A 115,343-nucleotide genomic window follows, 5' to 3' on the forward strand; every position below is an offset into this window, starting at 1 on the left:
GGATATACACGATAGTGAGTTGTTTGATAATTTAAAAAGGGCAATAGAGTTATATGCGTCGTTGGGAATTAAGGTCCAGATAACAGAGCTAGATGTATCGATGTTCGCATTTAATGACGATAGACGCGATATAGTGGCGCCTACTAGAGAAATGCTTGACATCCAGGCTCGGGTCTATAAAAAGCTTTTTGAAATATTCAGATCTTATAAAGATGTAATTACCTCGGTTACTTTTTGGGGAATTAGCGATAAACACACATGGAAGGATAACTTCCCAGTTAAAAACAGGAAAGATTGGCCGTTGTTATTTGATGAAGAACAAAAGCCTAAACCCGCTTTTTTTAGTATGATAAACTTTTAATATTGGATGATATATACTTCCCGGGTGTCCCAAGGTCTAAAGCAAAGAACAGAGCTTGTCATAGAAAATCTCGAACTAAAACTAAATGGAAAACAAATTGGAGGTATTGTACATGTTTTATGATTTGCCTTTAGAAGAGCTTAAAAAGTATATGGGCAAAAATCCATGGTCCTCCGGATATAGATGAATACTGGGACAATGCCATAAAAGAAGCAAATGAAATTGACTTAAACGTTAGGCTGGAAGAAATAGATTACCCTGTTGACACAATAGAAGCTTGAAAAACGGAGATATCGCGAGAAGTGAAAGATAATGGAGGAGGAGTGTCAATGAAAAAGAGAAAAATGTTGTCATTGCTGGTTAGTTTCATGTTGCTTATCACAGCCTTTATGCCGGTTAATAAGGTGGTGGCTGCAAAATTGCCAGATGCATCTGGTAATTTAAGCGTTAATCTGGTAGTTAACGGTGATTTTGAAAGCGGTAATATAGACGGTTGGACAAAACATGGCAATCCTACGTTGGAAATAACCAGTGAGCAAGCGATAGGAAATTATAGTCTGAAGGTAACAGGAAGAACTCAAACGTATGAGGGGCCGGCGTATGATTTATTAGGCAAAATGGAAAACGGAAAGACTTATAATATTACGCTCAAAGTAAGAGCTGTATCAGGGCAGATAGCGATGGGGCATCCTAATCCTCCAAAAATTACTGTGACTATGCGAAGAAAATACATACCCAATACAGAGGGAGGGGAGAAGGAGAAATGGAAAGTTAAATATAGGTAACTCATTCAGTATTTTATTACTGAATTGTTACAACTATATCTTACAAGGGAGTGATAAGAGATACGTAAATCATAAAAACATGATAGCGTTGATATGGGAACAAAGGCATTTTAAACATATATAGGCAAAAAATAGAGAAAGAGTGAGAAAACGTGAGCAATATTCAGAAAAAAAAGAAAAACAGCAAATATTCGTTGAATTCGGTCAAATTTGGACTTTGAAAATGTTTTTATAAAGAGTTAGATTAATACTAGCAACTTATTAAAGTTTTTTTAAAAAGACATTTAAAACAAGAAGAAAGGAGGAAATTATTAATTAACAAAGCGTAACAAAGAATTAACTAATAAATGGTATTTAAGCAATAAGTCGTTAGGAGGTGATTATTGATATATAAAAATATTTTGTAAAGTAATTTTGCACCGCCATACGTGTAATAAAATTAGATAAACTAAAACCAATGATATTATACAAGCTAAGCAATACAATGTCAAACAATAATTTTATTCTAAGTTTTACTCTATTTCGATTGTAATATGAGTGTTTTACAGCCAATATTCATATTTTTCGTACGAAACTTCGCAAATGAACGCGCCTCAATTTTAGTTAATTTAAATTAAAATTATATCAATAAAGGGATCAATAAAGGTAGGTAAATGCAAAATGAAGCGAATATCAAAGTAAAAAAAACACCAATATTAGGAATTCAGTAACAAATAAAGCATTTACAAGAGACAAAATATGGAGGAAATCAGAGGTAAATTTAAAAAAGACAAAACTTAATAAACCTATCCAATTGCTAAAAAATGTTAGGCATGTTAAATCAATATATTAAGCTAAAAGTTGTTTTAAAGATAAAGGATGGTCCACAGCTCCGAGCTTAGCTGTAATAATTAACCCTATGTGTTGTGTTATACACGCGAGTAAAATGTCTGCTTTAATAGTTTCAGTGTTTCTAAGCTTAAAATTATTTACAGACATGGATTCTTTCAAGTTAGCGATAGTTTTTTCAATGACAGTCCGCTTTTTATAGAGCTTAAACCATTTTTTAGAATTGCGAGGAATAATGGTGTTGGTTCTATAATCGGTATCCAGGAAAGTATGAAAAATTCTACCGCATTTAGAAGATGTACAAGGATGATCACATTCCAGGATATAGACAGTTTTACCATTTACCTTAGTTTTTCTAGCCTTAGGGCACAACCATTTGATTCTAGGAGCTCTACCTTAAAAAGATATTTATAATTATCAAAAGCATCGAAAGCAGTATCACCTAAGAAGTATCTATAGGAAAAATGAGGGTGTAGATTGAAAAAACTATCAAGAACCGGTATTAAAGTTTTAGAATCATACAAATCTTTAGATTCAGCGACGGAAGGAGCATTGTGAGCGTCAAGAGAATCATCATCGTAAAAGCGGATATGTTGGACAATGCCTAAGCCATTAGTAACGACAGCAGCTTTAATAGAATAGCAATAATGGCCGTTGATATAAGAGAATTTAGCATCAGGGTTAGAGGAAGCGGACTTAGGCATTTTACTACAGGCGTAGGAATGAGGATTAAAATCGGGGATAGATTTAGAAAGCTTTTTAGCATTGCGATATAGAGAATCGAAGAATTTAGGATTATTTTCCTTGACATAAGGTTCGAAGCCGGTAGTATCAACGACTAAGACATTAGAGAGGGTAGGACTGATAGCACGAGAAATAAGTTCAGTAATATTAACGAGATTATAGAAGAAAGATTCAAGGTCATGAAAGAAGAGAGATTTAAATCTAGAGAATTGAGAAATGGAAGGGACTCTGGAAAAACCGCAAAGTTCTCTCAATTCCTTAGAGAGATTAAGGATATGAACAAGCAACTGAGTAGTAGGGATAGAAAGGATTTTTTGAATAACAAGGGCAGAAAGCATGGATTCGAGGCTAAAATCCCTATGGCGACCGAGAGAAGAGTAGTAATGGTCGTAGAAAGAAGAAGGGATAAGTTCAGAGAAATTGATGAAAGAATCAAAAAGTTTATGGTTGCAATAAATTTATTTAAACCAGGCAAATGAAGTATTTTTCATTTGCCTGGAGGAAAGTGCTGTTTATACGTGTTGTGTACTTTTCTTTTTTATGAATTTTAAAATATTTATAAATCAAATAATAAATACTTATTTTAGAGTAATTAATATAAGGGAAGGAAGGATTGATAATGTGGCAAATTTTAGCGATTTATCAGCATTATTAGAGGGTTTTGTAACAAAAGGATTACCTGGTTGTGGGTGTGCTATAGCCAAAAATGGTGAAATTTTGTATGAAGGATATTTTGGTTATGCAGATTTAGAAAAAAGGAAACCTATAAATGAGGAGAGCGTTTTTCGCATTTTTTCTATGACTAAAGTGATAATTTGTACCGCTGCCATGATACTTTACGAAAGAGGTAAATTTTTATTAAGTGATCCAATATATGAATATTTTCCAGAATATAAGGAAACGAAAGTTTTTGTTAAAGATTCAAAAGGGAATGTATATGTTGAAAAAGCAAAGAATACTATGTTAATTAAACATGCTTTTACTATGGCAGTAGGTTTGCCATACCATTTTGGAGATTCCCCTACGGCAAATGAAATAAGAAAGGTGAAAGCAGAATTAAAAGAAAAATATGGGAAATATGATATTGTAACAGAAGTGAGGGCAATGGGATCAGTACCAGTTGCATTTGAACCTGGAACTCGTTGGCTATATGGATATGGCCATGATATAATTGCTGCATTGATACAAGAAATATCTGGAAAACCGGTAGGGAAATTTTTATACGAAGAAATATTTGGACCTTTGGGAATGGATAGCACAGGATATCGTTTTTATGGAGATATTGAAGAAAGGATGGTTTGTTGTTATAGGAAAAATGAGAATGGAACATTAGAAAGAGTTCAAGGAATGTTAGACGAATTTCATCAACCAGATGCTATTTATGAAGCTGGAGGAGCAGGTCTTTATTCTACGGTGAGAGATTATTTAAAATTTTCCCAAATGCTTGCTAATGGAGGATGTTATAAAGGACAGAGAATAATTGGTAGAAAGACTATCGATTTGATGAGAACTAATCAATTAAATGAACAACAACTAAAGGACTTTAATCATAATAATGTTTATTTGGCTGGATATGGATACGGTTTGGGAGTGAGGACTCTAATGAATCCAGCTGAAGGAAACTCAAATAGTTCTGTTGGAGAGTTTGGTTGGACAGGTGCCTTGGGTACTTATGTTTCGATTGATCCAAGTGAAGGTTTTTCTCTAGTTTACATGCATCAGATGATTCCTAATATGGAAGAGTATCACCATTTGCGTGTGAGATCAGTTGCATATGGTTGTTTGTGATGAGGAAGGTAACAAGTAAAAGCCAGGAATAAAACAGTAATTTATCTATTGTTTAGAGGCACTGTTATGTGATCAATTGTCCATTCATTAAGGCATAGATCTTGTATAGGATGAAGATGCATCCTCTAGCATTTTCCCCAAGGCGATATGAAGGAGTTTAAGGGCAAGACCCCAGAGAGGTATGATAGAGAATGTTGAGGGGATATAAATGATACACTATTGTTATTTGCGGTGCTACATTTATGAGAAGGAGGAAATGTTGAATGGTAATAGAAGTAAAAGTACCTCAAAAGGGAAGTTTATTTAAAAATAATTCGAATGTTTGTGTAGGAAGTGGAAGAATGGGACTGGCTCTGCAAAAAGAGTATATGGATCATCTAAAAATTGTACAAGAAAAGATACATTTTCGTTATATCCGTTGTCATGGATTATTTTGTGACGATGTAGGTATATATAGGGAATATTCAAACGATAACCAAACTATTCCTTTTTATAATTTTACCTATTTAGATCGGATAATTGATGGATTTTTAGAAAGTGGTATTAGACCTTTTCTAGAATTAGGATTTATGCCTGAAAAATTAAAGTCAGGTGATAGAACGGTATTTTATTGGAAAGCAAACGTCACTCCACCTTCTTCTTACGAAAAATGGGCAAAATTAATAAGTGTAACTTTAAATCATTTAATTGAACGGTATGGTCGGGAAGAAGTTATTACCTGGCCTATTGAGGTATGGAATGAACCAAATATAGGATTTTGGGCTGGGACAATGGCGGAATATTTTAAATTATATGAATATTCTGCTAAAGCAGTTAAAGAAGTGGATCAAAGAATTCAAGTAGGAGGTCCCGCAATTTGTGGTGTAAACACTGAATATTGGCTGAGATCATTTTTTGAACATTGTATTAAAAATAAGTTACCATTGGATTTTGTTACTCGCCATTGTTACACTGCAAATCGGCCAATAATGCAGCCATGTTCTGAATTTATTTATCATACTCTAGAAGAACCAACAAATATGATTAGAGAGCTAAAAGAAACTCGAGAAATTATGTCTGATTATCCTGAGATTGCACATTTACCGCTACATATTACGGAATTTAATAGTTCATATGTTCCACGATGCCCAGTGCATGACACAACTTTTAATGCTGCATATATTGCGCGTATACTTAGCGAAGCGGGAGAGTATGCAGATTCCTATTCATATTGGACATTTAGTGATGTTTTTGAGGAAATGGATGTACCACCATCTGTTTTTCATGGAGGTTTTGGTCTAATAGCATTGAACTCTATTAAAAAACCTACTTTTTATACATTTGAGTTTTTTTCAAAAGCTGGCAAAGAATTATTGTATCGTGATGAAAATATCATAGTTACTAAAGATAGTGATAAGTATGTGATTATTGGCTGGCATTGGCATGATGTGCGTGAAAAATTACCTGCACAAGAAAAAAAATATCGCCTACTTTTGCCAAGTATTGCACCACAAGTCTTATTAATAAAACGAGAAGTTGGTGGTTCTCATGCCAATCCTTTGCAAACATGGAGTAATATGGGTAAACCACGTACTCTTAATAAAGGACAACGGGAAATTTTACGCGCTTCTGCTGAACCTTTACAAACTGACAAAAAATTGTATCAAAATAACGGAATATATGAAATAGAAGTATCTATTCCATGTAATCATCTATGTATGCTTGAAATTATTCCAGTCAATGATATGACAAAGAATTATTTGGGATTTGATTTAAGAGAATTTTATGGTTTAGATTCATAATATTTATTTGAGTCTGTAATTTGAAAGAAAGGATGATGAAATATGAAGGTAACTTTATTTGCTGATAAGAAACAGGGGAAGATAAATAAATACTGGACAAATTGTGTTGGAAGTTGTCATGCTGCTACGGCATTGAGAGAGGATTGGCGCAAGCAGTTAAAGAAATGCCGGGAAGAATTGGGTTTTGAGTATGTGCGTTTTCACGGTTTATTGAATGATGACATGAGTGTTTGTTTGAGAAAGAGTGATGGTTCTCTGGAGTATTCGTTCTTCAATATAGATTCCATATTTGATTTCTTATTGGATATTGGCATGAAACCTTTTATTGAATTGAGCTTTATGCCAAGTGCGTTGGCTTCTGGCACCAAAACGGTATTTCATTATAAGGGAAACATTACCCCGCCAAAATCCTATGACGAATGGGCAGATCTGATTGGTGCGCTGGCTGACCATCTGGTTAGGCGGTATGGTGTTGAGGAAGTAAGAGAATGGTTTTTTGAAGTGTGGAACGAGCCGAATCTAGATATGTTTTGGGCTGGAACGATGGAGGAATACTTCAGGCTTTATCAAAGCGCAGCTCGGGCAATAAAGAAAGTGGACAGTGAACTGAAAGTCGGGGGGCCGGCTACGGCAATTGATGCGTGGATACCGGAACTGAAGGAATTTTGCAGTAAGAACGGAGTCCCTCTTGATTTCATATCAACACACCATTATCCTACCGATTTAGCGTTTGGTTTGGGGTCTGACATGGAGGAACGGATGGCTCGTGCAGGGCGCGGGGAATTGACTGTCAGGGCCAAAAAAGCGATAGAGGAAGCTTATCCGCTGCCGGTGTATTATACAGAATGGAACAATTCTCCCAGTCCACGTGACCCTTATCATGATATTCCTTATAATGCAGCGTTTATTGTAAAAACAATTATTGACAATATGGATTTGCCGTTGGGGTGTTATTCCTTTTGGACTTTTTCTGATATTTTTGAAGAGTGTGGCTTAAGTTCGGTTCCATTCCATGGTGGTTTTGGTCTGCTGAATATTCATGGGATTCCCAAGCCTTCCTATCGAGCATTCCAGTTACTGTCGAAGCTAAAGGGCGATAGATTGGAAACAGTTATTGATGAAGGAAGTCCCACGGTAGATTGCATTGCCTCTCGTAGCCAGGAAGGTATAACAATCCTGATATCCAATCATCAAGTTCCGTTGTCTCCGATACAGGTAGAAACAATCAGTTTTACCATTAAAGGGATAAGGGGAGTACGGTTGGCCTTTGTTGAACGGATTGACGAAATGCACGCGAATCCGAGGAGAGTATGGATAGAGATGGGAAGTCCCACTTACCTTGACCAGGAACAGATTCAGAAACTAATGGAAGCGTCAGAGTTGATAAAGGAACCTGTTGGCTGGATTGCCGATAATAACGGTATAACAATTGGTGTGGTTATTCAACCTCATTCTGTAGTGGCAATTTCGCTCCTACTTGAGGATTGAGTTACTTGAGCTGCATGTGTTTACGTTTTATAATAGGGCTGGCTGAAAAAAAGGGGTTCAAGAGTGTTTAGACCGCAGCAAGTGAAAACCTGCAACCGTTGTGATTGGGAAGGAAGAAGGAAGGGAGATTAAGTATGAAAGAAGGTTTAATCGGCTTTTCATATTTTTTAGAATGGTTGTAGCATATACAAATCATTTTATTATAATCATATTGCTACTTATAAGGCCAGCACTAGCGGCAATAGCCATTTTTACTTATCTGTCAAAGACGATATGCCCTGTTAGCAGCGGATTTAAGTGTTTTAGCAATTTCTTCAGGATTGCTCAATCTATTGTTGCCATGACTCAAGACAAAATCAACAAGTTCCTCCATAGGCATAACAGCGATCTCATCAGGAGTAAAAGAATCAAAAACAGAAGTAGATGCTGAGCCAAAGACGTCGCTAAAAGGACAGTCTTCCTTGTATGAAGAGAACTTGAGATAAAGCAGGTTTAAAGCTCTGCTCTTTTCACTGGATATTCTGTACCAAGTGGTATCTAAAGCGAGTAAGGCGCTGTAGGGCTGCATATTTAAAGTCAGGCATGGGAGTAGGGTTTACCCTACCGAATCTGACACAATCAGCAATGACTCTGGCATCAAAATCGTCAGTTTTAGGCAAATGAGTGTAAGCCTTTTTAAAGCCACTGACGACAGATGAATTCATGACAAAGAATTTAGGGTTAAAAGGTGCCAGGTCAGAAGAAAAAGCCAGGTGAAGATGGAGGTGCCATGCATAATGAGAAGTAGCTTCCATGCCAATTTTGACACAGGAAGCATCAATAGCTTTAGCATGGGAGATCACCTCAGAGATGATAGAATCAGCACCTGGGGTATCATTAGAAACCGAAAAAGGCTTCTTAATGAGGTTATTGCCATCTTGATCAATAAAGAAAACAGAATTAGATTGACTGCTGATGTCGATACCGACGAATAAAGTACTGGGCACGTAAATTCCTCCTTTCACAAAAAATTTGAGACCAGTACCAGGTTGATCCCTGACAGATTACCGAGAAACAGCCTCGCGGTATCAGAACTATGTCAATACCCATAGGATACACCGTATGGATGCTGAGATATACGGAAGAGTAAGACATGGACAGCAAGCGAGTTAGAACTAAACGAGTAATCCCAGGGGTGCAGTCTTTTTCGAGAAGTACCCTAAAGAAGGGTCTTCAGGGGAGATCCAGAGCGACCCTGAACCAAATCCTAGAGATAGTTTAACAGAGACAACCTGAAGAAGAAAGAGGGAATACGTGTAGTACAATACAAAATGCAGCAATCGAGCATACATCGCAGTGAGGATTATATGTTTGGTCGATGTGTAGTCAAGCCTAAAATGAACTCACTGCGTTCGAGCTTGACAACCCATCTTCCCAAACATAGATAGTAGCTATGCGATGTATGCATAGGTATCAAGTGGCACTTGATAGATTTAATCATGGTGAAATTTAATGAAATAATATTTAAATATCAAGGTTCTTTATTAATCTTGTTAAAGGTCGACCTTTTTGGTTGATTACAAATCATATTATACGAGGGGAGGCAGAGAAAGTAAAAAACATTCTGCTTAGTCTTGGCAATATGATTGAGAAGAAAGCAGAACAGGTTTCAGTTCTTGTTGGCCTTGCATGGTTAGAGGGTTTGTATCATCTTTATTTACAGCACGGATTAAAAAGTGAAGCTGATAAACTATCAGTTAAAATTATAGGATTGGGGGAGAAGAGAACTTTTGAACTCAAGAAGATAGAAACGTCAATAGAGATTCCTAAAAAAGAGCTTGACGAGTTTCTTAATAAACTGACCGAAGGAGATATAGAAACGGTTTTAGGGAGAATTGCTCTATATTACATCTCCAGGAAAAATGATATTGTAAAACAATTAAAAGACCTTTCTCAAAGTACTCCACTTTCTTTTCTTTTTGCTCGTAAAATACAGGACCATAGAGGGCGTGTGATTGCTAGTGTTGGTCCTTTGGAAGAAGATCTGGATGGAAATATAATATATCAGATCTCCCAAAACATGAGTTTTTCTGCTTTTTTCTTAAGGGATACAATAAAAATTTTAATAAATAAATTTAGTTTGAATACAGAATCTATCGTTAGCTATTTACTTGCATCTCCTATTTTTGAGAAGATAAGAAAAGACTTTCTTGTTAAGGGAATAAAAGCTTATTTAGCTGATGATTTCCTTGTTGCTTTGCATATTTTGATACCGCAAATTGAAGCTTCAATTAGAAATTTAGCAGAGAAGATAGGGACACCTATATTAAAACCATCTCGTTCAGGAGGATTTCATTATAAGAATTTAGATGATTTGTTGACTGATAAAAATATAATCAGTGTCCTGGGAGAAGATATGTGTCTTTATCTGAGAGTCTTGCTCTCTGATCCTCGGGGATGGAACTTACGAAATAATGTATGTCATGGTATAAGTCCTATAGAAACTTTTAATCAAATGGCTGCTGACAGAGTTTTTCATGTTTTATTATGTTTGGCCTTAGTGAAAGAGGAGAAGGATAGGTGTTTAAATATACCATAGACAAGGAAATATTGCAGTACATATAAACATTTAATCATGGCCAAAAGGAAAAAGTAGGGGGGAAGAAAAATGTTAGCCCGTTTTGTAGAACAAGATAAGGAAATAAAAAGGCTTTTTTATCGGAAAATCAAAGAAAAAGAAGAAAGAGAAAAACAAAAACATTTAGACAAGATTAGTGAAGGTTTTCTGGGGTGGTTTTTGGAACCTATTGCAGATGTTGCATATACATGGAGACGCATTTCTGAAAAAGAACAGGGAAGTAGCGGAGAAAATTCGGTTGGTTGGGCATTACATTTATGGCTTCCAGGCGATGCAGTTATTGTAAATGACCTTGTTTTAGAGGTAGAACCTGATGAGTTTATACAAGTCGATCACCTTGTGTTAAATACAAATGGAATTTTTGTATTGGAGACAAAATCATGGGATGGGGTTTTTTTAGGTACAAAAGATAAATGGCGTATGAAACAGGGGAATAAGTGGATTGAAGTTCAAAGCCCTACTAAACAAAATGAAAGGCATGTTAAGTTATTTAAAAAATGGTTAGAAGAAAATTTATCTAATTTATATGAGAAGGTTAAAGAACATATATATCCCATTGTTGTATTTAAGCGTGCAAAATGGATAAAAGCTAAAGATTGTAGCATGCCTGTTGTTATTGGAGGAATGGAGGCTGTTAGAGAGATTAGAAAAGTAAAAGGAGAAAATATATCTGAGCAGGATATTAATTTAATTATTGAAGCTGTAAAAAATGCTAAACCACTAGATCATGAAGAGTGGAGGAAAAAATATAGCGAAGAAAAGGAAAAAAATGAAGGGAAATACCAAGTCACGACAGGAAAAACTTCGACTGGTAAAATGTATGTAAGAATTGTGGGAAAGAAAAAAGATGCAGAAAAAGTTGCAGAGGAGTATAGGAAGCAAAATTATACAATAAGTGAAATAAGGCAAGATAAGAAAGATAAAAGTGCATGGTTTTTTATTATTCTTGAGTAATAAACGTTGCGATAGTAAGAAGGACCAATTCGCCTCAAAATATAGCCCGTTTCTTCCTAAAGAATTACAGGTTAAAATGCATGAGGCACATTATGTTGATATTGAAGGTGTACTCGATTTTTTAAATCGCTATTGTATTCGAGAAATCAGGCTATAGAACAAAGTGAAAGTGGCCTTTATCAACAGCCTAGAATACATATCAAGCTGTAAAAGAGAGAAAATGAAAATAATAAAGGGAGTGGTAAATTTGGGGAAAAGCGATGGGAAATAAGGGATCCAATTTATGGCTTTATAGAAATAAATGAATGGGAGAGAGACATAATAAATCATCCTGTTTTTCAAAGATTGAGAAGGATACGTCAGTTAGCGTTAACTGATATGGTGTATCCGGGTGCTGTACATACAAGATTTGAACATTCTTTGGGTGTTATGCATGTAGCTACAAAGATTTTTGACAATATTGTTGATCAATGTAGGGAGATGCTGGATTCAGAATACGGATATAAAGAAGATGGTTTAAACAAAGTAAGGACAATCATAAGGTTGGCAGCTCTTTTACATGATGTAGGCCACCCGCCTTTTTCTCATGCTGGCGAGAGTATAATGCCATATAAAGATAATGGTAAGCTTTATAAACATGAGGATTATAGTAGTGAAATAGTTAAGACTGTGTTTAAAGAATTGATAGAAGACCACAAGTTTAATAACAATTACGGCCTAAAAGCAGAAGATGTTGCTGCTTTTATAGTTAAAGATTATAAGGTTTTAAAACGGTACTTATTTTGGACAGACATAATAAGTGGTCAGGTAGATGCTGACAGAATTGATTATCTTTTAAGAGACTCTTATCATATCGGTGTACGATATGGGGTATTTGATCTTGATAGATTGCTAAAAACGATTGTATTGATTAATACAGACGACATGCCAATTTTGAGTTTTAAAGAAGGTGGACTACACGTAGCGGAATCTCTGATACTAGCCAGATATTATATGTTTACACAGGTTTATTTTCATCATACTAGAAGGGCGTATGATTATCATATTAAAAATGCTGTTAAAGAAATATTGGTGAGATCAGGATATAAGGATGGAAGGATGAAACGACCTGATGGTAAAGAAAATATATATGATTATTTAATGTGGGACGATTGGAAAGTCGGTAACCTGATAAAAGAAAATGCTGATATATATGATTGTGGTGCCATATTAAACAGAGACCATTATAGGTGTGTGTATCATACCAACGAAGTACCTAATATAAGTGATTTAGAAAAGTTTCACGTTATTTGTGAAAAGATAAGGAATGAAATTGATAACGGCAGTGTAAAATTTAAGTAGGTAATTTAAAAAGGAAAAAGGCACTCAAATGTAGAAAAAGACCTCACCGCAAAAAAAATAAAAATACAAAGGAGTGTGAGGTCTTATGTTAAATATTCGACACATAGTAGGTGCAGTCCTTCTTTTTTGTAACGGATTAATAAAAATAATCAGTGAAAGCAAAGATTTTTATGAACTCGAAAAAGGAGTATATGAACTTTGCCAAAAAGTTTGTAACCAGATTTTCGTATGGGCATTGGAGCAAATGGATACACGTTTGATGAATGAACGCGACCGTGAAACCTGGGAAGTAGTGGGATTCAGAAAAAAAGATGCTATAAGCACTTTTGGCGAATTTACATATAGAAGACGCCTTTACAGAAACAAAAAGACAGGTGAGACCAGGTTTTTGCTGGATGATCTATTGGGCTGGCCAATACGGGCAAAAATAACTCCAAGGTTAAGAGAGATAGTCGTGAAACTGAGATGTCTTTCAGGCGCGTTGCCGAAACTTTAAGCCAACTATTCCCCAATATCAGTACAATGACGATCTGGAAGATCGTTAAGGATTTAGGAGAAACTTTAAAACAAGAAAGTGAAGAAAAGAGGACAGCAATATTTGAAAAAGGTAAATTGCCTGAAGGGCAAAAAATTACATCAACCCTTTGTATCGAAAGCGATGGTGTAGTGATTCGACTGCAAAGAGCGGACAATAAGAGAGGAGAAATAAAACACATTGTAGCTTATGAAGGTAAAGAAAAAATAGGTCACGAACGGAAAGTTTTAAAAAACAAAATTGTAGTGAGTGGGTTAGCGGATAGCCAGACCATGTGGGAAGAAACCTATGCAAAAGCCGGGAGCAAATGGGATTTAAATCGCGTAGAAAAAGTATACATAGGAGGAGATGGAGCCGATTGGCCAAAAGAGGGATTAGAATATTTTCCAAGAGCAGAGTATCGGCTGGACCCATATCACCTTAGCAAGCATCTAACAGAGGCCTTGTGGTATGACGAAGGAATTTTCAACAAAGTATGTGAAGCTCTTTACCAAAGCGACTTTGAGAAGACCCAAGAGACGCTAAAAGAAGAGATAAAGAAGACGAAAGGGAGTCGTAGAAAGAAGCTTGCTGCACTTTTAGATTATCTCACAGAGAATTGGGAAGGAATAGCTGCGTTAAGGGAGGAGGAACGGCTAGGAACCATCGAAGGGCAGATACAACACAACGTAGCGCGACGGATGAAACGGTTGGGAGCCAGGTGGAGCACATCTGGTGGAGACAGGATAGCTCGGATATTAGCCGAGAGAGCCAATGGAGAGTTAGAGAAATATATTTTACGTTGGCCAATGGAACAGAGAAAGCTCAAAGAGATGGCGCAAATAAGGTCGGATGAGAGAAAAGGAGTTGAAGACATAGAGGAATGGCTTAGCGTATCTCTGCCTGCATTAAAAGGACCCTGTGCCAGTCGACCATGGGTAAAGTATGTATTAAAAGAATTAAGCCATGTAAGTGTTGCGGCGATCATTTAAAGATAGTTTGTACTGAGATTTGAGGGGAAGAGAGGAATGTAATAGGTTGAGAGAGATACCGGTCCAAGGTATCAGAGTTTTTTGAAGAGGACGACCGGTATGAGGAGCTATTGTTGTTTGTGTGTAATCAACAAATTACCAAATATGGAATGATATTTATATTTTCAACAAAAAGGTTTATGAAAAGCGGTGAGGTAGAGTTATTAGAAAATTTACCTACAAACTCTTGACACAAACAATTGATAACAGTTTTATTGACGAACCAGAGAGATCATTCTATAATTTAGATAATGATGACATAAGAATATTAAAAGAATATGAAAGTGGTAAAAAAGAAATCATACCTTTGTCTGAATTATCTAATGTAGTAAAAAATATCAAAACGGTAAAACAAAAGCGCATATATGTTAGATCTAGTGATAGAGATAAAGCGATAGGTATTTTGCGGCGGGAGGGTTTTATTGATGGAAAATAATGAATTTGTAAGATACGCTTCTATTGTGCATATAATTAGAGAAATGAATAAATCGGGGTACATATTAGGTAAAACAGCATTAGTTAAGTTGGTGTATCTGTTACAGGAAAGATATAATGTACCTATGGGCTATGATTTCAGTTTATATACTTATGGCCCTTTTGCGAAAGAGATATTAGATGATCTAGATTATTTATCATTTTTGGATGCTGCAAAAGTTATGTGGAATAACGGTGGATATAATATATTACCAGGTAAAGAATTAGTGATGGAGGATATAAGTGAAAAAGCAAAATCGTTTATTGATAAGTATGGAGCTACTATAAGTAATATAGTAAAAGAGTTTGGAAAATTACATGCAAAATCCCTGGAGTTAATCACAACTATACATTACGTTGTAAATGATTATAAAGAAAATAATATTAAGTTCACAAAAGAGGATATATCAAAGTTAATACATGAAATCAAACCATATTTTAGTCAACAGGATATTTTAAATAAAATTAATGAGCTGGAAACAGAGAAGTTGATTACGCTAGATTAGAAAGCATTGTTTACCATTATATTTAGAAGGCTATTATGACTGTGCATCATCACTTAGTTATGAAGACATTGGCGTTTTTTTTTTAGGGAATAGTCTGAAAGAGAGAGTAAATGTAACATTACCTATAAGCCTTTATGTCAATAAACAGATATAATTAGCGAGAGTTGCTGAATTGGCAAATTAAATTATTAATTAAATAATACCATGGGGCAAAAAATTTGGATGATTTGGTATTACAAATGCTATTCCAATTATAGGTTTGTCTTTTTAAAAATCAACGGACGATTATTTTAAAGACAAATTCCGTAAAGATGACAGCGATATCATCAAGAATAGAAGAATATTGATTACAAAACCATATTAAACAAGAGGTGATATGGTGAAATTTTTTGATATAATAACTAATGAGGAATTACTTGGGTATATCACTTCCAGAATAAACAAGGATCACAAAGAGGAGATGGGATATATAGATATTAAAAATAAGTTAAGAAAAGAATATGAGAATATGGAAAAAGAAAAAATCGAAGAAGAATATGAAAAATATAATTTAAATAGAATTGCCTTAGAATCTATGAATGTAGAAAATATTGCAATTGCTTGTATTTCAGCACTTGCTGTATTAATTTCCTTGCTTTCGTTGGTATATTCTATAAAAATTAATACAACTATTTTTATAATCGTTATTTCATTAGGTGTATTCTTTTACGTTATTATGGTACAATACAGAATAAAGAAAAAAGCTAAAGTTATGGCTTATTATAGCATCGTAATAGAAGTATTGGAGGAAATAAGAGAGCAAAAGAAAATGAATGATAAAAAGTTTGAACAATTAAGTTAATAAAATTTGTTTTAAACTCCTGTTTTACCATGTCTATAATGATGCTCTCTGGGACCATACAGAATATCTATAAAGTCTGTGTTTAACCGTTACGTATTCCAAGTTATACTATATGGCCTCATCATAAAAACCAATACTTAACAGTTTAATAGAGGTAAGTGTGCATTATCATCAACACAGATTATGGTATAATAAGATCAAAGAGAATTGAAGGAGATTATTATGGATGAGATAACCAATGATTGGCATAGTGATTTTTATGCAGCTATCAGAGAGATTTTTAAAAATGAAAAAGATAAAATTGATATAATACAAGAACAGTACCTATCAAAAGAACCACTGCGGATAGATGTGATAATAGTCAAGAAGAATGACGACTATGGTATTGACAAACAAATAGCGAGGATCTTTAAAAAGTATAACATCATAGAATATAAATCACCAGAAGATTATGTATCAATAGACGATTATTTTAAAGGTTTGGGTTATGCATATATTTACAAGTCCACGATGAATGATTATGAGAAAGCCAATAAAAAAGTTAATGACATAAAAATAGAAGAAGTGACATTAAATTTTGTAAGTAATTCCTATCCACGAAAATTAACTAAATTTTTGAAAGAATACGGCAGAAATATAGAAAAAGCTGATGATGGTATATATTATGTAAAAGGCGAATGGATATCAATACAGTTAGTGGTATTAAAAGAGCTGAAGAATGTAAAAGAGAATTATCCTGTAATATTATTAAGCGAGAACATATATTTTGGAGAAGCATTCGAAGAATTGCTAAAAAGCATAAATGACGTAAAAGATAAGGATGAGAAGATAAGGTTATTGGAAGCGGCTTTTAGGGTAAATATGAAGAAAGCTGTGGAGGTGTATAAAATGTACAGCGATAGAGTTAATGAAGAGACCCAGGAGTATATAATAAAGACATTAAAAGAGGCCAATCTCAAAATATATACAGAAGAAGAATTAAAAGAAAGAGAAAAAAAAGGCATTGAAAAAGGTATTGAAAAAGGTATTGAAAAAGGTATTGAAAAAGGTATTGAGAAGGGCATAGGCAAAACCTTAATAAGGCTTTTAACAAGAAAGTTTGGTGACATTTCCTCGGATTACAAAAAGAAGATAGAGAATGCCAATGAATATACCTTAACGGAAATAGTTGATCACATATTTGAGATTAATAAGATAGAAGATTTGGATGAGTATTTGAAGTAATATGTATTCCACCTTAATTTTATGGTGGTTATTTTTTGTATGAAAAAAATATGCTAAAGCTGTAATAGGGAGGACTTTTATGTATTGCAAGAATTGTGGCTATAAATTAGAAGATAGTCTTCGCTTTTGTCCTCATTGTGGAACTGCATTGGACAAGATATCTTCAGAAAGCAAAACCGCTGGTAATAAATACTGGCTTATCCCTTTTAGTTTTGCCATAATGATTGCCGTATCATTAACCGTTTATCTTTTTTACGAAATAAGGATCAACAGAGAAGTGGAAGCAATGCGAACAAGAGCAGAAGACCTGGCTTTGCAAGGAAATTTCGATATTGCCTTAGATCTTGTCAACCAGGGGTTGGCCCTGCGCCCTAATCACAAGGTGCTACAGCAGGACCTGGCTTTGATAAACTTGGGTAAAAATATAAAGGCAAAATTAGAGGATGCGGGGAAGTACGCTGACGCAAAAAAATTTGATATGGCTTTAAACTCCATTTCCACAGTTGAGCAAGATCTTGCTAATGGGCGTGGAGCGTACTTTGACATGCTGCGCAACCTCAGCGAAAAGTACAAAACACAGGTTGAACTAAAGCAGATTTACGATATCGCTAAAAGCAAGAACACCATTGACGATCTGGCTACTCTGTTATCGAGATTATCTTCTTTAAACAGCCCTGAAGCGAAAAATATCGATAAATTGATACGCCAGAAAATCGCCGATATTGCCTATTCAAAAGCCAGTGAGATGTTAAAAAACAAGCAGTACAACGACGCGTTGAACGTAATAGAAAAAGCCATGCAATATGACAGCTCCAATGCCAAACTTGTTTCATTTAAAAAAACCATAATAGACCAGAAAACCGCTTTTGAAAATGCGGAAGCCAGGAGGATGGAACAGGCCATGATTGCAGCGGCAAAAGAAGAAGCTATGAACAGGACCAATGCAGTTAGCGTATTAAATATCCAAACTTACACCGACGATTACGGGGATTTTGTGATAGAAGGAGAAGTCAAAAACATAGCCACAAAACCTATATACGAAGTGGAGATTTTATATAACATATATGATGCTGACGGAAATGCCATCGAGGACGGAAGTACATATGTATACCCAATTTATTTGCTGCCTACGCAGAAGGGAAGTTTTTCTAATGTGCACTATGGGATTTCAAACGCTGATCATATAAAAATAACTCAGATAAACTGGTATCTTGATTAAAAAGGAGTCAGTGAGAATGGGACAGGCTGCAAGAGATTCTGAAAAATCTTTGTTTGTTTCCTTAGTTGTTACGATTTTGATAATAGCGGCTGGACTTATTGTTTTTTATTTTTTAAGCAAGGAAATGCATCAACAAGTAATCACAGGCACCTCTAAATTGGGCTCTTTGAATACCTTGAAAAATTCGCAAACGGAAAATGCAAATAAAACAGCTGATATCAAATCTATCATATCGGATAATCAAAAAAAGGTTATGTACATTGAAGTCAATCGTGGGAGTAATGTGGTTACAGGCTCTGGTTTTTTATATGACACCAGCGGCGATATCATAACCAACGCCCATGTGGTGGAAGGTGCTTCCACGGTAAAAGTAAAGACCTATGATGGCCAGGTATATAACGGCACGGTTATAGGCAGGAGCAAAGACGTAGATGTAGCGTTGATAAGGGTACCTGAGCTTGCCGGCAAAACTCCCGTGAAAATATCATCGAGAAAAGGTGAAATCGGCGATCCTGTCATCGCCATGGGAAGTCCTTTGGGGTTACAGAATACAGCTACTACGGGGATAATAAGTGGCGTCAACAGGGATTTTACTATACCACCCTACGAGTACAAAGGGGTATATCAGATATCAGCTCCCATATCGCCTGGCAGTAGCGGAGGCCCATTATTGGATCAGAATACAGGAGAGGTTTTAGGTGTAAATTCTGCCGGTACTGTTGAAGGGGTGATAGGCTTCTCCATACCTATAAATCAGGTGTTGCCTCTCGTGGAGAACTGGTCGAAAAACCCATCAAAGCCTCAAAATGACCAATATGCCGATTATACTGCAGATCAACAGGAGGATAATCAGGATAGTCAGCCTATTAGAGAAAAGGCTGAAGCTTTGGTTCAGTCTTTTTATCAGTTCATTGATGAGCAGGATTATGTTACTGCGTATTCCCTTTTGGGTAGCGATTGGCAAAATAGTACATCATATCAAGCTTTTAGGACTGGCTATCTTAGAACAGAATCCGTTAGAATTTTAAACATTGTATCCCATGACAAGGACAGTAATCACGCAGAAGTTACGGTAATAATAGAAGCCCTGGAACTTACAGACCAAAATACCGAGCGGATAAGTCAGTATATGTGTACTTATATTGTAGGTTATGAAAACGACAAATTAAAAATCTTAAGTGGTACAGCCCGTAAGATTTAAGAATCTCTTATATCACTGTAGAATTTAAGCAGGTAATTTAAAAAGGAAAAGACATTAGAATGTAGAAAAAAGACCTCACCGCATAAAAAAACCAATAACACATAAAGGAGTGTGAGGTCTTATGTTAAATATTCGACACGTAGTGGGTGCAGTCCTTCTTTTTTATAACGGATTAATAAAAATAATCAATGAAAGCAAGGATTTTTACGAACTCGAAAAAGGAGTATATGGACTCTGCCAAAAAGTTTGTAACCAGATTTTCGTATGGGTCCTGGAACAAATGGACGCACGCTTGATGAACCAACGCGATCTTGAAACCTGGGAAGTAATAGGGTTTAGAAAAAAAGATGCCATAAGCAGCTTTGGCGAATTTACATATAGAAGACGCCTTTACAGAAACAAAAAGACAGGTGAGACCAGGTTTTTGTTGGATGATCTATTGGGCTGGCCAATACGAGCAAAAATAACTCCAAGGTTAAGAGAGATAGCCGTGAAACTGAGTACCGAGATATCCTTCAGGCGTGTTGCCGAAACTTTAAGCCAACTATTCCCCAATATCAGTACAGTGACAATCTGGAAAGTCGTTAAGGATTTGGGAGAAACTTTAAAACAAGATAATGAAGAAAAGAGAGCAGCAATATTTGAAAAGGGTAAATTACCTGAAGGACAAGAAATTACATCAACCCTTTGCATCGAAAGCGACGGCGTAGTGATTCGTCTGCAAAGAGCGGACAATAAGAGAGGAGAAATCAAACATCTGGTAGCCTATGAAAGCAAAGAAAAAATCGGTCATGAACGGCATGCCTTGGTGTGGTGAGTGGGCTAGCTGATAGCCAGGTCATGTGGGAAGAAACATACGCAAAAGTCGGGAGCAAATGGGACCTAAACCGAGTAGAAAAAGTATACATAGGAGGAGATGGAGCCGATTGGCCAAAAGAGGGATTAGAATATTTCCCTGGAGCTGAGTACAAGCTGGACCCATATCACCTTAGCAAGCATCTAACAGAGGCGTTATGGTATGACGAAGAAACTTTCAACAAAGTATGTGAAGCTATTTGCCTAGGCGACCTTCAAAAGACCCAAGAGACGCTAAAAGAAGAGATAAGGAAAACTAAAGGGAATCGAAGGAAGAAAGTCACTACCCTTTTAGATTATCTTACAGAGAACTGGGAAGGAATAGCTGCGTTAAGGGAGGGGGAACGACTAGGAGCCATCGAAGGACAGATACAGCACAATGTAGCGCGGAGGATGAAACGACTGGGAGCCAGGTGGAGTATATCCAGTGGAGACAGGATAGCTCGAATACTGGCGGAGAAAGCCAATGGAGAGTTAGAGAAGTATATTTTGCGTTGGCCTATGGAACAGAGAAAGTTCAAAGAGATGGTGCAGACAAAGTCGGACGAGAGGGAAGAAGTTGAAGACATAGAGGAATGGCTTAGGGTATCACTACCAGCATTAAAAGGGCCCTTTGCCAGTCGACCATGGGTAAAATATGTATTAAAAGAATTAAGCCATGTTAAGCGTTGCAGCGATCATTTAAAGATAGTTTGTACAGAAATTTCAGGGTAAGAAAAGGAAGTAAGAGGTTGAGAGAGATACCGATCCAGGGTATCAGAGCTTTTTAAAAGAGGACGATCGGTATGAGGAGCTATTGTTTTTTGTGTGTAATCAACAAATTACCAAATATGGAATGATATTTATATTTTCAACAACAAGGCTTATGAAAAGCGGTGAGGTAAAGTTATTAGAAAATTTACCTACAAACTCTTGACACAAACTTTCCTTTTCTCCACCGTTGAGGACATGCCACCTCACAGGATCTCCGCGATACGCTCTTGGAATGGGAGTTGCAGGGTCTCCGAAAACCCAGGAATCGTGATGAATTTCTTCACCTATGCAGTCCGGGCATACTTCCCCGTCCATGATCAATTTCATCCTGTTTCGCATCGGTTCAGAGCGGTAGTTAATGGAATGAGTGGCGCTTGGAGCTCCGGTCTCCGGGTTAACTGGCGTTTCTCCAAAGCGGTTTTTGACCGGAGACTCGTCATGAAATATGGTTACAAATTCCCGGTAATCGGGCAAGTAAGGGTTATGGATATCAGCAAAAACCCCGCTTTTCAAAGGCTGACCCGTTTGAGGATCCGTCCAGGTGCTGCCGGGTGGTTCCACGACAATGGCTCCGAACAACCCGTGTACATTGCTGCCCCTTTCCGAACTCAAGGGGTTCCCAAGATCGTTGAAGAGAAATGCCCCCTGGATATTTGCCTCCCATCGGTAAACCTTGGTTTCACCCGGAGCGGCTACCGTATTCGGGTTATCCCCTACAAAAGCCCCGTCAGAATCTAGTACCGAATAGGATAAACCTTTTACATTAATCGATGCGGGGAAATCGAGTTTATTCGTGAAGTGAATTTCTACGGTATCACCCTGGTTGACCCTTATTACCAAAGGCTGAACCAAATCCACGGGTTTGCCGGGATTTTCTTCAACCAACCGGCGCACCAGTTGTTCATTTTCGGCCAGAACGTACATAAGGCCATTTTGATCAAAATCACCGAATTTATTAAATACAATTGGAATCTGAATGGCAGCCACATCAAACCGTCTCAGCATGAAATTCCCCCTCTATGAAAAGGTTTCTGGTATTTCTCCGGGTTGTTTTTCAGCATAGATTGCGGCAATATCCCAGTACTGTATGCAGAATACCTTACCTTTCAATTCTACCTCAGAGACATTAACCAATTTTTCCACCATAAAAAACGGGAATTGCTCCATCATAACAAGGGCTCTGTTTCCGACTCTGCCTTTAAGCTTTCTTTCAAGTGTCTTATTATATGTCATTTATCTCAGCCTCCTTTAGTAAAGCGGAAATCGCGTTTCTCTGTCAAAAGGCAAGAATGTCACTACCTGCACCAACGGTATTATCAATGGTGTCGGAAATATAAATTCCGGTGCATTGGACATTTTGATGTTAACATCTCGAACTTCCACATACTGATTTGACACTTCAGATACCGTTGCACATATAACCGGCCTGAATACCTGTCCCAGGATATTCAATTGCCGGGGCTTCAATATTAATAAAACCGTCTTATTTTTATATTTTTCGATTTCATTGGCGGTATAGGATCTGTCCAGAGAATCTGTTGTAAATATAGGGTAGGGTATCGATTTGTATATCTCCTTCGAAACTCCTTTAGGCACCTTCGCCACTCTCCTTTTAAATATCTTAGTTTTACGTTGGTATCTAATACAATTGTGTTAAAGCTACTCTAAAATTGTACCAAATAGTGGTGAAAAAATAGGCCACTTTAATCGAGAATTCCTGTATGATTACGTTGTCCAAGCATCATCGTACAGGAGGAAAGGAATTGATCAAGATGCACAGTTAGAATTATCAGAAAAATGAAAATGTATTTTATGGAAGCTAAGTAGATACTGACAAAGGGAGGCTCAGATTAAAGTTCCTTAATCTATATTTTTGATAATGGTTTTAATTTATTTTCTGTGTTCACATTTGAAGATTATTACAATTTTTTTGATGATTTTTGTTGCAGTATATACACTTTTAGTTAAGAATATTGGCAACAAAAATAAATTTGAAGGCTTAAACAAAAGTATATTGATGTCTATACCGTAAAACGAACTAGGAAGGAATTTCGCGGTTTGTGTAGAAATAATGTAAAAAGCGTTAGGTGTACTACTCGGCTTGCGAAGGTTCAGATTAATGCTGACAGTTACAATAGCAATTGCGTCGGTGTACTCGATAGTAATGGTATGCAGGAAAGTATTAGGTGCGATACAGGGACCTATTTTGGGAAAAAAGGTAAACCAAGAATTGCTTGATAAAATATATGGACCATTTTTTCAGATTTTTGTATTTGTTATGGCAATATCAATATAAATGCTAGAATAAAAATGAGCCAAACAAAATACCAGTGACGAATACAAATATGAAAGAGGAGCAACATTAAACATACATGTCCGAAGTGTCGAAATGCCGTATATGGAATTGGTGCCCACGCTGCAAAAGCGTAAAGAAGGAATTTTATAATCTGTATAGAAGTAATATAGATAGAGGGAAGGTGATAGTAAATGTATAAGAAGCTTTTCGAACCTATTAAAATAGGTAAAGTTGAGCTTAAAAACCGCATTGTTATGGCGCCAATGGGAAATCTCGGCTATTCAGACACTGATGGATGTTTTAACAAAAAAGCTTTTGATTACTTCATTGAAAGAGCAAAAGGCGGGGTAGGTTTAATAATCACAGGTGTTTCAAAAGTTGAAAACGAAATAGAAAAATTTATTCCAGGTACAGCACCAACCCCTGCAATAAACCCCGGCAGGTTTATTCAAATAGCAGGTGAGCTTACTGAAAGAGTTCATGCTTATAATACAAAAATCTTTTTACAACTAGGAGTGGGATTTGGAAGGGTTGCAGCACCGTCACTTTTGCTTACCCACCCTATTGCACCATCGCCAGTCCCGAACTATTGGAAACCAGATATAATATGTAGGGAGCTTACGGAAAAAGAAATAGAAACGATAATCCAAAAGACAGCGGAGGCGGCGTTTATTGCAAAAGAGGCGGGATTTGATGGCGTTGAAATTCACGCTGTTCACGAAGGGTATTTGCTTGATCAGTTTGCAATTGCACTTTTCAACAAGCGCAAAGACAGATTTGGCGGTGATTTACGAGGGCGGTTGACGTTTGCAACCGAAATAGTAAGAGCAATAAAAAAACTGGTTGGACAAGACTATCCAGTGTCCGTCAGATTTAGTGTAAAGAGCTTTATAAAAGGCCTCAACCAAGGCGGGCTTGCTGATGAGGTATTTGAGGAAAAAGGAAGAGATGTTGACGAGGGGCTTAAAGCGGCAAAGATATTAGAAGAAGCGGGGTATGATGCATTAGATGTGGACAATGGATCATATGATGCATGGTATTGGGCACATCCACCTATGTATCAAAGCAATGGTCTAAACATTCCATATGCCAAAAGGTTAAAGGAAGTTGTAAAAATTCCAATAATGCTAGCTGGAAAATTGGATGTTGTTGAATATGCCGCAAAGGTTGTAAACGATGATATAAGCGATATGGTAGCAATAGGAAGAGGTTTGCTTACCGACCCGTATTGGCCTAAAAAAGTATTGAAAGGCGACATTGAAGACATAAGGCCGTGCATTGGCTGTCAGGTTGGTTGCATCGGTAGGATCATTCAACCAAGACCGCTTTGTTGTGCGGTAAATCCCACTGTTGGCAGAGAAAAAGAATATGAGATAAAGCCTGCTGATATAAAAAAGCGTGTTATGGTTGTCGGCGGTGGAGTTGCGGGAATGGAAGCGGCAAGGGTGCTCGCACTACGTGGACATGATGTTGAGCTTTATGAGAAAAGCGAAAGACTTGGTGGGCATCTTATCGAAGGTTCGGTTCCGGACTTCAAAAAAGACGATGCAAGGCTTCTGAGTTGGTATAAGTATCAAATAAAAAAGCACAATATAAAGACTTATTTAAATACCGAAGTTACAAGAGAGCTCATAGATTGCAAAAAACCGGATGCAATAATTATCGCAACAGGATCTGAACCTATAGTTCCAAATGTTAAAGGAATTGATAGCAGTAATGTTGTGCTAGCGACAGAACTTTTAGGTGGGGTAAAAGAAGTAAAAGACAGGATATTGGTTGTTGGCGGCGGGCTTGTTGGTTGTGAGCTTGCGCTATGGCTTGCAAAACAGGGCAAGAAAGTTACGCTGATAGAGATGCAAAACGATTTAATGGTAAGCGGTGCACCTGTTGCGCACGCCAACAGAATTATGTTAATAGACCTTCTAAAGTTTTACAAGGTTGAAATCCTGGTGAATACAAAGCTTGTTGAAGTTAAGAACAATGAAGCCATAGTTGAAACAATGGGCGAGAGAAAAGGCATATCTGCTGATACGATAGCTCTAGCAGTTGGGTATAAGTCAGACAAAAGGTTGTATGAAGCGGTTTCCAAGGATTATCCAGATGTTTATCTCATCGGTGACTCCCGGGAACCTCAAAACATAATGTATGCTATTTGGGATGCCTATGAGGTTGCACATGAGATATAAGAGCTAATAAAATCGCCCTTTTGGGGATAGGTATTTATAAAGCCTATCCCTATTTGTGTATGTACGTCATGAGTGTGATCTAAGTGGAAAATGTTTACAGTGTTTTAAGGAGTTATTTTGTTACTTTTTTAAGTTATTATTTGAGAACTAAATTTCAGTTTAAAAAATATAAAAATTGTCCAAATACATCATAAATCTTTTGTCATATAATACTATTAGACATAGAAAAATAACAACGATTTACAAAAACATCCTCAAGATAAGGAGGATTTATAAATGATAGAACAGGTAGATGTGAATGTAAATGCAGACAAGGTAGTAAGAGAATTTAGACATTTTTACAGAGCATTTGGGTACGCTAATGTTGATTATACCTACACTCAGCCGTCGCGTAAAATGTACGAATATTTAACTTCTTATAACAATCACTGTTTATACATGCGAATGCACAATATTCTGACATCTCACGGTAGAGGGGATTATTATCTTGTAAACGAGGGATTAGATTACGGCGGTATTGATGGATCTATAGTACATATTGACCAGGATGGCAACATACAATTTGAATGGGATAAAGTTGACAGGGTTTATGATATATTAGTAAAATATGGAATAAAGCCAATAGTAGAAACAGTGTATATACCATTGCCTTTAAGAAAAAGCAAAGAATTACACTATTTGCCGAAGGATTTTAAAGTATGGCACAAATTGATAAGAGAATTTGTATTACACGTTCAGCAGCGTTATGGCAGAGAAGAAATAGAAACGTGGTATTTTGAAATATGGAACGAGCCTGATAATCATAAGATATGGCTTGAAAATTTAGAATCTTTCTTTGCCCTATATGATTATATGGAAGATGCTGTTCATTCGGTAAATGATAGAATAAAAGTTGGCGGACCTGCTACCAAACAATCTGAAGCAAGTTTTGTATTGTTTCAGAAATTTTTGGAACACTGTACTCACGGGGTGAATTACGCCACAGGGCGGTATGGGAGCCGTATAGATTTCGTCTCGGTGCATTGCAAAGGTGGACGGCCTGAACTATATAGCCCCTCGATAGAATATATGTTTGGCGCATTAAAACGCTATATAGAGATATTAAAGCAATATCCAGAACTAAAAGGAATCGAATTTTTAAATGATGAGTCAGACGAATCCTGGAAAGGCAATATGGGTATACAGGAGGAAAGTTGGTTTAACTTCCGCAACACCCATTATTTCCCGGGTTTTGTCTGCAAAATGGTTAATACTTATTGTGACGTTGTGGAGGATCAGTATGAGATAAACCTGACAGTGGCTGATAGCGATAATTGTCACTTGCAGTGGGAAAAGTTTTTATTCAGCGGTAACCGTTCACAGCTAACTCCATTAGTAAGGTATGGCTCAACTGATTTGTTAAAAAAACCTATTTTCAATGCTTATGTTTTGTTGAGCCATTTAGGAGATAAAAGATTAAATGTATCATCGGGCAATGATTGTTTTGGCAGAAAGTTTGGAGCGCTGCCAACGATGCGCAATGATATCTTATCTATTATGGTTTGGAATTTTGAAGATGGCATTACCGATGAGGTTAATGATAGATTAATTAAGCTGAAAATCACTGGAATACCTTTTAGAGGGAAATATAGACAAATCCACTATCGGATTGATAAAGATCATAGCAATTCATATAACACCTGGGTGGCTTTGGGTAAACCAGGACATCCAACTGTAGAACAGATTAAACAATTGCGCCGCAGGGAAGGCCTGGAACTTTATGAACCGATAAAAGAAATTGAGATGAAAAGCGAGATAGAATTTGAATTGGCTATGCCTATGCATTCGATTTCTCTTATAAAGCTTGTACCTTATAATCAGCATGCACCAGCTGTGCCGACGAACATAAAAGCTATTGTGGAAAGAGGATTTAATGGTAACAAACAAGTATTTCTCAAATGGAAGCCCAATGAAGAAACTGACTTTGTTTATTATAAGATATGGAGGAGAAAAGAGGGAGAACAAGAGTATAAATTATTAAACGATTATTTTTTAACGACATCAATTTATATTGATATGGATGTTGAGAATAGCACTTATTACTATAAGATTCAAAGCGTAAATGCATCGGGGCAAGAAAGCCTGTTATCTGATGATATTATTGTAACAACATGACGAAAAGGGGGGATGTTTAAAATGGTAGAGAGAATGGTACAGCCACCTCTGGAACTTATATCGGATTATGAAGATGGTCAAATGGTAGCGGTTTTGGAATCACCATATAAAATAAGGGTGCGTAAAGCTCGTATACCAGAACCAGGCGATGGCGAGGTGAGAGTCAAAATAAAATGGGTTGGGATATGTGGCAGCGATATAGAAGCTTATCGCGGAACTAGAGCACCAGAATTTTTATCTCTTCCAGCGCGATTGGGTCATGAAGTTGCTGGGATGATAGACAAAGTAGGCCAGAATGTTGTTGGCTTAAAAGAAGGAGATAAAGTAGTTTTAAGATATGTATGGGGAGCTTTTGCACAATACATAGTATGCAAGCCTTTTTCAGTGATGAAAATTCCCGATAACATACCTTTGAAAGAAACGTCTTTAATAGAGATATTACCTGGTGTTTTGCATGCCGCAGAGCTTGCTAACATTGATCCTAGTAAAAATGTCCTTATCATGGGACAGGGAGTAAGTGGTCTTATATTGACTCAAGTTATAAAGTTATTTTCTCCAAGGAATCTAGTAGTTACTGATCTTTTTGAAGAAAAACTTCGCTTATCACGAAAATATGGTGCTACCCATACATATATCATTCCAACACCTGATACCCCTACTGTGCCTGCCATTGGACAAGGACGAAAAAATATATGGGCTGGGGCTCCAGTTCATGAGGATAAATCACCGCGGGAAAACCAGGTATTTGCGTGTGAATAGTGATCCAAGGCAGGATACGGGCGAATCCCATGTTCCTGTACCTTTTTACGTCTCCAGCCGCGGTTACGGCGTGCTTGTCAATACTTCGAGGATTGTCACTATTTACTGCGGTTCTTGTGTTCGCAGGAATCATAAATCAGTTTCAGTGACTAGAGACCGCAATACAGATCCTATGTGGCAGGCGACACCGGAGTCAGATTCTGTAGAAATAGTGATTCCAACTACAGGGGTTGAATTATTTGTCTTTGCTGGGAAGAGTATGTTAGATGTCGTTAAACGATATAATTTGTTTTGCGGTGGCGGCGCCTTGCCGCCAAGGTGGGGATTGGGCTTCTGGCATCGAGTTCCCTCTTATTATGATGCTAAGCAGGTTATACAAGAGGCCATGGAATATAGGAAAAGAGAATTTCCGTGTGATGTAATAGGATTAGAACCAGGATGGCATAGCAGCAGTTACCCTGCTACATACGAGTGGTCAAAGGAGCGTTTCCCTAAACCTGAAAAGTTTGTCGAAACTATGGATAAAGAAGGTTTCAAGATCAACCTTTGGGAACGCCCTTATGTTTCTCCGCATTCCAAAATATATAGCGCGTTGGAGCGTTTGTCTGGATCTCATAGCGTATGGGGCGGTTTGGTTCCAGATTATTCGTTGCGGGAAGTTAGAGAAATTGTAAAAGAACAGCACAGAAAAGAGCATGTGGATATAGGTGTATCAGGTTATAAAATCGATGAATGCGATGGTAGTGAACTTACCAATCATTCGTGGATGTTTCCTGCTCATGCAATTTTTCCATCGGGGCATGATGGAGAACAGATGCGTCAGGTATATGGCTTAATGCTCCAGCAGACGATGCTGGAAATGTTTCGAGAGAGAGACCGCCGCACGTATGGCCTGGTAAGGGCATCGATGGCGGGAGCGTCTTCTATGCCATATGTTCTTTATTCTGATCTCTATGACCATAGGCAATTTGTGCGCGCACTGTGCAATGCTAGCTTTTGCGGGCTACTTTGGACGCCAGAGGTTCGCGGTGCTAAAAGCGCTGAAGAGTGGGTAAGGCGTATGCAGGTTGTCTGTTTCTCGCCTTTGGCTATGTTAAATGCATGGGCTGACGGAACTAAACCGTGGTCATATCCCGAAGTGGAGCACATTATACGAAAGTATATCAATTTGAGGATGAGACTTATGCCTTATTTTTATTCGGCTTTTGCGCGCTATTATTTTGATGGAACTCCGCCTTTTAGAGCGATGCAGTTAGAACTAAAATGTGATCTTAATAAATGGGATGTTGATGGTCTGGATGATCAGTATATGGCGGGAGATTCGCTGCTGGTAGCTCCTCTTTTTGCGGGAGAAACACACCGCGATGTTTTCCTGCCCCAAGGAGTTTGGTACGATTTTGAAACTGGTGAACGCTTTGAAGGAGGTAAGACCATTCGCGTGAGTGCCGGTCTGGATAAAATTCCTCTTTTTGTGAGGGATGGTGGCATAATACCGATGATGCCTGCTTTGCCTCATGCGCCCCGGAGGGGAGAAAAAGTTCCGCTGGAAATTCGCCACTACGGTACAGCACCAGGAAGTTTTAATTTGTTTGATGATGATGGAGAGACATTTGCTTACGAAAGAGGACGCTATCGGTTAATAACCCTCAAAGTTACAGTTGACAAGAATGGAAATCGCCATGGAGATGTTCAGGGCTTGGAAGGCACTTGGGAATCCTCTTATAGCGATTTTGTATAGATTTTTGTAAAATAATATAATATTCATTTTTGCAAGAAAGAAGGATTGTAGCTGTTATGTGTTGAATAATAATATAAGTCATTGCAGGCAGAGGGGGGATTAAATGAAAGAAAAGATTACATTTATCAAAGGTGATATAGTGGATCAAGAGGTCGACGCTATCGTCAACGCTGCTAATTCAGCATTGGCTGGAGGTGGTGGCGTTGACGGCGCGATTCACAGGGCAGGTGGCCCTAGTATTGACGAAGAATGCAGAATTATAAGGGAGCAACGAGGAGGGTGTCCCACAGGCCATGCAGTGATAACAGGTGGTGGAAATTTAAAAGCAAAGTACGTAATCCATGCTGTGGGTCCCATATGGAAAGGTGGCAATTTCAATGAAGATAATCTTTTGGCAAGTGCGTACTTAGAAAGCCTTAAATTAGCTGATGAATACAACATAAAGACAATAGTCTTTCCATCAATAAGCACGGGGGCTTATGGTTTCCCTATAGAAAGAGCTGCGCGAATTGCTCTCAGAACAGTATTAGATTACCTTGTAAGTAGTAATATACAAGAAGTCAGATTTGTGCTCTTCAGTGATAGAGATTATGATGTATATATAAAGACATATAATAAACAATATTGATTTTTTTTATTCCCAATGTCATAATTTTAGTTAAAGATGGATTAACTATAGAGTTAATTTACGGATGGAGGGGTTAAAATGAAAGGCAACTTTAATTATTATATGCCCACAGAAATCGTATTTGGTCCCGGCAGATTAAAAGAACTATCCAGGCTTCCTCTTCCTGGTAAAAAAGCGCTAATTGTCATAGGTAAAGGGAATTCTATGAAAAAATATGGGTATCTGGATAGGGTCATAAGTTACCTCAAAGAAAATGGAGTTGAATCAGTAGTATTTGACAAGATTTTGCCTAATCCCATTGCCGATCATGTAGGAGAGGGAGCAAAAGTAGCAAGAGAAAATGGATGCGATTTTGTAGTGGGATTAGGAGGCGGCAGTAGCATTGATTCGTCCAAAGCTATTGCTGTCATGGCAAAAAACCCCGGTGATTATTGGGATTATGTTTCCGGCGGTAGCGGTAAGGGAAAGAAGGTGGAAAATGGTGCGTTACCTATTGTGGCCATTCCTACTACGGCTGGTACTGGCACAGAAGCCGATCCCTGGGCTGTTATAACCAAAGTGGATACTAATGAAAAGATCGGTTTTGGCTGTAAGTACACATTTCCTACCCTTTCTATAGTGGATCCGGAATTAATGGTTACGAATTCTCCTGAATTTACGGCATATCAGGGAATGGATGCCTTTTTCCACGCTGTAGAAGGGTACCTTGCTGTGGTAAATCAGCCCGCCAGCGATGTTCACGCTTTGCAATCTGTCAAATTAATAACAGAATATCTGCCTAAAGCTGTAGCGCAGGGGAATGATATTGAGGCACGAACCGCTATGGCGTGGGCGAGCACTTCCGCCGGTATAGTTGAGTCTTTATCATCGTGTATGTCTCATCACTCAATGGAGCACGCGGTGAGCGCCTATCATCCTGAAGTGCCTCACGGCGCGGGGCTTATAATGCTTTCAGTGTCGTATTTCAGCTTCATGGCGTCTAAAGCTCCCGAGAGGTTTATAGACCTGGCAGAGGCAATGGGAGAAGAGATACACGGTAATACAAAAGAAGAGCAGGCTCAATGCTTTATAAAAGGCCTTAAAAAACTTATTAAGAATATAGGAATGCAGGATTTAAAACTTTCCAATTTTGGCGTAAAAAAAGAAGAGGCCGAAACATTGGCGAAAAACGCCATGGATACCATGGGAGGGTTGTTTGAAGTAGATCCTTATAGGTTGTCTTTAGAGGAAGTTGTTACAATTTATGAGGGGTGCTTTTAAACAGCGGTATATTTATGGTGGAGAATAGCTGTTGGCAGGATGTGTCAACAGCTATTCTTGAGGATATACGTCTTTTTACAGGGAATAATATTAATGAGGTGATTTTATGCGTTCCCTGTGGAAAGGCGCTATAAGCTTTGGCCTCGTAAGCATTCCGATTAAATTGTACGCTGCAACCGAAGACCATACCACCCATTTCAGGCAGCTGCACAAGGATTGTAATTCACCTATTAAGTACGAAAAAGTATGTCCGGTTTGCAATAGGCCTGTTAATGATGACGAGATTGTACGCGGCTATGAGTACGAACCAGGAAAATTTGTTATATTAAGTGACGAAGATCTGGAGCGGATTCCTTCAGAAACAGTTAAAACCATTGATATACTGGACTTTACCGATATAAAACAGATTGATCCTATTTATTTTGATAAGACGTATTATATCGCGCCGGAAGACATTGGTACAAAGCCTTATGTGCTGTTAAGAGATTCTATGAAGAAAACCAATACGGTAGCGATTGCTAAAGTTACTATAAGGTCCAGACAAAATTTAGCGTGTATAAGGGTATATGATGACAACTACATGGTAATGGAAACGATGTATTTCCCCGATGAAATACGCAAAACTGAGCAGCTTCCTCCACTACGGCAAGTGTCTCTCCATGAAAACGAAATAAAGATGTCAGAACAATTGGTAAATACACTGACAGCAAAATTCAATCCTGAAAAGTACGAAAATACCTACAGAAAGGCCCTATTTGACCTTATAGAATCAAAAATACAGGGGCATGAAGTAGAAGTACCTGAGAAAGCCCCTGCTCCAGATAACGTACTGGATTTAGTCACGGCTCTTAAAGCTAGCATTGAAGCAGCAAAAAAGGCGGACAATCCAGCGGAAAAAACAAGAGGGAGAAAGAAAAAAGGAGCATAGTTTCATGTCTATGATGGACCAAAAAATAGCGCCAATGCTGGCTTTCTCCGGTGAACCTTTTGATGATCCTGGTTGGATTTTTGAAATTAAATGGGATGGTTCCAGGACTATTGCTTTTATATCCGACAAAGTGAGGCTTCAGGATAGAAGGCTTGTAGATATAACATATCAATTTCCTGAAATGGATGACCTAAGGAAGTGCCTTAAAGCCAAAGAAGTTATATTGGATGGTGAACTGATTGTTTTAAAAAATAACAAACCTCACTACAGGAGTATCATGTCCAGAAAGCACACCCAAAGCGCTTTAAAAATCGATTTATTGAGCAAAACAATGCCGGCTGTTTTTGTTACGTGGGATATATTGTATTTGGATGGGAAATCCCTGGTTGATTTGTCTCTGTTAAATCGCAAAGAAATACTGTATTCTGCCGTAAAGCCAAATGATCATTTAATAATAGCAGATTTTATATTCGAACGTGGAAAAATGCTCTATGAAGAAACAGGTAAAAAAGGATTAGAAGGAGTCATGGCTAAAAAAGCCGATTCTAAATATTATATCGGCAAAAGAAGTAGATTATGGCTGAAATTAAAGCATTTTATCACCATAAATGCCGTAATCATGGGGTATAGAACTGACAAAATCGCACTGATACTAGGGCTGTATGATGAAAACGGCAATTTGATACCTATAGGCGATTGCGAGTCGGGGTTGTCCCAAAGGGAATTATCTGCTTTTATGCACGTAGCTGAAGATATAAAGACTTACAGCGAGAAGAACATACAATGGATAAAACCTCTTTTAGTCTGTCAAGTGAGGTTTATGGAGTGGTCGGAGAATATGAAGATGAGGGCGCCTGCGTTTGTAGGATTTCGATACGAAGTGAAGACTGACCAGTGCAGATTTACGTAAAAATCAACGAGTACAATTGCATATAGGGTGGCTTTACCAAGGTTATAAAGAGAGATTTGCGAATGATAAAGGAGTATCTTATATGGGTAAATTGGATATAGGGATTTTAAAACCTTTGGATGAGGCCCGATACCTTACTGCAGAAAACGCCTCAAGGTATCGGCTTATCATGAGGTATTTTTACGAACAGTATCAAAAGTTTAAATACTGGATGTACAAAGAGGATATTTATCAGTATGTCGTGCAATTTGAAATGTTTAAAGACTATACTATGGAGCGATGCGAACAGGATTTAAAAACCCTTACTGAGTGGAAAAACCTTATAGCAACTCAGGATACCAGCAAAGCTGCTACATTGGAGGAGTTTAAAAACAAGAAATTCAGGTATCAGTTGAGCCCATATTCCATTGAGATAGAGAGGATGACTATAAGGCTTGAAGATATTACGGGATATGGCGGGTCTCTGGAGCCTTCGCTTTTTGAGAGGATATATAAAAATCTCTTAAAAGTGGTGGACATGTCAAAGGAAGATGATTTGCAGGCTGTAAACAGATGGTGGGAGGATCTCAACGGGGACTTTGAAAATATATACCACAACGCTACCGATTACATCGCAAGCCTTCAAAGTTCTAGAGCCGATGAGCTCATGAGAACGGAGGCTTTTATTGTGTACAAGGATAAGCTCATTGAATACCTCAGGGATTTTATAAAGGACCTTCAGAGATTTTCCCTGGCCATTGAAAGTTTTTTAAGAAAGGTAGATATAAATGCTGTAAATGCGGCCTTGGATAAGGTGTGTAAATATCAGAAAAGCATACCCAGGCTGGAACAGGAGCTGAGCGAGAGCAGTATCATACAAAACGTAACAGATAGGTGGAATAATATCTCCCTCTGGTTTACAGGTCGAAATGGCGAGGATAGCGAGGCATACAGGCTTTTAAATATTTCCAGTGAAATTATACGAAGGATAACCATGTATGCCTCAAGAATAGCAGAAAATCGCATGCGCATGATAAGCCGTAAAAACGAATACTTGAAACTCTCCCGTATTTTCGCTAATATGGAGGATGTTAAAGAAGCCCATAAACTGTCGGCAGGTGTCTTTGGAGTCTTTAATACAAGGCATATTTGGGGCGACCTGGAGCGAAAAACGGATAGCGTAAATTCCAGTGTATGGCAGGAGCCACCTTTTACTGTAATCGTAAAACCTAAGACTAGAAATTATCATTATTTTTCTAAAACAAACGGTATTATTGACAGAAGCCAAAGCAAAGCTCAAGCCCAGCTGGAGTACCTTAAGAGCAAAAAATACGAAATGGAGATAATCTCTAATTACATATCGGGAAACAGGATATGCTTTAAAAAACTACCTGTAATACAGCCTTTTGTGCGGACCACTTTGCTCCAGTGGATAAGTAGGGCTATGGGCAGTACCCGACTTACGGGCAAGACTGAAGACGGCAGGATATACAAGGTGATTTTCCCTGAAAACGGCGAAAGAACTATTCTAAGGTGCACCGATGGAAATCTGGATATGCCTGCTATAGAAATAGAATTTGAAGATAAGGGTGATGACGTTGGAAGAACTGGAAATCCTGCTGGAAAACTTCTGGGTTACCAGAAGTGACAGAGAGACCTTTAACAGGATAAGAGATAAGGAACCTGTTTTAAGGCCGTTTGTAGAAGAAAAGCTAGGCTACAAGCTTATTATCAATCCTTATGTGATAAAACTGGAAAAAGTGCCTGGTGAGGCTGAAGAATGGATGGGTATACAAGATTTTCAATCTCTTATGGATTACAGTTTCTTTTGCCTTTTATTAGCATTTTTGGAAGATAAAGCGCCGGAAGATCAGTTCGTCCTGTCTAATATTACGGAATACATTGAGGTACAGTACAATGGGCCGGGAAAAGTAGATTGGACGCTATTTCAACACAGGAAATCACTGGTGAGGGTTCTTAACTTCGCCGTGAAAGTGAACTTGATACTGGTGAACGATGGTAATCAAGAGCGTTTTTCTGAAAATAGGGATATAGAGGTTTTATATGAAAACACCGGTTTATCCAGGTATTTCATGAGGGTACTGGATAAAGAAATTGATGAAAACGTGAATATTGAAGGGCTTTTAGAGGAGAAGAGGGAAAATGCCAGGAGGCACAGGGCATATCGCAAACTTCTTCTTTCACCAGCCGTATACAGCGGCGGCCCTGATGACGATACATTTAATTATATAAAAAATTATCGCAACACTATTGAAAAAGATTTTGAGGAGTTCTTGGATGCTCGCTTACATGTTTATAAAAGTTCGGCCTTTCTTATATACAAAGATAATAAATATACCAAGGCCTATTTCCCCGATAAAAACAGCAATATTTCTGACATTATATTACAAATATGTTTCATTATAAGGGAAAAAATCGAAAAAGAACAGCTTAAGCTGACCAATGACGATAAGATTGTTATCACAGAGGCTGAGTTTTATAATATTATTGAAAACTGCAAGAAGCGATTCAGCCACGGCTGGTACAAATCGTACAGGGAAAAAAGTATCCAGTTGCTTATAAATGAAATAATGGATGAGATGAGATGGTGGAAGATGATCGCATACGATGAGAAACTTCATTCCGTCACCATTTTACCCATGGCTGCAAGGTTTATAGGCAAATATCCAGCAGATTTTGATAAAGGAGAATATGCCGATGAGTGATAGGTGGATTGTAAATAGGATAGGCCTTATAAATTTCTGGTATTACGATGATGAAGTATTCGAGTTCGCGGGGGGTAGGTTGCTTTTAAGAGGTTCCAATGGTTCAGGTAAGTCTGTTACCATGCAGAGCTTTATACCCCTTATTCTGGATGCTAACAAAAGCCCTGAGAGACTGGATCCTTTTGGCTCTAGGGCAAGGAAACTGGAGGATTATCTTTTAGGCGAGGAAGATATAAACGGCATTGACGAAAGAACAGGTTATCTTTATATGGAGCTTAAAAGGGAGTACTCAGATAATTACATAACTTTTGGCATTGGACTTAAAGCTCACAGACATCAGAGCATGGATTTTTGGGGATTTATAGTATTGGATGGTAGAAGGATAGGTAAAGATCTTTTTCTGTACAAGTTGGAGGTCGGAGAAGAGGGAAATAGAGTAAAGGTGCCTTTGACTAAAAAAGAGTTAAAAAATGCCATAGGTGATGGGGGTAAGGTGCTTGAAAGCCAGAGGGAGTACATGGAGACAATAAATAAGTACGTCTTTGGCTTTGAAACCATCGATGATTATGATGAACTTATAAAGCTCTTGATACAGATAAGGAGTCCTAAACTCTCCAAAGATTTTAGGCCTACGGTGATATACGATATCTTGAAAGCATCTCTACCTTCTCTATCCGATGACGATTTGAGGCCGCTATCGGAGACCATAGAAAATATGGACCAGATAAAAATGCGCTTGGACGAGCTCCATAAGGATATGGCTGCGATGAAAAAACTAAAGGACGAATACGATAACTACAATAAATTCATCTTGTACGACAAAGCTAAAGAATTGTTAAAAGCCCATAATGAGCTTTTATTGGCTCAAAAGGATTATGATAAGCTGTCAAAAGATATCGACGAATATAAAGCTAGAATAGATGATATCGGTGAAAAAATATTGTCGATGGAAAGAGAGATGAGTGCCCTCAAGGAGAAGGAAAGGCAGCTTAGGAATAATGACGTTTTTAAAACCCAGCAAGAATTGATAGAAGAGCAAAATCGTTATGACCAGTATAATAGAGAAAAGTCATCAAAAGAAGAAAATCTCAAGCAAAAACAGTCAAAGTACATGGATGTAAAAAAGAAGATAGACAGAACCCGGGATGAAATGTATTGTGCCGATAAAGAAGTCCAGGATATTCTCGACCTTATGTCTTTTATGGCTGAAGAAATTGACTTTCTAGAACACCGGATCTCTCAGGATGAACTGAAAAAAAACTACGGAAGGGAATTTGATTTTAATTTCTGGAGGTCGCAGTTTAAAAAACATAAAGAAAAGATCAAAAAGGCCCTTGATGCATTAAAGGAAGAACAGGATGCCAGTAAAAAATACGACGAGAGTCTAAGGGAAGAGGAAAGACTTAGAAAGCAGAAAGATGAGAGAGAGCGGGAAGTAGAAAGGTGCGAGAGACTTTTTGATGAAGAAAAAAGTAAGTTTGTAGAAAAAGTGTACGGCTGGTCACAAGAAAATTCGGAGCTTAAACTTTCCCGTGATCAACTAGAAGACATAGGCCGACAGGTGTTGGCGTACGGCGAAAAGGCGGGATTTGATGGCGTTATGGTTTGTGTGCGCAGGGCATACGATGAATGCAGAAGCGCTTTGCATAGAGAAAAACTGGTTCTGGAAAATTTCCGCAATTTAAAGCAAGAAGAATTAAATACCCTGGAACAGGAGCTAAAAAGCTGGAAAGACAAACAGGATCCAGAGCCCGAAAGAGATCCTCAGGTTCAGAACAACCGAAAAAGGCTGACGGATGCCAAAATTCCTTTTGTGCCTTTATACAGATGTATTGAATTTAAAGAGGACGTAGACGAAGAAACCAGGGGGAATATTGAAGCGGCTATGGAAGACATGGGCCTGCTGGATGCGCTAATCATTCCATCTCGATATATGGCCGATGCTATGAAGATGGATAAAGAAATGGCTGACAGGTACATTGTCCCAGGAGCTTTTAGTATGCAGCTTAATGTATTTCAATACTTTGATGTAGTAGATCCTGGTGAAGGCGTTTCAACAGAGGACATATCTGATGCTTTGAGCAATATACTTGTATACCAGTCGGAAAATTCTACTTATATTAATCAGGACGGAAGTTACGGCATAGGGATTATAAGAGGCAAATCCAGAGGTAACGTCAGGTCAAAGTATATTGGATATGGGGCAAGAAAGCGCTTCAGGGAAGAGATGATAAATAGCCTCAAACAAAAGATTGAGATAGTAAACGCTGAGATTAAATCCTACAATGAGTCTATCAAATCTATAGATTACAGAATAGAGCGTTTAGACCAGGAGTATTCGCGTTTTCCAGCAAAAGATGATCTGGACGTAGCATATGACTACCTTAAAACTGCCCTGGCCGAATTAAAATTTATAGAACAGAAGCTAAACCAGCAATCGATAGAGGTGAAGAAACTATTTGAGGATTTACAGCAAAAAAGAACAGTGGTCAGGGAAACTACCAGTGGCATAGAAATACATCGCGATGTAGAAAGCTTTGAGCTTGCTTACAACAGGTCTGAAGAATATGATGCAGAGTTGGTAAAATTAGAAATAAATTACAATAGATATTTATCTTATGCCGCAAGCCTGGAAGTTCTGGAACAGCAAAAAGGCGAGCTAGAATACGATATTGACAACCTGAAATACGAGATCGATGTTCTGTCAACGCGGTCTCGAAGCTCCGAAAAGAAAATGCAAGCGTTAATGGAAGCTATTGACAAGCTAGGGTTAAAGGAAATTGAGCAGGAATTGAATTCGTGCCTCAGAAGATTAGAAGAGATACCTGAGGAGATAAAAAGTCTTTCGATAAATATAGCAAAACTGGAGGAGAGATCGGAATCCAATCGGAGAGAGCTCCAGCGGTTAAGCGAGGATATTACGGTAAAGCAAATGGTATACCAAATTGTAGAAAAGGGATTTAAAGATGAGTTAAACCTGGGATTTGTTTATCAGGAGGACAGTGATGATGTGTTAAAATTAGGTAAAAAGATTGTATTAGAGTATAAGGCTCTTTTTGATAAGCCGGGTATTGATAAGGAGAAGATGACGTCGAGGTTGCAAAACGCCTTTTACGAAAGCCTCAATGAGCTGGTGGATTACGGTTTGTCCATGGGTTATATCTTTGATGAAGAGAAACATGATGGCAGTGGATCAGAGATATATGATGTGATAAAGCAAAAGCTCAGGAGATATCAAATAACGGCCAGTTTAAGCGGTAAAACAGTATCTCTGTATGTATTGTATCAGAGCATACAGGACGATATAAATGTTAACGAAAACCTGTTAAAAGAAACCGACAGACACCTTTTTGAGGAGATTATCATGCATAATGTAGGAAGGAAAATCAGAGGTAAGATCTTTAAAGCAGAGGAATGGGTTAAAAAGATGAATAAGCTTATGTCAGAGCGGGATACCTCCAGTGGACTCAGGTTTTACCTTGAATGGAGACCGATAGCTGCTGATAACGAACAGGAAATGGACACAAGGGAATTGGTGGATGTTTTGAAGTCTGATGTGGACATGCTCAAACCTGATGTTTTTAATAAGGTAGTAAATCACTTCAGATCCAAGGTAGAGGCTGCCAGGCGAATACAGGAAGGAGGTAGTGCCGAAACCTTCCATAAAATAATAAAAGAGGTGCTGGATTATAGGGATTGGTTTGAATTTGTGTTGTATTACAGAAAAGAAGGAGAAAGCCGAAAAGTCTTGACAAACAACGCCTTTGATAGGCTGAGCGGTGGAGAGAAAGCTATGGCCATGTACATTCCACTATTTTCCGCTGTATATTCTCGGTATGAATCGGCGTCAAAAAATGCTCTTAAGATTATATCCCTTGATGAAGCTTTTGCTGGTGTCGACGATAACAATATAAGGGATATGTTTAAATTAATAGAGGATCTGGGATTTAACTTCATTATAAATTCTCAAGTACTATGGGGTGATTACGACACCGTTCCAGAGCTGTCTATATGCGAGCTGGTAAGACCGAAAAATGCGAATTATGTCACAGTCATAAGGTACAGGTGGGATGGCAATGTGAGACATCTTATCACTGACGCTGAAGGAGAAGCGGCGATAGGGTGGGTTGGTGCCTGAAATGACTGAAGAGGATCTGGCGTTTTTTAAGTCCCGCAGGGGTTACTATAGGATTTTTAAAGGTATAAGGGACAAATATAAAAGCCTTGGAAGAATTGGAGGAATTGTTAAGCTTGTAAACCTGACCGATGATGAAAGAGAGGTGCTGTCAAATCATTTTAAAAGAGATTACAGCAGGAGCAAATCGGCATCTATCGATGTAAGTGCTTTTGAACAATCATTAAAGCATACCCGTTTTGAGGGTTACTCATTGCTGGAAATTCTGGAAGCGTATTTTGGAGAGAAGATAACGAGTAAAAAGGAAGATTTAGATAACTACCAAACCGAAAAGGAAAAATTCTTCAAGGAACTCTACTTGACTTTTGAAGGCCGCGAAAGCGCAAAATGGATTCAATCTATATGCGAAGGTAAAGCCGTAGGCGTGCGAGCCATAAATAGGAGATACGATAGAGATAAAGATGCCCTTAAAAAGGATATAGCATTGGTGTGCAATGCCATTGATAGCCTGCCCGTATATAGTGGGGAGAAGATGAGGTTTTCTGTTTTTGCCTCCCGTATAACCAGGAATCCCCACGGCTTTGATATAGGCACTGAATGTGGCAATATGTTTAAATGGGCCTTGTGTACTGTTATGGGTACCGGTGAGGTAAAGGGGCCAGAGGAAATAGCGGAGCTGTATTACAGGGCAGGTATATTGATAGATGAAGTGTCTAATTACGTGACCCTTTCAGGCCTTATTGCCTACAAAAAAGGTGTACCTGATGCGGTTTTTGAAGCAGCCTATCATAGCAGCCAGGTACTTCAAGTACCTCTTTTGCAGCTCAGCAAGATCGACGATGTAAGAAGCCCTGTAAACAAGGTTTATGTAGTGGAAAATCCAGAAGTATTTGCTGAGCTTTTAGATACATGCCAGAAACGTGAAAATCGTATTCCACCTCTTGTATGTACTTTTGGCCAACCAAAACTTTCTTCGCTTGTATTGCTGGATATGCTGTACAAAAACAAGACGAAGATATACTACTCGGGCGATTTTGACCCTGAGGGATTGTCTATCGCCGATAGGCTTTATAAAAGGTATCAAGGATATCTTTACCTTTGGAGGTATAGCGTCGACGATTATGAAAAAGCTTTATCTGATGAGATGATAAACGCAAAGAGGTTAAGCCTTTTGAAGGGCATTAAAGCAGAAGAACTCAAAATTGTAGCAAAAAAAATGGCTATAATCAAAAAAGCCGGATATCAGGAATTGCTAATTCAAGAATTGATTTCCGATCTCCTTGAGTAAAAAGTATAACATTTTTTACCCCGCTTAAAATATAATTGTGATAGAAAGGCGGGATAATTTGAATAAAAAAGGTCTTTCTGTGTTTTCTATAGCGGCAACCTATATAGGGACGGTGGTGGGAGCAGGGTTTGCTTCAGGGCAGGAAGTTCTTCAGTTTTTTGGCTACCACGGGACAAAAGGTTTTATAGGTTTATCTGTTGCTACCTTTATGTTTATAGTTTATGGCTATATCGTTATGGCCTTGGGCCATAGTCTCAACGCCACCTCTCATCAAAAGGTGATAATGAAAGCAGGAGGGCCTGTACTTGGGAAAATCGTAGATTATATCGTAATATTCTTTTTATTTGGTGCCCTGACGGCTATGATCGCTGGTTCCGGAGCTATATTTAAAGAACAATTTGGACTTTCTGTTACCATAGGATCCACAACTATGACAATCTTGTCTGTTATCACTGTTCTGATGGGAATTGCGGGGGTTATTTCTGCTATATCCTTTGTGGTACCTCTCTTGTTAATAGGGGTGTTTGCGGTAAGCTCCCTGGCTATCTTTTGTGCACCCAGTATCTCTGTATTGTCCCGTGGATATATGCCTGTAAAAGCTGCAGTGTCTAACTTTTTTTTATCGGGAGTCATATACGCATCGTACAATTTGGTCATGTCGGTGCCCATACTGGCGCCGTTGGGGCAACAGGTGCGTATTAAAGAGAGATTAAAGTGGGGAGCATTATATGGGGGTATAGGTCTGGGCGCGGGTGCATCCCTTATACTCGTCGCCTTGCTTTTAAATATGCCTTATGCGTCCCGATTTCAAATACCGATGATATACATTGCCGGAAGGTTTTCTAATGTGTTAAAGTTGGCGTATAGCTTTATACTCATAGCCGAAATATACACCACTGCTGTAAGCAATCTTTATGGCTTTGCTGCTAGACTAAGTGCTGCACAAAGTCGCTGGTATAAAGCTGTCACTATTGTGACAGGTATTGCAGCTTTTATAGCCAGCAGATTTGGTTTCTCTAACTTGGTGCATTACTTGTATCCTCTTGCAGGATATGCGGGTATTGTAATGCTGGCGGGTCTTACATACGGGATTTTACGAGGTAGAAAAATACTATAATGGCCTCCAATATGCTGTCAAATATGCTATAATAATATGGAAGACGTTAAAAAAATAAACGGAGGCAGGAATAATGAGTGGATTAAAACTGGATTACAGTAAGGTCATGCCTTACGTAGAAGAACGAGAAATAAGTTACATGTCTGAAATGGTCAAGACCGCCCATAGGATGGTACATAACAGGTCGGGGGCGGGGTCGGATTTTCTCGGTTGGGTTGACCTACCTAAAAACTACGACAAAGCCGAATTTGAAAGAATCAAGAAAGCTGCAAGGAAGATCGCTTCTGATTCTGACGTTTTTATCGTCATAGGCATTGGAGGTTCATACTTAGGGGCAAGAGCTGCCATAGAGATGTTATCTCATTCTTTTTACAATCAGTTGCCTTCAGACAGGCGTAAAACACCTTTAATTTATTTTGCCGGAAACAGCATAAGTTCCACGTATATTTCTGATCTAATAGATGTAGTAAAGGACAGAGATATTTCTATAAACGTGATATCCAAATCGGGTACGACCACCGAACCAGCTATAGCGTTCAGGGTATTTCGAGATTTGTTAGAAAAAAAATACGGTAAGAAAGGCGCTAAGGAGCGCATATATGTTACAACGGACAGAGAAAAAGGCCTTTTGAAGAAATTAGCTGACGAAGAAGGCTATGAAACCTTTGTAATACCCGACGATGTGGGAGGAAGATACTCAGTATTGACGGCAGTAGGGCTTTTACCCATAGCTGTAGCTGGCATAGATGTGGATGAGATGATGAAAGGAGCTTATGATGCTCTGGTTAAATATTCCTGCGAGGATTTATCTTCCAATGATAGCTACGTGTACGCGGCTATAAGGAACATATTGTACCGCAAGGGAAAGACGATTGAAATAATGGTCAATTACGAGCCTAGATTACATTATTTTTCCGAATGGTGGAAACAGTTATTTGGCGAAAGCGAAGGGAAAGACCACAAGTCTATTTACCCTGCATCGGTGGACTTTACCACAGACCTTCATTCTATGGGCCAGTACATACAGGAAGGTATGAGGCAAATTTTTGAGACGGTCATAAACGTGGAAAAGCCTTTAAGAGACATAACTATCTTGGAAGATCCTGATAATATAGATGGCCTAAATTTCCTGGCGGGTAAAACGATAGACTATGTGAACAAGAGTGCTTTTATGGGAACCCTCATAGCCCATAATGATGGAGGAGTTCCTAATGTGGTCTTAAATGTCCCGGAAATCTCCCCTTACTACTTTGGACAGATGGTTTATTTCTTTGAAAAAGCCTGTTCCATAAGCGGATATTTAATGGGAGTAAATCCTTTTGATCAGCCAGGGGTAGAAGCGTATAAGAAAAATATGTTTGCCCTTCTGGGCAAGCCTGGTTATGAGAGCGAAAGAGAGAAACTGTTAAAGAAAATAGACCAATGAAAGGAGAATGCAATTGCTGTATCCACTCAGGTTTTTTCCCATATACGTGGAAAGGGTATGGGGAGGAGATAATTTAAAAAGGCTGTTTGGAAGGGAATTTCAAGGTAACAGAATAGGGGAAAGCTGGGAAGTAGCGTGCCACCCCCATGGTACCAGTGTAGTTTGCAATGGCCCTCTTAAAGGAAAGAGCCTTAAAGACATAATAGATACGTACGGCAGGAGGCTACTGGGCGATAAGCTAACGCAGCGTGATATAGACAGGTTCCCTCTGCTTGTAAAGCTCCTGGATGCTAACGATGTATTGTCGGTACAGGTTCATCCTGATGACAGTTACGCCATGAAAAACGAAAATGGCGAATTGGGCAAGTGTGAGATGTGGTACGTTATATCGGCAAAACCTGGCTCTAAGATAGTTTACGGCCTGAAAAAAGGTGTGACTAAAGATATATTTAAAGATGCTCTTGAAAAGGGTACGTTGGAAAATTGTCTTAATTTTGTAGAGGTCTCTCCTGGAGACGTCTTTGACGTACCGGCAGGAATGGTACATGCATTAGGTGCCGGAGTTGTAGTGGCAGAGATACAGCAGAATTCTGATACTGTGTATAGGGTTTACGATTGGAACAGGGTTGGCCTTGATGGTAAGCCAAGAGAACTGCACATTAATAAGGCATTAGACGTTATAGATTTTGACGGAAAGTATAAAGCGGAGAAAACCAAGGGGTTGGCAGTGGGGAATAAGGTGTATTTCGTAGCAAATAGGTATTTTGCCGTAGAACTCATAAAAATAAATGGGCGTTACGATGACAGGGCTGACGGCAGCAAGTTTGCTATTTACACAGTAGTATCAGGAAGTGGAAAAATAGTTTACGATGGCGGAGAGTTAGAACTTAAATCGGGAGATTCGGTGCTGATACCGGCTTGTTTAGGCAAATACAGTATCGCTGGTACCTCTGTAGATGTGTTAAAATCCTATGTACCTGACTTAAATGAGGAAATTGTGAACCCCCTTAAATTTGCAGGATACGATGACGATCAAATTCGCAGTGTCGTTAAAATTTTATCATAGCTTGATAAAAATCTATATTTTGTATAGAATGGTGGTGTATACAATATTTGATACACCGCCATTTTTATTTTTATAAAAAGGGGGAAATGAACGATGTCGTTCAGCAAGCCTAACCGTAGTTTAGCGACAAAGACGCGGTTGCGTACGCCGGATAGCTGCTCGCCTTTTAGCGGCATGTGTTCTGTATGTCTATTAGGATGCCCTGGCACGTGTGAAATAGGACAATCTGCTTTGAAGGGAAGAGAAGTCCTTTATCCTCAACCTTTTGGCAGTATAACGGCTGGCGCTGAGAAAGATTATCCTATAGATTATTCCCATTTCAACATCATGGGCACGACTACAGGTGCTTACGGCATAGATGCTGATTCTGATAAGGCTATATTTCCCGCGGTAAATGTAGAGACAGAAATAGGGGCTGGCAGCGATAAGATAAAGTTAAAAGTTCCTATTATTTTCCCAGGACAAGGTTCTACTTTTGTGGCTAAAGACAACTGGGAAGGCTTTGCAGGAGGAGCTGCCCTGGTAGGCACTGTGGTTACAGTGGGTGAAAACGTATGTGCGATGGATCCCAATAGTGTAATAGAAAATGGAAGGGTTGTGGAATCGCCTGACTTGAGAAAGCGGGTGGAGGATTTTAGGCGCTATTACAATGGTTACGGAACTATAGCGGTGCAAGCTAATGTAGAAGATACAAAACTGGGAGTCCAAGAATACGCTATAGAGAAATTGGGAGTAGAAGCTGTAGAGATAAAGTGGGGACAGGGTGCAAAAGATATAGGGGGAGAAGTAAAATTACCTACACTTGAAAGGGCATTGCAGCTTAAAAAGAGAGGCTACATAGTGTTGCCCGATCCGGAAGATCCGGAAGTACAGGATGCTTTTAACAAAGGGTTGTTTAAGGAATTTGAAAGGCACTCAAGGCTAGGGATGGTAGATGAGGAGAGTTTTCACAACAGGGTTGAACAGTTGAGAAAAGCAGGAGCTAAATATATTTTCCTAAAAACCGGTGCATATAGGCCCGCAGATCTCGCCAGAGCTGTCAAATACGCTTCTGACAACAAGATCGACCTTCTCACTGTAGATGGTGCCGGTGGCGGTACGGGAATGAGTCCATGGAGGATGATGAATGAATGGGGTATACCTACTGTATACATCGAATCGCTCCTTTACGATTACCTTTCAAGGCTTGCTGCGAAAGGCGCCTATATACCCACGGTAGCTATAGCCGGAGGCTTTACCCTTGAAGATCATGTATTTAAAGCTTTAGCACTGGGAGCACCTTATGTAAAACTAGTGGGGTTTGGGCGTTCTCCTATGACTGCTGCTATGGTCGGGAGGACCAATGCAGATCTGTATCGACAAGGGAAGTTGAACACGAAGGCCAACAGCGTAGAGGAGCTTTTTGCGGGTTCTATAAAACTGATAGAACAGTATGGAAAAGAAGAAGTTTCCAAAATGCCACCTGGTGCTATTGCAGTGTACACTTATATCGATAGGGTGGTAGCAGGTTTACAGCAGTTGATGGCAGGGGCTAGAAAGTTTTCATTAAAATATATTACCAGGGATGATATAGCTGCTCTTACACCAGAAGCTGCCCGCATTTCTGGTATAAAGTATATAATGGATGTAGATAAAGAAGTGGTAGATGATATTCTTAAATAAAAATAGAATAAAAGGGCAGTTTTTTGCCCTTTTATTCTATTTGGTTTTATATTATAATCATAAATGACACGTTTAATTGTAGAAGGGATAAGAAAATGGTCGAGAAAAAAAGCGATAGCAACCTGATGAAGGAAGTATTAAGCTGGGTATGGACTATACTGCTGGCTTTTTTGATTGCTTTGTTTATACGCACATATGTATTTGAATTGGTAGACGTTCCTACAGGATCCATGCTTAATACCATTCAGCTAGATGATAAGCTGGTGGTAATAAAATTCATATACAGGTTTGAGCCCATAAAAAGGGGGGATATTGTGGTATTTAAATACCCCGACAATCCCTCTGTAAACTACGTCAAAAGAGTGATAGGCGTGGGCGGAGATATTATAGATATCAAAGAGGGCAAATTGTATATAAACGGTGTGCTACAACATGAACCTTACATAAAGGAACCTATGGTAGGGAATTTTGGCCCGTATAAAGTGCCTAAAGATCATTTTTTCATGATGGGGGATAACAGAAACGATTCATCGGATAGCAGGTATTGGGCTCATAAGTATGTGAGTAAAGATGCGATTTTAGGGAAAGTAGTTTTCAGGATATTTCCCTTAAGCAGACTAGGATCTATTAAGTGAGAGGTAGCAAGAGAATGGCAGATATTTGGTTTATTTCGGATTTGCATTTCGGGCACGGCGATATTATAAAATATGAGGACAGACCTTTTAAGGACGTTTTAGAGATGGATGAGGCTTTAGTGGATAACTGGAATAGCGTTGTTAGTAAGGAAGACGAGGTATTTGTGTTAGGGGATTTTTCCTTTTACGATGAAGAAAAGACTGCCGAAATAGTCCACAAGTTAAACGGCTATAAGTTTTTAATAATGGGAAATCATGATTTATCAAGAGGTAGAGATTGGTTTTTGGAGGTGGGATTTAATGAAGTTAGCCGGTATCCCATAATCTATCATAATTTCTATATCTTATCCCATGAACCCCTTTACATAAACAGGAATATGCCTTATATTAATGTGCACGGACATATACACAGCCAAAAATACGAGAGCAATCAGTATTTTAATGTCTGTGTGGAGAGGACAAATTACAAGCCTGTAAATTTCATAAGTATTCTCAAAGCGTATAACTTAGTCAGTTAATAAAAGCTACAGCGTTGGTATTCTTTGTAAAGAAACCAAACACTGAAAGCTATAACATTTTTTAGATTCAATCAAAAAGACTTGTATCCGTAAAGGAACGAGATCGGAGGGATTAAAATGAAAAATACCAATATTAAGAGATTTTTTAACACGAAGCAGATAACTGTTACAGGGATGCTTTCTGCTATAACAATCGTGTTAGGTGTAACGGGTTTGGGTTTTATACCTATACCTCCATTTCTCCTGTCTCATTTATATTTATAAACCCGATAATTGCCGTTTTTCCTAGAATACTAATAGGCATTACCTCTTATTACGGCTACAAAATGTTGAAAGTTAAATCTGAGCCCCTTAGAATTTCCATAGCAACCGCAATAGGTTCTTTCACGAATTCCATAGGGGTTCTAGGATTGGTTGATATCGTATATTTAAAAGCTTATGCCAATGCCTTACATATAAGTTATAGAGCTGCTGAAATTAGCCTGTTGCTGATCTTAGCTAGAAGTTTTGTATCTGCATTTGTCGCCATATTAGTCTCTGTACCTGTGATATTAGCTGTAAGGCGCAGCCAGAAAAATTAAACCGTTATAAAACAGATTGACGACAACCCCCACTTTTTATGCACGTGAAAAGTGGGGGTTGCTATTCCTTTTTTAAACCGTATGTAATTCTGAGAGCTGCACGCCGCCTACGCCGATATTTTCTGCCTCATTTTCCTTTATGATGACAGTGAAAGCCTGCTTGGGAATGTTCAAGATCTCTGAGGCCGTACTTGTAAGATCTGAGATGAGTTTGGCTTTCTTTTCCTTTGATAAATTGCTTGGTCCTTCAATAGTAATGACGGGCATTTTTTTACCTCCTTTATTTTTTGTCTTCTGTAATTATAGGATATCTCAGCCTATAAGTCAATTTAGGTACAATGAGATATATTTATTATTAAGTTTTATTATCAATTGATAAAGATTAATGATTTGCTATGAATGTTGCACAACACGAATAAATAGCGTATAATATAGTGTAAATTTTATTTTTAATTGAAAAGAGGTAGAATTATGGAAAACTTTAATAAAATAAAAAAGGTGCTCCTTATAATCCTTTTTTTGAATATCGGGGTGGCGTTAGCCAAATTGTTGTATGGTTTTTACGTTAACAGTGCTAGCATAATGGCTGATGGGTACCATTCTCTGTCCGATAGCAGTGGAAATATCATTGGTTTGATTGGCATATATATTGCTTCAAAACCTGGCGATGCCGAACACCCATATGGCCACAAAAAGTTTGAGACTTATGCGTCTATATTTATATCCGTAATGTTGTTTCTAGTAAGCTATGATATATTGAAAAATGCTTTGTTCAGATTTTTTCACCCAACGACGCCTAGAATTGACTTGACTAGTTTTATCATAATGATGGTTACACTAGGCATAAACGTGTTTGTATTTAAATACGAATATAGCGCAGGAAAAAAACTGAACAGCGATATTTTAGTATCCGATTCCCTCCATACAAGCAGCGATATATACGTTTCGCTGTCAGTGCTTTTCACATTGCTGGGTTTAAAGGTGGGGCTCCCCGTTTATATAGATCCTGCAATATCCATTGTCATATCGGTATTTATAATAAAAGCAGGGGTTGAAGTGATAAAACACAGTTCCGCTGTTTTATGCGATAGAGTGGTGTTAAAGGAAGACGAGGTGAGAAATGCCATAAAAGATCTTTCTGAAATAAGGTCATGTCATAAGATAAGGAGCCACGGAAGAGAGGACGATATACACGTAGACCTTCACGTCATGATAAACCCTGATATGCATGTAGAAGAGGCTCACAAATTGGACCACATCATAAAGCAGCGCATAAAAGAAAGGATAAAAGGAGTAAGTGAAGTAATAGTCCACATGGAACCAGATACAAAAAAGTAAAATATTTTTGTCGCTATTGTTAAAAAACATTTCACAATATGATATAATTATTTTAGTATTTTAGGGAGAGGTTAAGGTATGAAGGGGAAAAGATACAGCATATGGAGGTTAATCGTCGTTGTTATCCTGGGAGCTATTGTAGGTAGTTACCTGGCGGAATACTTTAGTATATGGTACAAACCCCTGGCGTATTACAAAAGCATTGGGATGGCTTCCCCTACGGTTGTTGATCTTAATATTCTAAAGCTTTCATTTCAAATCGCCGTAAAAGCCAATATTGGCACGGTAGTGGGGGCGATTGTAGCTTTGTACGTAAACTACAGGATATAAGGTGATTGTATGGCGAAATTAGTTCTGGCATCTCAATCTCCCAGACGAAGGAATTTGCTGGCAGGGTTAGGAGTAGATTTTGAGGTTATAGCTAGCGATGTTGATGAAAGTTTAGACACTCAAGATCCCGTGGAACTTGTAATAGGGTTGAGCCAGCGAAAGGCTATGGATGTAGCTCGAAGGTTAAAGAGTGAGGCAGTAGTAATAGGTGCCGATACTGTCGTTTACTTAGATGGGATAATACTGGGGAAACCTGAGGACGAAAATGATGCTTTTTACAAGCTCAAATTGATCCAGGGCAAAAAGCATCAAGTTTATACGGGCATATGCGTAGTGCAGGTGCCTTCCTATAAAATTGTTTCCGACTACGCTGTTACAGATGTGTGGATAAGGCCTATGGACGATGAGAGAATAAAAAAGTATATAAAGACAGGGGAAGTTTTGGACAAGGCGGGTGCCTATGCTATACAGGGTAAAGGCAGCCTTATTGTAGAAAAGATTCGAGGCTGTTATTACAACGTGGTGGGACTTCCTTTAGGTAAGTTAAATGAAATGCTCAATGAGTTCGGAGTGGATTTGATGGCTATCTAAAAAATGTGCAAGGGGGATGCGAGTGGACACGTACAATATAGCTATAAAGGATCTGCCTTGCGACGAAAGGCCCAGGGAGAGGATGTTGAGATACGGTCCCGAAGTATTGTCAAATGCTGAATTACTGGCTATAATTATAAGGACGGGTACAAAAAATGAGTCAGCGATAAAGCTAGCAGAAAGGATTTTAAACCGCGCTGGGGAAGAGGGCTTGAAATTTCTTTTAGATTCTTCCTTAGAAGAGCTATCTAAAATAAGAGGAGTGGGATTGGCTAAAGCAGCTGAATTAAAAGCGGCTATTGAATTAGGAATTCGCGTACAGATGTCCGTTAGAAAAACCCAGAGCATAACAAAACCTCAGGATATCGCAGATTTGCTAATGGTAGAAATGAGATATCTTAAAAAAGAAGTATTTAAGATCGTCCTGCTAAACGTAAAGAATCAGGTATTGGGGATTGAAAATATATCAGTGGGAAACCTAAACTCGTCGATAGTACATCCAAGGGAGATTTTTAATGCAGCTATAAGGAAATACGCTGCTGCCATTATATTGGCGCATAATCATCCTAGCGGAGATCCTACACCAAGCGTTGAGGATGTAGGCGTCACCAGAAGATTAATAGAAGGTGGAAAAATTTTAGGCATTGATGTATTAGACCATATTATAATAGGCGATGGAGTTTATATCAGCATGAAACAAAAAAACTTTATTTGAGCTAAAAGGAAGGGGTTGTATTTATTTGGCAAACAGTTATTTTTCACGAGATATAGGGATTGATTTAGGTACAGCGAATACGCTGGCTTACGTAAGAGGCAAGGGAATTGTGGTAAGTGAGCCTTCTGTTGTCGCTATTAAAATAGATACTAAACAGGTACTGGCAGTAGGTGCTGAAGCAAAGAAGATGGTTGGCAGAACCCCTGGTAGTATCGTCGCTATAAGGCCTATGAAAGATGGTGTTATAGCTGATTTTGACGTAACCCAGAGTATGCTCAAATATTTTATAGGGAAGGCCATGCAAGGTAAAACATCTTTTAGAAAACCCAGGGTAGTGGTTGGTATACCTTCCGGGGTAACAGAAGTGGAAAAGCGAGCTGTGGAAGAGGCGACGATACAAGCTGGTGCTAAGGAAGTTCACTTGGTAGAGGAGCCTATGGCTGCGGCTATAGGAGCGGGTTTGCCTGTAGAAGAGCCTACTGGCAGCATGGTTGTGGACATCGGTGGTGGTACCACAGACGTGGCCGTTATATCGCTAGGAGGTATTGTCACCAGCAAGAACCTGAGGATAGGCGGCGATGAGTTAGATGAAGCCATCATCAATTACATTAAAAAAGAGTACAATCTAATGATAGGTGAACGGACAGCAGAAGATGTCAAAATTCAGATAGGATCTGCCTATCCTAAGGCAAAGGAAGAAACGATGGAGATAAGAGGAAGGGATCTGGTTACTGGGCTGCCTAAAACGCTCAAAATATCGTCTACAGAAATACTGGAAGCCTTAAAGGAACCTGTGACCAGCATAGTTGACGCTATAAAGATGACGCTGGAGAAGACGCCACCGGAGTTAGCCGCTGACATAATGGACAGAGGCATTATGCTCACAGGAGGCGGGGCTTTGCTGGACGGACTGGACAAGCTCGTAAGGCAAGAGACTGGCATGCCTGTACAGATTGCCGAGAGTCCTCTGGATTGTGTTGCTTTAGGAACAGGCAAGATACTGGAAGAGATAGAATTATACAGAAGAGTATTAGCTACGCCGAATAGAGCGTAAAGAGGGGTGTTAACGTGCCCCGTTTTTTAAAGTACAGAAAAGCAATTTTTTTGACAATAGTTATTTTAATGCTTGTGATACTGTCAGCAAAGACCTACAATGCTCCTTATGTAAATAAAGTGGGTAATTACATCTCTTTTATTGTTAGACCAACCCAAAGGGTTCTGTATGCGGTAAGCCAGTACGTAAATGACGTATTCGCATCTATAGCCGAGATAGGCTCTTTGAAGAAAGAAAATATTGCCTTGAAAAACGAGGTACTAAAGCTTCGCAAGGAAAATCTAAGGTTAGCTGAATTGACCATTGAAAACAAGCAACTTAAGGATATGCTTAATTTCAAAAAGCAAAACCCAGACATCAAGCTTGTTGGAGCCAATATCGTGGCGATAAACTCGCTGGACACCTTTGATTCATTAATCATCGATGTAGGCAAAAGCGATGGGGTAAAGCCGGGTATGGCGGTTATCACCAGTGAAGGACTGGTAGGTAAAGTAACGCAAGTTGCTGATAAATGGTGTAAGGTACTTACGATCCTAGATCAGACCAGCGCTGTGAGCGCCATTGACGTGCGAACGCGGGATAACGGCATAATTCACGGCAATGAAGAAAACAACGGTATGTTAACAATGGAATACATTCCTGTAGATTCACAAATGAAAGCTGGCGACGATATTGTTACTTCCGGGTTAGGTGGTGTCTTTCCTAAGGGTCTTTACGTAGGGAAGGTTCAAAACGTGACCAAAAGTACAGGAAGCCTCATGAAAATTGCCAAAGTAAAGCCAGCTGCGGATTTTAAAAGGTTGGAATATGTATACGTCGTTTTATCAAATTCCCTTAATATAAATTTCAAATAGAAAGGGAATTGACACGAAATGAGAAATGTATTAATTGCTCTGCTTTTTATTTTGGCATTTGTAATTCAAAGTACCCTTTTTAGATTTATAGGAATTTACGGCATAAAACCCGATTTAATGCTCATATTGGTGATATCTTTTGCTTTATTGGATGGCGGTATAGAAGGCGCCATCCTTGGATTGTTTGCGGGATTTTTGCAGGACGTTTTTTTTAGCCCTGGCATAGGGATGACGATGATACCTTATTTTATATCAGGATTGTTTGCGGGTTATTACAACAACCACGTATTTAGAGAAAAGACATTAACAGCTTTTGTTTTTACGCTTTTGTACTCGTTGTTATTTAACCTTACTATGACACTTGAGATCCTTATTGTAAAACACAGTATCTCTGTTATTGCCAGCATTCAAAATATCTTGATAAGCACTTTATTTAATTGCGCAATAACGCTGTTTTTGTACAGGTATATCGTCCGGCTAAGCCATGCGAGGTTGATGAAAAAAAATAGAATTTTAAGGTGATATCTGTGGAAGAGAAAAAAGTAAGAAACAGGTTTAACGTAATAATTACTATAATAGTTATTGTGTTCTTGGTGTTGTCTATACAGCTGGTAAACCTTCAGATTATCAACGGCAGCACCTATAAGCAATGGGCCGATCAAATGAAAATAAGGGATATACCTATTCCGGCACCTAGAGGGGATATTTTAGATAGAAATGGCACTGTTATAGCCAATAACAGGCCGGCGTATACCGTGGAGCTAGTTAGAACGAATATAAAAGATGAAGATTTAAATCGCGTTATTCTGAAGCTGATGAAGATCTTGATTGCCAACAACCAGGAGTACGTGGATAATTTCCCTATAAAAGTCAACCCGATAAGGTACGATTTTACCTATGGCGATGCCAATGTAAGCAAAAGCGTTCTCTTACAAAGGGAGAAAACGTGGAAAGCTGAACATAAATTACCTGTAAATATAAACGCAAAAGATGCCTTTGAAAAGTTAAGAAAGGACAATAAAATAGACAGAAATTTAAGTGATGAAGACGCCAGAAGTATTTTAGTGGTAAGAGAAGAAATGGCCAAACAGGGCTATATGTCCTATAACCCTGTGAAAATAGCCTCTGATATAGATACAAAGACACTGGCTCAGATATCTGAAAGATATGATCAACTGCCGGGAATTGTTATATCTATTGAGCCCATACGTCAATACCCCTATAAAAATACAGGTTCCAACTTTATAGGCTATATGTCTAGGTTGCAGCCCGAGGATATAAAGAACATAGACTCACGGTACTCATTGAACGACCTCATAGGCAGAGACGGAATTGAGAAACTTATGGAAAAGAGCTTAAAAGGCACCAATGGAGCACAACAGGTGGAAGTAGACGCTTTGGGTAGGATGATCAAAGTGCTGGGAGAAAAACCTCCGAAGCCGGGCAACAAAGTTTACTTGACCATAGACATGAAATTACAACAAGAAGCCGAGCAAGCCCTTAAAGATACTATGTACAAAATACAAAATGGAATAGGCTATCAGAAGTTTCCGGCTAACATCGGCGCGGCAGTCGCCGTGGACGTGAATACAGGTGATATCCTGGCTATGGCCTCCATTCCCAACTTTGATCCCAATATGTTTGCCAAAGGTACTCCTCTGACAAAACAAGAAAGCGAGTACATGTGGCCCAACGTGACCAGTACGATGACGCCTCAACCCAGTTACGATTATGCCCGCCTTGGAACGGCTCCTCCTGGCTCCACTTTTAAGATGATTGTGGCTACAGGGGCATTGATGGACAATGTCATAACCCGAACAAATCAGGTGTATTGTTCTGGCGTATACACGTATCCTGGCAGCGGAAACCCAAAATGCTGGGCTCCTCATGGGTGGACTGATGTAGTAGAGGCGCTGAAAGTATCCTGTGACGTCTTTTTCTACGACACTGGGAGAAGACTGGCCATAGATAACATTGATAAATGGGCAAAAGACTTTGGTCTGGGGCAGGCAACAGGTATAGAGCTGCCTGAAAGCAAAGGCCAGATAGCAGGCCCTTCTCAGTACAAGCGGGATGTTATCCTCTACAGGGTAAACTACTATCTTAACCGAAAGATTATAAATCAAAAGCAATACGATGTGATTTCGCAGATGATACTGAATGGAGAGAATAGGGATGACGTGATTTTTAAAAAGTTAAAGGACGCAGGCATTCCCGATAATTTGCAATACAAATTCTGGCAGGCTATAAAGGACTCTGAGTGGAGGTTGGGACAGACGTTAAGCGCCTCTATAGGTCAGGAGTCGACTACTGTGACACCATTACAGATGGCCAACTATATAGCTACCTTGGTAAACGGAGGAAACAGATATAGATTGCACCTCATAGATAAAGTAGAAACCTACGATGGAAAGCTCATTTCAAAGACAAAACCTGAAATAATAGAAAAATTAAACTTAAAATCCAATGTAGTGGATGTAATAAAACAGGGCATGTCAGGGGCAACAGAACAGGGCGGAACGGCTTCGGCTGCTTTTGTGGACGCGCCTTACAAAGTGGGAGGAAAGACAGGTACAGCAGAGACAGTGGGATACGCTAATTACGCATGGTTTGTAGGTTTTGCTCCTTTTGACAAACCACGCATTGCTGTTGCTGTGGTTATATATCAGGGAGGACATGGGAGTTATGCGGCAACGGTGGCTAGAGCGATAATGGACCAGTACCTGGGATACAGCAAATAGACATATTTTAATCGATGAAAGAAGGATTTAATCGAATTTTGAAGAATTATTTATATAAACTGTTCATCTGGAGGCTGTATATGAAAAATATTGTAGAAATAAAAGGGACAAAAGAGGGCCTTACAGTAATCCTGGATAAAAACGAGGATTTTGAAGTCATAAAAGCCAGTTTGGACAGCAGATTTTCATCCCACAGGTATTTTTTTAATACCCCAAATACCCACATCACTTTTAAAGGCCGCAAGCTCAATTGCGAACAATATAACCAGTTAAAAGAATTAGTAGAGAGTTATGGGTTTAAAACGAGCAATGAGAACCACGAAAAAAGGCAGCGTGATGAGCTGACAGAGGGTATGGTGAAAATCGTAAAAGGAACCGTGAGATCGGGTCAGAAGGTAGAATATGCCGGAAATGTAGTGATACTAGGCGATGTAAACCCGGGGGGAGAAGTTATCGCATCAGGAAATATAATCGTTATGGGAATAGTAAGGGGTCTCGTACACGCTGGCAGTGATGGAAACAGAGGTGCCATCGTAGTGGGATTCAGGTTGCAGCCTATTCAGATAAGGATAGCTGATGTGATGTCTAGGGCTCCTGACGATGCCGAAAGGCCATTGTACCCCGAGTACGCTTATGTAAAAGACGATCGTATATTTATTGAAAAATTGTAGGAGGTATAAGATGGGTGAGGTTATTGTCATAACATCAGGAAAAGGCGGTGTGGGCAAGACCACGGCGACGGCTAATATAGGCACTGGTCTGGCATTAAGTGGTAAAAGAGTTGCATTGGTGGATACTGATATCGGTTTAAGGAATCTGGACGTGGTTATGGGGCTTGAAAACAGGATAGTTTACGATATCGTGGACGTAGTGGAGGGTACATGCAAGCTCAAACAAGCACTCATAAAGGATAAGAGATTTGATGGTTTATATCTCTTGCCAGCGGCTCAGACCAAGGACAAAACCGCTGTAAACCCTGATCAAATGAGAAGGTTAACGGGAGAACTTAGATCCGAGTTCGACTACGTTTTGATAGATTGCCCCGCTGGTATAGAGCAGGGTTTTAAAAACGCTATAGCTGGTGCGGATAGGGCTATTGTGGTTACTACACCTGAGGTATCAGCTATAAGGGATGCTGACAGAATAATAGGGTTATTGTTAGCATCGGAGATAAATGACATTAAGCTCATAATAAACAGGATAAAAATGGATATGGTAAAACGGGGAGACATGATGTCCATTGACGATATGGTAGAGATACTGGCGGTAGACCTTATAGGTGTGGTACCCGACGATGAAAAAATCGTGGTGTCTACCAACAAAGGTGAGCCTATCATCACCGATGAAAGATCGCTGGCATCTCAGGCTTTCAAGAATATAACCAGAAGGATTATGGGAGAAAACGTGCCATTGTTAAATCTAGAAGGCGATAGCAATTTTATAGATAAATTAAAGCGGATATTTGGCATCGCTTCGAGGTAGGGGGGATATGAGTGTTTAATAGAAATCGCAGTAAGGATGTGGCAAAGGAGCGACTTAAAAACATATTGATAAACGATAGAGTGAATACGTCAATGGAAATCCTTGACGTGATTAAAGAGGGTATCATCGACGTTATATCCAATTATATGGAAGCCGATAACAATAGCGTGAACATAAAGGTCACCAACTTAAACAACGGAAGCTCAGTGACGCCTACTTTAGTCGCTAATATTCCCATAAAAAGTGTTAAGCACCTGACTTCAAGGTAAAATACCATCAGATACATGGTGGTATTTTCTTTTGTAATGTGCTATAATTTTTTACAAAGGTGGGAATAGTCTTGGATAAAAGGTTGGTAAAAAACATCGATTTCGTGTTAATTGCAGCAGTCATCATGATATCGGCGTTGGGAATTGTGGCAATAAGCAGTGCTACCCATGTTGCCAATGGAGGTAGCGCAAAAAGTGTGCTTTTACAATCTGTATGGCTTTTATTCTCCATAGCAGCAGCTTTTTTAATAATGAAAATCGACTACAACTTATTGGGAAACTACTATAAAGTGATTTACGCAGGAAGCATAGTACTTTTGCTGTTGACATTGCTGATAGGCTCATCAGCCAATGGCGCTAAAAGCTGGGTGAGGATTGGGGGCGTAAGTTTTCAATTTAGCGAGATAGCCAAGGTAGCTATTATTTTATCATTGGGAAAACTGCTGGACATTAAGAAGGATAAAATAAATAACATTTACGAGTTGCTTAAAATATTGGCATTTGTAGGCATTCCGGTTTTGTTGATTTTGAAACAAAACGATACAGGGACAGCTTTGGTTTTTATCGCAATACTGTTGGGCATGATATTCATAGCTGGTATTAACATATGGTATATAATAGCTTTTTTTGCTTTCGGAATAATAAGTGGACCTGTCATATTTAAATATTTCTTGCAGGATTACCAGAAAAAAAGGATACTTACATTTCTTAACCCCAATTTAGATAAAATGGGAGCAGGTTATCATGTATTTCAATCAAAAATAGCAATAGGTTCAGGCCAAATAACGGGTTTTGGGTTGTACAAAGGTTCACAAGTTCAATTTAACTTTCTTCCTGAAGCCAGTACAGATTTTATTTTTTCAGTAGTGGGTCAGGAATTGGGATTTGTGGGTTCCATAACGGTATTGCTGTTGTATTTTATAATGTTGTTTAGATTAGTGCAGATAGCTATGATATCAAAAGATAAATACGGTTCTTTAGTGGTGACGGGTATTATTTCTATGTTCTTGTTCCATATATTAGAAAATATAGGTATGACAATAGGGATTATGCCTGTGACAGGTATACCATTGCCTTTTATGAGTTATGGCGGCAGCTCTCTTTTTGCCAATTTTGTCGCTATAGGACTTGCATTAAATGTAGGCATGAGAAGACAAAAAATAAAATTCTAGGGGTGATATCGTGAATATAGCACTGATTGCCCATGACCAAAAAAAAGAACAGATGGTGGAATTTACTATCGCCTATAAGAAAATTTTAGAGAAACACACTCTTTTCGCTACTGGCACCACCGGCTCCCTGATACAGGAAGCTACAGGACTTAAAGTTCACAGGTTTAAGTCGGGTCCAATAGGAGGAGATCAACAGATCGGCGCCATGGTAGCTGATGAAAAAATGGACCTGGTCATATTCATAAGGGACCCGTTAACCGCTCAGCCTCACGAACCGGATATAACAGCTTTATTGAGGGTGTGCGATGTCCACAATGTTCCCCTTGCCACCAATATAGCTACCGCTGAAGTCCTGATAAAAGGCCTGGAACGAGGCGATTTTGACTGGAGATCCGTTGTGAACCCTGATTTGAGAGGTTAAAGGTTTGAGTAATAAAATGTGCCCTTAGAAAATATATCTATTTAGAGATATTAGATGTCTAACAAAAGGGGGCACATTTATGTATAAAAGGTGGGGTAAGAAAAACGATGGCAACCTAATCAACGTGTTGTTTTACCAGCTCACTGTTTGCATATTTATATTGAGCTTTGTTCTTGTAATGAATAGCATTAACACAGTTACCAGCAGAAAGGTTATAGATACAGTAAAATACTGGTTAACATCTAACTATGATTTTTTAAAAGCCTACGAGGACCTTAAACAAAACGCCCCTGTTTTAAGACAAAAATTCATGAGTACTTTTGAGCAAATAGAAAAAATGTCAGCACCGGTAAAAGGAACCATAACGTCCAGATATGGTATGAGGATAAACCCTATTACTAAAAAAAGTGAAAACCATACTGGAATTGACATATCTGCAACTCAGGGCAGCGATGTTTACGCCGCTTGGAGTGGCACCGTTAAATCTGTGAAAGAAGATGCTAATTACGGGACGTACGTGGTGATAGATCATGGCAATGGGTATAGTACACTTTACGCCCATTTAAAGGCCGTTTCTGTGAAAACCGGAGAAAACGTGAAAAGAGGCGATATTATAGGGAAAGTAGGCAACTCAGGAGAGAGCACAGCACCTCACTTGCACTTTGAAGTGCTAAAAGGTGGAAACCCAGTGGATCCATTGAATTTACTTAGTCCGGATATGATCAAGTAATTCTGAGGAGCATCTGGTTTTGTTACACAGACCAGTTATTTTTTTGCGATAATTAACCTTACATAGAGTAAATTGCCCGCTGAGAAACATAATAATAAACAAGAGGAGTGAAACCGATGAGAAATGACGTAGAAAAATACCTATTAAGCGTGGAAAAACCAGCGCGGTACATAGGAAATGAAATCAACAGCGTGCATAAAGATCCTTCCTCAGTAGAAGTGAGGTTTGCCTTTGCATTTCCAGATGTTTACGATATAGGCATGTCCCATCTTGGAATGAAAATACTGTACCACATGCTCAATGACATAGATGACGTGTATTGCGAAAGGGTATTCGCCCCGTGGGTGGACATGGAGGCGGTGATGAGAAGAGAAGGTATCCCGCTTTTTGCTCTGGAAAGCGGTGACGATATCTCAGCGTTTGACTTTGTGGGATTTACACTTCAATATGAACTGAGCTATACCAATGTAATCAATATGCTGGATCTGGCGGGTATACCTATTATCTCGTCTGAAAGACAGGAAAAAGACCCTTTCGTGATAGCAGGAGGCCCGTGTGTGTACAATCCTGAACCCATGGCTGACGTATTTGATTTTTTCGTAATCGGCGAAGCAGAACAATCGCTATTAGAAATTATTCAATGCTACAAAGAATGGAAAAAGGCAAAAAAAAGCCGAAAAGCCTTTTTAGAAAGCGTCAGCCGCATTAAAGGCGTTTACGTGCCTTCTTTGTACGATGTGATCTATAACGCTGATGGTACAGTGGACAAATTTGTGCCCAAAGGACCTTATCCTGTCCCTGTGGACAAGAGGATAATAAAAGATCTGGATCGTGTGTATTTCCCAAGTAAGATGATTGTTCCTTACACCGAAGTAGTGCATGACAGAATTATGCTGGAGATATTCAGAGGTTGTACCCACGGTTGTCGCTTTTGCCAGGCAGGTATGATATACAGGCCCATAAGGGAAAGGAGCGTAAATAAGCTTATAGAACTTGCCGATAAGCTGGTTGCCAGTACCGGCTATGATGATATATCCTTGGTGTCGCTGAGTTCTTGCGATTATACCGACATACAGCTTCTCATTTTAAAATTAATTGAAAGATATAAAGAAAAAGGCGTAGGAGTATCGCTCCCCTCAATAAGAATTGACGCGTTTTCCGTAGGTTTACTGGAGCAGATTGAAAAGGTGCGAAAAACAGGCCTCACCTTTGCGCCAGAGGCTGGCACTCAAAGATTGAGGGACGTAATAAATAAAGGAGTCACAGAGCAAAACCTTATGGATTCCGCTAGGGCAGCCTTTGAACACGGATGGTCTACTATAAAACTCTACTTCATGATTGGCCTGCCTACCGAAACCTACGAGGATATAAAGGGAATTGCCGATTTGGCATATAAACTGGTAGACCTGTACAAGGATATAAAAGGTTCCAAAAAAGGGCTTAAGATCACGGTGAGCACCTCATCTTTTGTGCCTAAGCCTTTTACGCCTTTTCAATGGGAACCCCAAGATACTATGGAACAGCTTAAAGACAAACAGGATTATTTAAAGAGCCTGCTTAAAGATAGAGCTATATCTTATAGCTGGCATGATAACAGAATGAGCTTTTTAGAGGCTGTTATATCCCGAGGAGATAGAAAGGTATGCAAAGCCATTATAAGGGCATGGAAAAACGGCTGTAAATTCGATGGCTGGAACGAGTTTTTAAACTTTGATGGTTGGCTTAAAGCCTTTGAAGCAGAAGGCGTAGATCCTGGATTTTATGCTTACAGAAGGCGCACGTACGAGGAGTTATTTCCATGGGATATCATTAACCCAGGAGTGAATAAGGACTATCTTATAAGAGAGCATAAGAAAGCCCAAAAAGGTATAACTACTGTGGACTGCAGGATGTACTGCTTAAATTGCGGTATAAAAAAACTAGAGGAGGGACTGTGCGTTGAAAATGCGCTTGAAATTTGAAAAAAAAGGCGATATGAGGTACATATCCCATCTGGACCTCATGAGAACCCTCTCCAGAGCTGTCAGAAGAGCTCAGCTGCCAATCGCTTACTCTCAAGGATACAACCCTCAGCCTAAGATAAGCATAGCCCTTCCTCTCTCACTGGGGTACACCAGTGATGGCGAATACATGGACATGGAGTTCTCGCATGATATATCGACACAGGACGTTATAAACAGATTGAACAACCAACTCCCTTGTGGCTTAAAGATCAAGCAGTGCATGGAGGTCGGCGAAAGTAAAACTTCCCTTATGGCTTTGATAAGATACGCTCTATACGGTGTCACATTTAAGGACGTAGATTTAGGGTTGTTGAACAACGCCGTGGAAGATATAGTAAGAAGCGACCACGTTATGGCGGAAAAAAAGACGAAATCAGGCATCAAACCAGTGGATATAAAAGGAGATATTATAAAGCTATATACAAAAGATTGTACTCTCTTTATGCTGGTATCAGCAGGCTCAAAGCGCAATTTAAAACCAGATCTGGTTTTAGATGCACTGGAAGACCGCTACAATGGCATAAAGTCAAAAGTCGTAAACGTGCACAGGTACGAGATGTATGGCGAAAATATGAAGACACCTATGGAGGCATAAGTTGGCTTAAAAGAAGGATTTCGTGTAAAAACATAGAATATGTAATTAGAGGTGGAAGGGATGAAACCCAGCAAGAAAAAGGTTCAGAAAAGGCTAAATAACGAAGTAAAAGGATTGTTATTTTTGTGCTTGTCGCTGCTGTCATTTATAAGCCTTTACACGCGCTCTGCAGGGGTTTTAGGCGTTTTTATAAAGACATTGCTTTCGGGCCTTTTAGGAAAAGGAGCTGTAATCGTACCTGCTTTTATATTGCTGTATTCCTTTAATACTTTTACATCATATAGGTTTATGCCTAAGATAAGATTTATAGCGCTTTTTCTGATAGCTTTCATAGTTGATATGCTGCTTCACATGTCTTCGTACAGTGACGTGCACCATGGTTATGGTTACTACATAAAGTACGCTTTTAGCTTAGGAAGCAAAAATATGGGCGGCGGTGCGTTAAGCGCCCTAATTGACTATTTTTTTATAAAATTAATAGGAATACCTGGGAGCTGGATTGTGCTGTTGACGCTTTTACTGGCAAATCTGGTTACGGTTTTTAATATATCGCTAAAAAAAACGACGATAGCGATTATTTCAAAGCTTAAAGAGTTAATGATTTATATAGCACAGGGCGTAACTCATTTTGTATACGTAGAGGATAAGAGAGATAAAGCGGATTTAAAACTCCCAGATAAAAACGCCGTTGAAGATAAAGTACAAAGTAACTTTAAAGATATAATAGAAAAATCAATAGAGCTTACCAACGTAAAGATCGTGAGCCATGAGGAAAATCGCGATAAGAGCGTAGGCCAGATTGATGGTTCTGATAACCTTAAAAATTACATGCGCCCTCCTTATGAGCTTTTGAGGTTAGGTGACGAGCGCAATTTTAAGGAAAACAAGGTGGAAATTAAAAATAACATAAAGGCCTTAGAAGATACGCTAAAGAGCTTCGGAATAGACGCCCACGTGGTGCAGGTCAGCTGTGGACCTGCTATAACCCGTTACGAACTTCAACTAAGTCCTGGAGTAAAGGTGAGCAGAATAGTAAGTCTAGTAGACGACATATCGCTGAGCTTGGCGACTTCAGGGGTGAGACTGGAAGTCCCGATTCCCGGCAAATCAGCTATAGGTATTGAGGTACCCAACAAAAAAATAAAACCGGTTTTTTTAAGGGATGTTTTGGAGAGCTCTGAATTTATAAACAGCAAATCTGATCTTACCGTAGCTCTAGGGAAGGATATTTCTGGTGCTAACATAATATCAGACCTTTCTAAAATGCCCCACTTGCTAATAGCAGGTGCTACAGGTTCAGGAAAGAGTGTGTGCATCAACACTATAATCGTCAGCCTTTTATATAAATCCAACCCAGAAAATGTAAGGCTTCTGCTAATTGATCCAAAGGTGGTGGAGCTAAACATGTACAACGGGATAAGTCACCTTATCGCGCCAGTGGTTACCGATCCTAAAAAAGCAGCAGGAGCCTTAAACTGGGCGGTACAGGAAATGATAAAGAGGTACAACCTGTTTGCTGAAAAGGGAGTAAGGGATATAGACAGGTACAACGAAATAGCCCAGAATAAATTGCCCAAGATAGTCATCATAATCGACGAATTGGCTGACCTTATGATGGCGTCACCAGCCGAGGTAGAAGATGCTATATGCCGGCTAGCTCAAATGGCGCGAGCGGCAGGTATGCATCTGGTGATAGCCACTCAACGGCCTTCTGTAGATGTGATCACAGGGGTTATTAAAGCCAATATACCGTCTAGAATCGCTTTTGCTGTCTCCTCCCAGGTGGATTCCAGGACTATATTGGACATGACGGGAGCGGAAAAGCTGTTAGGAAAAGGTGATATGCTTTTTTACCCGGTTGGAGAAATAAAACCAATACGGGTACAGGGGTGTTTTATAAGCGAAAAAGAAGTAGAGGGCATCGTGGATTGGCTTAAAGCTAGGAGCGCTCCCGACTACTGTGAGAATTTGATAGAAAAGATTCAAGAACAACCCGATAATGCCAAAGTCGATAACGCCGATGAACTATTACCTCAGGCCATAAATATAGTCCTTGAGGCAAACCAAGCTTCTACTTCCTTGTTGCAAAGAAAATTAAAAATAGGATATGCCCGTGCCGCTCGACTCATGGACCAAATGGAGGAGCGAGGTATTGTCAGCAAAAGCGAAGGCAACAAGCCCAGGCAGGTATTGCTGTCAAAAGATAAGCTAAATCTTTGACTTGCACCCTATAATATATTATACTTTAAGCTGAGAATAAAAGTGAGTGGAAGGAGGCAACTTATTGCCAAAAATTGGTTTAATTTCACTGGGGTGCGCGAAAAATCTAGTTGACTCAGAGACCATGATAGGGCTTTTAAATGAAGCTGACTTTTCCATAACAAATAGGGCAGAAGAGGCCGACGTACTCATTATAAACACGTGCGCCTTTATCGATAAAGCCAAAGAGGAATCTCTGGAATCCATATTGGAAATGGCAGAGTACAAAAAAACCGGCAAATGCAAAGCGTTAATCGTAACAGGATGTTTATCAGAAAGATACACAAGCCAGTTGATGGAGGAAATACCAGAAATCGATGCGTTAGTAGGTACCGGTGATTTTGAAGAGATAGTGGACGTGGTTAACCGCACGTTAAGAGGAGAAAAAACTGCTATTTACGGACATCAGGATAAATTGTTCCAAAAAAACCTGCCAAGAATTATAACCAGTAGCGGTAAGTACGCTTACGTGAAGATTGCTGATGGCTGCAATAATCGTTGCAGTTTCTGTATAATACCTACCTTGAGGGGTAGATATAGGAGCAGAAATATAGAGGATATATACAATGAAGTTAAAGACATTGTAGAAAATGGCATTAGGGAGGTTATTCTCATCGCCCAGGATACCACGCGATACGGTTCGGATAAAGGTCGCTTGATGTTAAGCGAGCTCATAAACAGGATATCAGAGTTAGATCGTTTAAAGTGGATTAGAATTCTCTACTGTTATCCAGAGGCCATCAGTGACGAATTGATTGACACTATAGCTGCTAACGACAAAGTTTGCAAATACCTGGACATACCTATACAGCATATAAACGACGACATACTGAGGCAGATGGGACGCCATACATCGAAAAAACAAATCTACACCCTCATCGATAAGCTTAAGGCTAGAATACCAGGTGTTGTATTGCGGACGTCATTGATCGTGGGCTTTCCTGGTGAAACAGATAAGCAATTTGGCGAATTGGCATCCTTTGTTCAGGAAGGTATGTTTGATCACTTGGGCGTATTTGAGTATTCGCGGGAAGAAGGTACACCTGCAGCTGTATTGCCCCATCAAATACCTCAAAGGGTTAAAAAGGAACGCAGAGAGCATATTATGAAAATACAAAACAGTATATCGCGGCAGATCAATCAACGTAAGGTAGGCAAAATTTTTGACGTCTTAATAGAAGGCCAAAAAGGTGGCTATTACGTAGGCCGTAGTTACCATTATGCACCTGAAATAGATGGTATTGTATATATAAAGTCTGAAAGACCTGTGACAGAAGATTTTGCCAGGATACTGATAAAAAAAGCCTACGACTATGACGTCTTGGGGGAAATTGTTGAATGAATATCGCAAATAAACTGACTTTATTTCGCATCATTATATTGCCTTTTTTTATGGTGTTTGCTCTTGCCAAATTTAAATACAGTGCTATTATAGCTGTTCTCATATTTTTAGTAGCGTCATTGACAGATCTATTTGATGGTTACATTGCTAGAAAGATAAACCAGACGACCAAATGGGGAAAACTTATGGATCCCCTGGCTGATAAATTGCTCATATCTACAGCGTTGATATCTTTAGTAGAAGCTGGCAGTGTACCTGCGTGGGCAGCGATAATTATAATAGGGAGGGAATTTGCAGTTACGGGCCTGAGATCTCTGGCCGCTGTAGAAAATATAGTCATCTCTGCAAATAATGCTGGAAAGATAAAAATGGTGGCACAGATCGTAGCCATAACAGCATTGCTATTAAAAATTCCTTTTGCATCTATCGCTCTGTACATTGCAGTGATAATAACAGTACTCTCAGGTTATAACTACTTTCGCCATTACTCTTTTGTCATAAATGAGATAGGGGGAAAGAAGGATGAAATGTGAAATTATCTCAGTGGGAACTGAATTGTTGTTAGGTCAAATCGCCAATACAGACGCTCAATATATTTCACAGCAGCTAGCACCCTTGGGTATTGACGTGTATTTTCATACGGCCGTGGGAGATAACAGCGATAGATTGAAAGAATGCCTTGAAATCGCCTGGCGTCGTTCCGATGCGATTATAACCACAGGAGGTTTAGGCCCCACGCTGGATGACCTTACAAAGGAGACTATAGCTGATTTTCTAGGATTAAAAATGGTGAAATACCAGCAGGCTTATGACCATTTAAAACAGTACTTTAAGGGGAGAGAGATAACCCAAAACAATTATAGACAGGTGTATTTCCCTGAGAACTCGATTTTATTACCCAACAATAACGGTACCGCATTGGGCTGCATTGTGGAAAAAGACAATAAAGTCATAATCATTTTGCCTGGTCCTCCCAACGAATTAATACCCATGTTCCAAGAGAGCGTTATACCTTACCTAAGGTCAAAAAGCGATTACGTGATTAAGTCCAAAGTGTTACGGTTATTTGGGATAGGCGAATCAAAAGTAGAGGAGATGCTGAAAGACATTATTGTCAATCAATCCAATCCTACAATAGCTCCTCTGGCCAAAGAAGGCGAAGTTACCTTGAGGATAACGGCTAAAGGCAAAGATCAAGTTATAATCGACAGAATGATAAAAGATATGGAAGACCGGGTGAGAAGTGTTGTGGGCGAATGGATTTATGGTGTGGATGACGATTCCTTGGAATCGGTGGTAGGAAGGCTGCTGATGGAAAAAGGTATCACCATATCCCTGGCAGAGTCATGCACAGGAGGTCTTATGTCCCATAAGCTCACAAACATACCGGGTATATCGTCGGTTTTTAAATTAGGAGCGGTGGTGTACAGCAATGAAGCAAAAGAAGATATTTTAGGAGTAAATCCAACCACGATAAAAGAAAAAGGCGCTGTAAGCCGCGAGACAGCTATACAGATGGCAGAAGGTGCAAGGCTTACAGGCAAAACCGACTTAGGCCTTGCGGTTACTGGTATAGCAGGTCCTGGAGGAGGAACTTCGTCAAAACCCGTAGGATTAGTATATATAGCATTATCTGACGGCAAGAACATTGTGTGCAACGAATATCATTTTAATAGCAACAGGCAGAAAAATAAAAACCTCACGTCAATGCATGCATTAGATATGATAAGGCGGTATTTGATTGATTAAGTAAACGAAAGAGGGTGTGTTTATGGTGGAGAACAAACAAAGGGCGTTGGAAATGGCTATCAGTTCTATTGAAAGGCAATTCGGTAAAGGTTCTATAATGCGATTGGGAGATGATCGTTCGCGGCTAAATGTTGAGGTGATACCAACCGGAAGTTTAGATCTGGATATAGCTTTAGGGGTTGGCGGTATACCTCGCGGTAGGATTGTGGAGATATTCGGCCCAGAGTCTTCAGGAAAGACTACAATCGCGTTGCACATTGTAGCGCAAGCTCAAAAACAAGGAGGTATAGCGGCATTTATCGATGCTGAGCACGCCCTGGATCCTTTTTACGCCCAGAAAATCGGGGTAAACATCGAAGACCTTTTGGTATCCCAGCCTGATACAGGAGAACAGGCCCTGCAAATAGCCGATGAGCTGGTAAGAAGCGGTGCAGTGGACGTGATCGTCATTGACTCTGTAGCTGCGCTAGTGCCAAAAGCGGAGATAGACGGGGACATGGGTGACTCTTATGTGGGATTACAGGCAAGGCTTATGTCTCAGGCATTGAGAAAATTGGCCGGTAACATAAGCAAGACAAAGAGCGTAGTTATATTCATCAATCAGTTAAGAGAAAAAGTTGGCGTCATGTTCGGTAATCCTGAGACAACTCCCGGCGGCAGAGCTCTTAAGTTTTACGCTTCTGTGAGGCTGGATGTGAGAAAGGTGGATTCGGTAAAACAAGGCACAGAGATAGTAGGAAATAGGACAAGAATTAAAGTAGTAAAAAACAAGGTTGCACCTCCTTTTAAAGTGGCTGAATTTGATATAATGTACGGGGAAGGTATATCCAGAGAAGGGGATCTTTTGGATATAGGCATAAACATCGATTTAATCACTAAAAGCGGCGCGTGGTTTTCTTATGGAGATATAAGATTGGGTCAGGGCAGAGAAAATGCAAAACAGTTTTTGAAAGAAAATCCTGAGGTAGCCGACGAAATCGAACAGAAGATTAGAGAAAATTTCAATCTGGCTTATGTAAAGAGCAAAAAGTCCTCTGAAGACGAAATCATAAATGTAGACCCTGAATAGGCAGTGGTCTTAAATGGACGAAGCTTTAAAAAAGGCCTACAGCTTATCGCTAAAATACCTAGGACACAGGATGAGGACTAAATGGGAGATGACAAATTACCTGAGGAGGCATATGTTCAGCGAGGATGTAATAGCACAGTGCATCGCATTATTGTGTCAACATCGTTATGTAGACGATCATGAGTACTGCAAGACTTACATCGAATACGGGAAAAACCGGCTGAAGAGCACAAGACAGGTGTACAACGAGCTGATGCAGAGGGGAATTGAAAGACACATCATAAACCAGTACCTCGTTGACTACCCTGAAGAGGAAATCGTACTTAAACTGCTCTCAAAACGATCTGTAAGCAAAGACAATGACAGGCGTCGTTTGACCGCTTATCTTTTGAACAGGGGATTTCAGTATGAAACCGTTAAAAGGGTCCTGGATGACGTTAACTTGACATGAATTTTCTAATAGGTTAAAATATAGTTATATGTCATTTATGCAAGGAGGTGTTACGACATAAACTACGTAATAACAATAGTATTAGCGGTCGTAGCTGGATTAATAGGTGTCATTTTAGGTTATTATATAAGAAAGAACATCGCCGAATCGAAAATAAAGTCTGCTGAAGAAGAGGCAAGGCGCATAATTGAGGAAACAGAAAAAAACGCTCAAGCCAGGCAAAGGGAAATGCTGCTGGAAGCAAAAGAGGAGATCCACAGACAGAGGAGCGAACTGGAAAGGGAGATCAGAGATCGCCGTGCAGAATTACAGCGCCTTGAGAAGAGGCTAATTCAAAGAGAAGAGGCTCTTGACAAAAAGAACTCTCAACTGGAATTAAAAGACGATGCGCTTAATAAAAAAGCCAAAGAAATACAGATGTTGCAACAAGAAATTGAGCAACTGTACAAAAAAGAGATACAGGAGTTGGAAAGAATTTCTCAATTGACAATAGATGAAGCTAAAAACCTGTTATTAAAAGAAATCGAAAACGATGTGAAGCATGACGCTGCGATTATGATTAAAGAAATAGAACAAAAGGCAAAAGAAGAAGCAGAAAAAAAGGCACGAGAGATTATAACATCTGCTATACAGAGGTGCGCTGCTGATCATGCAGCCGAGACCACCGTGTCTGTGGTCAATCTTCCCAATGACGAGATGAAAGGGAGAATCATCGGTCGCGAAGGTAGGAATATCAGGACGCTAGAGACCCTCACAGGGATAGATCTCATTATAGATGATACTCCTGAAGCGGTAATCCTCTCTGGATTTGATCCCATAAGAAGGGAGATAGCGAGGATAGCGTTGGAAAAGCTCATAGTAGACGGGAGGATACACCCTGCCAGGATAGAAGAGATGGTTGAAAAAGCTAAAAAAGAAATCGAAATCACCATAAGAGAAGAAGGCGAACAGGCGGTATTTGAAGTAGGCCTTCACGGCGTACACCCTGAATTAGTGAAATTGCTGGGAAAGCTAAAATACAGGACGAGTTATGGCCAAAACGTATTAAGGCATTCCATTGAAGTAGCTCAACTGGCAGGTTTGATGGCTGCGGAGTTAGGAGTTGACGTCAGTTTGGCAAAAAGAGCTGGTTTGCTTCACGATATAGGCAAAGCTGTAGACCACGAAATGGAAGGATCTCATGTGGCGTTGAGCACTGAACTGGCCAAGAGGTACCACGAATCTCCAGGTGTAATTCACGCCATAGAGGCCCATCACAATGACGTAGAACCCAAGACCATAGAGGCGGTCTTAGTACAGGCAGCTGATGCGATTTCAGCAGCAAGACCTGGTGCAAGGCGAGAGACTTTAGAAGCGTATATAAAGAGGCTTGAGAAATTAGAAGAAATTGCTAATTCTTTTCCTGGTGTAGATAAAGCCTACGCTATTCAAGCGGGTAGGGAAATAAGGATAATCGTAAAACCGGAAGAAGTGGACGACAATATGGTAGTGTTGATTGCCAGAGATGTAGTAAAAAAGATTGAAAGCGAGCTGGAATATCCGGGACAGATAAAAGTAAATGTGATAAGAGAGGTTAGGGCAATTGAGTATGCCAAGTAGGTTTTTCAAATAATAGGGTTGTGCGCATAGCGCGACTCTATTATTGTTTTACTCCGTGAAAACGATTAAAAATAATTTTAAACAAAGCAGGATTTATAAAAAATATATAGAATATATTATTATGAAAGAAATCAGGATTTTTATGAAAAGAACAAGGGGGGCAAATGATTAATGGAAGTATTAAAAGTATCAGCAAAATCCAGCCCAAATGCCGTAGCAGGAGCTTTAGCTGGCGTTTTAAGAGAAAAAGGTGGTGCAGAGCTCCAGGCTATAGGCGCTGGTGCGTTGAATCAGGCTGTAAAAGCGGTTGCAATAGCCCGCGGCTTTGTTGCACCAGGCGGTATCGATCTAGTGTGTATACCAGCCTTTACGGATATTGAAATAGAGGGAGAGGAAAGGACGGCTATTAAATTAATTGTGGAACCAAGGTAAAAACGTTAACCTGCTTGTTAAGCAGGTTAAATTTTTGCACTTTGAAGAAAGGAAGATGTGCTAATGGATAAAGCAGATTTACACGTGCATACCAGCGCTTCTGATGGCGCGTTAAGCCCTTCTGAAGTGGTTAAACTGGCTTTTAAAAATGGCATAAAAGCCATCGCGATAACAGATCACGACACAGTAGACGGAATAGAACCAGCTATGAGAGCGTCCGAGGCTTATGGAGTGGAAATTATTCCCGGTATAGAAATTAATTCAGAATCAGACCTTGAAGATATTCATATTTTAGGTTATTATATTAATTATAAAGATGCAAGATTAATTGATTTTCTTGCAGATTTACTGAAAAAAAGAGAAGAACGAGCTAAGAAAATCATAAGTATTTTATGGGATTTAGGCCTTAAAATAAGCCTAAAAGAAGTCAAAGAAGTAGGTGGAAAGTACATAGGCAGGCCTCATATAGCAAGGGTACTTTTGCAACATGGATATGTAAGTTCTGTCAAGGAAGCATTTGACAAGTACATCGGCAGGGGCTGTCCTGCTTACGTGCCCAGATCAAATCTCTCGCCTTATGACGCTATACAAATGATAAAATCCAACGGTGGTGTTGCTGTATTGGCGCATCCTGGATTGTTAAAATCTTATGATATAATAGGAAGGTTAAAAGAAGCAGGATTAGAAGGAGTGGAAGCCTATCACACTAAACATACAGCTCAACAAACAGAAGAAATTTTGGAGATTGCACAAGCTTATGACCTTATAGTGACAGGGGGGTCAGATTTTCATGAAATTGATATGGAATCAAATGTAACAATTGGTAGCACGTGTATTTCGTGTGACGTGATTAAAATATTGAAATTAAGGAGTGGTAATAATCTATGAATTTGTCCATAAAAGCCCAAAGCATATCTGAATCATCAACATTAGCTATAACAGCTTTAGCCAATCAGTTAAAATCAAAAGGCATTAACGTCATCGGCTTTGGAGCTGGTGAACCGGATTTTGATACACCCGAGTATATAAAAGAAGCTGCTGTGAAGGCAATTAAAGAGGGACGTACAAAGTACACCCCTGTTTCAGGTATTCCCGAACTCAAAGAAGCAATTGTGGATAAATTTGAAAAGGACAATAACCTTAAATATAAACCGTCTCAAATATTGGTCTCAAATGGCGCAAAACATTCACTGTACAATGTTATGCAAGCATTGTGCAATCCTGGAGATGAAGTTATAATACCTACACCCTATTGGGTTACTTATCCTGAACTCGTTAAAATGGCTGATGCCATACCGGTATATGTGAAATGTGATCCAGAAAAAGATTTCAGAATTGACATAGACGACTTGAAGGCAAAAATATCAGGTAAAACAAAGGCGATAATCATAAACAGCCCAAATAACCCCACAGGTGCGGTCTATCCCAAGGAGGACTTAAAGGAAATTGCTCAGCTAGCTCTTTCCCATGGTTTTTACATCATATCCGACGAAATTTACGAAGAGCTTATATACGATGGAAGGAGACATGTGAGCATAGCGTCTCTTAGCGACGAAGTCAAGGAGAAGACCATTGTGGTCAACGGGGTATCCAAGGCTTACGCTATGACGGGTTGGAGGATAGGTTATGCCGCAGGGCCTGAAGATGTTATAAAGATAATGACGAATATACAGAGCCATTCTACGTCTAATCCTAATTCCATTGCCCAATATGCCAGTTTGGCGGCGCTTCGCGGTAATAAAGACGATGTGTTCATGATGAGAGATGAGTTTGAGCTCAGGAGAAATTACATGGTACAAAGGATTAACGGCATAAAATATCTGTCGTGCAATACACCTCATGGGGCTTTTTACATCATGATGAACATTCAGGAATTAAAAGGCAGAAAAGTAAATGGCGCAACCATTAGTTCTTCCGAAGCAGTGGCGAAAATATTGCTGGAAAAGGCAAATGTGGCTGTAGTACCAGGAGATGGTTTTGGAACGGATGATTTCGTGCGCCTGTCTTACGCTACATCTATAAAGAATATAAAGAGCGGTCTTGACAGAATAGAGGCTTTTATCAATTCGGAGGTGTAAGCATTGCACGAACACTATCAAAATCCTTTGATAACGAGATACGCATCTGAAGAAATGAAACAAAATTTTTCTGAAAAAAAGAAATTTACTACATGGCGAAAGCTGTGGGTGGCTTTAGCAGAAGGGGAAAAAGAGCTTGGACTAAACATAACTCAGGAGCAAATCGACGAGCTAAAAGCTCACGTGTACGACATAAACTACGATGTGGCACAGAAAAGGGAAAGGGAAGTAAGACACGATGTGATGGCGCATGTTTACGCATACGGTCAACAGTGTCCTAAAGCCAAACCCATAATTCACCTGGGTGCGACAAGCGCATACGTAGGGGACAACGCTGATATCATAATATACAGGGATGCCTTAAAGATCATTAAGAAAAAATTGATTAATGCCATGGATATTTTGGCGCGTTTTGCCTTAAAATACAAAGATCTGCCTACGCTGGGCTTTACCCATTTTCAGCCGGCGCAATTGGTTACGGTAGGTAAGAGGGCATCATTATGGCTTCAGGATTTGCTTTTAGATTATCAAGATCTGGAATATAGGCTGTCAAATATGAAGCTTTTAGGGGTAAAAGGGACAACAGGAACTCAAGCCAGCTTTATGGAATTATTTAATAATGACCATGAAAAGGTAAAAAAGTTGGATTACATAGTAGCGAAAAAGATGGGCTTTGAAGAAGTATACCCTGTTTCGGGTCAAACCTATACCAGAAAGCTGGACAGCCAGATCATGGGGGTTTTAAACGGAATAGCTCAAAGCGCTCATAAATTTAGCAACGATATAAGGTTGTTGCAGCACCTTAAAGAAATAGAAGAGCCTTTTGAAGAAAAACAAATAGGTTCTTCAGCTATGGCCTACAAGAGAAATCCTATGAGAAGTGAGAGAATGGCTTCTCTGTCCAGACTTGTCATAACTCTTTCATTAAATCCCGATTTGACCGCAGCAGAGCAGTGGTTTGAAAGGACCCTTGACGATTCAGCCAACAGGCGAATCTCCATACCTGAGGCATTTTTGGCCGTGGATGCTATATTAACGCTGTATATAAATATTGCAGGTGGTCTGGTGGTCAACGAGAAAGTAATAGCTAAGCACATAGAAGAGGAGTTGCCTTTTATGGCCACAGAAGCTATATTGATGGAAGGGGTAAAAAATGGTGGAGACAGACAGGAGCTTCATGAGAGGATAAGGAGATATTCTATGGAAGCCGCTTCACGGGTAAAAAGTGGATTGAGCAATAACCTCCTTGAAAAAATAAAAAGCGACCCTTCGTTCCGCGTCGATGACATTGACAGCCTGATTTCGCCTGAGAAATTCATAGGGAGGGCTCCCGAGCAGGTTGAAGAATTTATTGAGAAAATGGTCAAACCGGTGCTGGAGAAAAACAGGGATTTGTTAGGTGTAAATGCTATTGTAGAAGTGTAGTGTAACACAAAAGTGCCTCTTTGCATATAACATTTTATAAAGGGGTTTTATGTGCAAAGAGGTGACAAAGTGATGAAATGTTTCAATAGGTTTGGCATATCAGCGTTTCAAGGCATTGACTTGGACGATAATATACAAAAAAGTGCACAGACTGATTTAACCCTGGAAGATTTGGTTGGCTTGGACGCTGTAAAGCAAACCATTAACGAGATAAAAGCTTTTTGCATCGTACAAAACCAGAGAAAGGCCATAGGTTTAAAACATCAGTCACTGGTTTTGCACATGATCTTTAAAGGAAATCCCGGAACAGGTAAGACCACTGTTGCCCGTATTCTCGGCAAAATTTTTAAAGATATAGGGGTGCTGGAAAAAGGCCACGTAGTCGAGGTGGACAGAGCTGATCTGGTAGGTGAGTACATAGGCCACACGGCTTTAAAGGTAAAGGAAAACATCAGAAAGGCCTTGGGTGGCATACTTTTTGTGGACGAGGCATATTCGCTGGCACGGGGTGGAGATAGAGATTTTGGAAAAGAGGCTATTGATACCCTCGTGAAAGCCATGGAAGACCACAAAAATGAGTTTATACTGATCTTAGCGGGTTACACCCACGAGATGAATTGGTTTATTGAAATGAATCCTGGCCTTAAATCCCGCTTCCCAATCCAGATAGAATTTCCCGATTATAACCTGGATGAGCTAATGCAAATAGCTTTGAAGATGTTCAGCGATAGGCAGTACGAGCTAGCTGAGTTGTCTAAAAAGAAACTGTTTCGCGTATTAAGCCATAAATATCCTCAAGACAATGGCAATGCTAGATTGGTAAGAAATGTTGTAGAATTAGCTATAAGAAAACACGCCATGAGAATTGTAAACAAGAGCCATTTTAAAAAGGAAGATTTAATCTTAATACAACCTGAAGATATAATAGGATAAGGAGTTAGGACAGTGGATATAAAGGATTTTTTTAACATATCGGAAAAGCTGATAAAAATTTCAGGGGATGTTGAAAGTTCCATAAAAAGTATTTTTAATAAGGTTGATTCTGTTAAAGAGCACAATACATATAAAGTACTACGCGCTTTTCACGTCAATAAAGTAAGTGAATCCCATTTTCATTCTTCTACTGGTTATGGATATGGTGATATAGGCCGTGATGTCATCGACAGGCTTTACGCTATGGTGTTTGATGCTCAAGATGCTATTGTAAGGCCGCATATCGTGTCAGGCACTCACGCTATTGCTTTGTGTTTATACGGCATATTGAGACCTGGGGATGAGTTAATATCTATAACTGGTAAACCTTATGACACCTTGGAGGATGTAATAGGGATAAGTAATAAAGGTAATATAGGTTCTCTTAGAGATTTTGGCGTTTCATATAAGCAGGTAGACTTAATCAATGGAAAAGTAGACTACGAAGGAATTAAAGACGCTATAACATCAAAGACCAAGATGGTGTTAATTCAACGTTCAAAAGGATATAACTGGAGGCCTTCTCTTGATATCCGTCAAATACAGCAGCTTATAGAATACGTTAAGGGAATAAAATCAGATGTCATATGCTTTGTGGACAACTGTTATGGTGAGTTTGTAGAAGATAAAGAACCTACTTCTGTAGGAGCCGATATAATGGCAGGCTCCCTTATAAAGAATCCAGGAGGTGGTTTAGTAAGATCTGGTGGTTATATTGCGGGGAAAAGGGAATACGTAGAGATGGCAGCGTATAGATTGACGACACCCGGCACTGGGAGAAAAGTTGGTTCGTCATTGGGCACAAACAGAGAGATCATACAAGGATTGTTCTTTGCTCCTCATGTGGTATCAGAGGCGTTAAAATCAGCGATCTTTGCTTCTAAGTTATTTGACACGCTGGGCTTTGCGGTCAATCCTGAGTGGGATGACCTAAGGACTGACATAATACAGATAATAAGGTTAGGAAGCAAAGAAAGGCTGGTATCGTTCTGCCAGGGTTTGCAAAAAGGCTCTCCTATCGATTCATTTGTGCTTCCAGAACCGTGGGATATGCCAGGTTACAATGAAGAAATCATAATGGCAGCAGGAACTTTTGTGCAAGGGTCTTCTATAGAGTTAAGCGCTGATGCGCCTTTAGTAGATCCATATTGCGTATATCTGCAAGGGGGGTTAATTTACGAACAGGCAAAAGTAGGAATACTGTATGGAGTGCAGGAGTTGCTGGACAAAAAACTACTTCATCTTCCTGAATAAGCCGACGACCTTACCTAGGATATTTACATGATTTGTTATAATAGGTTGCATGTAGGGATTTTCAGGTTGCAATTTTATGTATTTTTTCTCTTTATAAAATCTTTTAACCGTAGCTTCTTCGCCTATCATGGCGACTACGATATCGCCGTTTTCAGCAATAGATTGCTGCCTCACTATGATGTAATCGCCGTCCAGAATGCCTGCGTTTATCATGCTGTCTCCTCTTACCAACAACATATAAAATTTATCTTCAGAGGTATAGCCTTGTATAAGTTGTATGGGAATAGGAACATTCATTTCAATATTTTCTATGGCTAAAATAGGCATTCCGGCGGTTACTTTACCCACCAGAGGTATTGTTATAAAATCGTTTTTTTCTCTTAAATCTCCAATAACCTCTATTGCTCTTGTCTTTGAGTGATCTCTTTTTATGTAGCCTTTCTGCTCCAGTTTTTGCAAATAACCGTGAACCGTAGAAGTAGATCTAACCCCTACGGCTTTGCATATTTCTCTAACAGATGGAGGGTAGCCCTTTGCAGCAATGTGTTCTCTTATAGCATCTAGAATCTTGGCCTGTTTACTAGTCAGCTTTTCCAAGTCTATATCACCTCATAAGTTCATATCGTTGATAATTATAACACACTTTAGCTATTAGAAAGAGGGTTTTTATTTACAGCATCCCTTAATTTTTTATCGTCGATGTGAGTGTATATCTGGGTTGTAGACACGTTAGCATGACCCAAAAGGTGTTGCAGCGTTCTTATGTCGACGTTACCGTATTTGTACATAAGGGTAGCTGCTGTATGCCTCAATTTATGGGTAGAGTATTTTCGAGAGTCTAAACCAGCTGCTTTAATATACTTTTTTACTATGTACTGAACAGTCTTTTTGCTTATGCGCCTTTTATTTCTGCTCAGAAAAAGCGCATTTTTATCCTTTACTCCCTCAGTGGGCCTTACCCTCATGTACTCTTTTATAGCTTTTATGCACGCATTGTTTAAATATACCGTGCGCTGTTTATCGCCTTTTCCTATAACCGTCAGGGTATCGCCCTTTATATCATCGAGATTTATACCTACCAGTTCTGATAGGCGAAGGCCGCAGTTTAAAAATATAGTGAGTATCGCCTTATCTCTTTCTTTATAAGCACCATCCACGCAGTTTAAAAGATCTCTGCTCTCGTCAAGGGTTAGATAAATAGGCTGACGTTGGCTGATTTTTGGAGATTCCAGTTCCTGTGCTGGATTATTATCTAGCACATGAGCTTTACTGACAAGGTATTTAAAATAAGCCCTGAGGCTAGCGACTTTCCTCGCTCTGGCACGAGCGCTGTTATCTCGCTTATCTGTTACGTAAGATAAAAAGGAGTAAAGATCACTTAACGTTATATTTTTTATAAAGTCATAGTCCACGTCGCTTATATCGATGTCTTCTATATTAATGGTTTCTGACATATCGTATTTTTTGTACCATACCATATATCTTAAAAAAAGCTGGAGATCATAAAAGTACGCCTGAACAGTATTAGGTGATTTTGCCTTTATCGTCGCAAGGTAATTTAAAAAATCGCTGAGCACTTCTGGATATCGCATAAAATCAACCCCTCTAAATTATTCTATAACATCGAATTTTGTACTGCAAGGGGATTCACTCAATTAAAAAATTATTAAATTTAATGCTTTTATATTGAATTAATCGGATGTATCCTGTAAAATTACTCTGTATTACGTTATTTAACTACTAGAATAGAAAAGGTGATAACATGATTATTCTGTTGAAAGCATTTTTAATGGGTATAGTGGAAGGACTTACTGAATTCCTACCTATATCATCCACAGGCCATCTTATAATCGTAGGTGATCTTATAAATTTCAAGGGAAGCTTTGAAACGATGTTTGAAATCGTGATACAATTAGGTGCTATTTTAGCCGTAGTGTACTATTATAGAAGAAAGATATGGCAATCTCTTAAAAGCTTAAGGCCCGGCAAATGGGGATTTAACCTCTGGCGCAACATGGTCATCGCATTTATGCCATCGGCTATAATAGGAGTGCTTTTAAATAACTACATCGAAAAATACCTATTTTCATCATTTACAGTGGGAATTGCGATGGTAGTGGGTGCTATCATGTTGTTGATTGTGGAATGGGCTTTTGGCGGTTATAAAATAGATGATATAAATGATGTAGACACTAAAAGGTCTCTCTTAATAGGTATTGCTCAGTGCATGTCACTTTTCCCAGGAATGTCCAGATCAGCATCAACCATAATGGGCGGCATGATAGCCGGGTTATCAGTTAAGGCTGCTGCAGAGTTTTCATTTTTTCTAGCCATACCCACTATGTTCGCAGCCACAGGGTATTCTCTTTTAAAAAACATCACTGCTATGACGGCATCAGAATGGCAAGCACTGGCGGTTGGATTTATTATGTCCTATATCGTGGCGTTATTTGTAGTAGATAGGTTTCTATCGTATTTAGGGAAACATTCTTTAAAAGTTTTCGCTTATTATAGATTGGTTGTAGGTGCGCTGATGATATGGTTAGTTTTGTCGGGCATTGTTAAATAGGACAGGAGATAACATTAACTCCTGTCTTTTTTTGTATACAAAATGAAGCGCTTTAAAATATGTCGAATATTGAAAAATGAGGATATATAAAGTATAATAGGGTTTAGATGCAAATGAGGAGTGATGTAAAGTGGACGTATCAACTTTATTAGGAATGGCAATAGGATTTGGATCACTGATATTGGCATTTGTCCTGGAGGGAGGAAAAGTAGGGTCGCTGGTCGTAGGCAGCGCCGCGCTAATCGTGTTCGGTGGTACTATCGGTGCTGTCATGACATCGTATAAATTTAAGGACTTTATAAAAATCCCCGGTCTTTTGATAAAATCCTTTACTGATAGAAATGTAGATATCTCGTCTTTGATTGAAACAATTGTATCGCTGGCAAAAAAGGCAAGACAGGAAGGGCTTTTAAGCCTGGAAGAAGAATTAAATAGGGGAGATTTAAACGATTTCTTAAAAAGGGGTTTAACTTTTGTAATAGATGGCCTCGATGTAAATTTAATAAAAGATATGATGGAATTGGATATGTACATATTTGAGCAAAGGGCTAAAAAGGAAATAAATATATTCCAATCAGCAGGGGGATATGCGCCTACGATGGGTATAATCGGTACTGTGATGGGCCTTGTCAACGTGTTGAGTAATTTGTCAAACCCTCAAGAATTAGGTCCCTCTATCGCAGTCGCTTTTATAGCTACTCTTTATGGCGTATCCAGTGCTAATCTGTTCTGGTTGCCTATAGCAGAAAAGTTGAAACAAAGAGCGGAATCAGATAGAACCGTAAGAGAACTTATTATCGAAGGCATTTTATCAATACAACAGGGCGAAAATCCGAAGATAATAGAAGAGAAACTGATTTCTTTCTTAGAGAAAAAGGAAAAGAATGCGCATAATGTAGTTCCTGAGTTAAGTGAAAATATCTGATGGAGTGGTTTTAATATGCATAGGAAAAACGCGGAATCGTCAGATGAAAAAAATAATTTAGAGAGATGGCTTCTCACGTATTCAGATCTAATTACGCTTTTGATGATATTTTTTGTAGTCATGTATTCTTTAAGTAGTATTAATTTAAATAAATTTGCACAGCTAGCAAATTCACTGGGGTTGAGTTTGGGATCTAAGTACGTAATAGGGGAAAATTCCGGTAATTCTTTGATAGATAATAACCTAATAAACAATAACGGCGGCAAAGATTCCAACGCCAATTTAAAAGGTAACAATAGCGGCGGCGTAGAACAAAAATTACTTTCTTATATTGAGTCAAAACATTTAAGTTCGTATGTAACCTTGTACAGCGACGAGAGAGGAGTTGTAATAAGCCTTCAAGAACCTCTCTTATTTAAAATAGGATCAGCAGACGTTCTTCCACAAAACAGAAAGATCATCGACAATATATCTCAAATTCTAAAGACCATTCCTAACTACATAAGAGTAGAGGGATATACGGATGATATTCCTATAAACAACGAGAAGTACAAATCCAACTGGGAGTTATCAGTAGCAAGGGCTACGAATGTAATTGAGATTCTCGTAGAAAATGGTGTAAACCCCGAAAGGCTAATTGCAGTTGGATATGGACAGTTCAAGCCCGTCGTCCCTAACACCTCAGAGGAAAACAGAAAAAAAAATAGACGAGTTGACATAGTGATCATGAAGTCTGATTATAACAAGTGGGAGCCATACGGCAAGCCATAAAAATAAACTTTAAAACAAACTATCCCCAATTAGACGAAATAGTTATTTCGTCTAATTGGGGATTATATTAGGAAGGTCAATTACAAAGGTTGTGCCTTCTCCGACTTTGCTTTCAACGTTAATGCTGCCATCATGGGAGTCTATAATCCGCTTTGCAATAGAAAGGCCCAGGCCCCAGCCTTTATGCTCTTTAGAGCGGGATTTATCTACTCTGTAAAAGCGCTCAAATATAAAAGGAATATCTTTTTCAGGTATTCCTATGCCTGTATCTCTAATCTCTATCTTCACCTTATCATCCTTTGCAAGGGCTTGTAACGTTATTTTGCCTCCAGGTTGAGTGTATTTAATGCTATTATCGATAAACGCCCTTAACATCTCCTTAATGAGGTTTTTATCTGCCCAAATGTAAATATCGTCTCTACAATTAACTTCTATAATGTGCTCTTTTGATAGCATACGGTAATGTTGAGCTACTCCTTTAATGACGTCGTTTAGCAAAAACCTTTCTTTTTCTAAATTGATAATTCCATTGTCACTTTTGGCTAAAAACAACAGGCGCTCAGTTAACGCACTCATATCATCGACAAGACCCCTAATAGCGTCAATGCTCTCTTGCAACACTTCTTTATCTTCTTTACCCCACCTATCTAACATATCTACATAACCCTTTATCGCGGCTATAGGAGTTCTTAGCTCATGAGAAGCATCGGAAACAAATCTTTCCTGTTTTTTAAATGAATCTTGTATTCTATCCAGCATATTGTTAAACGTCCTGGCAAGACGTGTGAACTCATCTTCAGGGCCTTGTATTTCCAATCTTGTATTTAAACCTGTAACGCTTATTTCTTTTACCTTCTTTATTATATAATCAATGGGCCTTACAACTCTTTTTGTAGCCATAAAACCAATAAAAACCGATACAAGCACACCAGCTCCATTGGCCAATACCATCACGACGAAAAGCGCTTTTATAAAATCGTATTCATTATCCATGTTTCTAATAATTTGAATATAATAGGTACTTTTATTCACCTGAATTTTCTTATTTAAATAAACCAGATGTTTTTCATCTACTTCTGTTTTACTGATTAAATTTATGTTTTTGTTAAAAGGAATGAGATGAGCATCTTTACTTACATTGTCGGATGAATAAAAAACTTTTCCGCGGCTTGAGTAGACTATTATGCCGATATTATATAGACCTGTATCAAATAAATCACTATCGTTAAGAGCGACTTTATAATGCTCATATTTTACTCTCTTTATAACAGTATCAGCCTGACTCCTCACCTGAGATATAGCCTGTTGGATAAGGTAGTACCTTATGCCTAGTAACACAAAGGCACTCAATGTAATTAATACAGCACACAACAAAATAGCATATGTAAATGCTATTTTAAATGATATTTTCATTTAGCATTCTCCTTTAAAACATACCCTACTCCTCTTACAGTATGGATTAACTTATTTTCATATCCATCGTCGATCTTACTTCTTAGATATCTTATATAAACATCTACTATATTCGTATCCCCTAAAAAATCATATCCCCACACCTCACTTAATATTCTATTTCTTGACAACACCACATTCTTATTCTTTAACATGTATTGCAATAGGTCAAATTCAGTTTTGGTAAGGCTTATATTTATACCTCCCCTTTTTACTGTTCGTGTGGACATATTCAGCACTAAATCTGCTGCCTTAAGTTCTTCTCCACATCTGTATATTTTCTCCTTGCCTCTAAGCAAAACTCTCATCCTGGCCAACAACTCTTCGATGGCAAAAGGCTTGGTTATGTAATCATCAGCACCTATATCCAAACCTAAAACCTTATCATTTACATCACTTTTAGCGGTTAGTAAAATTACAGGAACATCAGAATTCAACCGTACTTTTTTGAGCAATTCAATGCCGTCCATGCCCGGCAGCATTATGTCCAAAATTATTATATCATATTCATTGTTCCTTATCTTTTCATAACCTGAAATACCATCATGAGCCACGTCTACGATATATCCTTCGTGTCTTAATTCCAGTTCCACAAACCTGGAAATAGGTCTATCATCTTCTACTAACAAGACGCTTTTAGGCAATTAAATCACCTCATAAGTGAAAAATAAGCTTTATAAGCTGATATACAACAGGCACAAATATAGCTGGTAATAAGTTCCCCACTTTTATGTTTTTTATATCAAGCATATTCAAAGAAATTCCGACGATCAATACCCCGCCAATTGCTGACATATCCGCAATAATTGGGTTAATAAGAAGGTCTTTTAAAAACGAGGCCATCAACGTTATAAACCCTTGATATATAAAAACCGTTACGGAAGAAAACAGTACGCCTATTCCAAAAGTAGAAGCAAAAACTATAGACGCAATACCATCCAGCATAGATTTCGCATATAGTATACTATGATCCCCCTCCAATCCATCCTTTAACGCTCCTACAATAGCCATGGCACCTACACAAAAAATAAGACTAGCTGTTACAAACCCCTTACTTACGCTAGAATTGCTTCCATTACTCATCTTGCTATGAACTATATCTCCTAGTTTGTTTAGCAGGTATTCAATGCCAATGGCTTCACCGATTATACCGCCGATCACAAGACTTACAATGACTAGCAATAAATTATTGTATTTTAAAGCATTGGATAAACCTATGATCATAACGCTTAAGGACAATCCCTGCATTATGGTAGATTTGTACCTTTCGGGTATTCCCATTTTAAGAAATGCTCCCACAGCACTCCCTACCACGATTGCAGCTACGTTTACTAATGTACCCAACATAACATCTATCTCCCCTATTGCCTACCTTACATTATATCACACTCATTTCAGCGAAAGTAGACATAATTTTAAAGAAGGACACCATCTTTAGATGTCCTTCTTTTTGAAACGCAATTAAAAGGTCAAACCTTAACAGCCATCCTTGCCGCTTCTTCTATAGCTACCAGTGCATCCCTGGCCCGTACTGCATCGCCTACAATATATACCTCTGGCACCTTATCCTTTATCCTCTGTTCAAGGGGATTGTACGCTACAGCTCCCATTGCAAGAACAATTGTATCAAATCCTGTTAGTTTTTCTATTTTTTCATCTTTTTCATATATCACGCCATCATCCAGGAATTCTTTGACAACAGCATTTGTAATGGTCTTTACACCGTACTTATTAAGTCTCTTCATCAAAAAATACTTTACTGCATCCTGTTCACCTCTTGCTATCTCTGGCAGCATTTCTATTATAGTTACATTATGATGGTGCTCGCCAAGGAAGTCAGCTGTCTCCGCGCCAACCATACCTCCGCCTACGATCAGGACGTTCATGCCTACTTCTTTTTTGCCTTCCAACACATCTACAGCTTTCACAAATCTTGGATTATCAATACCCTTGATATTGGGTACCAAAGGCACACCACCGGTAGCCAGCACAACTACGTCCGGCTTTTCTCTTTCAATAAGATCCTCAGTTACCTCCACACCTAGTCTGTAATTTACACCATACTTCTTGCCCATAGTTATATAATATCGGAGAGCTTTTAGTATGTCCTGTTTAGCAGGCGGTATAGCACCTATTCTGTACTGTCCACCTAAAACATTTTCTTTTTCATACAAGGTTACAATATGGCCTCTCTTTGCCAGAATCCACGCCGCTTCAAGGCCACCAGGCCCACCACCAACCACCATAATCTTTTTGGGTTTTTCGGCTTTCTCTATCTTGAGCTCTCCTTCTCTGCACGCAAAAGGATTGACAAGGCAGGAAATATGCGGTTGATCAGGATCAAATAGATATCCCGCGCAGGCCTGCATGCATCCAATACAAGGTGATATTTCATCGATCGCACCTGCAGCTACCTTATTAGGAAGCTCTGGATCAGCAAGGGATTCTCTTCCCATTGCAACCATATCGGCTTTTCCTGTCTCCAGGATATCCTCAGCCAGCACAGGATCGTTAATTCTTCCAACAGCGATTACCGGAATTTTTACTGCTTTTTTTATCTCCTCGGCAGCATAGACGTTAAAGCCTGGAGGCATTGCCGCTGGGGCAATTATATATTGCGTACTCGCATAAACTCCTGCTGATACGTGAATAGCGTCGACCCCTGCTTCCTCCATAACCCGTGCTACCGCTCTTGAATCATCAATATTTCTACCTCCCACGACTTTCTCATCGCCGCTGAGCCTGAATATAATCGGGTAACCGTTGCCGACCTTTTTTCTGATGTTTTTAACGATTTCTACAGGGAATTTCATCCTGCTCATAAAATCTCCACCAAACTCGTCGATACGCTTATTTGTGTAAGGAGACATAAATTGTGCGATAAGATAACCGTGAGCGCCATGCACTTCTACAGCGTCAAATCCAGCATCCCTTGCCCTTCTGGCTGCATCCCCAAATTTTTCTATTAATTCATATACCTCTTCTGTAGTAAGCTCGCGCGGTATTTCTCTTTCAATAGGACATGGTATGGGGGACGGTGCCACCGGCTGTCCGTTTATTTTATCATGGGTGGTCTGCCTCCCAGCATGGTGCAACTGTATTGCTATTTTGGCCCCGTATTTATGAACTTCGTCCACAATTTTTTTCCACGCAGGGATGAAACTGTCATCCCATATACCGGGTTCATCCCATGGAGAGCCTTTCCCCAGAGGATCTACGGCTGTAGCCTCTACAATCAAAAGCCCATATCCTCCTTTTGCTCTTGTTGCAAAATAAGTAACATGTGCGTCCGTAGGACTTCCGTCAGGCCTGGCCAGCCCAGTGGCCATTGGTGGCACAACAAACCGGTTCTTCACCTCCATTGTTCCTATCTTGATTGGCGAGAAAAGCATCGAAAACCGCATAAAAATTTACCCTCCCTTTCAACTTTTTCTAACAAAGGATATAGACAAAGTAATTATCTACATCTAGTCTAAATTATATACTGTCGACCTTACTATAATTATTTTACTACTTCATTCTCTTTTAGCCAATTATATTATTTGTTAATTTCTATTTTAATTCCTTTTTTTATCTTTTCTTCTGTAAGGTTATATACTTCATCGAAGAATGCCATCTTAAAACTGGCTGGCCCTTTAACTGCGCTACTGGATGCGGCTAGCTCGCCTGCCAGCCCAAAAGAAACAAATGCCGCTATCGTAGATTCAAAACTGTCTTTATTAGCACCACAAAAACTTCCCACCACCGACGTGAGCATGCAGCCTGTACCGGTGATGGTCCCCATCATAGGATGACCATTTCTAACATAGGCTACATTTTCTCCATCGGTAATCATATCGGTTGCTCCTGTAATTGCTACCACTGCTTTGTACTTGCTTGCCATCTCCTTAGCAGCACCAACAATATCTTCTGCACTGTACGCAGCTTCCACTCCTCTTATTTTTCCATCTCTACCAGCAAGAATGGCTATCTCTGAGCTATTTCCCTTTATTACAGACACCTTGATTTTCTCCAGTATCCTTTTAGCACTGTCCGTTCTCATTGCCGTAGCTCCGGCACCCACAGGGTCCAATACAACTGGTATTTTGAGGGAATTTGCAACTATTCCTGCTTTTATCATGGCATTCACTTGTTCCTTTGTAAGAGTGCCAATATTTAAAACCAGGGCTTGGGCAGCGCTTACCATTTCCTCTACCTCTTCTAAAGCATGGGCCATTACTGGCAGCGCCCCTATGGCAAGGGTTATATTGGCACAATCATTAATGGTAACCGTGTTAGTTATATGATGAACTAATGGTTTTTTATTCCTTAGATTTGTAAGCAAGCCTTCTAGCATCTTACATTCCTCCTAGTGACTTAAATGCTAAGTTAATTTTATGGATAATTAAATAAATAATGCCAGTAAGTATTACATCAGGCATTGTAACACCAATAACCGTGTCATACCTTAACAAAACATAGTAAAGCATCACACCTATAGCCCACGAAATCAAAGCCTCTACATTAAATCTCTGGCTATTCTTATTTTCTTTAAAAATAAAATAACCTATCACCAGCACTGCAAAAAGCGGTGCAAATGTTGAGCCTATAGCGTAGAGAAAATTTTCGTACTGGTCCATAGGAAATACGAGGGCGATTACCGTGCCTATAATACCCATAACCACAGATACCAGTCTTTCATTTCCGCTCTTAATATTCAGGAACGATATACCCGAAGAATATACATCTAAAAATGTTGTAGTAACAGTTGATATAATCACTATTATCAAAGCGTAAATCCCTAAACCTGCTTTTAACATTATATCTGTCGGATCACTACTGTTGAATACAAGGGCTGTGCTTAAGCCTATGATATACATCCATGAGCTCCCTATAAAGTAGCCAAGCCAAGTAGCGACAGCTGAGCCTTTTTCTGATTCAGCGGCTCTTGTATAATCAGATATCAGTGGAAGCCACGATAAAGGCATAACTACTGCCAGCTCAAAACCCTGTCCAAAGCTCATGCCACCTTTGATTCTATCTGGCATACCTCCTTTAAACACCGAAAAACTCATAACCATCGTTAGAATAAGCAATAATATGACGGCAATATTATTTATCACATTAAAACCCCGGTTTCCTGCATATATCCATAGTATTACCAGCAGACCTGTGATCAACGCCCAAACATAGAAGTTGTCAAATCCCCACAGCTTTATAGATATAGAATTCAATGAGCGGCCTGATATAATTATCATCACAGCAGTCCATCCCATAAGCTGGAGGATATTAAGAATGGAAAATAAATAAGAACCGTATATTCCGAAAGCATAGCGGGTAGATTCCATGGAACTGACTTTTTCTCTGAAACCTATTACACCTGTCAGCACAAGTAATGTATTACCAACGACATGCCCCAGCAGGATGGCCACTATTCCTTTTTTAAATCCCATGGGGGCGTATAAGGCCCCTGTCATTATCTCAGCCATAGATATGGCTGCCCCAAACCAGAGTAAAAACATGCTGCGATTGGAAAGCTTAATATTCACATTCATCTCCCCTTACGTGGCAGTTCCAGAAATGATTGGTGGGACCCACCCCATGTCCTATACCCAGTGAGTGCTTTATAGCCCCCGTGATGTAATTCTTTGCTCTCTTTATAGATTCCAATAAGTCATACCCTAAAGCCAAATTAGCAGCAATTGCTGAGGAAAAGGTACATCCTGTACCATGGGTGTTCTCAGTATTAATTCTTTCTGATGTAATCTCATAAAACACCTTGCCATCGTAGAATATATCTAAAGCATCACCAGTGAGATGCCCACCTTTTACAACTACTGTCTTGGCACCAAGATCCAATATCTTCTTAGCAGCCTCTTTCATATCCTCTTTGTCCTTAATCTCAAAGCCACTCAATGCCCCTGCTTCCATAAGGTTGGGCGTAACCACAAGGCTTAATGGGATAAGCTTTCTTTTTAAAGCCTCAATGGCCTCTGGTTTTAATAAATGGTTTCCACTCTTTGAAATCATCACGGGATCTAAGACTACCTTTTCAGGCTTATAATTTTTTAAACCTCCTGCAATAGATTCGATTATGCCTTCATTGGATACCATACCTATTTTCACAGCGTCAGGATATAGGTCTTCAAAGATCGCCTTTATTTGCAGGGCTACCATCTCCGGACTTATATCCTCTATTCCGAGAACGCCAGTGGTATTCTGCGCCGTAATCGATGTAATGACGCTCATACCATAAACTCCATGGGCCGAATAAGTTTTTAAATCCGCCTGTATACCTGCTCCACCACCGGAGTCAGAACCAGCGATAGTAAGTGCTAACTTCACAGTATCACCTCCAAAATAAATTAAGCCCACCTGTATAGGTGGGCATTTTTGTAAAGTCACAAAGCATTTAAAATACTTTGATGCTTCCCTACGCAGGCATTATCCTGACAGGTTCAAGGGTCGGGAACGAGTCCCCTCTCAGCCTCACACGAAGCTCCCCTAGCATCCTCTTATTTAGTTTCTAAATACATCATAATACCTCAATGCTTTACAGTCAAGTTTTAAGAAAAAAGTTATTGTATCATCATTACATTTTAGTCCTTTTTATAGTAATTATTATTAATAGCACAATCCGTATAGCCTAACAGGTACGCCGTAGTATATCCTAATTGTGCTACTTTCTTAGCAGCTTCAACGACATCTATTAGCAAGTTCATATCAATACCAACAGCTTTAAGTTGCTTTGCTAACGCATTATATTTATTGGCATAATCATTCCAAACAGCATCAAACATAGGATTATCAGTAATGGAAACATTACCATTAACAATATCGATAATATGATTCATAATCGTTTGATTCAACATTCGGTTTTCCCCCTTGCATTTTGTATACTTTTTTGCATAGTATATTTCGCGTTTTTATATCCCGTCATCAATCCTCTTTTCCGCAAATTTTACATATATCCTAACCACCTCCTTTCTTCTCTTTCATTTCCATCGTTTTTTTGTTTATCTCCTCTACCATACTTTCTAAAAATTTTTGGACACAAAAAAGCAGGGTTAAACCCTGCTTTATGGAATATCCCTGTTTACTTTTTTATTACCTGTGCTATAATATAATAATGAGGCAATCGACCGCAATAGGCGGTTGCCCCAAAGTACGGTTAAAATATCATAACCGCTCTGGTGCCAGCAGGGCGGTTATTTTTTTCTCTTAAAATCGAGGATTGCTACGATCAACATACCGAACATTATCATTAATGACAATGTCTGATACATACTCATAGCAACCACCTCCTTAAAAGGAGAGTGGCAACCGCACCTGCTTTTCCGACTGCCTCATGTATATTATACCATAATTGGTAAGTATCTTATAATAAGTACTGCTATGAGTATAAACGGCATAAATTTCAGCTGTGTCTTCAGTTGCACGTTATCTTGCAGTTTTATACATATCGTACACAAGTCCGATAAGGCACGAAATGTATATTATCAGAAAATTGTGTCCGTCTAACACCGCAATTTGAAAAGCAGGCTTTAAACCTGCTTTCAGGGCTTCTTTTCGCTTTTTAAGATTTCTGCTATAGCCGCTATGCTTCCAAGGCTATCCAGAGCTGAATTAGGCAGTATCAGCTTGTTGGCAGGATTTTTAGCCATCTCCTGCAGCGCTTCTATCTGCTTGAGTGCTATGACGGTTTCATTGGTCCCCGATTCTATGATAGCCTTATTGACCAGTGCAATAGCCTTGGCCTGCGCTTCAGCAATGGCCTTTATGGCAGTGGCTCTACCCTCGGCCTCCAAGATTTGAGACTGCTTCAGGCCTTCCGCTCGCCTTATATTGGCCTCCTTTTCCGCCTCCGCCGTCAGTATCTTCGCCTGCTTTTCGCCTTCGGCCCTTGCTATGGCACTTTGCTTTTCACCTTCCGCCTGAAGTATCATCGCCCTCTTATCCCTTTCGGCCTTCATCTGCTTTTCCATCGCCTGTCGTATCTCGTCAGGCGGTATGATGTTCTTTATTTCCACTGACAGGATTTTAATGCCGTATGCGTCCGTCAGCTGATCCACCACCTTGAGAAGCTCCGCATTAATTTTATCCCTGCCGGATAGAACTTCATCAAGGGTCATATTGCCAATTATGTTTCGCATATTGGTTATAGTGGAGTAAATGATACCAGATTTGTAGTCCTCGATATTGTATATGGCATCTCGTGCGTTCATGACCTTAAAAAATATTACGTTGTCTACAGAAATCTTGACGTTATCCTTTGTTATAACGCTTTGAGGCTCTATATCCAATATCTGCTGCTTTGTCGATACTTTTGCCCTTACGTAGTCCAGAAACGGTATTATGACATGCCAGCCCGGTTCCAGCACTTTGTAGAACTGCCCCAGACGCTCCACGATGAACACGTTGCCTGTTGTTACGATTTTAATTGAAGCAAAAAGCACGATCAAGATGAAAATCAAAACGATGATACCAAAAATCATTTTTTATCATCCTCCACTTTTTTAATCAAAAACTTACTATCCTCTATACCGATCACTTCAACCGTATTCCCTTTTTTTATAGGTTCTCCCGTATTCTTAACCCTCCAGTATATTCCTCCTATTTTCATCTCGCCCTCTTCTTCAATATCATCGGGTACTGTAAACCGTTGGCCGATGTACTTATTCTCAAACGGAGAAAAATGCGGCACGGTCCTCTTTAAGTTTTTTCGCACATAGGGGTAAATAAGCAGTATGAGCACGATACTCACGATGAGAAAACAAAGCAACTGCGTCAAAAAAGATAACCCGATCAAATACACAGCGATGGCTATTACTCCGCCGACCGAAAAGAACACGAAAAAAATATTGCTGGTCAACAAATCCAGGATCGCCGCGACAATCACTATTGCAAGCCACAGCTCTACAATAATAACACCTTCTTTCTTTTATACCTATTATATCATATTTCTAACTTTACTGTTACATTTTGTTTTTCTAATCTTTTAGAAAAACCCAGTATTTATATAATAGATAGTTTATAATCTGAGCGCACAACGTCGCTAAAATTTTAGCAATCAAAATCGAGCTTACCCAATAGGTTTTTGCAATTTTTATCACGAAAATAGAGCAAGTTAGTGAAATTGCGTTTACAGTACCAAATTTTATAGCTTTAATAAAAATAATCTTCCCTGTTGTCCTGTCTTCAAAGGTCCATTTTTTATTTAAAATAAAGCTATTTATTGTCCCTGCAGTATAGCCGCTTATTTGACTTAATGAATAATTTATGTGAAAAATTGAATAACAGAAGAAAAACACAGCAAAGTCTATCAAAGTATTTAAAATACCGACCATAGAAAATTTACCTATTTCTATAATTTGCTTTATTCTCTTTAGTTTTGTCCAGCTATAGATCATTTTCTTCACCTATTCAATTTCTTTTAAACTCTCGTCAGCTATCTCTTCTATCAAAAACAACGGCCTTCTTTTTACTTCCTTGTAGATTTTACCTATGTACTCCCCGATCAATCCTAAGGCCATCAGCTGCATTCCACCGATAAACCATATTGAAATAGAAAGAGATGTCCAACCCGGTACCACATCGCCTTTAATCTTTTGAATTATGGAGTATATAAGAATTATTATACTCAGCGCAAACATTAAAAAACCTGCCAGTGTTATATATCTTATTGGCTTTATTGAAAAGGATGTAATTCCATCAAAGGCGAATGCCAACATCTTTTTAAGAGGATACTTGGTTTTTCCTGCCATTCTTTTTTGCCTTTTGTAATGTACCGTGGTAGATTTAAGACCTATAAGCGGTATTATCCCACGTAAAAATAGATTCCTTTCTTCAAATCTCATCAGATACTCTACTGCTCTTTTGCTCATAAGCCTGTAGTCGGCGTGGTTGTAGACAATCTCGACACCCAAAAATCGCATAAGCTTGTAAAAAGACTGAGCAGTAAATCTCTTAAAAAACGTATCCACTTCTCTTTCACTTCTTACACCATAAACAATTTCATAGCCTTGTATAAATTTATCTATAAACTCATCAATAACATTTATATCATCTTGTAAATCAGCGTCCAATGTAATGACACAATCAGCAAAGTTTACAGCATAGCTCATTCCGGCCATCAATGCATTCTGATGTCCGCAGTTTCGCGATAGTTTCACGCCAGAAAAACGCTCATTTTGCGCGGCGCTTTTGATCAGTTTCCATGTATTATCTCCACTACCATCGTCAACAAAAAGCACTTTACTATCCTGGTGTATTAGATCTTTTTCTACAAGAGCATTTAACTTTTCGTTCATTCTGTCAATTGTAAAAGGCAATACTTCTTCTTCGTTGAAACAGGGAATCACAAAAAATACCTTAGGTTTCATTTTGCTTTTCAGCTCCTTTCTTAGCCTTATTTTACCAAGTACCTTGGAGAGGTCAAAATCTTTAAATTTCTCAATCCAAACGCTGCTATAGGAATTAAACAAACTATCGCAGGATAATGATAACGAGACTGAACCTCTAAAAACGCATAGGCTATAACGTGAATCGAGAATACCATCGCTGGAACTATCGACTTTTTGTTTTCTCTACTTATTGATAATCCACAAAACACGAAAAACAAAATAGCGAGATAGTAAATTTGAAGGACAACTATTAACATGTTTTTCATAAATGGAATTTTTAACAAACGGGTATTAGAAGACTGCTCAAAGCTCCAGCTTATCGCATATAGTTCATCTCCCCACATTATCCTAGTTTTTTCTTCGACAAGATTCAAAAATCTTAACGGATGTGATCTAATCCTTTCTATTGCAGTTTTTGCGCTTTCTTTATGGACCTTGTCAAAGTCATAGTTGTATTTACTGAGTATTAAAGCATCCTCGTTGTTATACATTCCGTGTGAATAATAGTTTGTACCAACCATCAAATTGTATCCCATTGACGAACGAAGGGTTATTCCCGTCAGATCTTTTGTAGTAATGCCTAATACTTCCATGGTTATTAAAAAGAAGACAAACACAAAGACGAACTTCTTAACAAAGCCCTTGAGTGCGCGCTTATGGCTTAAAACGATGCCTGCTATCAAAAACACTATTAATAGCATCTGAGCTATTGGCCTGATAAATTGAGCCAATGCTACGCAAATACCGCAGATTATAGCCAATAAAACACTTCGCTTAGAATCCTCTTCTATACATTTCATAAACAGTATAATAGCTGTTAAAAATAATGTCATAAATAACCGCTCAGAAGCTATTGTCGATGAATACATAATCTGGGATGGCCAAAGTGCATAAAGCACTGCTGAAACTCTTGCTACATTAGGATTGTAAATCATCTTTGCCAATATGTAAACTAGAACAATGTTCATAGTAGAAATAAATATATTAAACAAACTCCCTGTCGAAACAAACGGACCAAAAAGAAAATAGACAAAACCTAAAAATAAAGGAAAACCAAATCTGTGCGGAAATATTACGCATGTCTTATCAAGGGGTAGATAATTCCCTTTGCTAATTTTTTCAGCGTAATTGTGATAAAACAAAAAATCTGATACAGGTAACGGCTTCGTGAAAATATAATAAAATATTCTCAATAAAAAAGCTATAGATAGTAAAATAATGACAAAAGATACCTCGCCAATGGTACCAACTTTTATTTTACTTGCTTGTACTTTTAGAAGGAAAAAAACGATCATATATATGATAATAATCAGCATGTAAGAAGGATATCCTGTAACTATATTACTTCGCTGAAAAAGAGATATTAAAAAAATATAGGCCACAGACAATAAACTAAAGTACATCAATGATTTAAAAATTTTTTCTTTAATATCTGCAAAAAAGAAATTACCCGTCACTCATCCCAACCCTTTCTCTCACATATCGATTTAATAAATATTATACAATATCGTTTATAAAAAGAAAATGGCGAGCAAACAGCTTCTTCCGGCCGTTCTTTCGCCATAATTTTACTATTATATATTACATTCACCCAGCAATTCTGACATCCTCCCACGGGTAAACCCGTGGGGTTCTTTCCCCACGAGGCCGTGGTACGAACGGTTTTATACTTCGCGGCTGTTCAAGCAAGCCCTATGCAGCCTGTTTGAACGTCCCCTGTTCACGGCCTTTCGGTGTGGTTTTTCTCCACACAAACAGGTTGACCGCAGGGCGTGCCAGCACGCCCACTACTCCTGACTGAATCGGCACAGCCGCTCCAGTCTCACGGAGATACCTCTGCAAAATGTTGTACGCTCCCACCACATCCGCATTGAACGCTTTATCGCAGTGAACAAACAACCCACGGTATATACGGGCTTTTTTCTCACTCCTGCCGCATAATGGACACGTGGTGCTGGTGCTCCTCTCCGATGTCTTTATCACCCGTATTCCTGCAAGGGCTGCCTTATAGGTGAGCAGCTCTATTATCCTGCTGAATGGCCATTCATAAAGCTTCTGATTGCCCGCATCTCCCCAGTCTTTATCCTCGCGAATACCTTTTAATTCGCCTACCACAATGGTGGAAACATTGTGGGCAACCGACAGATCAACCAGCCATCTGGTCAGAACGTGCAGGTAGTGATTTCGCTGCCTGCCCCATTTGATATTCGTTCGACGCAGCGTCTGCTATCAGGCTTGGTACACTTGGCTTTTTCCTTCTGAAAGTATCGGTCGAGATCCCACATTCACTTCTGTAATCTATCCTCTGTGATAAATATCACAGACAAAGAAAAGATTATATGCCTGCGTAAAAAACTGTAAAAAAAGAGTTACAGGGACACTTATCTTTGAAAATTTTAAAGTTGTTACGATAGAAATACGATATACAGCTGACAAATACGAAAGAGCCATCTAAGCGTAGAGATCTAAGATGGCTCTTTGCATATTAAAACTCCCAGCGGCTTTGAATCTTTGGCACATCGCTTAAGAGATGCTTGGTATAATCTTGTGTGGGGTTTAAAATAACGTCATCAGGAAGTCCTTCCTCAACAAAGCAACCACTTTTCATAATGTATATTTTATCAGATACGTAATAGGCAAGGCCGATATCATGAGTGATAAAGACAACCGTCATCTTTGTTTCATCGCGCAGTTTGAGTATCATGTCGAGGATATTCGCACGCGAACAAGCATCAATCATGGAGGTAGGTTCATCGGCAATTACAATCTTGGGGCGCAACATGAATATACGGGCTATCATAAGCCTTTGCATCTGCCCACCGGAAAGCTCAAAGGGGTATTTATTAGAGATCTCTTCAAATTTCAGGTTGACAAAATCACAAGCCTCTTTCATCCTCTGATATTTTTCCTCTTTTGTTAATGATTTCTGGCCTTGCAATTTTATGCAATCTAGCAGCAGTGTGTCAACTTTGCTAAAAATATTAAACGAAGAAAATGGGTCCTGAAAAATCGGCTGCACATTCCTCCAGTATGCTTTGCGCTTTTTCTGGGTTGTGATGTCTCTGGGTTTGCCTTCGTAATAAATTTCCCCCTCTGTCATGTTAAGCAAACCGAGTATCATTCTTGCCAGCGTCGTTTTTCCGCTGCCACTTTCGCCTACTATGGATATTATCTCACCGCGACAAAACTCGAAATTGACATGATCCACAGCAGTGAACCTTGTCCTTCCATTTATAAACACCCTCGTTACATTTTTCCCACTTAGGAGCACTTCGTTTTTCTTCATTTGCCATACATCTCCTTAAGCGCACCCGCTTGTAATATGCATCTATACCCTCTGCCGTTCACCGTTTTTATAGGTATCTTGCCTTTTTTGCATTCACTTTTAACGTACCTGCATCGATCGGCAAAACGGCAGCCTTCTGATACATATTTCAGATCTGGCGGAGCACCAGGAATAGATATAAGCTTTTTGCTGCGCGTGCCTTTTTCAGGGACAATAATCGAATCCATAAGGCCTTTTGAATACGGGTGCAAAGGGTCAAAAATCATTTCTTGGGCCGTCCCGTACTCGACAATTTCACCTGCGTACATAACCATTATATTGTCCGCCACATTGTAGAGAAGGGGCAACTCATGGGTTATAAAAACCATTGATTTAATAAAACCCCTCTTCATTAAATCTTTTAAAAGTTTAATGACCATTTTTTGAGACGTAACATCCAAAGCTGACGAGGGTTCATCAGCGATAAGCACTTTGGGGTTCAATATTGTGGATATGGCGATTACCGTTCGCTGTTTCATACCACCTGAAAGCTCTATTGGATATTTGTTGAGAACTTCCCTCGGCAGATTGAGCGTTTCAAACCTCTCGGCCGCCATTTCGATTACATCTTTTTTACTCATATCCGGCCTATGTTCTTTCATGACATCTTCAATAAGGTTGATTATTCTTTGAGTGGGATTTAATGCATTCATAGCCGCCTGAGGTATATAAGCTATCTCACTGCCAAGCACCTTGACCCTTAATTGATTAAATTTCATCCTAGTAATATCCATCCCATCAACTTTAACGGTGCCGCTTTCATAGCGAAGCGGTGGAAAATAATAACCCATTATACTCATGGCCAATGTGGATTTACCACAACCGGATTCGCCAGCAATGCCTAAGCACTTACCTTCTTCCACCTCCAGCGAAACCCCGTCAACAGCATGGACTTCCTCGCCAAATCTTGTCCTGTATTTACTCCTTAATTCATGGACTTCTAACAACTTTTTTCCCATAATTATTAGCTCCTTATCTGCGGATTGAAAATTTGATCCAGCCCTGTATTCATTAAATTAAGGGAAAATGTAATCAATGCAATCGTCAAAACCACAGGTATAAAAGCCCACCATGCACCGCTCATATGCGCCTCGTACATTGTCGCCCAGCTTAACATAAGGCCTAATGTCGCCGTATTTTGTGGTCCCAAACCCAGCATGGATATCTGGGCTTCAGAGAGAATTCCCGAGGCAACCTGAAGGATAAACGCCATAGCTACATATGATGCCACATAAGGCAATATTTCAACAGCTATTATCTTAGGTGTACTGTAACCGGACACCTTTGCAAGGTTGACGTGATCGCGATTTCGCAAGGAAATAGTCTGTGCCCTCACAGCCCTCGCTGTCCAGGGCCAGCTTGTAAACCCTATGACCAATGCGGTCGTTATGTACGACCTGGAGCTGATGCTTACAGATACCAGAACCAATATAATGAAAGACGGGATCACAATAAATATGTTAGTAATTGCCGAAAGAATATCGTCTACTATCCCACCGACATAACCGCTAAACAAGCCTATCAGTAACCCAATGGTAGTGGCAATCCCCCCAGCCAGTATGCCGATAATAAGCGATGTCTTGGCACCGGCAATCAGCTCAATAAGTACATTTCTGCCGAAATTATCAGCGCCCAGTGGGAGCTGTCTGCTCGGTTTTGCAAACATAGTCGATGTCATCTCGAGCGGATCTGCGTGGTTCAACAAGGGAAAAATTATCATAATCAAGAGCAATACGGTGAAAATAATAAACCCTACCAGGAATTTACCTGATCCAAAAGTGATTTTAAGCTGATTTTTCATAACCTATCACTCCTGTTGCACCGCTTTTATTCTTGGATCTACTAGGCCATAAATAATATCGACGACAAAATTAGCTATTAGCACTGCCGTAGTGATTAATAAAGTACACCCCGAGATAAGGGGAAAATCCTGTGAGGTAATCGCATTAAACAAAGCATACCCTATACCAGGATAGCTGAATACAATCTCCGTAACCAGTGCGCCGCCAACCATCGTACCCAGCGAAAGCGCAAGGCCGGTTATCTGCGGAAGCATCGCGTTTTTAAACACATACCTTACAATTCTCCTGTCTTTAAGGCCTAACAAACGGCAGTACTTGACATAATCTGCATTAAGTTCGTAAATAGACATTTCCCTCATGCCCAGCGATTGCCCTCCAATGGCGATCAAAACTATTGACCAGAACGGCAATTGATAATGTTTAAGGACCGATAATAAAAATGGCAAAGTCGGACTGGGTATCATGTCAAAGGCGTATCCGCCGCTGGCAGGAGCTATTTTGAGAATAACGCTAAACAGCCATACCAAAATAATGGCAAAGCCAAAAGATGGAATGCAGCTTATAAAGAGGAATACAGGAAATATGACCTTATCAAAAACCTTCTTTTTATAAGCGGCGATAGCCCCCAGAACGTTACCCAACACCCAGCCCACGATAATAGCAGGTAACTGAAGTCCTATTGTCCATGGCAGTGCACTGGCAAGTATATCAGTAACTTTGCGCGGGTACTGCCCAAAGGATGTACCCATATCGCCGTGGAAAAGGTTAGCCACATAAATAAAGAACTGCTCCAATAGAGGTTTATCCAGGCCAAATTCCCTTTCAAATGTCTCGTATACGCGTTTTATCGAATCGGTGTCAGCCATACCGCTGGTCATTTTGGAAATAACGGTTGATACCGGATTGCCCGGTATCAACCTTGGTAAAAGAAAGTTTAATACCACTGCCACGATAAACGTTATCACATACCATATGATTTTATTAACGATATACCTCTTATAACCCTTCACGCACAACCACCTTTGCTTGTTCATTTAGAAGCATGAATCTTATACAGAGCTGCTACACCATAACCATCCATGCATATCTGCGGCGGAATATTGGTTCCATCGCCTTCTACAGGAAATCCGCTCCAAACTGAGGTGTTTACGGTGTAAAAATCTGCTGGCCTATACATGAGACCGATCATAGGAACGTCCTGGAGGTAAATCTTATTGAGCTTTGTCCACGCTTCTTTTAGCTGCGCTTGATCGGTAATAGTCGGGATCTGACTGAGCAGATTGTCGACCTCCGGATTCTTGTAGCGGCCGTAGTTGCGAAATGCGGTTTCCCCAACAGGAGGCACTCCTTGAGAGCTCATAGCTTGATATGCACGCATCCACGGAGAGGAAATACCCACGCCTTGATATGAGTACATAGCCATGTCGAATTTCCCTGTCTGCAAATCATTAATCCACACTGATTGCTGCGGGAAATATGTCTGCACATCAATTCCTATCGCTTTGCTGGACGATGCAACAATTTCCAAAGCTGCATTCCAATCAGACCAGCCAGATGGGCACTCAACCTTGAAGGAAAGCTTGTGGCCATTTAAAACCCTGATTCCATCAGGGCCTTTTTTGGCTCCTATAGAGTCGAGCAAAGCGTTAGCGCCTGCTATATCATTGGATTTCCATTGCAGGCTGGCGATTTGATTTTGATCGATCAGTTTCTGTTCCGGATCCGTTGGAAGCATTAAAGACGGTGACATTTTTTGCGAATAGCCGCTCATGGCATTTGCAGCAATTTTATCATAATCAATGGCCATAGCAATGGCTCTGCGTACATTGGGATTGTCAAGGCCTGGCTTTGTCGTATTGATGACAAGCCATGGGATTACACCAGGTACATAATAAGGCGGCTTAGATAGATAAGTTTTTACATTAGGTCCAAACGTCTGGATATTTGGTGTAAACTGCTGAGAAACGTCAACCTGATTCTGCCTAAGCGCGGTGTCGCCAGCCGCATTGTCTTTAAATATGTTATGAACTATATACTTTGGTGCCGGCAACTTGCCCCACATAGAAGGTGACTTTCCCCAGTAGTTATCATCCCTTATGAGAACGATTTTACTATCGTCATAATAGAATACTTTATATGGTCCAGATCCAACCGGGTCTTTGTTGACCTCGTTTGAAATCTTTGTGAAATCGTTATTGTCGTTTTGCTCGATCGTCGTCCATACGTGCTTAGGCAAAATGTAAACTGATTCCAGTGCCTCCTCCACCATCAGCGGGTTTTTGTTTGTACTCTTCACTTTAAACTCAACGGTGTAATCGTCTTTCGCTGTAACGCTATCGAGGTACTCCCAATAGCTTGACCAGTTGACAGGGTACTTCTTGCCTAATTCAAATGTGTATACAACATCTTCGGCCGTTACAGGCTTGCCGTCATTCCAATGGGCATCTTTGTTTAACGTTACTGTGCAAGTGGTATTATCAGACGACCATGAATACTTGGTCCCAAGGAGCGGATACATCTTACCATCGAGTTGATTATACATAAACAGTGTCTCATAAGTAAGCTCACGGGCTATACTCCCTGACGCGATAGGAAAACTTGCTGGATTAGCATTCAGAGGATTAAAGTTGGTTGGAGCCCCCCATTGCAGGCCACTGATATAAAGCGTCTCGTTTCTAGGAGTAGGCTGACCGGGTTTAACTGCTTTATCAGATGAAACACTGTTGCTGGTCTTATTGCTTGTCGTTTTGCTCGAAGTTTCTTTGCTTTTGCAACCAGCAACCAACAACGCTATAATGCTAAACACGAGGATAAAGCTAATAACCTTTTTTAGCTTCATGTTCATCCCTCTCTCATTATTTTTGTGCAAAAACCACATTAAACACCCATCCGCCACAATGACTGAACGCTGATTGCCTTAATTTATCACCACCTTTCCTAAAACCTTTTAAATAAATTCTTATTACAGTAAATTATATATACAAACGCCTCTAAATATTACTTTAGTCTTCCAAAAAAACATTTTCAAAGTCTGAATTCAATCAAATTCAGCCAAATTCATTGAATATTCGCCGTTTTTTTTTTTTCTGAATCTTTCTCATTCTTCCTTGCCTTTTCTTCTTTTATCATTTCTAGCAACAAAAAACAAATGGGAGGTAAACTTCCCTCCCATGTACATTTATATTTACACCATTTTACCCCGTAACTGGATAGCACTCAACCTTTCAGCTTGCCAGTTCATCTCGCTCAAACTGGCTGTTATAAAGGCTTGCATAAAAACCACCTTTTGCCAGAAGCTCTTCATGGGTACCTTGTTCCACGATATCTCCATGATTCATAACGAGTATTAAATCAGCGTTGCGTATTGTAGACAGGCGGTGAGCGATTATAAAGCTGGTGCGGCCTTTCATCAGGTAATCCATAGCCTTTTGTATTTGTATTTCAGTGAGGGTATCTACAGAGCTTGTTGCTTCATCGAGAATGAGAATCTTTGGATCTTTCAATATAGCCCTTGCTATAGTGAGAAGCTGCTTTTGCCCTTGTGAAATATTTGTAGTTTCTTCATTTAATACCATGTTGTAACCGCCAGGCAGTGTGTGTACAAAGCTATCTACATGAGCTGCTTTTGCCGCTTCTATAACTTCTTCATCCGTTGCATCAAGGCGACCATACCGTATATTGTCCATAATAGTGCCATTGTAAAGCCATGTATCCTGTAAAACCATGCCAAACAGTGAGCGCAAGTCTTCGCGGGCAAATTCCCTTATGTCATGTCCGTCAATCAGAATCGCACCCTCATTTACATCGTAAAAGCGCATAAGGAGTTTAACTATAGTGGTTTTTCCTGCACCGGTAGGACCTACGATTGCAACCTTTTGACCTGGTTTAATGCTAACCGAAAAATCATTGATTATAATCTTGTCAGGATTGTACCCAAAGCGAACATGCTTAAATTCAACACTACCTTTGACAGTATCAAGTTTTATAGGATTGGGATTGTCCGGCACTTCTTCTTCTTCCTCTAAGAACTCAAACACGCGTTCTGCACAAGCAGCTGTTTGTTGTAGTATGTTAGAAATATTCGCGATTTGTGCGATTGGCTGTGTAAATGAGCGTACGTACTGTATGAAAGCCTGAATATCCCCAATCTCTATTGCCTTTTTAATTACAAGCCACCCTCCTAAGACCGTTACTACAACATAGCCAAGATTGCCTATAACGTTCATAATAGGCATCATCATACCTGTTAAGAACTGTGATTTCCATGCTACAGTATAAAGCCTATCGTTTAATTCATTGAATTTATCTACGCTCTTCTTTTCACCATTAAAAGCCTTTACTATATTATGTCCACCGTACATTTCTTCCACATGGCCATTTACATGTCCTAAGTAACTCTGCTGTTCTACAAAGTATACCTGGGAATACTTTATTATAATAGTAACGAATACCGCGGATAATGGAATTATAAACAGCGCCACAACAGTCATGAGCCAATTTATACTGAGCATCATGACCAATACCCCAATTACCGTGGTAACCGAAGTAATTATTTGTGTTAAACTCTGATTAAGTGTCTGGCTTATTGTATCCACATCGTTTGTAATACGTGACAGTATTTCACCTTGATTGGTGCTTTCAAAATACTTCAATGGCATACGGTTAATTTTTTCTGATATTTCCTTTCTGAACCGATAAGTAACCTTCATTGAAACACCGGACATAATCCAGCCTTGCAAATAACCAAATATTGAGCTTAATGAATACAGCACTACAAGAATGAGGATTATCCTCCCGATATATTCAAAATCTATACCATTGCCAGTACCTGTGATCTTACTCATTATGCCATCAAAAATTTTTGTTATTGCTTTGCTCAATATTTTTGGACCTACTATGGAGAATACAGCGCTGGCCGATGCAAATATGAACACGACAATTATAGATACCTTATAAACGCTCAGATATCGCATCAGCTTTTTCATCGTGCCTTTAAAATCACGGGCTTTTTCTACACCACGCATCATACCGCCAGGCCCATGACCCATTCCAACACCGCGGAGTCTCGTCATCTTTTTGGGTAATTCTTGCTTGTTATTTTGCCCCTTCATGCCATTTCCTCCTTTGAAAGCTGCGATAAGGCTATTTCTCTGTAAGTATCACAACTTTCTAAAAGTTCTTTATGCTTGCCTATACCAACAATCTTTCCGTCTTCAAGTACAATTATTTGATCTGCATTAGCGATGGTTGAAATGCGCTGCGAAACCATCAAAACCGTGCTTGAACCAAGACGCTCCTTTATGGCTTTCCTTAAAGCCGCCTCTGTTTTAAAATCAAGGGCAGAAAAACTTTCATCAAAAATGTATATTTCAGGTTTTTTCACAAGAGCCCGTGCAATTGACAACCTCTGCTTTTGCCCACCTGATACGTTAGTTCCTCCTTGCGCAATCTCTGAGTCAAGGCGCTTTGGCTTTTCATTAATAAATTCCATCGCCTGAGCTATTTGGGCAGCTTCCCTTACCTCTTCGTCGGATGCACTTTCATTCCCATATTTTAAGTTAGATTTAATAGTACCGCTAAACAACCAACTTTTTTGGGGCACATAACCTATTTTACTGCGAAGTTCATGCTGTGTCACATCTCTTACATTTATTCCATCAATTAGCACTTCACCGCTCGTTGCGTCGTAAAAGCGAAGGATTAAATTGACAAGCGTGGTCTTTCCTGAGCCTGTTCTCCCTATAATGGCTGTCGTCTGGCCCGGCAGTACTTTAAAACTTATGTTTTTCAACGCATCTTCATCAGCACCAGGATACCTAAACGACACATTTCTAAACTCTATCGTCCCTGCCATGTTTTTATCAAAATGCTTTGGATTTTCTGGATCTACAATAGAGGGCTCTGTTTCTAAAATTTCAGCAATGCGCTGCGCGGATACAGACGCCCTTGGAATCATAATAAACAACATCGACAACATTAAGAATGCGAAAATAATTTGTATGGCGTATTGCATAAATGCCATCATGTCTCCTACCTGCATACTTGAATTCTGAATCTGGTGTGCTCCAATCCATACTATTAAAAGCGTAACTCCGTTCATTATAAACATCATAGAGGGAAACATGATAGCCATAGCGCGGTTTACAAAAAGCCCTACCTTTGTAATATCTGTATTTGCATTGTCAAAGCGGCTCTCCTCAAAATTTTGATTATTAAAAGCTCTTATTACCATTATGCCTGAAAGGTTTTCGCGCGTAACCAGGTTAAGCCTGTCAATGAGTTTTTGCATAAGCATAAACCTTGGCATGGCAATAGAGAACAACACTGATATCAAACCCAACAGCACGATGACAGCCAACGCTATGATCCACGACATGGACGTGCTTTTGGCAAGGGCTCTAAACACTCCGCCAATGCCCATTATAGGTGCGTAAAACACCATTCTCATCATGATAACAACAAGCATTTGAATTTGTGTAACATCATTTGTAGTCCTTGTTATAAGGGATGCAGTAGAGAATTTATCAAATTCCGCATTGGAGAAATTCTGGACTTTTGTAAATAAATATTTGCGCAAGTCCCTGGCTAACCCCGCCGCCACCTTTGCCGCAAAAAAGCCAACTACAACCGTACTTACCGCACTTAGCAAAGTTATCAAAAGCATAATTACACCCGTGTTTATGATGTACCCGTTTTGAATTTTATCTGTATTTACACCAAGCGCAGCGTACTCAGCCTTTACAGCGCTGGTTGCGGCCTGTATGACCATGTTGTCACCCAAAGATGTAAACTTTTTATTCATCTCATCTCTTAACTGCAAAAGTTGCGCCTCAGGCATTTTCGCTATCATATCAAACAAATTTACATTCGCTGGTATTTTCCTGCCATTAAATTCAATTACCCCACCTTTTGCATTAGCTTTGGCTTTTTCAATGCCTGCAACGGCAAGAAATGCCTTCCCCATCGGCAGGTTTATTCTGTCGATTTCTGATTTATCAATATCTCTAAGAACATAAACAGGTTCTTTGGAGAGAACAGGATAATCCTTGACATATTTATTATAGTCAGCACTGGATTTATCCACTAACGCGTAGTCCTTTAAAACCTCAGCTTTGTCTTCTGGACTCATAAACAATATCAGCTTATCCATTTGGCTTTTCCTAACAGCTTTAGGAACGGCATTTACGATACCACCTTGCTGTATACCTTTATTAACAATGTTTGACATATAATCAGGCAGAGAAAGGTCACTCATCGCCTGAACAAATATAAAAATTATCGCCATAATGATCATAGCTGTATACGGTTTTAGATACTTTGCTAGTTTTAACATTTTTACACCTTCTTCCTATAGGAGTTTTTAGCGTTTTTCCCTATCTAGTACTTTCTTTAACGTATTTAGACCATCAAGTATAGTGTTTAATTCTTCAGGAGTGGCACTGTTTATAATTTCTTCAATCCTTTTTTCCGCTTCGTCGAAATATTTTTGAAAGCTTCTCTTAAACTCTGGAGTTACATTTACATAAATTACCCTCCTATCCTTAGCGCTCCTGGTCCTTTTAACCAAGCCCTGTTTTTCTAACCTATTAATGATCCCTGAAACGGTACTATTTGACAGCCCAAGTTTTTCGCTTAAATCACTTATTTTCATCTCTCCATAATGAGCCAATACGCCCATCAGTATACTCTGAGGCCCTGTTATATCGATATTTTGGCTCTGATACTTCATTTCCTGCTTTATAATGTCTAATATCTGCTTTAACATCTTAAGGACTTTAAAGCCGTTTTTTATTTCTTCCATATTCACCACCTGCTTATGAAATCGTTCGAATACAAATATTTCGTATTCGAATATTTTAGAATACGAAATATATTTTAAACCTGCTGCAGCAGTTTTGTCAATATACAAAAGCCCAGGGAATCTCTTTTATTTATAAATTGAGATTCCTTGGGCTTTTACAGAAAAGCTGTATAAAATATAGCTACCACATAAGTAAGGCTGTCAAGAGGATTTTGACGACCTCTGCGTCAGGCGAATGACATTCCAGGATAACCTGGGTAAAGATGCTTTTACTACCCCATCCTCGACTGCCGCCTTGCCATTGCTATGGGGTACGACGTTAAACGGATTCTCCTTTGTATTGGTAGCCTTAAGATCCTCATTCTCAAGCACTATGTGCTCTATCACCCTATAACCTTCAAAACCCCTCATCTCGCACTCTAACAGCAAAGAATCCTGTTGATCTCTATTTACCGCAAATATCGTAAGCTCATTGCCGCTTTCGCTTAACACAGCCGCCGCCTCCAGCAACGGCACATCACTAAAATCTTTGCTGTCATATACCGGAGATGAAATGACGGCTTTCAACGACGTGCCTCTGCCGTAATTGGATGCGTGGAGATAAGGATAGTAAATGGTCTGACGCCATGCTCCTCCGTTGTTGTCCGTCATTATAGGCGCGATCACATTTACAAGCTGCGCCAGGCAGGCTATCTTTACTCTATCTGCGTGTTTTAGCAGGGTTATCAGCATGCAGCCTACAAGCAGCGCGTCCTCAAAGGTGTACACGTCCTCCAGAAGCGGTGGTGCTACGGTCCACGGCTGTACCTTTTTGTCAGCTTCGTGGGAATGGAACCATACATTCCACTCGTCAAAGGACAGATTGATTGTCTTGTTGCTCCTCTTTTTTGCTTTTATGTAATCGCAAATAGATACCACTGATTTTATAAACTCATCCATATCCAGTGACTTGGCTAAATAATTGCCTATATCGTCTTCCTGATTGCCGTAGTATGTGTGCAGCGAAACATAGTCCACGTATTCATAGGTGTAATCAAGGACCGTCGCTTCCCACTCTCCAAACGTGGGCATTTTGCTGTTGGAGCTGCCGCAGGCTACCAGCTCTATGGAAGGGTCCACCAGTTTCATAACCTTTGCGGTCTCACACGCAAGACGGCCGTATTCCTGAGCGGTTTTATGGCATATCTGCCATGGGCCATCCATCTCATTGCCCAAACACCATACCTTTATGTTATGGGGTTCGTCGTATCCGTGGGTTTTCCTGAGATCACTCCAATAGGTCCCACCAGGGTGATTGCAATATTCCACCAGATTGCGCGCCTCATCCGCTCCCCGTGTACCCAGATTCACTGCCATCATCACATCAGCATTGACGCGCTTTGCCCACTGCACAAATTCATTGACGCCTACTTCGTTGGTCTCGATGGATCTCCACGCCAGCTCTAACCTGCGGGGTCTTTTTTCTTTTGGCCCTATTCCGTCTTCCCAATTGTAGCCTGAGACAAAGTTTCCTCCGGGATAGCGCACAATCGGCACTTTTAGCTCTTTGACTAGATCTATGACGTCCTTGCGAAAGCCCATATCGTCTGCCTCGGGATGATCGGGCTGGTAAATACCCCCGTATACTGCCCTTCCCAGGTGCTCAATAAAGGAACCGTATATGCGATTGTCGATATCGCCAATTTTATAATCCTTGTCTAAAATCATCTTTGCTTTTTTGTCCATTGTTATCTCTCCTCCTAGTAAAGATTTGTTTTTATCCTTTTATGCCACCTACAGTTAAACCTGACATAAAAGCATCTTGATTTATCAAAAACAATATAACGATTGGTATAATTGACAACACCGAGCCTGACAACAATATACTGTAATTGCTCTCATATGGCGTCAACAGCGACATTAAACCTACAGGAAGCGTAAACATATCGTCAGTTCGCATCACAATCAAAGGCCATAAAAAGTTATTCCAATTTCCTAAAGCCACAAGTATAGCCATCGCCCCAAATGCAGGAAGCATCAACGGAGCCATGATTCTCCAATAAATCCCGAATTCAGTACAGCCATCTATTCTGGCTGCGTCCATAAAACCCTTTGACAGTCCTTCTGCATACTGTCTAAAAAAGAATACTGCAGAAGGAGATACTATTCCCGGTAATATTACTCCCCAGTATGTATTAATCATATGAAAAGACATTATTAATTTGTATAAAGGCAGCAATAACATTTCACCAGGTACCATCATGATAACCAATACTAATGTAAATATAAGATTTCTTCCCTTAAATTGATACATGGCTAATCCATATCCTACCATAGAAGATAAGATCAATGTCAGTACCGTCCCCAAAAAAGTTATTAATAAACTATTTTTATACCACTGTAGGTATAGTCCTCCTTGTTCGCCAAATAAACTTGCGTAATTCTTAAAACTCATTATATTTAAATTTATTTTCATATCTAACCCATTGCGAAATAACTCCGTAGCCGGCTTAAAAGACCCTATCAACAAGTAGTAAAACGGAAATAACGCAAGAATACTTAAAACAGCAAGAAAAGCTAACATAATAACAATAGGTATCAAATTTTTTGCAGAAAGCCTGGTTCTGGAATTTCTGTATTTCGGTTTTATACTCACGGAAGAATTGTTTAATTCCATATTTATGCTTCCTCCTTTTTAAACAATCCAAAAAGTCCCAGCTGAACTATATTTACTATTAAAACTATTGCCAACAACACTATACCTATTGCTGCACCCAATCCTAAGTTTCCATTTTCAAAAGCTTGTTGATACAAATAAGCCACAATTGTCAATCCTGCGTCTTCAGGTGAATGCGTTCCCCAGTAAATATAAGTTTCGGTAAACATAGCATATCCACCATATATACTGATAGTTAAAACATAAATAATCACAGGCCTTAAAAGTGGTAATGTCACATATAAAAATTTAGAAATCGTACCTGCCCCATCTATTTCTGCTGATTCATATAATTCTTTTGGTATGTTTTGTAACCCTGATAAAAAGTATATAATATTTACTCCCGTCCATCGCCAAGTTGCCAGTAATACTAAAAGAAACATCGCGACATTCACATCGGACAACCATGTTTTTGGCGGCAAACCAAATTTAGCTAAAAGCGCATTTGCAGGAGCAATAGAAGTATCTCCAAAAATCAATCTAAAAACTATGCCAGCAACTACAGCAGAAGTGAGTATAGGCATAAAAAGGGCTGCTCTAAAAAATTTTTTACCTATTAATTTTTCAGAGTTTAAACAAATTGCCAAAATTATAGGTATAGGAATCAAAATTAGCAACGTCCAAAAAGTATAACGCGTATTATTCCATAATGCCCTATAAAAATGGTAATTTAAAAGACTTTTATAATTCTCCAATCCTACAAACTTGACTTGGTCAGGCCCCATTATATTTTGAAAACTCATAATAAAAGCACTTACAGTAGGATATAAAAAGAACAATAGAAACGTAATCACAAACGGTAAAATAAAAAGATAGGGAGCCCATTTAGGGGAATATAATAAATCCGTCAAAAAGCTCTTCCCTTTCAACACATTTCCTCCTCTCAATTATCAGGAGATGCAAAAGCAGTGCGCTTTGCATCTCTTGATAATCTGCTAATAATTATTTTTTATTTTTTCGCAGTTCATCTGCTGCCGCTTTCAATGCCTGTTCTGGTGTGGCTTTATTAGTTCTTAAAACTTTATATAATACCTGATTTGCCAATAAATCATTGGCCGTAGGATTCAATTCAGTACTTCTCAATGAAGTAACATTACCTTTTGTAGACGACAAAAGAATCTTGAATATATCTTTTCCGTTGACAAAATACTGAGTATATTTATTGTCTCCAGGATTATTAGCAAGTTGTTCCCATACATCCCAACGCGGAGGATCAAAACCTAATACATTCCATATCTCAAGATTGGCTTCTTGTGTTCCCTTAGCAAAGTACAAAAATTTCTTTGCCAACTCCACATTTTTTCCTTGTAATGGCACTACAGTTCCTGTACCTCCAAGACCAATCGTAGGATATTTGTTGCCGTCTTTCCAAACGGGAACTGGGGCTACAAGTACTTTACCCTTCAAATCTGGCATATAACTTACAAACCTACTCATATACCAGAAAGGCATTATTACTGACGCTACATTTCCTTTATCAATCCATCCATAAGACTGCTCGGTATCAACTTGTCCTCCTGGAGCAACAACAGCTATCTGATCTTTATATATCATGTCATGCATAAATTGTAATGTTTTCACATTGACATCGCTATCTAAAATAACGTTACCATTTTCATCAAATATATCTGACCCTTGCTGTCCAATCATTGTATCAAATTCCCACATTGCAGTCTGAGAAAGAGCTACCATTGGCTTTCCTGTTTTGGCTTTAACAATTTTACCTGCTGCCACGAAATCATCCCATGTTACTATTTTACTAGGATCAATTCCTGCTTTGTCGAGAAGCTCTTTGTTGTAAAATGCCATTACACTGCCTCCATGGGTTGGCATTCCATAGAGCTTACCATCTTTGCTGTAAATTTGCAAGCGGGACTGTATAAATTTGTCCTTGTCACTTTGCACAAGATCAGTTAAATCCGCCAATTGCGGTGTACCTTTTAAGAATTGTGGGAATCTACCAATTTCCACATCAGCGATATCCGGTGCACCTACTCCTGATTGTAGTGCCACTAACAACTTATTGTGCATATCTTCATAAGGATAAGTAACTGCTTTCAATTCTATAGGTTGATCAGGATGCTCCTTATTCCACCTTTTAGCAGCATCATTATAAAGCTGCGCATGTAAACCTACAAAAGTCCATAAAGTTAATTTAGTAGGTCCTTTACTTTCACTACTGCCTCCTTGTTTAGTTGCTTGCGTCGAACCCTTCTGTCCGCAACCAGCTAATACTATCATTGACAATATAGAAAAAATGAGCACTATACTTAAAAACTTTTTCATCTAAAAAATCCCCCCAATAATAGTTTGCACAAATTAAGAACCTAACCTTTTTCACTCGTTCATCATCCACATTTCAAAATATATGTATATATAATTACTAACATTATAGTTATACGTATATTTACTATGCTCGGTATTTTAAATAAAAAGTACTAAATCCAACTCTAATCCTTTAAATTTATCACCTCTCAAAAATAATTCTTAAAATTTACAACTTAAAAGAACGTTTTTTGCTTTTATATCCCCTCCTTTTCATTTTGTAGTATACGTACGTCTTACAAACAAAATTTAAGATGTACGTATATCTCTCATCTCTCCTTTTTAGGATACTTCTTTATAAAAACATTTTCAAAGTCCAAATTCGGCCAAATTAATCGAATATTCGCCGTTTTTTTTTTTTTCAGAATATTGCTCGCGATTTCTCATTTTTCCTTCATTTTTCTTTTATATGCGCGTTTTGATTTACGGTAAAAGATATCAAAAAATTTTATGAACCTGAGCGCATATAAGGTGTATAATTACTATTGTTATCAATTATCATCAGATAAGGAGGAATCTTATGGAAAAATTGATAGAGAGGTTTTTAAAATACGTCAAATACGATACCCAGTCTAGCGAAAAATCAAACACATTTCCAAGCACACCAGGTCAGATATCCTTTGCCTATGATCTCGCCGGAGAACTTAAGGAAATAGGGCTTCATGATGTGGCAGTAGATGAAAACGGCTACGTTACAGCAACCCTGCCCTCCAACACAGATAAGAAAGTACCTGCCATAGGGTTTATCGCTCACATGGACACAAGCCCTGATATGTCAGGAAAGGATGTAAAACCCCAAATCGTAAAGGATTACAGCGGTGGCGACATTGTTTTAAATAGAGAAAAGAACATTATACTGTCGCCCGTGGACTTTCCCGAGTTAAAAAAGTACGCAGGTCACACCCTTATCACAACTGATGGCACTACTCTCTTGGGCGCTGACGATAAGGCCGGTATCGCAGAAATCGTGACCGCCTGTGAATACCTTATAAACCATCCCGAAATAAAACACGGCACCATAAGGATAGGATTCACGCCAGATGAGGAAGTAGGCAAAGGCGTAGACAAATTTGACGTAAAAAAATTTAGCGCTGAATTTGCATACACCGTTGATGGAGGCGGTGCAGCTGAAATCCAATATGAAAACTTTAATGCGGCAAGTGCAACTGTCACGATAAAGGGGTTAAATGTTCATCCAGGCTCAGCAAAGGGCAAGATGAAAAACTCCATAACGATAGCTATGGAATACGCAAGTAAGCTGCCCAAAGGCGAAGTACCTGAGATGACAGAGGGGTACCAAGGATATTACCACCTCAATAACATAGAAGGCAGTGTAGAAAGAACAGTTTTGTATTATATACTAAGGGATTTTGAAGAACAAGGTCTCGCCAACAGAAAAGCGATGATGAACAAGGTATCTGAAGAGTTAAACGCAAGATACGGTCCCAATACTGTCCATGTAGAGTTAAAAGACCAGTATTACAACATGAAAAAAATCATCGAAAAAAACATGTACATTGTAGATATAGCCTGTGATGCCATGAAAAGCGTGGGATTAAAACCCCAGGTTGTGCCCATAAGAGGAGGAACAGATGGAGCCAGGCTTTCGTATATGGGACTTCCCACGCCGAATATCTTTACAGGGGGACATAACGGACATGGTAAATATGAGTACGCGGTTGTAGAAGAGATGAAAAAGGCGGTGGAAACCATTGTAGAAATCGCCAGATTGTGCGCTGAAAAGTTAGGTGAGAAATCTTAAAGGCTGCCCCTTTAAGGCAGCCTTTTATACGGTGAACCTACTTTAATGGTGAAGGGAAGGTCCTACTATCTTTTCTATAAGACACGTTATGGTTTTTACTGCTTCAATAGCTTCCCTTATCTCTTCATCATTTAGGTTTGAGCATTTTTCCTTTATAAGTTTATCTATTACGTCTAATTTGTTTTCCAGGTACATCTTGCCTTCATCGGTTATCTCTATGTAAATCTTTCTGCGGTCCTCACTGGACAAATTCCTTTTAACGTATCCCAGGTCCTCAAGATAATCTATTATAGGGGTCATATTAGATTTTCTTACCGAAATGATATTTCCTATCCTGGATATAGGCATAGGACCATATTTATCCAGTACCATCAGCACGCCCAGATCTTTTGAGAAACCCTCGTCTAAAAAACTAAAGATGTAATTTATAAACCTGTGCAGCCTTATGGGAAAAAATAAGAACATATCCCTTAATTCTTCTTGTATATCTTGCATCAAACGACCATCCTCATCTTACAGTATTTACTGTTTCGCCTTCAGCAACAAAGCTCTGGCCCTCTATTACGACCACAGCCCCTTCCCTCAAACCAGAGGTTATCTGCGTATTCTTGCCATCAGATATCCCTGTGCTCACAATTACTTTCTTGATTTTTTTATTTTCCACCGTATAGACAAACTGTATTCCGTTTTCTACCATTATCGCATCGCTGGGTATTAGCACACAGTTGTCTGCCTTCTCCGATGGCAACGGTATTTTTGCAAAAGAACCGGGTTTGTACTTTCCATCGCTGTTATTTATCAACACTTTTACGGTAAAAAGATGGCTTCGGGCATCTGCACTGGGGGATACGCTATGCACAATCCCCTGCACCTCGCTATCGCCCAAATCTAATTTAACACCGACATTTTGCCCCTCTCTGAGCTTAACCGCTACCGTGCCAGGTACACTAGCTACGGCGTACAATTTGGTCAAGTCATCAATAACGTAAGCAGGCGACGAATTGGAAACCATCTGGCCAACTTCCACGCTCTTGGACTCCACTACGCCGCTTATAGGTGCTGTCACAGTAGCACCTTCTTTTTGTAAAAGCAGCACATTCTCTGCAGCCTGAGCTTGTTTTACCTGAAGAGCAGCTGTATCCACCGCATCGGGTATGACCTTAGAGTTCAGCGCATTCAAGTTATCCGTGGCGCTGTCAAGTTGGATCTTGGCGCTGTCAAGCTTTGCTTTTGCCTCATTTACATCTTTTTCAGACGCTAACCCCTTTTTGTATAGCGCATACACATTGTCATAAGCCTTTTTAGCTTCATC

The 115,343-nt window shown here is 39.3% G+C and carries 106 protein-coding genes, 3 pseudogenes and 1 riboswitch (1 of these 110 only partly in view); of the genes and pseudogenes, 70 read left to right on the forward strand and 39 right to left on the reverse strand.

Annotated features, from left to right (window positions below; translation table 11 throughout):
- From CALPO_RS0101035 to CALPO_RS0101040, 3 genes are all read left to right on the forward strand, one after another.
- The coding region (locus CALPO_RS0101035; protein WP_035171933.1) for an endo-1,4-beta-xylanase at nucleotides 1–361 on the forward strand (361 nt) is incomplete at its 5' end.
- 203 nt (nucleotides 362–564) lie between these two features.
- Nucleotides 565–642 (forward strand): hypothetical protein, encoded by a 78-nt coding sequence (locus CALPO_RS14865; protein WP_245589897.1) that lies wholly within the window; start codon nucleotides 565–567, stop codon nucleotides 640–642.
- A gap of 48 nt (nucleotides 643–690) precedes the next feature.
- Nucleotides 691–1,146 carry a carbohydrate binding domain-containing protein gene (locus CALPO_RS0101040; RefSeq protein ID WP_026485672.1) on the forward strand — a complete coding sequence of 152 codons (456 nt, stop codon included), beginning with the start codon at nucleotides 691–693 and terminating at the stop codon, nucleotides 1,144–1,146.
- An 828-nt stretch (nucleotides 1,147–1,974) separates the two neighbouring features.
- Here CALPO_RS0101040 and CALPO_RS14870 read toward each other — a convergent pair.
- Nucleotides 1,975–2,346 carry a transposase gene (locus tag CALPO_RS14870; RefSeq protein WP_051585762.1) on the reverse strand — a complete coding sequence of 124 codons (372 nt, stop codon included), beginning with the start codon at nucleotides 2,344–2,346 and terminating at the stop codon, nucleotides 1,975–1,977.
- A 275-nt stretch (nucleotides 2,347–2,621) separates the two neighbouring features.
- Between CALPO_RS14870 and CALPO_RS14995 the strand changes: the two genes are divergently transcribed.
- Complete coding sequence (locus tag CALPO_RS14995) at nucleotides 2,622–2,750, forward strand: hypothetical protein (RefSeq protein ID WP_281172742.1); 129 nt, start codon at nucleotides 2,622–2,624, stop codon at nucleotides 2,748–2,750.
- Nucleotides 2,751–2,936: 186 nt separating this feature from the next.
- On the opposite strand, the pseudogene CALPO_RS14555 reads toward CALPO_RS14995, so the two are convergent.
- Nucleotides 2,937–3,056 (reverse strand): annotated as a pseudogene (locus tag CALPO_RS14555) (hypothetical protein); the annotation flags it as partial.
- Nucleotides 3,057–3,258: 202 nt separating this feature from the next.
- Here CALPO_RS14555 and CALPO_RS0101055 point away from each other — a divergent pair.
- From CALPO_RS0101055 to CALPO_RS0101065, 3 genes are all read left to right on the forward strand, one after another.
- Entirely contained in the window at nucleotides 3,259–4,506 is a 1,248-nt protein-coding gene (locus CALPO_RS0101055) for a serine hydrolase domain-containing protein (RefSeq protein ID WP_245589869.1), read from the forward strand.
- Nucleotides 4,507–4,769: 263 nt separating this feature from the next.
- Nucleotides 4,770–6,287, forward strand: coding sequence for a GH39 family glycosyl hydrolase (locus tag CALPO_RS0101060; RefSeq protein WP_026485674.1), 1,518 nt, complete (start codon nucleotides 4,770–4,772; stop codon nucleotides 6,285–6,287).
- Nucleotides 6,288–6,329: 42 nt separating this feature from the next.
- A complete protein-coding gene (locus CALPO_RS0101065; RefSeq protein WP_026485675.1) occupies nucleotides 6,330–7,775 on the forward strand; it encodes a GH39 family glycosyl hydrolase in 1,446 nt (481 codons plus the stop codon).
- Between the two features lie 262 nt (nucleotides 7,776–8,037).
- On the opposite strand, the gene CALPO_RS14560 is transcribed toward CALPO_RS0101065, so the two are convergent.
- Together CALPO_RS14560 and CALPO_RS12935 are read right to left on the reverse strand one after the other, a co-directional pair.
- Nucleotides 8,038–8,343, reverse strand: coding sequence for a hypothetical protein (locus CALPO_RS14560; RefSeq protein WP_156940114.1), 306 nt, complete (start codon nucleotides 8,341–8,343; stop codon nucleotides 8,038–8,040).
- Entirely contained in the window at nucleotides 8,285–8,761 is a 477-nt protein-coding gene (locus CALPO_RS12935; RefSeq protein WP_051585764.1) for an IS110 family transposase, read from the reverse strand. Before CALPO_RS12935 ends, CALPO_RS14560 begins: the two co-directional genes overlap by 59 nt.
- Nucleotides 8,762–9,327: 566 nt before the next feature.
- On the opposite strand from CALPO_RS12935, the gene CALPO_RS12940 reads away from it, so the two are divergent.
- From CALPO_RS12940 to CALPO_RS12960, 10 genes and pseudogenes are all read left to right on the forward strand, one after another.
- Complete coding sequence (locus CALPO_RS12940; RefSeq protein WP_245589870.1) at nucleotides 9,328–10,353, forward strand: DUF4209 domain-containing protein; 1,026 nt, start codon at nucleotides 9,328–9,330, stop codon at nucleotides 10,351–10,353.
- 69 nt (nucleotides 10,354–10,422) lie between these two features.
- Nucleotides 10,423–11,346 (forward strand): nuclease-related domain-containing protein, encoded by a 924-nt coding sequence (locus CALPO_RS0101080; protein ID WP_026485676.1) that lies wholly within the window; start codon nucleotides 10,423–10,425, stop codon nucleotides 11,344–11,346.
- Between the two features lie 378 nt (nucleotides 11,347–11,724).
- The gene (locus tag CALPO_RS12945; protein ID WP_281172711.1) at nucleotides 11,725–12,687 is read left to right on the forward strand and encodes an HD domain-containing protein; all 963 of its coding nucleotides are present in this window, start codon (nucleotides 11,725–11,727) and stop codon (nucleotides 12,685–12,687) included.
- An 85-nt stretch (nucleotides 12,688–12,772) separates the two neighbouring features.
- Nucleotides 12,773–14,193, forward strand: a pseudogene (locus CALPO_RS12950) (ISLre2 family transposase).
- Nucleotides 14,194–14,657: 464 nt separating this feature from the next.
- Nucleotides 14,658–15,212, forward strand: a complete 555-nt coding sequence (locus CALPO_RS0101105) for a hypothetical protein (RefSeq protein ID WP_035171938.1) — start codon at nucleotides 14,658–14,660, stop codon at nucleotides 15,210–15,212.
- A 379-nt stretch (nucleotides 15,213–15,591) separates the two neighbouring features.
- The gene (locus CALPO_RS0101110; RefSeq protein WP_026485679.1) at nucleotides 15,592–16,053 is read left to right on the forward strand and encodes a hypothetical protein; all 462 of its coding nucleotides are present in this window, start codon (nucleotides 15,592–15,594) and stop codon (nucleotides 16,051–16,053) included.
- Between the two features lie 222 nt (nucleotides 16,054–16,275).
- Nucleotides 16,276–17,277, forward strand: a complete 1,002-nt coding sequence (locus tag CALPO_RS12955) for a DUF4351 domain-containing protein (RefSeq protein ID WP_035171940.1) — start codon at nucleotides 16,276–16,278, stop codon at nucleotides 17,275–17,277.
- Between the two features lie 79 nt (nucleotides 17,278–17,356).
- On the forward strand, nucleotides 17,357–18,496 hold the full coding sequence (locus CALPO_RS0101120) for an FxLYD domain-containing protein (protein ID WP_026485680.1): 1,140 nt from the start codon (nucleotides 17,357–17,359) through the stop codon (nucleotides 18,494–18,496).
- A 16-nt stretch (nucleotides 18,497–18,512) separates the two neighbouring features.
- On the forward strand, nucleotides 18,513–19,697 hold the full coding sequence (locus CALPO_RS0101125; protein ID WP_026485681.1) for a S1C family serine protease: 1,185 nt from the start codon (nucleotides 18,513–18,515) through the stop codon (nucleotides 19,695–19,697).
- A gap of 121 nt (nucleotides 19,698–19,818) precedes the next feature.
- Nucleotides 19,819–21,266, forward strand: a pseudogene (locus CALPO_RS12960) (ISLre2 family transposase).
- Nucleotides 21,267–21,365: 99 nt separating this feature from the next.
- Here the strand turns inward: CALPO_RS12960 and CALPO_RS0101135 are convergent.
- From CALPO_RS0101135 to CALPO_RS0101145, 3 genes are read right to left on the reverse strand one after another with little or no spacing between them, the layout of a single operon-like run.
- A complete protein-coding gene (locus tag CALPO_RS0101135) occupies nucleotides 21,366–22,310 on the reverse strand; it encodes a multicopper oxidase domain-containing protein (protein WP_026485682.1) in 945 nt (314 codons plus the stop codon).
- Between the two features lie 12 nt (nucleotides 22,311–22,322).
- On the reverse strand, nucleotides 22,323–22,538 hold the full coding sequence (locus tag CALPO_RS0101140; RefSeq protein WP_026485683.1) for a hypothetical protein: 216 nt from the start codon (nucleotides 22,536–22,538) through the stop codon (nucleotides 22,323–22,325).
- A 15-nt stretch (nucleotides 22,539–22,553) separates the two neighbouring features.
- Nucleotides 22,554–22,901, reverse strand: coding sequence for a hypothetical protein (locus CALPO_RS0101145; RefSeq protein ID WP_051585765.1), 348 nt, complete (start codon nucleotides 22,899–22,901; stop codon nucleotides 22,554–22,556).
- A gap of 891 nt (nucleotides 22,902–23,792) precedes the next feature.
- Between CALPO_RS0101145 and CALPO_RS0101155 the strand changes: the two genes are divergently transcribed.
- The 20 genes from CALPO_RS0101155 (at nucleotide 23,793) to CALPO_RS14780 (ending at nucleotide 49,297) form a co-directional block, all read left to right on the forward strand.
- The gene (locus CALPO_RS0101155; protein WP_026485685.1) at nucleotides 23,793–25,787 is read left to right on the forward strand and encodes an FAD-dependent oxidoreductase; all 1,995 of its coding nucleotides are present in this window, start codon (nucleotides 23,793–23,795) and stop codon (nucleotides 25,785–25,787) included.
- 276 nt (nucleotides 25,788–26,063) lie between these two features.
- A complete protein-coding gene (locus tag CALPO_RS0101160; RefSeq protein ID WP_026485686.1) occupies nucleotides 26,064–27,941 on the forward strand; it encodes a GH39 family glycosyl hydrolase in 1,878 nt (625 codons plus the stop codon).
- A gap of 21 nt (nucleotides 27,942–27,962) precedes the next feature.
- A complete protein-coding gene (locus CALPO_RS0101165; RefSeq protein WP_026485687.1) occupies nucleotides 27,963–28,700 on the forward strand; it encodes a zinc-dependent alcohol dehydrogenase in 738 nt (245 codons plus the stop codon).
- Nucleotides 28,654–30,438 carry a glycoside hydrolase family 31 protein gene (locus tag CALPO_RS12965; protein WP_084295116.1) on the forward strand — a complete coding sequence of 595 codons (1,785 nt, stop codon included), beginning with the start codon at nucleotides 28,654–28,656 and terminating at the stop codon, nucleotides 30,436–30,438. Before CALPO_RS0101165 ends, CALPO_RS12965 begins: the two co-directional genes overlap by 47 nt.
- A 103-nt stretch (nucleotides 30,439–30,541) precedes the next feature.
- Nucleotides 30,542–31,066: an O-acetyl-ADP-ribose deacetylase gene (locus CALPO_RS0101175; protein WP_026485688.1), complete on the forward strand. Its 525-nt coding sequence runs from the start codon at nucleotides 30,542–30,544 to the stop codon at nucleotides 31,064–31,066.
- 78 nt (nucleotides 31,067–31,144) lie between these two features.
- Entirely contained in the window at nucleotides 31,145–32,326 is a 1,182-nt protein-coding gene (locus CALPO_RS0101180; RefSeq protein WP_026485689.1) for an iron-containing alcohol dehydrogenase, read from the forward strand.
- Nucleotides 32,327–32,432: 106 nt separating this feature from the next.
- On the forward strand, nucleotides 32,433–33,254 hold the full coding sequence (gene ku, locus CALPO_RS0101185) for a non-homologous end joining protein Ku (protein ID WP_026485690.1): 822 nt from the start codon (nucleotides 32,433–32,435) through the stop codon (nucleotides 33,252–33,254).
- Between the two features lie 4 nt (nucleotides 33,255–33,258).
- Nucleotides 33,259–34,164, forward strand: coding sequence for an ATP-dependent DNA ligase (locus CALPO_RS0101190; protein WP_026485691.1), 906 nt, complete (start codon nucleotides 33,259–33,261; stop codon nucleotides 34,162–34,164).
- A gap of 82 nt (nucleotides 34,165–34,246) precedes the next feature.
- Nucleotides 34,247–35,791 (forward strand): TIGR02677 family protein, encoded by a 1,545-nt coding sequence (locus tag CALPO_RS12970; RefSeq protein WP_084295117.1) that lies wholly within the window; start codon nucleotides 34,247–34,249, stop codon nucleotides 35,789–35,791.
- Entirely contained in the window at nucleotides 35,742–36,869 is a 1,128-nt protein-coding gene (locus CALPO_RS0101200; RefSeq protein WP_026485692.1) for a TIGR02678 family protein, read from the forward strand. The genes CALPO_RS12970 and CALPO_RS0101200 overlap by 50 nt, the downstream gene beginning before the upstream one ends.
- A complete protein-coding gene (locus tag CALPO_RS0101205; RefSeq protein WP_026485693.1) occupies nucleotides 36,862–41,007 on the forward strand; it encodes a TIGR02680 family protein in 4,146 nt (1,381 codons plus the stop codon). Before CALPO_RS0101200 ends, CALPO_RS0101205 begins: the two co-directional genes overlap by 8 nt.
- Nucleotide 41,008: 1 nt before the next feature.
- Nucleotides 41,009–42,292, forward strand: a complete 1,284-nt coding sequence (locus tag CALPO_RS0101210; protein WP_026485694.1) for a TIGR02679 family protein — start codon at nucleotides 41,009–41,011, stop codon at nucleotides 42,290–42,292.
- 58 nt (nucleotides 42,293–42,350) lie between these two features.
- Nucleotides 42,351–43,409 carry a YkvI family membrane protein gene (locus CALPO_RS0101215; protein ID WP_026485695.1) on the forward strand — a complete coding sequence of 353 codons (1,059 nt, stop codon included), beginning with the start codon at nucleotides 42,351–42,353 and terminating at the stop codon, nucleotides 43,407–43,409.
- A gap of 73 nt (nucleotides 43,410–43,482) precedes the next feature.
- Nucleotides 43,483–44,835 carry a glucose-6-phosphate isomerase gene (locus CALPO_RS0101220; RefSeq protein ID WP_026485696.1) on the forward strand — a complete coding sequence of 451 codons (1,353 nt, stop codon included), beginning with the start codon at nucleotides 43,483–43,485 and terminating at the stop codon, nucleotides 44,833–44,835.
- A gap of 13 nt (nucleotides 44,836–44,848) precedes the next feature.
- Nucleotides 44,849–45,901, forward strand: a complete 1,053-nt coding sequence (locus tag CALPO_RS0101225) for a type I phosphomannose isomerase catalytic subunit (protein WP_026485697.1) — start codon at nucleotides 44,849–44,851, stop codon at nucleotides 45,899–45,901.
- A 93-nt stretch (nucleotides 45,902–45,994) separates the two neighbouring features.
- Entirely contained in the window at nucleotides 45,995–47,563 is a 1,569-nt protein-coding gene (locus CALPO_RS0101230) for an FMN-binding glutamate synthase family protein (protein ID WP_026485698.1), read from the forward strand.
- 95 nt (nucleotides 47,564–47,658) lie between these two features.
- Nucleotides 47,659–48,198 (forward strand): signal peptidase I, encoded by a 540-nt coding sequence (lepB, locus tag CALPO_RS0101235; RefSeq protein ID WP_026485699.1) that lies wholly within the window; start codon nucleotides 47,659–47,661, stop codon nucleotides 48,196–48,198.
- A 14-nt stretch (nucleotides 48,199–48,212) separates the two neighbouring features.
- Complete coding sequence (locus CALPO_RS0101240; protein WP_026485700.1) at nucleotides 48,213–48,716, forward strand: metallophosphoesterase; 504 nt, start codon at nucleotides 48,213–48,215, stop codon at nucleotides 48,714–48,716.
- 117 nt (nucleotides 48,717–48,833) lie between these two features.
- On the forward strand, nucleotides 48,834–48,980 hold the full coding sequence (locus tag CALPO_RS14775; RefSeq protein WP_218915129.1) for a hypothetical protein: 147 nt from the start codon (nucleotides 48,834–48,836) through the stop codon (nucleotides 48,978–48,980).
- A 146-nt stretch (nucleotides 48,981–49,126) separates the two neighbouring features.
- On the forward strand, nucleotides 49,127–49,297 hold the full coding sequence (locus tag CALPO_RS14780; RefSeq protein ID WP_218915130.1) for a hypothetical protein: 171 nt from the start codon (nucleotides 49,127–49,129) through the stop codon (nucleotides 49,295–49,297).
- A 72-nt stretch (nucleotides 49,298–49,369) separates the two neighbouring features.
- Here the strand turns inward: CALPO_RS14780 and dmpI are convergent, their stop codons facing one another.
- Nucleotides 49,370–49,564, reverse strand: coding sequence for a 4-oxalocrotonate tautomerase DmpI (gene dmpI / locus CALPO_RS0101255; protein ID WP_026485701.1), 195 nt, complete (start codon nucleotides 49,562–49,564; stop codon nucleotides 49,370–49,372).
- 204 nt (nucleotides 49,565–49,768) lie between these two features.
- Here dmpI and CALPO_RS0101260 point away from each other — a divergent pair, with 204 nt between their 5' ends.
- From CALPO_RS0101260 to CALPO_RS0101400, 29 genes are all read left to right on the forward strand, one after another.
- Nucleotides 49,769–50,635 (forward strand): cation diffusion facilitator family transporter, encoded by an 867-nt coding sequence (locus CALPO_RS0101260; protein ID WP_026485702.1) that lies wholly within the window; start codon nucleotides 49,769–49,771, stop codon nucleotides 50,633–50,635.
- Between the two features lie 78 nt (nucleotides 50,636–50,713).
- Nucleotides 50,714–50,965 carry a DUF4321 domain-containing protein gene (locus CALPO_RS0101265; RefSeq protein WP_026485703.1) on the forward strand — a complete coding sequence of 84 codons (252 nt, stop codon included), beginning with the start codon at nucleotides 50,714–50,716 and terminating at the stop codon, nucleotides 50,963–50,965.
- A 9-nt stretch (nucleotides 50,966–50,974) separates the two neighbouring features.
- A complete protein-coding gene (locus CALPO_RS0101270; RefSeq protein WP_026485704.1) occupies nucleotides 50,975–51,556 on the forward strand; it encodes a Maf family protein in 582 nt (193 codons plus the stop codon).
- A 22-nt stretch (nucleotides 51,557–51,578) separates the two neighbouring features.
- The gene (gene radC, locus CALPO_RS0101275) at nucleotides 51,579–52,271 is read left to right on the forward strand and encodes a RadC family protein (protein ID WP_456059070.1); all 693 of its coding nucleotides are present in this window, start codon (nucleotides 51,579–51,581) and stop codon (nucleotides 52,269–52,271) included.
- 25 nt (nucleotides 52,272–52,296) lie between these two features.
- Complete coding sequence (locus CALPO_RS0101280) at nucleotides 52,297–53,325, forward strand: rod shape-determining protein (RefSeq protein WP_035171947.1); 1,029 nt, start codon at nucleotides 52,297–52,299, stop codon at nucleotides 53,323–53,325.
- A gap of 14 nt (nucleotides 53,326–53,339) precedes the next feature.
- Nucleotides 53,340–54,179, forward strand: a complete 840-nt coding sequence (gene mreC, locus CALPO_RS0101285; protein WP_026485707.1) for a rod shape-determining protein MreC — start codon at nucleotides 53,340–53,342, stop codon at nucleotides 54,177–54,179.
- Nucleotides 54,180–54,197: 18 nt separating this feature from the next.
- The gene (gene mreD, locus CALPO_RS12980) at nucleotides 54,198–54,701 is read left to right on the forward strand and encodes a rod shape-determining protein MreD (protein ID WP_051585768.1); all 504 of its coding nucleotides are present in this window, start codon (nucleotides 54,198–54,200) and stop codon (nucleotides 54,699–54,701) included.
- Between the two features lie 5 nt (nucleotides 54,702–54,706).
- Entirely contained in the window at nucleotides 54,707–56,920 is a 2,214-nt protein-coding gene (gene mrdA, locus CALPO_RS12985; RefSeq protein WP_051585769.1) for a penicillin-binding protein 2, read from the forward strand.
- A gap of 80 nt (nucleotides 56,921–57,000) precedes the next feature.
- Nucleotides 57,001–57,591: a septum site-determining protein MinC gene (gene minC / locus CALPO_RS0101300; protein ID WP_026485708.1), complete on the forward strand. Its 591-nt coding sequence runs from the start codon at nucleotides 57,001–57,003 to the stop codon at nucleotides 57,589–57,591.
- Between the two features lie 10 nt (nucleotides 57,592–57,601).
- Nucleotides 57,602–58,402: a septum site-determining protein MinD gene (minD, locus tag CALPO_RS0101305; protein WP_026485709.1), complete on the forward strand. Its 801-nt coding sequence runs from the start codon at nucleotides 57,602–57,604 to the stop codon at nucleotides 58,400–58,402.
- Nucleotides 58,403–58,413: 11 nt separating this feature from the next.
- On the forward strand, nucleotides 58,414–58,671 hold the full coding sequence (minE, locus tag CALPO_RS0101310; RefSeq protein ID WP_026485710.1) for a cell division topological specificity factor MinE: 258 nt from the start codon (nucleotides 58,414–58,416) through the stop codon (nucleotides 58,669–58,671).
- Nucleotides 58,672–58,742: 71 nt separating this feature from the next.
- Entirely contained in the window at nucleotides 58,743–59,843 is a 1,101-nt protein-coding gene (rodA, locus tag CALPO_RS0101315) for a rod shape-determining protein RodA (protein WP_026485711.1), read from the forward strand.
- Nucleotides 59,844–59,853: 10 nt separating this feature from the next.
- Nucleotides 59,854–60,264, forward strand: coding sequence for a methylglyoxal synthase (gene mgsA / locus CALPO_RS0101320; protein WP_026485712.1), 411 nt, complete (start codon nucleotides 59,854–59,856; stop codon nucleotides 60,262–60,264).
- 79 nt (nucleotides 60,265–60,343) lie between these two features.
- A complete protein-coding gene (locus CALPO_RS14080) occupies nucleotides 60,344–60,994 on the forward strand; it encodes a M23 family metallopeptidase (RefSeq protein ID WP_051585770.1) in 651 nt (216 codons plus the stop codon).
- Nucleotides 60,995–61,101: 107 nt separating this feature from the next.
- On the forward strand, nucleotides 61,102–62,955 hold the full coding sequence (locus CALPO_RS0101330; RefSeq protein WP_174391320.1) for a TIGR03960 family B12-binding radical SAM protein: 1,854 nt from the start codon (nucleotides 61,102–61,104) through the stop codon (nucleotides 62,953–62,955).
- Entirely contained in the window at nucleotides 62,939–63,592 is a 654-nt protein-coding gene (locus CALPO_RS0101335; RefSeq protein ID WP_245589898.1) for a TIGR03936 family radical SAM-associated protein, read from the forward strand. The genes CALPO_RS0101330 and CALPO_RS0101335 overlap by 17 nt, the downstream gene beginning before the upstream one ends.
- A gap of 60 nt (nucleotides 63,593–63,652) precedes the next feature.
- Nucleotides 63,653–65,812, forward strand: coding sequence for an FtsK/SpoIIIE family DNA translocase (locus CALPO_RS0101340; protein WP_026485715.1), 2,160 nt, complete (start codon nucleotides 63,653–63,655; stop codon nucleotides 65,810–65,812).
- A gap of 64 nt (nucleotides 65,813–65,876) precedes the next feature.
- Nucleotides 65,877–67,193 carry a 30S ribosomal protein S12 methylthiotransferase RimO gene (gene rimO, locus CALPO_RS0101345; RefSeq protein ID WP_026485716.1) on the forward strand — a complete coding sequence of 439 codons (1,317 nt, stop codon included), beginning with the start codon at nucleotides 65,877–65,879 and terminating at the stop codon, nucleotides 67,191–67,193.
- Entirely contained in the window at nucleotides 67,190–67,726 is a 537-nt protein-coding gene (gene pgsA, locus CALPO_RS0101350; RefSeq protein WP_026485717.1) for a CDP-diacylglycerol--glycerol-3-phosphate 3-phosphatidyltransferase, read from the forward strand. The genes rimO and pgsA overlap by 4 nt, the downstream gene beginning before the upstream one ends.
- Nucleotides 67,716–68,942, forward strand: a complete 1,227-nt coding sequence (locus tag CALPO_RS0101355; protein ID WP_026485718.1) for a competence/damage-inducible protein A — start codon at nucleotides 67,716–67,718, stop codon at nucleotides 68,940–68,942. Before pgsA ends, CALPO_RS0101355 begins: the two co-directional genes overlap by 11 nt.
- A 22-nt stretch (nucleotides 68,943–68,964) precedes the next feature.
- On the forward strand, nucleotides 68,965–70,011 hold the full coding sequence (gene recA, locus CALPO_RS0101360; RefSeq protein WP_026485719.1) for a recombinase RecA: 1,047 nt from the start codon (nucleotides 68,965–68,967) through the stop codon (nucleotides 70,009–70,011).
- A gap of 13 nt (nucleotides 70,012–70,024) precedes the next feature.
- Complete coding sequence (locus tag CALPO_RS0101365) at nucleotides 70,025–70,462, forward strand: regulatory protein RecX (protein WP_026485720.1); 438 nt, start codon at nucleotides 70,025–70,027, stop codon at nucleotides 70,460–70,462.
- A 57-nt stretch (nucleotides 70,463–70,519) separates the two neighbouring features.
- Nucleotides 70,520–72,061, forward strand: coding sequence for a ribonuclease Y (gene rny, locus CALPO_RS0101370; RefSeq protein WP_026485721.1), 1,542 nt, complete (start codon nucleotides 70,520–70,522; stop codon nucleotides 72,059–72,061).
- Nucleotides 72,062–72,232: 171 nt separating this feature from the next.
- Complete coding sequence (locus CALPO_RS0101375; protein WP_026485722.1) at nucleotides 72,233–72,493, forward strand: stage V sporulation protein S; 261 nt, start codon at nucleotides 72,233–72,235, stop codon at nucleotides 72,491–72,493.
- Between the two features lie 63 nt (nucleotides 72,494–72,556).
- Nucleotides 72,557–73,381, forward strand: a complete 825-nt coding sequence (locus tag CALPO_RS0101380) for a PHP domain-containing protein (protein WP_026485723.1) — start codon at nucleotides 72,557–72,559, stop codon at nucleotides 73,379–73,381.
- Nucleotides 73,378–74,571 (forward strand): pyridoxal phosphate-dependent aminotransferase, encoded by a 1,194-nt coding sequence (locus CALPO_RS0101385; RefSeq protein WP_026485724.1) that lies wholly within the window; start codon nucleotides 73,378–73,380, stop codon nucleotides 74,569–74,571. Before CALPO_RS0101380 ends, CALPO_RS0101385 begins: the two co-directional genes overlap by 4 nt.
- Before the next feature lie 3 nt (nucleotides 74,572–74,574).
- Nucleotides 74,575–75,996 carry an adenylosuccinate lyase gene (purB, locus tag CALPO_RS0101390; RefSeq protein WP_026485725.1) on the forward strand — a complete coding sequence of 474 codons (1,422 nt, stop codon included), beginning with the start codon at nucleotides 74,575–74,577 and terminating at the stop codon, nucleotides 75,994–75,996.
- 72 nt (nucleotides 75,997–76,068) lie between these two features.
- A complete protein-coding gene (locus CALPO_RS12995) occupies nucleotides 76,069–76,929 on the forward strand; it encodes an AAA family ATPase (RefSeq protein WP_051585771.1) in 861 nt (286 codons plus the stop codon).
- A 12-nt stretch (nucleotides 76,930–76,941) separates the two neighbouring features.
- Complete coding sequence (locus tag CALPO_RS0101400) at nucleotides 76,942–78,222, forward strand: methionine gamma-lyase family protein (protein ID WP_035171954.1); 1,281 nt, start codon at nucleotides 76,942–76,944, stop codon at nucleotides 78,220–78,222.
- On the opposite strand, the gene lexA is transcribed toward CALPO_RS0101400, so the two are convergent.
- Nucleotides 78,202–78,819 carry a transcriptional repressor LexA gene (lexA, locus tag CALPO_RS0101405; protein WP_026485727.1) on the reverse strand — a complete coding sequence of 206 codons (618 nt, stop codon included), beginning with the start codon at nucleotides 78,817–78,819 and terminating at the stop codon, nucleotides 78,202–78,204. The two genes, CALPO_RS0101400 and lexA, sit on opposite strands and share 21 nt — an antisense overlap.
- 47 nt (nucleotides 78,820–78,866) lie before the next feature.
- Entirely contained in the window at nucleotides 78,867–79,814 is a 948-nt protein-coding gene (locus CALPO_RS0101410) for a tyrosine recombinase XerC (RefSeq protein WP_026485728.1), read from the reverse strand.
- A 170-nt stretch (nucleotides 79,815–79,984) separates the two neighbouring features.
- Here CALPO_RS0101410 and CALPO_RS0101415 point away from each other — a divergent pair, with 170 nt between their 5' ends.
- The 3 genes from CALPO_RS0101415 to CALPO_RS0101425 all read left to right on the forward strand — a co-directional run bounded on the left by CALPO_RS0101415 (nucleotide 79,985) and on the right by CALPO_RS0101425 (nucleotide 82,487).
- Entirely contained in the window at nucleotides 79,985–80,791 is an 807-nt protein-coding gene (locus tag CALPO_RS0101415; RefSeq protein ID WP_026485729.1) for an undecaprenyl-diphosphate phosphatase, read from the forward strand.
- 130 nt (nucleotides 80,792–80,921) lie between these two features.
- Nucleotides 80,922–81,716, forward strand: coding sequence for a flagellar motor protein (locus CALPO_RS13000; RefSeq protein ID WP_035171957.1), 795 nt, complete (start codon nucleotides 80,922–80,924; stop codon nucleotides 81,714–81,716).
- A 15-nt stretch (nucleotides 81,717–81,731) separates the two neighbouring features.
- Complete coding sequence (locus CALPO_RS0101425) at nucleotides 81,732–82,487, forward strand: OmpA/MotB family protein (protein WP_026485730.1); 756 nt, start codon at nucleotides 81,732–81,734, stop codon at nucleotides 82,485–82,487.
- Between the two features lie 51 nt (nucleotides 82,488–82,538).
- Here the strand turns inward: CALPO_RS0101425 and CALPO_RS0101430 are convergent, their stop codons facing one another.
- The 27 genes from CALPO_RS0101430 to CALPO_RS0101565 all read right to left on the reverse strand — a co-directional run bounded on the left by CALPO_RS0101430 (nucleotide 82,539) and on the right by CALPO_RS0101565 (nucleotide 112,230).
- Nucleotides 82,539–83,900: a sensor histidine kinase gene (locus tag CALPO_RS0101430; protein WP_026485731.1), complete on the reverse strand. Its 1,362-nt coding sequence runs from the start codon at nucleotides 83,898–83,900 to the stop codon at nucleotides 82,539–82,541.
- Complete coding sequence (locus CALPO_RS0101435) at nucleotides 83,897–84,583, reverse strand: response regulator transcription factor (RefSeq protein ID WP_026485732.1); 687 nt, start codon at nucleotides 84,581–84,583, stop codon at nucleotides 83,897–83,899. Before CALPO_RS0101435 ends, CALPO_RS0101430 begins: the two co-directional genes overlap by 4 nt.
- Before the next feature lie 10 nt (nucleotides 84,584–84,593).
- Nucleotides 84,594–85,286 (reverse strand): DUF554 domain-containing protein, encoded by a 693-nt coding sequence (locus CALPO_RS0101440; protein WP_026485733.1) that lies wholly within the window; start codon nucleotides 85,284–85,286, stop codon nucleotides 84,594–84,596.
- A 122-nt stretch (nucleotides 85,287–85,408) separates the two neighbouring features.
- Nucleotides 85,409–87,343 carry an oxidoreductase gene (locus tag CALPO_RS0101445; RefSeq protein ID WP_026485734.1) on the reverse strand — a complete coding sequence of 645 codons (1,935 nt, stop codon included), beginning with the start codon at nucleotides 87,341–87,343 and terminating at the stop codon, nucleotides 85,409–85,411.
- Nucleotides 87,344–87,477: 134 nt separating this feature from the next.
- Nucleotides 87,478–88,275: a hydroxyethylthiazole kinase gene (gene thiM, locus CALPO_RS0101450; protein ID WP_026485735.1), complete on the reverse strand. Its 798-nt coding sequence runs from the start codon at nucleotides 88,273–88,275 to the stop codon at nucleotides 87,478–87,480.
- 1 nt (nucleotide 88,276) lies between these two features.
- Nucleotides 88,277–89,467, reverse strand: a complete 1,191-nt coding sequence (gene cytX / locus CALPO_RS0101455) for a putative hydroxymethylpyrimidine transporter CytX (RefSeq protein WP_218915131.1) — start codon at nucleotides 89,465–89,467, stop codon at nucleotides 88,277–88,279.
- On the reverse strand, nucleotides 89,457–90,263 hold the full coding sequence (gene thiD, locus CALPO_RS0101460) for a bifunctional hydroxymethylpyrimidine kinase/phosphomethylpyrimidine kinase (protein ID WP_026485737.1): 807 nt from the start codon (nucleotides 90,261–90,263) through the stop codon (nucleotides 89,457–89,459). Before thiD ends, cytX begins: the two co-directional genes overlap by 11 nt.
- 68 nt (nucleotides 90,264–90,331) lie before the next feature.
- Nucleotides 90,332–90,434, reverse strand: a riboswitch (TPP riboswitch).
- A gap of 83 nt (nucleotides 90,435–90,517) precedes the next feature.
- Nucleotides 90,518–90,790: a hypothetical protein gene (locus tag CALPO_RS0101465; protein ID WP_026485738.1), complete on the reverse strand. Its 273-nt coding sequence runs from the start codon at nucleotides 90,788–90,790 to the stop codon at nucleotides 90,518–90,520.
- Nucleotides 90,791–91,126: 336 nt separating this feature from the next.
- Entirely contained in the window at nucleotides 91,127–91,210 is an 84-nt protein-coding gene (locus tag CALPO_RS15190; protein WP_407638211.1) for a putative holin-like toxin, read from the reverse strand.
- 264 nt (nucleotides 91,211–91,474) lie between these two features.
- Nucleotides 91,475–92,413 carry an SPFH domain-containing protein gene (locus tag CALPO_RS0101475; protein ID WP_026485739.1) on the reverse strand — a complete coding sequence of 313 codons (939 nt, stop codon included), beginning with the start codon at nucleotides 92,411–92,413 and terminating at the stop codon, nucleotides 91,475–91,477.
- Nucleotides 92,410–92,817, reverse strand: a complete 408-nt coding sequence (locus tag CALPO_RS0101480; RefSeq protein WP_051585772.1) for an NfeD family protein — start codon at nucleotides 92,815–92,817, stop codon at nucleotides 92,410–92,412. The genes CALPO_RS0101475 and CALPO_RS0101480 overlap by 4 nt, the downstream gene beginning before the upstream one ends.
- Before the next feature lie 91 nt (nucleotides 92,818–92,908).
- Entirely contained in the window at nucleotides 92,909–93,328 is a 420-nt protein-coding gene (locus CALPO_RS0101485; protein WP_026485741.1) for a GtrA family protein, read from the reverse strand.
- Nucleotides 93,329–93,337: 9 nt separating this feature from the next.
- On the reverse strand, nucleotides 93,338–94,300 hold the full coding sequence (locus CALPO_RS0101490) for a glycosyltransferase family 2 protein (RefSeq protein ID WP_026485742.1): 963 nt from the start codon (nucleotides 94,298–94,300) through the stop codon (nucleotides 93,338–93,340).
- A 26-nt stretch (nucleotides 94,301–94,326) separates the two neighbouring features.
- Nucleotides 94,327–95,778, reverse strand: a complete 1,452-nt coding sequence (locus tag CALPO_RS0101495) for a glycosyltransferase family 39 protein (protein ID WP_026485743.1) — start codon at nucleotides 95,776–95,778, stop codon at nucleotides 94,327–94,329.
- A 235-nt stretch (nucleotides 95,779–96,013) separates the two neighbouring features.
- Nucleotides 96,014–96,541: an RNA-guided endonuclease TnpB family protein gene (locus tag CALPO_RS14085; RefSeq protein ID WP_084295120.1), complete on the reverse strand. Its 528-nt coding sequence runs from the start codon at nucleotides 96,539–96,541 to the stop codon at nucleotides 96,014–96,016.
- Nucleotides 96,542–96,806: 265 nt separating this feature from the next.
- A complete protein-coding gene (locus tag CALPO_RS0101505) occupies nucleotides 96,807–97,607 on the reverse strand; it encodes an ABC transporter ATP-binding protein (protein WP_026485745.1) in 801 nt (266 codons plus the stop codon).
- Nucleotides 97,604–98,605: an ABC transporter ATP-binding protein gene (locus tag CALPO_RS0101510; protein ID WP_026485746.1), complete on the reverse strand. Its 1,002-nt coding sequence runs from the start codon at nucleotides 98,603–98,605 to the stop codon at nucleotides 97,604–97,606. The genes CALPO_RS0101505 and CALPO_RS0101510 overlap by 4 nt, the downstream gene beginning before the upstream one ends.
- A 5-nt stretch (nucleotides 98,606–98,610) precedes the next feature.
- Nucleotides 98,611–99,447, reverse strand: a complete 837-nt coding sequence (locus tag CALPO_RS0101515; RefSeq protein ID WP_026485747.1) for an ABC transporter permease — start codon at nucleotides 99,445–99,447, stop codon at nucleotides 98,611–98,613.
- A gap of 6 nt (nucleotides 99,448–99,453) precedes the next feature.
- Nucleotides 99,454–100,458 (reverse strand): ABC transporter permease, encoded by a 1,005-nt coding sequence (locus CALPO_RS0101520; RefSeq protein ID WP_026485748.1) that lies wholly within the window; start codon nucleotides 100,456–100,458, stop codon nucleotides 99,454–99,456.
- 20 nt (nucleotides 100,459–100,478) lie between these two features.
- Nucleotides 100,479–102,287 carry an ABC transporter substrate-binding protein gene (locus tag CALPO_RS0101525; protein ID WP_026485749.1) on the reverse strand — a complete coding sequence of 603 codons (1,809 nt, stop codon included), beginning with the start codon at nucleotides 102,285–102,287 and terminating at the stop codon, nucleotides 100,479–100,481.
- Nucleotides 102,288–102,672: 385 nt separating this feature from the next.
- Nucleotides 102,673–104,520 (reverse strand): ABC transporter ATP-binding protein, encoded by a 1,848-nt coding sequence (locus CALPO_RS0101535; protein WP_174391323.1) that lies wholly within the window; start codon nucleotides 104,518–104,520, stop codon nucleotides 102,673–102,675.
- 35 nt (nucleotides 104,521–104,555) lie between these two features.
- Nucleotides 104,556–106,781 carry an ABC transporter ATP-binding protein gene (locus tag CALPO_RS0101540; RefSeq protein ID WP_026485751.1) on the reverse strand — a complete coding sequence of 742 codons (2,226 nt, stop codon included), beginning with the start codon at nucleotides 106,779–106,781 and terminating at the stop codon, nucleotides 104,556–104,558.
- Nucleotides 106,782–106,808: 27 nt separating this feature from the next.
- On the reverse strand, nucleotides 106,809–107,249 hold the full coding sequence (locus CALPO_RS0101545; RefSeq protein WP_026485752.1) for a MarR family winged helix-turn-helix transcriptional regulator: 441 nt from the start codon (nucleotides 107,247–107,249) through the stop codon (nucleotides 106,809–106,811).
- A gap of 201 nt (nucleotides 107,250–107,450) precedes the next feature.
- A complete protein-coding gene (gene arfA, locus CALPO_RS0101550; RefSeq protein WP_026485753.1) occupies nucleotides 107,451–108,974 on the reverse strand; it encodes an arabinosylfuranosidase ArfA in 1,524 nt (507 codons plus the stop codon).
- A gap of 31 nt (nucleotides 108,975–109,005) precedes the next feature.
- On the reverse strand, nucleotides 109,006–109,905 hold the full coding sequence (locus CALPO_RS0101555) for a carbohydrate ABC transporter permease (RefSeq protein ID WP_084295121.1): 900 nt from the start codon (nucleotides 109,903–109,905) through the stop codon (nucleotides 109,006–109,008).
- Between the two features lie 2 nt (nucleotides 109,906–109,907).
- Entirely contained in the window at nucleotides 109,908–110,816 is a 909-nt protein-coding gene (locus CALPO_RS0101560; protein ID WP_169736174.1) for a carbohydrate ABC transporter permease, read from the reverse strand.
- Between the two features lie 70 nt (nucleotides 110,817–110,886).
- A complete protein-coding gene (locus CALPO_RS0101565; RefSeq protein ID WP_026485756.1) occupies nucleotides 110,887–112,230 on the reverse strand; it encodes an ABC transporter substrate-binding protein in 1,344 nt (447 codons plus the stop codon).
- Nucleotides 112,231–112,789: 559 nt separating this feature from the next.
- Here CALPO_RS0101565 and pepT point away from each other — a divergent pair.
- Nucleotides 112,790–114,031, forward strand: coding sequence for a peptidase T (gene pepT / locus CALPO_RS0101570; RefSeq protein WP_026485757.1), 1,242 nt, complete (start codon nucleotides 112,790–112,792; stop codon nucleotides 114,029–114,031).
- A gap of 42 nt (nucleotides 114,032–114,073) precedes the next feature.
- Here pepT and CALPO_RS0101575 read toward each other — a convergent pair whose 3' ends face one another.
- Nucleotides 114,074–114,526 (reverse strand): MarR family winged helix-turn-helix transcriptional regulator, encoded by a 453-nt coding sequence (locus CALPO_RS0101575; protein ID WP_026485758.1) that lies wholly within the window; start codon nucleotides 114,524–114,526, stop codon nucleotides 114,074–114,076.
- A gap of 13 nt (nucleotides 114,527–114,539) precedes the next feature.
- Nucleotides 114,540–115,343: the 3' portion of an efflux RND transporter periplasmic adaptor subunit gene (locus CALPO_RS0101580; RefSeq protein WP_026485759.1), read on the reverse strand. Its footprint extends 426 nt past the window's final position; 804 of the gene's 1,230 nt are visible here — the last part of the coding sequence; its start codon lies beyond the right edge, outside the window; the stop codon is at nucleotides 114,540–114,542.

Origin of the sequence: Caldanaerobius polysaccharolyticus DSM 13641 (assembly GCF_000427425.1) — a bacterium.
Taxonomy (GTDB): domain Bacteria; phylum Bacillota; class Thermoanaerobacteria; order Thermoanaerobacterales; family Caldanaerobiaceae; genus Caldanaerobius; species Caldanaerobius polysaccharolyticus.

Coding starts and splice junctions, on each gene's coding strand:
- CALPO_RS0101040 (WP_026485672.1), top strand. CDS start 691: ATGAAAAAGAGAAAAATGTTGTCATTGCTGGTTAGTTTCATGTTGCTT.
- CALPO_RS14995 (WP_281172742.1), top strand. CDS start 2,622: ATGGCCGTTGATATAAGAGAATTTAGCATCAGGGTTAGAGGAAGCGGA.
- CALPO_RS0101055 (WP_245589869.1), top strand. CDS start 3,259: ATGAATTTTAAAATATTTATAAATCAAATAATAAATACTTATTTTAGA.
- CALPO_RS0101060 (WP_026485674.1), top strand. CDS start 4,770: ATGGTAATAGAAGTAAAAGTACCTCAAAAGGGAAGTTTATTTAAAAAT.
- CALPO_RS0101065 (WP_026485675.1), top strand. CDS start 6,330: ATGAAGGTAACTTTATTTGCTGATAAGAAACAGGGGAAGATAAATAAA.
- CALPO_RS14560 (WP_156940114.1), bottom strand. CDS start 8,343: ATGCAGCCCTACAGCGCCTTACTCGCTTTAGATACCACTTGGTACAGA.
- CALPO_RS0101080 (WP_026485676.1), top strand. CDS start 10,423: ATGTTAGCCCGTTTTGTAGAACAAGATAAGGAAATAAAAAGGCTTTTT.
- CALPO_RS12945 (WP_281172711.1), top strand. CDS start 11,725: ATGGTGTATCCGGGTGCTGTACATACAAGATTTGAACATTCTTTGGGT.
- CALPO_RS0101105 (WP_035171938.1), top strand. CDS start 14,658: ATGGAAAATAATGAATTTGTAAGATACGCTTCTATTGTGCATATAATT.
- CALPO_RS12955 (WP_035171940.1), top strand. CDS start 16,276: ATGGATGAGATAACCAATGATTGGCATAGTGATTTTTATGCAGCTATC.
- CALPO_RS0101120 (WP_026485680.1), top strand. CDS start 17,357: ATGTATTGCAAGAATTGTGGCTATAAATTAGAAGATAGTCTTCGCTTT.
- CALPO_RS0101125 (WP_026485681.1), top strand. CDS start 18,513: ATGGGACAGGCTGCAAGAGATTCTGAAAAATCTTTGTTTGTTTCCTTA.
- CALPO_RS0101135 (WP_026485682.1), bottom strand. CDS start 22,310: ATGCTGAGACGGTTTGATGTGGCTGCCATTCAGATTCCAATTGTATTT.
- CALPO_RS0101140 (WP_026485683.1), bottom strand. CDS start 22,538: ATGACATATAATAAGACACTTGAAAGAAAGCTTAAAGGCAGAGTCGGA.
- CALPO_RS0101155 (WP_026485685.1), top strand. CDS start 23,793: ATGTATAAGAAGCTTTTCGAACCTATTAAAATAGGTAAAGTTGAGCTT.
- CALPO_RS0101160 (WP_026485686.1), top strand. CDS start 26,064: ATGATAGAACAGGTAGATGTGAATGTAAATGCAGACAAGGTAGTAAGA.
- CALPO_RS0101165 (WP_026485687.1), top strand. CDS start 27,963: ATGGTAGAGAGAATGGTACAGCCACCTCTGGAACTTATATCGGATTAT.
- CALPO_RS12965 (WP_084295116.1), top strand. CDS start 28,654: ATGAGGATAAATCACCGCGGGAAAACCAGGTATTTGCGTGTGAATAGT.
- CALPO_RS0101175 (WP_026485688.1), top strand. CDS start 30,542: ATGAAAGAAAAGATTACATTTATCAAAGGTGATATAGTGGATCAAGAG.
- CALPO_RS0101180 (WP_026485689.1), top strand. CDS start 31,145: ATGAAAGGCAACTTTAATTATTATATGCCCACAGAAATCGTATTTGGT.
- ku (WP_026485690.1), top strand. CDS start 32,433: ATGCGTTCCCTGTGGAAAGGCGCTATAAGCTTTGGCCTCGTAAGCATT.
- CALPO_RS0101190 (WP_026485691.1), top strand. CDS start 33,259: ATGTCTATGATGGACCAAAAAATAGCGCCAATGCTGGCTTTCTCCGGT.
- CALPO_RS12970 (WP_084295117.1), top strand. CDS start 34,247: ATGGGTAAATTGGATATAGGGATTTTAAAACCTTTGGATGAGGCCCGA.
- CALPO_RS0101205 (WP_026485693.1), top strand. CDS start 36,862: ATGAGTGATAGGTGGATTGTAAATAGGATAGGCCTTATAAATTTCTGG.
- CALPO_RS0101210 (WP_026485694.1), top strand. CDS start 41,009: ATGACTGAAGAGGATCTGGCGTTTTTTAAGTCCCGCAGGGGTTACTAT.
- CALPO_RS0101220 (WP_026485696.1), top strand. CDS start 43,483: ATGAGTGGATTAAAACTGGATTACAGTAAGGTCATGCCTTACGTAGAA.
- CALPO_RS0101230 (WP_026485698.1), top strand. CDS start 45,995: ATGTCGTTCAGCAAGCCTAACCGTAGTTTAGCGACAAAGACGCGGTTG.
- lepB (WP_026485699.1), top strand. CDS start 47,659: ATGGTCGAGAAAAAAAGCGATAGCAACCTGATGAAGGAAGTATTAAGC.
- CALPO_RS0101240 (WP_026485700.1), top strand. CDS start 48,213: ATGGCAGATATTTGGTTTATTTCGGATTTGCATTTCGGGCACGGCGAT.
- CALPO_RS14775 (WP_218915129.1), top strand. CDS start 48,834: ATGAAAAATACCAATATTAAGAGATTTTTTAACACGAAGCAGATAACT.
- dmpI (WP_026485701.1), bottom strand. CDS start 49,564: ATGCCCGTCATTACTATTGAAGGACCAAGCAATTTATCAAAGGAAAAG.
- CALPO_RS0101260 (WP_026485702.1), top strand. CDS start 49,769: ATGGAAAACTTTAATAAAATAAAAAAGGTGCTCCTTATAATCCTTTTT.
- CALPO_RS0101265 (WP_026485703.1), top strand. CDS start 50,714: ATGAAGGGGAAAAGATACAGCATATGGAGGTTAATCGTCGTTGTTATC.
- CALPO_RS0101270 (WP_026485704.1), top strand. CDS start 50,975: ATGGCGAAATTAGTTCTGGCATCTCAATCTCCCAGACGAAGGAATTTG.
- mreD (WP_051585768.1), top strand. CDS start 54,198: ATGAGAAATGTATTAATTGCTCTGCTTTTTATTTTGGCATTTGTAATT.
- minC (WP_026485708.1), top strand. CDS start 57,001: ATGAAAAATATTGTAGAAATAAAAGGGACAAAAGAGGGCCTTACAGTA.
- minD (WP_026485709.1), top strand. CDS start 57,602: ATGGGTGAGGTTATTGTCATAACATCAGGAAAAGGCGGTGTGGGCAAG.
- CALPO_RS14080 (WP_051585770.1), top strand. CDS start 60,344: ATGTATAAAAGGTGGGGTAAGAAAAACGATGGCAACCTAATCAACGTG.
- CALPO_RS0101335 (WP_245589898.1), top strand. CDS start 62,939: ATGCGCTTGAAATTTGAAAAAAAAGGCGATATGAGGTACATATCCCAT.
- CALPO_RS0101340 (WP_026485715.1), top strand. CDS start 63,653: ATGAAACCCAGCAAGAAAAAGGTTCAGAAAAGGCTAAATAACGAAGTA.
- pgsA (WP_026485717.1), top strand. CDS start 67,190: ATGAATATCGCAAATAAACTGACTTTATTTCGCATCATTATATTGCCT.
- CALPO_RS0101355 (WP_026485718.1), top strand. CDS start 67,716: ATGAAATGTGAAATTATCTCAGTGGGAACTGAATTGTTGTTAGGTCAA.
- recA (WP_026485719.1), top strand. CDS start 68,965: ATGGTGGAGAACAAACAAAGGGCGTTGGAAATGGCTATCAGTTCTATT.
- CALPO_RS0101365 (WP_026485720.1), top strand. CDS start 70,025: ATGGACGAAGCTTTAAAAAAGGCCTACAGCTTATCGCTAAAATACCTA.
- CALPO_RS0101375 (WP_026485722.1), top strand. CDS start 72,233: ATGGAAGTATTAAAAGTATCAGCAAAATCCAGCCCAAATGCCGTAGCA.
- CALPO_RS0101380 (WP_026485723.1), top strand. CDS start 72,557: ATGGATAAAGCAGATTTACACGTGCATACCAGCGCTTCTGATGGCGCG.
- CALPO_RS0101385 (WP_026485724.1), top strand. CDS start 73,378: ATGAATTTGTCCATAAAAGCCCAAAGCATATCTGAATCATCAACATTA.
- CALPO_RS12995 (WP_051585771.1), top strand. CDS start 76,069: ATGAAATGTTTCAATAGGTTTGGCATATCAGCGTTTCAAGGCATTGAC.
- CALPO_RS0101410 (WP_026485728.1), bottom strand. CDS start 79,814: ATGCGATATCCAGAAGTGCTCAGCGATTTTTTAAATTACCTTGCGACG.
- CALPO_RS0101415 (WP_026485729.1), top strand. CDS start 79,985: ATGATTATTCTGTTGAAAGCATTTTTAATGGGTATAGTGGAAGGACTT.
- CALPO_RS0101425 (WP_026485730.1), top strand. CDS start 81,732: ATGCATAGGAAAAACGCGGAATCGTCAGATGAAAAAAATAATTTAGAG.
- CALPO_RS0101430 (WP_026485731.1), bottom strand. CDS start 83,900: ATGAAAATATCATTTAAAATAGCATTTACATATGCTATTTTGTTGTGT.
- CALPO_RS0101440 (WP_026485733.1), bottom strand. CDS start 85,286: ATGTTGGGTACATTAGTAAACGTAGCTGCAATCGTGGTAGGGAGTGCT.
- CALPO_RS0101445 (WP_026485734.1), bottom strand. CDS start 87,343: ATGCGGTTTTCGATGCTTTTCTCGCCAATCAAGATAGGAACAATGGAG.
- thiM (WP_026485735.1), bottom strand. CDS start 88,275: ATGCTAGAAGGCTTGCTTACAAATCTAAGGAATAAAAAACCATTAGTT.
- CALPO_RS0101465 (WP_026485738.1), bottom strand. CDS start 90,790: ATGTTGAATCAAACGATTATGAATCATATTATCGATATTGTTAATGGT.
- CALPO_RS15190 (WP_407638211.1), bottom strand. CDS start 91,210: ATGAGTATGTATCAGACATTGTCATTAATGATAATGTTCGGTATGTTG.
- CALPO_RS0101475 (WP_026485739.1), bottom strand. CDS start 92,413: ATGATTTTTGGTATCATCGTTTTGATTTTCATCTTGATCGTGCTTTTT.
- CALPO_RS0101485 (WP_026485741.1), bottom strand. CDS start 93,328: ATGATCTATAGCTGGACAAAACTAAAGAGAATAAAGCAAATTATAGAA.
- CALPO_RS0101490 (WP_026485742.1), bottom strand. CDS start 94,300: ATGAAACCTAAGGTATTTTTTGTGATTCCCTGTTTCAACGAAGAAGAA.
- CALPO_RS0101505 (WP_026485745.1), bottom strand. CDS start 97,607: ATGAAGAAAAACGAAGTGCTCCTAAGTGGGAAAAATGTAACGAGGGTG.
- CALPO_RS0101510 (WP_026485746.1), bottom strand. CDS start 98,605: ATGGGAAAAAAGTTGTTAGAAGTCCATGAATTAAGGAGTAAATACAGG.
- CALPO_RS0101515 (WP_026485747.1), bottom strand. CDS start 99,447: ATGAAAAATCAGCTTAAAATCACTTTTGGATCAGGTAAATTCCTGGTA.
- CALPO_RS0101525 (WP_026485749.1), bottom strand. CDS start 102,287: ATGAAGCTAAAAAAGGTTATTAGCTTTATCCTCGTGTTTAGCATTATA.
- CALPO_RS0101535 (WP_174391323.1), bottom strand. CDS start 104,520: ATGACGAGACTCCGCGGTGTTGGAATGGGTCATGGGCCTGGCGGTATG.
- CALPO_RS0101540 (WP_026485751.1), bottom strand. CDS start 106,781: ATGTTAAAACTAGCAAAGTATCTAAAACCGTATACAGCTATGATCATT.
- CALPO_RS0101545 (WP_026485752.1), bottom strand. CDS start 107,249: ATGGAAGAAATAAAAAACGGCTTTAAAGTCCTTAAGATGTTAAAGCAG.
- arfA (WP_026485753.1), bottom strand. CDS start 108,974: ATGGACAAAAAAGCAAAGATGATTTTAGACAAGGATTATAAAATTGGC.
- CALPO_RS0101555 (WP_084295121.1), bottom strand. CDS start 109,905: ATGGAATTAAACAATTCTTCCGTGAGTATAAAACCGAAATACAGAAAT.
- CALPO_RS0101565 (WP_026485756.1), bottom strand. CDS start 112,230: ATGAAAAAGTTTTTAAGTATAGTGCTCATTTTTTCTATATTGTCAATG.
- pepT (WP_026485757.1), top strand. CDS start 112,790: ATGGAAAAATTGATAGAGAGGTTTTTAAAATACGTCAAATACGATACC.
- CALPO_RS0101575 (WP_026485758.1), bottom strand. CDS start 114,526: ATGCAAGATATACAAGAAGAATTAAGGGATATGTTCTTATTTTTTCCC.